The following is an 87,039-nucleotide window of genomic DNA, read 5'->3' as shown; positions in this document are numbered from 1 at the left end:
CCCCCCGCCTCCGCGATCTTGCACTTTCTGTCGCGACAAAACCCACCAAACATCGCTAACCAGCAACAGAAACGGCAAGATCGCGTGGGCGTGGGCGTGGGCGTGGGCGTGGGCGTGGTGTGGGCTTGTGCGGGCGGTGCACGACGAAGGGCCCGGCGTGAGCCGGGCCCTTCGTCGTGAGCTTCGTGGTGAAAGGCGGCCTCAGGCGGTCACCGCGTCCATCGCCTTCTTGATCGCCTTCGGCGCGGTGGGGGTACGCGGCGCGTCCGCCCGCAACGCGATCATCTTCTCGCCGATCTCCTGCAACTGCTTGCGGCCCAGCGCGTCGCGGACCTTGGGGAACCACTCCTGCTCTTCCTCCTCGACGTGGTGGGTGACGTTCTCGATCAGCACTGTCGTCTTGGCGGTGAACCGCTCGTCGTCGGCGTCCATGGCGGCCAGTTCGGCGCAGAGCACGTCGGCGACGTGGTGTTCCTCGTACGACTCGAGAATGTCGTCCTCCAGGTCGGGCAGCAGCCGACGGACCTCCGGATACATCACCTCGTTCTCCAGATAGGTGTGCACCGTCAGCGCCTCCAGGATCTGGTCCACCAGCTTCTGCCGCTGGCTCGCCGGCCCCTCCTCGGCGTCCTGGAAGGCCTTGAACAGGCGACGCATTTCCTTGTGGTCCTCTTTGAGCAGGACGATGGCATCGGTCGACACCGGTGTGACCTCCCTGAAAAGTCTCGGCTGGTGGGGTTCCGGTACCCCGACGCCGACTGCGGAAACAGATGAAACCGCCTCAGACCATCGCCAGGGTGCGCGGGATCTCGTCGAGCAGCTCCCGGGCCAGAAAGCCGATCCGGCCGTAGCGGGGAATCAGCCGCTGGCCGCTCACCGAGTGCGCGAACGAGCCCCAGCAGGCCGCCTGCGCAGGGTCGGCACCCCGGGACAGCAGCCCCGCCAGCAACCCGGCGAGCACGTCCCCGCTGCCGGAGGTGCCCAGCCCGGCGTCGCCGCTCTCCTCCCGCCAACCCCGACCGTCCGGGGCGGCCACGTGCCCGTACAGCGACACGACCGCCTCGTACCGGGCGGCCAGCTCGGCCGCCTCGGCGTCCAGGTCGTCGCCCGGGTCCCGCCCGAGCAGGTGCCCCGCCTCGGTGACGTTGGGGGTGAGCACCACCGGTCGACCGGAGCCGACCAGCAGGTCCGGTGCGTGGCTGAGCGCGCCGAGGGCGTACGCGTCGAGCACCAGCGACGTGTCCGGGCGGGCCGCCTCCAGGACCAGGCCCAGCAGGCGGTTGGTCTCTTCGATGGCCTTCAGACCCGGGCCGAGCGTCACCACATCGGCCTGCGCGACCAGGTCGCCGAGTTGTCCGTCCCGGTCGGCGGCCACCGCGCCGTCGGCGGTCTCCGGCAGCCCGACCACCAGCGCCTCAGGCACCTGGATGCTCAGCGCGGCGGCGCTGGACTCGGCGGCGGCCAGCTGGAGCACCCCGGCGCCGGCGCGCAACGCGGCCACCCCGGCGAGCAGCACCGCGCCCGGCGTGAAGCGGGAACCGCCGACCACCAGCACGGTGCCCCGGCTCTCCTTCCCACCGACCGGCACCGGCAGCGCCCAGTCCCGCAGCAACGCCGGGGTGATCACCTTCACCTCAGACCGGCTCGGCATGGATCTCGTCCTCCCTGGTGGGCTGGGCGCCCTGCTGACGCAGGTGCGCGACATCGTTGAAGGCGGTGAGCGCCAGGCGGTCGTCGCCGTCCGCCGACCACTCGGTGATCGAACAGTTGGCGATGACGTCCTGCCGCGTGAGCGCCATCAGTTCGTCCTCGGTCAACCCCTCCACCAGATAACGAAGCAGGAAGACCAGCGCGTCGTGGCCGAAGAGCAGCACCCGGCAACCCTCGTGATCACGGCGCAGGTCGCCCAGCAGCGTCCGCAGCCGCAACGCCACGTCGGTCCAGGACTCCCCACCCGGCGGCCGGTAGTAGAACTTGCCCAACCGCTCCCGACGCTCGGCCTCGTCCGGGTAGCGCCGGCGCACCCCGTGCCCGGTCAACCCGTCGAGGATGCCCAGCTCCCGGTCGCGCAGCCGCTCGTCGCGGTGGACGGGGATGTCGGTGTTGGCCAACGCCAGCCGGGAGGTCTGCACCGCACGCAGGTAGGGCGACACCACCGCCACGTCCGGGCGCTTCGCGTCCGGCAGCTCGGCCAGCCAACGGCCGGTCGCCCGAGCCTGGTCCTCGCCGGTCGCGGAGAGCGGCACGTCCGCGTCGCGGTGGGTGAGGTCGATCAGCTCCGCGCCCGACGCCTCGGCCTGCGTCGCCGCGACGTTCGCGGTGCTCTCGCCGTGCCGGACGATCCAGAGGGTTGCCAGTTCCGCCATGCGGCCCCCCTACCCGGGCGCCGCCGACGGTAACCGTGTCCGGCTCGCCGACCCTCAGTCGAGGACCGGTGGGGTAGGAGGGCCGGTGGGGCGGAGCCTCACGGCTGATATGCGATCTTCGGCACCCAGTTGGTCGTGTCGTAGGCGCTCGTGCCGTTCTGGTGTTGGTGGAAGCGCAGGGTGTCACCCGCGGCCACGCTCAGCTCGATCATCGGGAACGGGACCCGGTCCACCGGACCGACCTTCTGCCTACCGGTGGATGGCCAGACGTTCGTCCCGTTCCGGGTCAACCGGACCAGCACGCCGTCGGCCCCCGAGCCGTTGTCGGTGTAGAGGTCGCCCAGCGCCGAGGTGATCCGAACCCTGCCGGCACGCGGAGCGACCCAGGCCCGCACCGACTCACGGTTGCCGTCGGCGTGCTGCGAGACCGGCCCGATCTGTAGGTACGGCGCTGTGCCGTGCCACAGCTGTTGGGCGGCGTCCCACGTCATCGGGGTGCCGCCGGCACCCTCGTCGTACTCCTCGTACGACCACTGGGCCGCGCCCTGAACGCCGCCGAAGTCGCCGTTACCGGACCAGCTGACCCGGCTACCCCCGGTGTAGGTCAGGGTCGGGAGCCAGAGGGTGGTGTCATAGGCGGAGGTGACGTTCTGGTTGACGTGGAAGGCGATCCGGTCGCCGGCGGCCACCGTCATGTCCACGGGTTCGAAGGGCAGGGTGCTGGCTGGCTCGACCGCCGCGTAGCCGGTGGCCGGCCAGACGGGCAGCCCATTCTTGACGATCTTCACACGGACGCCGTCGGCGCCGGAGCCGCCGCCGGCACGAATGCCGTCGAGGTCGGCGCCGACGCGCACCGTGCCGGCTCGTGGCGCCGTCCAGACCCGCACCGAGTCGCGGTTGCCATCCGGATGCCAGCCGATGGAGTCCAGCAGTGAGAACGCCGAGGTGCCGTGCCAGCGCTGGTCGCTGTCCGACCACGTCATGTCGGTGTACGCGGTGCCGTCGTACTCCTGGTAGCGCACTCCGTTCTCACCCTGCTTCTTGCTGGCATCGGTGCTCAGGCTGACGGCGTTGCGGTCGAATCCGGCGGCGTTCAGGGTCACCTTCTGCCGGTACAACCAGCGCATGTGCTTCGGGAGGTCGACTCCGTCGTGCGGCCAGCGGAAGAAGTAGCCGTAGTAGACGTAGAACTGCTGGCCCACGACGCCATTGGTGGAACCGTCGACCCCGACGATGGTCTCGTAGGGCTGAAGGGTGGCCTTGCTGTTCGCGTTGCTGCTCAGGAGCCACGACGGGGTGTCGAAGTGTGCCGGGTCGTCGCCGAACGCGAGGAAGATGCCCTGGCCCTGGCCGCCGCTGCCACCGGTGAGCAGGTACTTGCCGAGGTAGGTGCTGTAGGCGGCGCCAGCGTGGGAGTCGTAGGAGTTCGTCGGGCTGGCAGCGACGACCTCGGTGGCCTGTCCGTGCATGCCGGGCTCGTTCCAGGCGCCTCCGTGGTATTTGGTCCACGGGCTGACCGTGCCGCGTTTGGCGGCGTCGATCACCTCGGCGACCGGGGCGCGGGCGACGACCGGCATGCCGAACTCGGTGAAGTACACGTGGAAGAAGCCGTCCTTGAGCACGAATGGCATTCCGCCGATGTTGTCGGTCGAACCGTCGGGTGCCTTTTTACGGGCGGCGAGTGTCTTGCCCAGCAGGGTGAAGTGCTCCCCGTTGTCGGTGGAGTACGCCAACCCGCCGGCCCACCACCCCGACGTCTGCGGGTCGGCGTTCTCGATGTGGCAGAACGCGAGTAGGTGACCCTCCTCGGTGCGGTACACGCTCGCGATCCACCACTGCCCGTCGAGGCCGTGCGGATTGCGGAACCGGTTGGCCGTCGTGTCGGCGTACACCCTTACCTGCGCGGGACGGGCGAGGTCGCCGCGGAACTTCTGCACCTGCCGGCCAAAATCCGAGGAGTGGTAGAAGTCGAACTGGCTGCCGTTGGGGACGACCGACAGGCTGGCATCCAGGGCGGTGCGCTCACCGATCCGGTCGAAGTCGGCGGGATTCATGACCAGTTCGGCCTGGTCGAGAGTGAACTTCGGCTCGTAGTCGTAACTGATCCGCGGATTCCACGAGAGCCCGTCGTGCAGCCCCGTCCCTGCCCGGTTCGCGTGGAACAGGAGCGTGTCGCCGGCGTTGACGGCGGTGGTGAAGACGTGTTGGGCCATGAAGGCGGGTCGCAGGTGCTGGAAGTCGGCCGACGGCCACACCTTGCTCGTCGTGCCGCCGCTACGCTTGCGGACGAAGGTCCGGACACCGTCGACGTTCGTGATGTCGGGGTCGATGTAGGTCTGGTGGTCCATGGTGCCGCGCACCGTGACCGCGCCACCCCGTGGCGCCGTCCAGGCGATGACCGCGTCATTGGTGTCCGGGTGAAGCCCGCTGCGGCTGATGACGCAGAACTCGCAGTTGCCCCGCCACCGGTCCCGCGTCGGCTCCCACACCATCGGTGTGTAGGCGACACCGTCCCACTGCAGGTAGGACCACTGGTTCGCGCCCTGCGTGTTGGAAAATCCCAGAGCGAACTGGTAGTCGTCCGGCACGACGGTCGGCGCGGCCTCGGCGGGTGTCGGGCGCAGCGCAGGTGTGCCGACGAGGTTCGCGGCGGCGAGCACCAGCGCCAGCGCCAAGACCCCGTGACGCAGTGGGTTCCGAAGCATGATCACGTGGTCTCCAGCGGCTCGTGGACAGTCCGGCACACGCTAGAGGATCACCCCGCTCCGCGGTGGCCCATGCCCGGAGCGAGGGGGCGCACGCGGCGACAGGGTGTCGCCGCGAACCCGCGGGCCGTCAAGTGCGGCACCGACACCCCACCTCGTCGTACGGTGTGTGGCGTGGCCACGGCGGCGGAGGAGATCCAGGTTGGCGAGCGGCTGGTCCGCGTCTCCAGCCCCGACAAGCCCTACTTCCCGGAGCGTGGGCTGACCAAGCTGGACGTGGTCCGCTACTTCCTGGCGGTGGGTGACGGCATCCTGCGCGCGCTGCGGGATCGGCCGACCATGCTCGAACGCTGGCCCCGTGGGGTCTTCGAGGGCGCGACGATCGCCACCCGGCAGACCAACCGGGGCGACGCGTTCTACCAGAAGCGGCTGCCGGCGGGCGCTCCCGAGTGGGTGCGGACCGCGCACATCACCTTCCCCAGTGGCCGTACCGCCGACGAGGTGGCGCCGAGCGAGCTGGCGGTGGTCATCTGGGCCGCCAACCTGGGCACCCTGCGGTTCCACCCGTGGCCGGTCACCGCCGCCGACGTGGAACGCCCCGACCAGCTGCGCATCGACCTGGACCCGATGCCCGGCGTCGGCTTCGAGCAGGTGGTACCGGTGGCGCACGAGGTGCGGGCGTTCCTCGCCGAGCTGGGCATGACCGGCTACCCGAAGACGACCGGCGGCCGGGGCCTGCACGTCTACCTGTCGATCGAGCCGCGGTGGAGCTTCGGTGACTGCCGTCGGGCGGTGCTCGCGTTGGGCCGGGAAATGCAGCGCCGGCTGCCGGACCTGGTCACCACGACCTGGTGGCGCGAGCAGCGGGACCGGCCGGTCTTCGTCGACTACAACCAGATGGCCCGGGACCACACGGTGACCTCGGCGTACTCGATCCGGCCCACGCCGGCCGCGCTGGTCTCCGCGCCGCTGGACTGGTCGGAGCTGGACCGGGTCCGCCCGGAGGACTTCGACGTGCTCAGCATGCCGGCCCGGTTCGCCGAGCGCGGCGACCCGCACGCCGGCCTGGACGGTGACCGGCACTCGCTGGAGCCGTTGCTGGAGTTGGCCGACCGCGACGGGCTGGAGGCCCCGCCGGAGCGGTGAGCCCAGCCGGTCACGCCCAGGGACTGCCGGCCCCGTCGAACTCCTCGAAGACCAGCCAGGTGCGGGTGGACAGCACCCCGGGAATGCTCTGCACCCGGCCCAGCACCACGTCGCGCAGCGCGGCGTTGTCCGGTGCGCGCACCAGCGCGAGCACGTCGTGGTCACCGCCGAGCAGTGCGGCGTGCTCGATGTAGCGCACCCGGGCCAGCTCGGCCGACACCTCCCGCCAGGTGTTCTGCTCGATGGTCAGGGCGATGTACGCCGACGTGCCCAACCCGGCCGCCTCGGGCGCCACCTGGGCCCGGAACCCGGTGATCACCCCGTCGCGCAGCAACCGCTCCACCCGCGCGTACGCGTTGGTGCGGGAGATGTGGATGCGTTCGGCGAGGGTGCGCACCGACGTTCTACCGTCGCGGACCAGCTCGTCGAGGATCCGCCGGTCGACCTCGTCCAACGCTCGGGCCGATCGTCCCGATCCCGCGCCCCCGCTCGCTTCGTCGGCGGTCTCCTGGCTCACTACTGGGCCCTCCGCATGCCAACCGTCCCGCCTTCTGTGTCGATCTTGAGTCAATCATCCACAAGCGGAAGCATAGGCTCACCACACGTCCCAGGAGGTTCCGCCGTGACGACCACTCCCCAGGCGGTCCGCAGGGCATCCCCGCGCGCCCGTCGAACGGTCACCCCGCCCGACCCGGCCCGCTCGTTGCTGCCGGACGCCGAGCCGGTCCGCCTGCTCGCCCAGGACGGCACGCCGCTGCCCGCCCGCGCCGACTACCCCGAACCAGCCGCCGAGGTGCTGCACGAGCTGTACCGCCGGATGGTGCTCGGCCGGCGCTTCGACACCCAGGCGACCGCCCTGACCAAGCAGGGCCGGCTCGCCGTCTACCCGTCCTCGCGAGGCCAGGAGGCGTGCCAGGTCGGCGCGGTCCTCGCGGTCCGCGACACCGACTGGGTCTTCCCCACGTACCGCGAGTCGATGGCGCTGGTTGCCCGGGGCATCGACCCGGTCGAGGTGCTCACCCTGCTGCGCGGCGACTGGCACTGCGGCTACGACCCGACCGAGGTACGCACCGCACCGCAGTGCACCCCGCTCGCCACCCAGTGCGTGCACGCCGCCGGGCTGGCCCACGGTGAGGCGTACCAGGGTCGCGACACCGTGGCGCTGGCCTTCATCGGCGACGGCGCCACCAGCGAGGGCGACTTCCACGAGGGGGTCAACTTCGCCGCCGTGTTCAAGGCGCCGGTGGTCTACTTCGTGCAGAACAACAAGTACGCGATCAGCGTGCCGCTGTCCCGGCAGACCGCCGCGCCGTCGCTGGCCTACAAGGGCGTCGGCTACGGCGTACCCAGCGAGCAGGTCGACGGCAACGACCCGGTAGCGGTGCTCGCCGTGCTCACCCGCGCGGTCGCCCACGCCCGGGCCGGCAAGGGACCGTTCCTGGTCGAGGCGCACACCTACCGGATGGAACCGCACACGAACGCCGACGACGCCAGCCGCTACCGCGACGGCGCCGAGGTCGACGCCTGGCGGGACCGGGACCCGATCGCCCGGCTGGAGACCTACCTGCGCGCCCGCGGCGTGCTCGACGACGCGGCGGTCGCCGAGATCGCCGAGCAGGCCGAGGCGTACGCGGCGGACCTGCGGACCCGGATGAACGCGCAGCCCGCTGTCGACCCGCTGAGCCTCTTCGACCACGTCTACGCCGAACCCACCCCGCAGCTGATCGAACAGCGTGAGCAGGTCCGCGCCGAACTGGCCGCCGCCCGCGCCGAGGAGGGTGACGCCTGATGGCCACCACCATGGCGAAGGCGCTCAACACCGCGCTCGCCGACGCGCTCGCCGCCGACGACCGGGTCGTCGTCTTCGGCGAGGACGTCGGCGCGCTCGGCGGCGTCTTCCGGATCACCGACGGCCTGCAGGCCCGCTTCGGCGACAAGCGCTGCTTCGACACCCCCCTCGCCGAGGCCGGTATCGTCGGCTTCGCCGTCGGCCTGGCCATGTCCGGCCTGCGCCCGGTGGTCGAGATGCAGTTCGACGCGTTCGCGTACCCGGCGTTCGAGCAGATCGCCTCGCACGTGGCGAAGCTGCGCAACCGCACCCGGGGCGCGCTGAGCGTGCCGATCGTCATCCGGGTGCCGTACGCGGGCGGGATCGGCGGGGTCGAGCACCACTGCGACTCGTCCGAGGCGTACTACGCGCACACCCCCGGGCTGAAGGTGGTCACCCCGGCCACCGTCGACGACGCGTACTCGCTGCTGCGCGAGGCGATCGACGACCCCGACCCGGTGGTCTTCATGGAGCCCAAGAAGCTCTACTTCGCCAGCGCCGACGCGTCGCTCCCGGCCCGCACCGAGCCGTTCGGCCGGGCCGTCGTGCGCCGCCCCGGTCGGGACGCCACGCTGGTGGCGTACGGGCCGGCGGTGCCGGTCGCGCTGGAGGCCGCCGAGGCCGCCCGCGAGGAGGGGTGGGACCTGGAGGTCGTCGACGTGCGCACGATCGTGCCGTTCGACGACGCCACCATCACCGCCTCGGTCCGGCGGACCGGCCGGTGCGTGGTGATCCAGGAGGCGCCCGGCTTCGCGGGCGTCGGCGCGGAGATCGCCGCCCGGGTGCAGGAGCGCTGCTTCCACGCGCTGCACGCCCCGGTGCTGCGGGTCGCCGGGCTGGACATCCCGTACCCGGCGCCGATGCTGGAGCACACCCACCTGCCCGGCGTGGACCGGGTGCTCGACGCGGTGGCCCGCCTGCAGTGGGACGACCAGCCGGACGCGCGTTGGGCGGCGGCATGACCACCGTCGAACGGACGCAGGTCTTCCTCCTGCCCGACCTGGGCGAAGGGCTGAGCGAGGCCGAGATCGTCGAGTGGCGGGTCGCCGTGGGAGACATCGTCACCGTCGACCAGAGCGTGGTCGAGGTGGAGACCGCCAAGGCCGTCGTCGACGTGCCCTGCCCGTACGCCGGCCGGGTGGTCACCCTGCACGGCGCGGCCGGTGAGGTACGCCCGGTCGGCCAGCCGCTGATCACCATCGCGCCGTTGGACGGGGGCGACGAGCCCGCCGGGCACGCCACCTACCGCGAGGAGGAGCGGGCCGGCTCCGGCAACGTGCTCATCGGGTACGGCACCGGCCACGGCACCACCACCCGCCGTCGGCGTCGGCCCCGCCTGACGGTCGCCCCCGAACCGGCCGACACCGCACCGACCGGCGCGGTTGCCGGTGGCCCGACCGGCGACCCGGCACCATCGCCCTCCGCTCTGGTCATCTCGCCGATCGTGCGGCGGCTGGCCCGCGAGCACGGCGTCGACCTCGGCACCGTGCGGGGCACCGGGCCCGGCGGGGTGATCCGCCGCGCCGACGTGGAGGCCGCGCTGGCCGCCCCCGCCGCCCGGCTCGCCGCCGTGCCCGACCCGCACGTCGCCCTCGCGCCGACCGGGGACGGCGACGTGATCGTCCCGCTCACCGGCGTGCGCAAGGTGATCGCCGACAAGCTCTCCCGCAGCCGGCGGGAGATCCCCGAGGTGACCATCTGGGTCGACGTGGACGCCGCCGGGCTGCTGGAGACTCGCGCGGCGATCAACGCGGCGACGCCCGACGCGCCGGTCAGCATCCTGGCCCTGCTGGCCCGGATCTGCCTCAGCGGGCTGCGCCGGTTCCCGCAGCTCAACGCCCGGGTCGACACCGAGGGGCAGCGGATCGTCCAGTCCGCCGGGGTGCACCTCGGCATCGCCGCGCAGACCGACCGGGGGCTGCTGGTGCCGGTGCTGCGCGACGCCCAGCGGCTCACCACCGCCGAACTGGCCGCCGAACTGGCGGCGACCACCGCCGCCGCGCGGGCCGGCAGCCTGCCCCCGGCCCGGCTGACCGGTGGCACCTTCACGCTGAACAACTACGGGGTGTTCGGCGTCGACGGCTCCACGCCGATCATCAACCACCCCGAGGCGGCCCTGCTCGGGGTCGGGCGGATCGTGGACAAGCCGTGGGTGGTCGACGGGCAGCTCGCCGTCCGCAAGGTGACCCAGCTCAGCCTCACCTTCGATCACCGGGTCTGCGACGGCGGGGTGGCCGGTGGCTTCCTGCGCCACGTCGCCGACTGTGTGGAGCGCCCGGCGCTGCTGATCGCCGCCGTCTGACGCGTACCCCCGGCCCCGGTGTCGCCCGTGCGGCGCCGGGGCCGGCGCACGCCCGGGGGTTTCCCGGCGGTGTCAGGGGGAAGTCGGCCCCGCCGGAGCGCACCGAACGCGTCGAAGGGAGCCGGCCTGTGGCCGTGGCGAACGAGCTGCTACTGAACTCGGTCCGGGTGCGGCGGCCCGCCGCCGCCGGTGCGCCGCTCTACTGCGACGCCCTGGAGTACGGGCTGACCGGCGACGGCTCCACCAACGACCAGCCGGCGCTGGCCGCCCTGGTGGACCGGCTCGGCGCCGGGTACGCCTCCGACGGGCGGGCCCGGGTGATCTACTGCCCGCCGGGCATCTACTCGATCCGCGACGCCGGCACGGTGTGGCGCAGCGGGGTGTCGCTGATCGGGGCTGGTCCGGCGGCGACCCGGTTCATGCTCAGCAACGAGGGCAACCGGGCCGACCCGACCCCGTTGGCCTTCTGGACCACGGTGCAGCACGGCGCCGACCGGGACCGGCACATCGCGGACTGCACCTTCGCCGACTTCCAGATCGACGGCTCCGGCGTCGCCATGGCCGAGTACAACTACCTGGCCAAGGGCCTCGGCCTGCAGTACGTGGTGCGCGGCGTCTTCCGCAACCTCTACATCCACCACACCGCGGCCAGCGGCCTGGGCTGCGACTTCCTCCAGGACTCCCTGATCGACGGGGTGGTGGTGGTCGGCTGCGGCCGACTCGACAACGGCGAGCAGATGGGCGGCGCCGGAATCGGGATCGGCATCGGCGGCTGGGGACCGGTGGAGCGGTTGACCATCGCCAACTGCACCGCCCTGGCCAACGGCACCAACGGCATCTTCCTGGAGCTGCAGAAGGACTACTGGACCCCACCGCGCGGCTACCGCATCATCGGCTGCCACAGTCAGGGCAACCGCTTCGGCATCTCCGACTGGGGCGCCGACGGCCTGATCGTCTCCGCCTGCACGATGACCGGAAACCTGGAGGCCGGCTTCGACGTGTCGTCGCAGGGCACCTCCACGGTGGCGGGGCGGGGCGGACTCGTCACCGACTGCGTCATCGACGGCAACCTGCGCGACGGGATCAGCATCGGCAACAGCCCCGGACCGTACCTCGTCCGGGGCAACCGGATCAGTGGCAACGGCCAGCACGGCTACCACTCCCGCGACCTCGGGCGCGGTTACCAGGGCCCGGTCCGGGACGTGGTGATCGAGAGCAACGAGTTCTGGGGCAACGGCCTCGACGCGATCCGGATCGACCACCAGATGACCGACGCGGTCCTGCTCAACAACCGGATCCGCAACAACGGACGGCAGTACGGCCGGGCCGCCGGCGGCGCGGGCGAGGCCGTCCGCTACAGCGAGCGGAGCCTGGTGGACCGCACCGCCGACTGGCCGCACGACGGGCACCGCGGCAAGATCCTGCGGGTCGGCCGGTCGGTGGCCACTGTCGCCGCCAACACCGGCGACGAACTCACCCTGGCCCCGGTCCGCCCGGACGCCTTCAGCGCGTGGAGCGGGGACGTGCCGCCGCCGGGCTGCGCGTACGAACTCGACCCCGCACCCGGGCAGCGGGCCGGCATCACCATCAACGCGCCGTTCGACTCGGCCACCATCCGCGGAAACCGGATCTGGGACAACCACGACAACCAGACCCAGACGCACGGGCTGTGGATCACCGATCGGGGCAGTTGCGTGGACTGCCGGGTCGAGGACAACGACCTCGCCGGCAACGCCGAGGAGGGGATGCGGCTGGACACCCCGCCGGTGGGTGGACGCTGGCGTGACAACCACGTCGACAGCGACTGGAGCTGACCGACGGGCGGCGGCGGCCGGAACGCTCCGACCGCCGCCGCTGTCACGCTGTGGAACTGGTCAGCCGGCCAGGCCGGCCACCGGGGTCGGGTCCAGCACGACCGTCGCCGAGCCGGACTGCGGGGGTACACCCGGGTCGGTCGGCGCGTCGGTGTACTCCGCGACGAACACCGCGGTCAGGTTGTCAGCGCCGCTGTGCCCACCGTCCAGGAAGGTGGGGATGGTCCCACTGCAACCCGTCGAGGTGGAGAGCGGGTGCCCGTGCTCGTCGTGCCCGAGCACGTAGGTGACCTTCACCCGGGAGCAGTCCACCGGCAGGTCGTCGGTGACCTTCACCTCGTAGGCGACCGTCTGCCCGAACTCGAACGGCTGACCGGCCACCGGGGCGACGAACTCGACGATCGGCGCGGTCGGCCCGACCACCAGGGGCAGGGTGGCCGAGGCGGAACGGCCGGTGCGGTCGGTCACCTTCAGCGTCGGCGTGTACGAGCCGTTCTCCGGGAACGTCCAGCTCGCGTTCGGCGCGGTGCTGTCCACCGAGCCGTCCGCGTTGAAGTCCCACGCGTAGCTCAGCTTGTCGCCGTCCGGGTCGGTCGTGCCGGCGCTGGAGAACGCGACGGTCAGCGGGGCCTGGCCCACGGTCGGCGTACCACTGATCTTCGGGATCGGGGTCCGGTTGCCCCGGACGAAGTCGATCCGGGACAGCTGCGCGTCCGGGTTCTCGGCGAAGTAGCCGTCGCCGTACTCGAGCACGTAGAGCGCGCCGTCCGGGCCGAACTCCATGTCCATCGGGTTGTCCACCACCAGCGACGGCACCACCGGGCGGATGTCGGTGACGTCGCCGTCGGAGTCGAGGCGGAACTCCTTGATGTAGTCGCGGGTCCACTCGTAGAACAGCGGAACCCCGTCGTAGTAGGCCGGCCAGCGGGTCCGTGAGGTGCTGGTCCCGTCGTAGTCGTACGCCGGGCCGCCCATCGGACCGATACCGCCGGTGCCCAGCTGCGGGAACTCAGCCGAGGCCGTGGACGGGTACCAGACCTGCGGCTGCTCGACCGGCGGCAGCTGCCGCTTGCCGGTGTTGTGCGGTGAGTCGTTGACCGGGCGCGCGCAGTTGAACTTCTTGCCGGACTGGCCGGTGGCGAAGTCGTAGTCGCGGTAGGCGATCGTCGGCGTCACGCAGTACGGCCAGCCGTAGTTCGCCGGCTTGTCGATCATCATCCACCGGCCGTGTCCGGCCGGCCCGCGCTCCGGGTTCGGGTTGGAGGCGTCGGGGGAGTAGTCGCCCAGGTACACGTTGTCGGTGCGCCTGTCGACGGCGAACCGGAACGCGTTGCGCAGCCCCATCGCGTAGATCTCCGGGCGGGTCTGCGCCGTGCCGGGCTTGAACAGGTTGCCGGCCGGGACCGTGTAACCACCACCGGCCTTCGGCTTGATGCGCAGCAACTTGCCGCGCAGGTCGTTGGTGTTGGCGGAGGTGCGCTGGGCGTCGTACGCCGGGTTACGGTCGGCCCGCTCGTCGATCGGGATGTAGCCGTCGGAGGCGAACGGGTTGGTGTCGTCGCCGGTCGACAGGTACAGGTTGCCCTTGCTGTCGAAGTCGATCTGACCACCGACGTGGCAGCAGATGCCCCGGTCGGTCGGCACCTCGATGATCTGCTGCTCGCTGGCGAGGTTCAGCCGCATCCCGTCCAGCTTGAACCGGGACAACCGCAGCGCGCCCTTGAACCGCTGCCAGTCCGCCGCGGTGCCGGTCTCCGGCGCGTCCCCCTCGTTGACGTCGGGGGTCGCCGGGTCGTCCACCGGGGTGTCCATCGGCGGCGAGTAGTAGAGGTACACCCACTTGTTCTGGGCGAAGTTCGGGTCGATGGCGACCCCCTGCAACCCCTCCTCGTCGTGCTCGTACACCGGGATGTCGGCGGCGAGGGTGTTCAGCCCGGTGCGCGGGTCGTGGATGCGGACCTCACCGGTGCGGGAGGTGTGCAGCACCCGCAGGTCGGGCAGCACGGCGAGGCTGATCGGCTCGCCCGGGAAGTCGTTGAGTGTCACTTTCTGGAAGCTGCTGTCCGGCGGCGCGGCCGGCGCGGCGGCCGCCGCCGACGGCGGCACGGCCAGGCCGGCCGTCACCAGCAGCAGGGCGGACGCGAGTGCGGTCCTGTTCATCAGGTGTGTCCCCCGAGGTGTTTTCAGTACCGGAGTGAGGCGAGGTAGTCGAAGCCGACGCGGGCGGTGTCCAGGGCGTCGGCGGGGGAGCGTGGCGCGGTGCCCGCGTCGTCACGCTCCACGATGTACTCCTCGATGCCGGCCTCCCGCTCGTGGGCGAAGATCCGGCCGAAGTCGATGACGCCGTCGCCGAGGTCGGCGAAGCCGGCCTCGACGTCGAGGTCCTTGACGTGCACCTGGCGGATCCGGCCGCGGTTGGCCCGGATCACGTCGACCGGGTCGTGGGCGCCCCGCCACGTCCAGTAGAGGTCGAGCTCGAAGTGGACGAGCCGGGGATCGGTCTGGGAGCTGAGGATGTCGAACCCGGTCGAGCCCCCGGTCAGCGGCACGAACTCGAGTTGGTGGTTGTGGTAGCCGAATTCGAGCCCGGCGCGCTCGGCGAGCCGTCCGGCCTTGTTCAGGTCCCGGGCCAGGGCCCGGTAGACGGCGGGGTCGCGGATCGGCTGACCGGCCGCGTCCCGACCGAAGTACGGGTGGACGATCTTCTTGCAGCCCACCACGTTGGCGTCGGCGAGGGCCTGCTCCCAGGTGGCGGCGTCGAACGGCTGTGGGATGCCGACGTGCCCGGAGGTGGAACGCAGCCCGGCGTCGTCGAGCGCCGCCCGGAACTGCGCCGCGGTGCGGCCGACGAAACCGGCGTGCTCCACCCGCCGGTAGCCGATCCGGCGCAGCGCGTCCAGGGTGCCGGGCAGGTCGATGGCGAGTTGGTCACGCAGGGTGTAGAGCTGAATGCTGATCCGGTCCACCGGCACCCGACGGCGGCCCTGGGCCTGCGCCCCGGATGCGCCGGGTGCGGCGGTGGCCGGGCCGGCGAGCAGACCGGCGGCGCCGACGGCAGCCGCGGAGACGGTCGCGGCACGCAGCACGCCACGGCGGCTGACCGGCTCGGATGCCGGTGTGTTGAGTTGTTGATCCATGGTGGTGGTCCCTTCCTGACGGCTGGTACGCCGTCGACGGAGGTCGACCTGACTGCCGTCTGCCGGGCGCGCCGAACCGGCCGCGGTGGGCTTCGGCGGGACGGTGAGGGACGGCTCGTGGGTGCGGCCCGGACCCATCGGGGGCGGATCGCGGCGACCCGGCACAGGTGGCGGCAAGTTGATCGACGAATGGGCAACCCTCTATCTGGATCGTGACCTTACCCTTGCCTTCGGACGAAGGCAAAGCTTTGTCGCGTTCGGCAGAAGCTTCGCTCCAATTGACAAAAGTCCGCCCCCGAGGTGCGCCACCGGCCGTGACCTCCTGCTCCCGCGCCCCGCACCCGCTGGCCGCGCCCGGTCTCGGCCGGCCGTGCCGCGAGCCCGCCCTCGGGACCGGCGCCCGCGGGCATCCGGACAGTCGACGTCGCGTCGCTCAAGCGGCGCGAAGCGCACGACACCAGTCGGTTGCGCCTCTGTTCCGGCCAACTGGAGCATTGTCGGAAAATGCGTCGATAAATGCGCGGCCAATTATTTCCGAATGCCGCTAATGGCTCACTCGGGCAAGCGAGAATGTGACGGAGGGAAGTCGAAACGGGGGGACTGAAACATGACGTCTAGGCGGCGATTGACGCTGTTGGCCGTAACCATCGCAGCCGCACCACTCGTCCTGGGTGCGTGCACCGCAGAGCGGGAGTCGGCGACCGGCTCGGCCAAGAAGCACGCCGCCCCACCGGAACTCGCCGTGACACCGGGGGACAAGGCCCGGGACGTCCCGGTCAGCGCCGAGGTGGGCACCGTGGTCAAGGGCGGGCGGGTCACCGCCGTACGCCTCACCGACGACAAGGGCAAGCAGGTCAACGCCGAGCCGCGCGAGGACGGCTCCGGCTGGGTGCCGAACGCTCCGCTGCAGCCGAAGCGGACCTACACCGCCGAGGTGACCGCGACCGGTGACTCCGGTGCCACCACCACGCGCAGCACCACCTTCACAACGATGGCCAAATCGACCAAACCGCAGATCACCAGCACACTCTATTTCAACGGTAATCGGACGTACGGCACCGCGATGCCGGTAACGGTGGCGTTCGACCCGGGAATTCCGAAAGAGGCCAGAGCGGATGTGCAGCGGCGGTTGTTCGTAAAGACCAATCCGCCGCAGCCGGGCACCTGGTCGTGGCTGGCCGACGGCACTCAGGTCTATTACCGGGCGCCCGATTTCTGGAAGCCGGGAACCACCATCAGCGTCCGGGCAGGTCTGGAGGGTCTGCCGATCGGCAAGGACAAGGTCGGTGACGCCGAGCGGACCGCGACCTCCAAGATCGGGCGACAGGTCTCGCTGGAGATCGACAATGCCACCAAGCAGATGACGGTGCTGCGCGACGGCAAGCAGATCCGCCGGATCCCGGTCAGCCTGGGCAAGCCGAGCACGCCGAGTTCCAGCGGCAAGATGGTGATCATGGAGAAGCACGAGCGGACCACCTTCGACACCCGGGGCGAGCCGAACGGTGGCTACGTGGTCGACGTCGACGACGCCCAGCGCTACACCTGGGGCGGCGAGTTCATCCACTCCGCCCCCTGGTCGGAGGGGGACCAGGGCAACACCAACGTGTCGCACGGTTGCGCGAACGTCTCCGCTGCGGCGGCCGACTGGCTGATGGGGGTCACGCAGGTCGGTGACCTGATCACCGTCAAGGGCACCGAGGTGGAGCTGCAGCCGGGCAACGGTTGGACCGCCTGGAACGTGAGCTGGGACGAGTTCGCCCGGGGCAGCGCCCTGCCGGTGCCGCCGGGCCTCAAGCCCGCGCCGGTCGCCCCGGCGCACCCGGGCGCGGTGGCCGGCGGATCGCCCGCACCGGCGCCCTCGGTCAGCGGTCGCTGAGTCACCGATCGGCAGCACAGGGCCGGCCCGCCACCATGGCGGGCCGGCCCTGTCGGCCATCACCCCAGGGGTACGCGGGCCACCGCGGACCCGGTCAGGCTGCCCAGCCAGAGCTGGTCGCCGTGCTGGCGTACTCCGGTGATCATCGAGTAGTGCCCGCTCGGGCCGTGCAGCGTCCGGCGGACCGCGCCCGCGCCGTCGACGAGCGCGACCAGCCCGTAGCGGCGGGGCTGCGGTTGCAGGGCGTCGGGCAGCAGAGCGGCGATCTGCCGTAGCCGCGGATGGGGCAGCAGCCGCTCGGCGATCGGCACCCGAGGGCTGGGCAGCGCGATCCAGTACGTCCCGTCACCCACCGAGGCGAGATTGTCCGGGTACGCGGGCAGGTCGGCGAGCACCCGCACGCCGCCGCTCAGCTCGACGCGCAGCAGCCGGTGGGTGCTGGTCTCCACGACCATCAGCGCCGACTCGTCCGGGGTCAGCGCGATCCCGTTGGGGAAGTACAGCCCGTCGGTCACCACCTCGGTGCGGCCGCTGCCCGGCTGGTGGGCCAGCACCCGACCGTTGGGGCGGTGCTCCAGCAGGTCCCGCTTCCAGTGCGAAACCGGAAACCGGTCGGAGCTGTCGGTGAAGTAGATGGTGCCGTCCCGGCCCACCGTCGCGTTGTTGGCCAGGTGCACCGGCGGTGCCGTTCCGGTGAGTTCGCGTACCGCGCCGTCCGGCGTGACCCGCAGCAACCCGCGGTACGCGTCACAGACCACCAGGGCCTCGCCGGACGGGTCCAGCTCGATGCCGAGCGGACGGCCACCGGTCTCGGCCAGCAGGTGGGGTCGGGTGCCGGCGCGCGCGTCGACCGGCCACCACCAGAGCCGACCGTCCTCGTCACCACTGATCACCCGCCCGCCGCCGTCGACCAGGACGTCCTCGGGGCCGACGGCCCCGGCGGGGAGGGGGAGCAACTCGGCCTGGTCGAGCCGCCGGTCGGTGGGGGCCCAGGCGCCGGCCAGCGCCGGAGGGCTGGTCGCCGGTTCGCGGACCGGGCGGATCAGCCGGGGCGGCCGGGGCCGGGGGATCAGCATCGACCTATTCTCCACCCGCGTGCCTGCCGACCCGCGAACTCCGCGTCCGGGCGGCGCGCCGCCCGAGCCCCTGACTCCACCCCGAGAGGGAGACGGTGCAGCTCGGGGTATGCCCCTGGGCGTACCCGGAATCACTGCGTGGAGGGACGAAAGTGTCGGTGATGGCGGCTAGATTTCACTGCATGGAAGAGCACAGCGACCGGTTCGACGTGCAGGTCAGCGTGGGTGACGAGCGGGTCCTCATGCGGGTGGCCGGCGAGATCGACATCGCCACGGTGGCCGCGTTCCGGTCCGCGCTGTGGTCCGCGCCGGCCCGCCCGGTGCTTCACGTCGAGTTGTCGCAGCTGCGGCTGCTCTCGGCGGCTGGCGTTCGCACGCTGCTTGCCGCGCATCTGCGCGTCCGGGCCCGCGGTGGCGAGCTGGTGCTGGTCGACCCGAGCCCGGTGGTGGCGCGGGTGCTGCGGGTCAGCGGGCTGCACCGCGTGATGACGATCCTGGAGCCGGCCACGGTGATCGAGGCCGCGCGCCGCCCGGTGGTCGCGACCACCGACCTGCAACTGGCCGCCTGACCCGCCCGACGAGGCCTGCTCCCACCCGCCGCGCCCGAGGTCGGCGCGGGGCCGCCGGCGGGTGGGCCGGCGACCCCGACAACGACTCAGCGCACGTCGAGCAGGTCGACGACGAAGATCAGCGTCTCACCCGGCTTGATCACGCCGGCCGCGCCGCGGTCGCCGTACCCCAGGTGCGGCGGGATGGTCAGCCGGCGGCGACCGCCGACCCGCATGCCGGCGACGCCCTGGTCCCAGCCGGCGATGACCTGACCGCCGCCGAGCGGGAAGTCGAACGCCTCGCCCCGGTTCCAGGACGAGTCGAACTCGCCGCCGGTGGAGTGCGACACGCCGACGTAGTGCACGCTGACCAGCTGGCCCGGCTCGGCCTGCGGGCCGTCGCCCACGGTGATGTCCTCGATCACGAGGTCGGCCGGCGGTGCACCCTCGATCGGACCAACCTCGGGCTTACCCGATCGGGCGCCTGCTGCCTGGTTCATGCGGGGATCTCCTGCCGTGTTGGGTGATGTGTCCGGTCACCGTCGATCCTGCCGGATCACCCCCCACCGATGTGCGGCGGACCCGCCACCTGCTCCGCAGCCCATCCGTCGATCGGGAGGCCGACGGTCCCGCTGGTGCTGGCTGACACGACGGAGCGGCGGGGGGCGCCCGGTTGGTATCGGTGACGCCCGCCGAGGGGTGTGCGTTGGTTCACCGGAGCCAGGGCATCCGCCGGACGATCGGCAGGGCCGCCCACACCCGGCCGAGGCCCACCGTGTCGCCGGCGTTGACCAGGGCCAGCACCGCCAGCACCGCGGCGTAGATCAGGTGGTCGTCCATGAAGGGGTTGTTCTCCGGAGGCAGCACGGCGGTCCACATCAGGACCAGCAGCAGCCCACCGGCCACGGCGGCGATCCGCATTCCGATGCCGAGCAGCAGGGCGACACCGATCCCGGCCAGGCCGATCATGAAGAGCCAGTCCGCCCAGGCGGCACCGGCGATCGAGGTGTAGACGTCCTTGAACGGCCCGGCCACGCCGAAGGTCAGGAAGCCCTTGGTGGGGCTGCCCCCGTTGATCCAGGCGTTCTTCTGCTCGGTGCCCATCCCGAAGCCGAACAGCTTGTCGACGAAGGCCCAGAGGAAGATCCAGCCGAGCGCCAGCCGGGTGCCGGCCAGGATGTACCGGACGGCCCGGTCGTGCACGGTGCCGACCTTCGCAGCGGTGTTCTTGGCGGTGACCCGCTCGATCGTCGCGGTCATGGTCTCCACGTCCCTTCTCAGCTTCGCACCGCGCTTCCCGGTGGCATCTCCAGTGGACGCCCACGGCGCTTTCGGCGACAGGGCCGACAGACCGCAACGGCCCGGGACGTTCGACCCCCTCCGGTCCGGTCCGGCGACCCTGACGACCGTCGACGCCCCGCCGTAGCGTCCGAGATGGACCAGGAGAGGGAGGTCGTGATGAGGACCTGGCAGGTGGGTGACGTGATGACCCGGGAGGTCGAGACGGTGGTTGCCGACACCCCGTACCGGGAGGTCGTCGACGTGCTGTTGCGCCGCGGGGTCAGCGCGGTGCCGGTGATCGACGATTTCCGTCGGGTGCTGGGGGTGGTGTCCGAGGCCGATCTGCTGCACCGGGTCGAACGCGCCGGTGAGCCGGCGCTGCGACGGGTCTTCGAGAGCCGCCGACGGCGCGGTGCCCGGGGCAAGAGCGCGGCAGTGCTGGCCGGTGACCTGATGACCGCGCCGGCGATCACCACGAATCCGCAGGCGGCGCTGTCCGCCGCCGCCCGGCTGATGGACCGCGAACAGGTCAAGCGGCTGCCCGTGCTGGACGACCTCGGTCGGTTGGTCGGCATCGTCAGCCGTGCCGATCTGCTGCGGGTGCACCTGCGGTCGGACGCCGAGATCCGCGAGGACGTGGTGCAGGAGGTGCTCCGCCGGGTGCTCGCCGTACGGGACGGACTGGTGACCGTGGAGGTCCGTCACGGTGACGTGACGCTGGCCGGTCGGCTGGACCGCCGCTCCGCCGTGGACCTCGCCGGTCGGCTCGCGGGGCAGGTCAGTGGCGTCGTGCGGGTGATCAACGCGATCGCCTACGACGCCGACGACACGGTTCTCGACCCCGGCCAGGTGATGCCGGTCGCCTGAGCGCGGGTCGCGCGCCCGACCCCGACCGCGCGCACCGACTCCCGCTGCCGGTCGCCGCCCGGGTCGAGCGGGCCGGCCCGGCGACCCGGACTTCGTCGGACCGCCCGATGCCGGGTCGGGCGGTCACCTAGGCTCGAAAGAGGGCCGGCCTAGTGACGGGCGGTGCGCGGTGGTCGATGCGGAGGGCGTCGGTGGCTGAGGCGACGGTCGCGGTTCCGCTGTGGGCCTGGGCGGCGGTCGGCGTGGTGATCGCGGTGATGCTCGCCGTGGATGTGCTCCTGCACCGGGACAACCACGTCATCGAGCTCCGCGAGGCGGTGCTGTGGAGCGCCGTCTGGATCGGCGCGGGTCTGCTGTTCGGGCTGGTCGTCTGGTGGGGCCTCGGCGGTGACCCGGCCATCGCGTACTTCTCCGGCTACCTGCTGGAGAAGGCGCTCTCGGTGGACAACGTGTTCGTCTTCGCGCTGCTCTTCGGCTACTTCCAGGTGCCGCCGGGCTACCAGCACAAGGTGCTGTTCTGGGGTGTCGTGGGCGCGCTCGTCTTCCGGCTGCTGTTCATCCTCGCCGGTGCCGAGCTGCTGGACCGGCTCACCTGGGCCGGGTTCGTGCTGGGCGGGTTCCTGGTCTGGACCGGCTGGCGGCTGGCCGTACGCGGAAAGCCGGACGTCGACCCGGAACGCAACGTCGTGGTCCGGCTGTTCCGCAGGTTGGTGCCCACCGACGCCCGCTACCACGGCGACCGGTTCACCGCCCGGGTGGCCGGCCGGCGGGTGGCGACGCTGCTGCTGGTGGCGCTCGTCTCCATCGAGGCCACCGACGTGGTCTTCGCCATCGACTCGGTGGCGGCGATCCTCGCCATCACCACGAACACCTTCCTGGTCTGGACGGCCACCGCGTTCGCCGTCCTGGGTCTGCGCAGCCTCTACTTCTGCCTCGCCGGCCTCCTGCGGCACTTCGGCTACCTGCGGTACGGGCTCACGCTGCTGCTGGCCTTCGCCGGGCTGAAGCTGATTCTCGCCGAGACGCCGGTGGGCAAGCTGCCGGTCTGGCTGACCCTCGCCGTGGTGGTGCTGACCCTGGCGGTCTCCATGGGCGCCAGCGTCCTGGCCGCCCGCCGCCGCGCCGACGGCTGACCCGCCGGCACCGATCCGGCCGGTCGGTGCGGCGGCGGGTCACTGAGGGGCGGGCTCGATGCGGGCGGTCACGTCGAGGTGCGCGGGCTGGCAGTGGGTCGTCGCCGCGAATCGGCGGACTGCCGCGTGCACGTGCTCGCGTACGCCGGCGGCCGGCGCGTCGGCGGTGAGGTCCACCCGGATCCACACGTCGGGGTGCGGTGCCGGGCCGGTGAGCACCACCCGGGCCCGGCGTACCCCGGGGTTGCCGCTTAGGTCGCGTACCAACGCGTCGGTGAGAACGTCGGCGGGCAGCCGGGTCCGGCCCGGCCGGCGTCCGGGATGGCTCAGCGTGCCGCGCAGCGTGCCGCCGGGGCCCCGCAGCTCCCGGGCCAGCAGGCGCTGCCCGGCCAGGGCGAACAGCGCCCCGACCACGGCCACCGCCAGGGTGCTCCACGGCGCGGCCGTCCGCCACCGGTCGACCAGATCGGCGCTGAGCAGCGCCGCCGCCGGGTCGACGCCGGGCAGGGTGCCGAGGCTGGCCGCCAGCGCCACGGCGCCGCCCGCCACCAGCAGCAGCGCCATGACGGTCCACAGCAGTCGGTGCGCGGCGTTGGTCACGCCGGCCGCCGTCGGGGCAGCAGCCGGACGTCGACCCGGGCGGGGCGGGGCGCGGTGAGCCGGTGCAACTCCTGGTGCACGGCGAACTCGATCTCCGCCCGGGCCGCCGGGTCGCCGCTCGCGCGGATCCGGGGGCGCCACTGGCCGTGGTGCCGTCGGAGCCGGGCGCGGGCGCGGCGGACGCCCGGCACCGCGGCGGCGGCGTCGGCGAGCCGGCGTTCCACACAGCGCCGGTGCAGGTACCAGCCGTCGTGCTCGTCGGCGCGCAGGCGGACCGGCGCCCAGCGGCGCAGCTGGGCGGCGAGCAGCGCCAGGCCCAGCAGGAGGCTTGCAGTGGCCACGGTGCGGACCGTGGGATCGCGCCACCGGGTGGCGCTCAGCGCGTCCCACCAGCCGGTGGTGTCCAGCGGTGCGCGGCGGTGCACTGTGAGGAGCACCGCCTGCACGGCCGTCACCGCGCCGCCGACGAGCAGCGCGGCGCCCAGCAGCACCGACGCGATCCGGTTGGCGGTGCGCATCTCAGCCGTCCTCGGGCGCGGCGGCGCCGGCTGCGGAGGAGTCGACGCCGGGGACGAGCAGGTCGTCCACGGTGACGGTCACCACCGCCACGGTGAGCCCGGTCTGGGCGGCTACCTGGTCGGCGACCACCGTTCGGACGGTTTCGGCGATCGTCGGCACGCTGTGCCCGTACCAGGTGATCAGGTGCAGGTCGAGTCCGACGGACCGGTCATCCAGGCGGACCGCCGCCGGGCGGACCACGGACACGCCCGGCACGAGGCTGGCCGCCTGCGCCGCGATCCGCGCGACATCGGCCGCGTCGCCCGGCAAACCGGTCGTCCCGGCGGCCATCCCGGTGCCGGGGTTCGGCCCGGTGGACGGACGGGTGGTCATGGGCGTCGCCGAGCGTCGCCGCGACGGTCACCGAGCCCGGTCACCGCGAGGTCGCCGTCGAGCACCCGGACGACCAGCCAGCCGAGCAGGCCGGCGAGCACGGCGAGGGCGGCCGCGCCGGCGCCGGCGAGCGCCCAGACCGCCACGGCGAGGAACCCGGCGAGGAAGCCGAACTGCTGTCGCGACATGCGCACCTCCGGGCCGGTCCGGTACCGGCGGTCGCTGGATACACCCGGCGGCCACCCCTGGAACATCGGCACTGCTGTGATCCCGGTCACATCAGAAGTCGGTGGCCCATGATCGACCACCTAGACTCGGCCCGGCTCGACCGACCGGCGGATGGATCAGGCAGATGACGAGCACCGGGAGCGACGACCGCGGCTGGCTGCGGGCGATGCCCGCCGAGGCGGGGCACGACGCCCTGCTCAGCCGTGCCGGCCACCTGGTCCTGCCGGCACGTCGGCTCAGTGATCTGGTCCAGGGCCGTCCGGCCGGTGTCACCGGCAGCCAGTGGACCTCGGCGAGCCGCGCCAGCTTCGACTTCGTGGTCTACGCCGCCGACACCGGCCGCCCAGTCGTCGCCGTGGAGATCGGCCCGGTGCCGAGCGCCGCCTCGGCGGAACAGCGCGTGCAGCGACTCACGGACGCGGTGAGCGCCGCCGCCGGCCTGCCCGTGCTGCGGATCGGTTCGCCGACGCTACGGGCCGCCGAACACGGCCGCCGCCTGGTCGAGTACGTGATCGACGCGCGCGCGTACGCCGCGGGCGCCGGGGCCACCGTCGCCGGCACCGAGCCCGCGCCGGTGGGCTTCCGGGACATCCTGGGCCGACTGCCCGACGGGCGTACCGGGTCGGTCAACGACCTCGGCGCGCTGACCCGCGCGGCGGCCGTCGAGGCGTACGTGGCTGGGCAGGTGACCGACCCGATCGTGCGAGGGCTGCACGTGCGCTGGCTGGACGGGCCGGCCCAGGGGTGGAGCTGGGTGCAGGTACGCCCCGACGCGTGCCTCGTCGAGATGGTCTCGGTGACCGAACACCGCTTCTCCTGCGGCATCGACGCGGCCCGGCTGGCCGAGGATCTCGCCGCCGTCGCCGTGGGGGAGCGACTGCGGGAGAACGCGGTGGCGAACCTGCTGCCGCGCGCCGAGTGGACCGCGCGGATCGCCGCGCTGAGCGAGCGCCGCCACGAACTGGTCGGCGGTTTCGCCTTCGACCATCTCTGCGCCGACTGACCGCACCCGTTTCACCTGCTCTTCCCCGCCGCGTACCGGCTCCGTGTCGGGTCGCGGCAATTTCCTGTGCGTCAGTTGAACCTTCCCGGCACCCGCCCCGTACTCCTGCGCGAATGAACAGGATCTCCCCATCCGCGTCGACCGGCGCGGGAGACGGTGCGGAAAGGGCATCGTCGGCCATCGACGCATTACCGGGTGGGTCACGGTGGGTCCCTGCCGCGGCCGTGCCCCCACACATCCGTCGGTCCGCCGAGGGCAGAAATCCACTACCGGATCGAGAAGGAGAGCAATTCGATGCGCAGGTCCACTCGGGCGCGCCGGCCTTCCGGCAACGCGCGGAGCAAGCGTCTGCTGGCAGTTGTCGGCACGCTCGCGGTCTTCGGCGGAGTTGTCGCCGTGACTCAGATTTCGTCGGCCCAGGACCGGCGGACAAATAAGCCACGTCCGGCCGCCGGGCAGTGTGTGGAGCCGAGCCCGGGCGCGACCGCGCCGACCGGCGCCGGTTCGACCAGCCGAACCTGGCAGAACGGTCGGTGGGTGCGTAATCACTGGGGTGACGGACAGCAGTCGGTCCCCGAGTGTGAGGACGGCAAGGACGGCACGGTGGGCACCGGCACCGCCGTCGCCTGTCCGGATGTGGCGGCCAAACTGCCGCAGGTGCCGAACCGGGCGCGGGCCGAGGTGGACCGCAACCTCGCCCAGCTGCAGACCCAGATCGCCGAGGCGGACCGCCGGCTGGCCGCCGAGGGCAACAAGGGTGAGGCGTTCATCCGCAACGCGATCCTCCAGCCGTTGGCCGGTAAGCGCCGCGCCGTGCTGGACCGGATCACGACCGCCATCGACCGGGTCGGACCCCGGCCGCAGGGCCTGGCCCAGCTCGCCGAGTGTCAGGTGCAGCCCACCGGCAACAACGGCGGTGGCAGCACCCCCACCACCACGCCCGGTGGCGGCAACAACGGCGGCGGCAACAACGGCGGCGGTAACAACGGTGGCGGCACCGAGCCCGGTGCCGGGCTCGGCGTGCTCGCCAACGACTGCGACGAGAGCCGGCTCCAGCCGCACGACGGTTTCCAGAACGGCAACCGCTGCGTGAGCACCGAGTTCGGTGAGGTCGGCGCGGCGGCCAACAACCCGTCGCTGCTGATCACCCAGTTCCCCGAGCAGGTTGGCCAGAACCAGCCCTTCACCCTGCGGGTCAGCACCCGCAACCTGGTGCGGGACCGCTTCCTGGCCGCCGGTCAGGGTGGCTACTACGTGGAGAGCTCGCTGCTCAACGACCAGGGCCTGGTCCGTGGGCACTTCCACACCGCCTGCCGGATGCTGGACAGCCTGACCGCGCCGCCGGAGCCGCAGGAGGTGCCCGCGTTCTTCGTCGCGACCGAGGACGGCCGCGGTGGTGCCCAGCCCGACGAGGTGACGATCCAGATTCCGGGCCTGCCGGAGTCGGGTACCGCCCAGTGCTCCGTCTGGGCCGGTGACGGCTCGCACCGCCTGCCGATGATGGAGCGGGCCAACCAGACCCCCGCCTTCGACTCGGTGCGCATCGACGTCAACTGAGGTAGCAACGATGGCCGGCCACCCCCGGGTGGCCGGCCATCGCGTCGCAACGGGCGACCCGGACACACGACGGGGCCCCGCCGTGCTGGCGGGGCCCCGTCGTCGCGTCGCGTCAGCGGTTCTTGTACGCCTCGACAACCTCCACCGGGATCCGGCCGCGCTCGGAAATCTTGTAGCCGTTCTTGACGGCCCATTCCCGGATGGCCCGGTTCTGCTCCCGATCCATTCCCGCGCCGGCGGGTCGGCCCGGCCGTCGGACTGAACGGGCGCTCTCCACCGGACCGCGCCCGATCCGCCGACCCGCATTGATGTACGGGTCGAGCGCCTTGCGCAGGACACCGGCATTCTCGTCGGAGACATCGATCGTGTAGGCCACGCCGTCGAGACTGAACTCCACCGTCCGGTCGGCCTTCCCACCGTCGAGGTCGTCGGTCAGGACCGTGATTACTTTTCTCGCCATTGCCGATTACTCCCTGTGTGCGGCGGGATGTGTCCAAAGTCTGACCTATCACCCCGGTAATCCGCAACAATATGCCTTCCATTCATTCGGCGCGTCGCGATTCCGTTACAGAGCAAAACCGTGAATCGGTCCGATGACCGGGCTTCATTCCCCGAGGACCCCGGCGTGACCGGCGACGGCGGCGGCCTCGGCCCGGTTGGACACTCGCAACTTTCGCAGCAACGCGGCGGTCATACGTTTCACCGTCCGTTCCGAGACGTGCAGTTCTTCGGCGATGTCGACGGTGCTGCGGCCGGCGGCGATCGCCCGCAGCAGCCGCCGTTCCTCACTGTCGAGGTCGACCGACGGGAAGCGCGTGGGCGGCAGCAGAGTGCGCAGCAGTTCGGCCGGCAGCACCGCCCAGCCGTCGAGGATGGCCAGCAGCGGGCGCAGCAGCTCCTCCGGTTCGCTGGTCTTGGGCAGGAAACCCTCGGCGCCGGCCCGCAGCGCCTCCACCGCCGACTCGGGAGCGGCGGAACCGGACATCGCCACCACCCGTACCCGAGGGGTGGTCCGCCGGATCGCCGCCACCGCACGGACGCCGCCGGGCGCGGGCATGTGCAGGTCGACGAGGGCCAGGTCGGGGCGGCAGCCGGCGACGAGAGCCGCCGCCGCGGCGGCGTCGCCGGTGGAGGCGACCACCTCGGCGCGGCCGTTGCTGGTGATCGGGAGCAGCAACTCCAGGCCGCGGACGAAAAGGGGGTGATCGTCCACGACAACGAGTCGCAAGGTGGAGCTTCCCGGCATGTCTGGGCCGTTCCCCAGCGGGTACCGATCATGCGGGTTCGCACCGAACGAGGGGAGTCGGGTGGATGCGCGTACGGCACGGTTTGCGGGACCTGCTGCGAGGGTTGCGCCCCATCGCGCCGACACCCGCCGAGCGGCGAGCGACGGAGGCTGATTCGGAGTTGCTGCTGCGGGTGTTGTGCCACGAGTTCCGGACGCCGGTGAGCACCCTGACCTCGTTGACCCGCGCTCTGGCCGACGAGCGTCGCGAGCTGACCGGTGCCGATCGGCGGGCGATCACCGAGCTGGCCCGCGACCAGGCCGCACACCTGCAGAGTCTGCTGCGCGACGCGACCGCCGGCACCGGCGCGCTGGCGCTGGCCGCGCGGCCGGAGCCGGTCGTCGCGCTGGCGGGCATCCTGCGGGAGGCCGCCGCGTTGGTGCCGGCCGGTCGGCGGCGGGCACGGGCCACCCGGCGGGCCGCCTCCTGCCCGGTGCCGGCCGGACGCACTCGACAGGTGCTGGTCAACCTGGTGCAGAACGCGTTGCGGCACGGGCCGCCCAACGGGCAGGTCGGGCTCTACGCCACGGTGCGCGGTCCCGGCGTGAGCATCCTGGTCACCGACGAGGGCAGGGTCGACGACGCGCTGCTGGTCGCGCTGCGGCGTCCGACGCCGGCCGTCGGGATGTCCGGTCTGGGCCTGTGGATCGCGCGGCAGCTCGTCGCGACCGACGGGGGAGCGCTGAGGGCGCACCGGCTGCGGCCCCGTGGAGTGGCGCTGGAGGTGTTGCTGCCGGTGGCCCGCCCGCTGGGATGACCCGGGCGGGCCACCGGTTGGCCCGCTCGGGTCAGCCCAGCGGGAACGGCCTCGCTACCTGTTTCCGGTACCGAGGAGGTCGGATGTTCAGTCACGTCAAGGATCTGCAGTTCGAGGCCAAGCCAGACGGCCCGGACGCGGCTTTCGCCCGTCGGCTGCAGGAGGTGCTGGGCGGCAAGTGGGGCGAGATGACAGTCGCCAACCAGTACCTCTTCCAGGGTTGGAACTGCCGGCTGCCCGGCAAGTACAAGGATCTGTTGCTCGATGTCGGCACCGAGGAGATGGGCCACGTCGAGATGATCGTCACGATGATCACCCGGCTCTTGGACAATGCGCCGCTGTCGCTGACCGAGGGGATCGCGGAGGACCCCGGTGGTGCGGCGACCTACGCCGGCGAGAATCCGGCGCACTTCATCCATGGCGGTGGTGGTGCCCTGCCCGCCGACTCCAACGGGGTGCCCTGGAGCGGCGCGTTCGTCACCGCCAGCGGCAACCTGTTGGCCGACTTCCAGCTCAACGTCACCGCCGAGGCGCAGGGTCGGCTCCAGGTCGCCCGGTTGTTCCACATGACCGACGACCCGGGTGTCAAGCAGATGCTGCGCTTCCTGCTGGCCCGCGACACGATGCACCAGAACATGTGGCTGGCGGCGATCGAGCAGCTCAAGGAGGACGGGCTGGAGGAGATGCCGGTGCCGGAGGCCTTCCCGGACTCGGGCGAGTTCACCGAGGAGTACGGCTACACCTATCTGGGTTTCTCCTCGGGGACCGACGCCGCCCAGGGGCGTTGGGCGTCCGGGCCCTCGCCCGACGGCAAGGGCGAGTTCCGGTACGACGACAACCCGCGGGCGAACGCGCCGGAGCCGGTGCTGCCGCCGGGTGACCCCCGCCTGTACGGCACCAATCCGGGGGTGGCCGGATCGGTGGTGAACACGGTGAAGAGCAAGCTCACCTGAGGTGTCCCGTCGGGTCGCCCACCGGTCCTGGGCGACCCGACGGAACCGCCCCGGGAAGTGGTCTGGGTCACAGATCGGAACAAGGGGAACGCTTTGTTACTTGAGTGAGACACGCTCAACTCAACGCGAGGTGTTCGATGGCAACTCTTCCGGTACTTCCCCTGACCGACGCCGTGCTGCTGCCCGGCATGGTCATCCCGGTGACCCTCGACCCCACCACCCAGGCCGCGATCGACGCGGCGCGGGCGACCGGCGACCGCAAGCTGCTGGCCGTGCCGCGCATCGACGGCGAATACGGGCCGGTCGGCGTGGTCGCCACCATCGAGAAGGTCGGCCGGCTGCCCGAGGGTGAGCCCGCCGCCGTCATCCGTGGCCTGTCCCGGGCCCGGATCGGGTCCGGCGTGCCCGGCCCCGGCGCCGCCCTCTGGGTCGAGGCGACCGAACTCGACGAACCCGCCTACGCCGGTCGGGCCCGTGAACTCGCCCGCGAGTACCGCGCCCTGGTGACCTCCGTGCTCCAGCAGCGGGGCGCCTGGCAGGTCATCGACGCGGTGGAGCGGATGACCGACCTCTCCGAGCTGGCCGACTCGGCCGGTTACGCGCCCTGGCTGACGCTGGAGCAGAAGACCGAGCTGCTCGCCGCGCCGGACGTCACCGCCCGGCTGGAGCTGCTGGTCGGCTGGGTGAAGGACTACCTGGCCGAGCAGGAGGTCACCGAGCAGATCAACAGTGACGTCCGCGAGGGGCTGGAGAAGTCCCAGCGCGAGTTCCTGCTGCGTCAGCAGCTCGCCGCGATCCGCAAGGAACTGGGCGAGGACGAGCCGGACGGCTCCGCCGACTACCGGTCCCGGGTCGAGTCCGCCGAGCTGCCGGAGAAGGTCCGCGAGGCGGCCATGCGCGAGGTCGGCAAGCTGGAGCGGGCCAGTGACGCCTCCCCGGAGGCGGGCTGGATCCGTACCTGGCTGGACACCGTGCTCGAGATGCCGTGGGGCACCCGTACCGAGGACAACACCGACCTGGCCGCGGCCCGGGCGGTGCTCGACGCCGACCACGCCGGTCTGTCCGACGTGAAGGACCGCATCCTGGAGTACCTGGCGGTGCGCAACCGGCGGGCCGAGCGCAACCTCGGCGTGGTCGGCGGTCGTGGCTCCGGCGCGGTACTCGCCCTCGCCGGCCCTCCCGGGGTCGGCAAGACCAGCCTCGGCGAGTCCGTGGCGCGGGCGCTCGGGCGCAACTTCGTCCGGGTCTCGCTCGGCGGCGTCCGCGACGAGGCGGAGATCCGCGGGCACCGGCGCACCTACGTGGGTGCGCTGCCCGGCCGGATCGTCCGCGCGCTGCGCGAGGCCGGCTCGATGAACCCGGTCGTGCTCCTCGACGAGGTGGACAAGCTGGCCGCCGGCTACGCCGGTGACCCCGCCGCCGCCCTGCTGGAGGTGCTCGACCCGGCCCAGAACCACACCTTCCGGGACCACTACCTGGAGGTCGATCTGGACCTGTCCGACGTGCTCTTCCTGGCAACCGCCAACGTGGTGGACGCCATCCCCGGCCCGCTGCTGGACCGGATGGAGCTGGTCATGCTGGACGGGTACACCGAGGACGAGAAGGTCTCCATCGCCCGCGACCACCTGCTGCCCCGGCAGCGGGAGCGGGCCGGGTTGACCGCCGAGGAGGTGACGGTCGCCGACGAGGCGCTCGCGCTGATCGCGGGGGAGTACACCCGCGAGGCCGGCGTGCGGCAGCTCGAACGGGCCCTGGCCAAGATCCTGCGCAAGGTGACGGTGACCCTGGCGACCGACCCCACGCCGGTACGCGTCGACACCGGCAACCTCACCGGCTACCTCGGACGACCGAAGTTCACCCCGGAGTCGGCCGAGCGCACCGCGGTGCCGGGCGTGGCCACCGGCCTGGCCGTCACGGGTGCCGGTGGTGACGTGCTCTTCATCGAGGCGACCAGCATGGAGGGCGAGCCGGGGCTGACCCTGACCGGCCAGCTCGGTGACGTGATGAAGGAGTCGGCGCACATCGCGCTCTCCTACCTGCGCTCCAACGGGCGGCGGCTCGGCATCGACCCGAACGCCCTCGCGGGACGCCGGATCCACGTCCACTTCCCGGCGGGCGCGGTGCCCAAGGACGGTCCGAGCGCCGGCATCACCATGGTCACGGCCCTGGCGTCGCTGGTCACCGGGCGCCCGGTCCGCCCCGAGTTCGGGATGACCGGTGAGGTGACGCTCTCCGGTCGGGTGCTGCCGATCGGTGGGGTGAAGCAGAAGCTGCTCGCCGCGCACCGGGCCGGTCTCACCGAAGTGATCATCCCGGCGCGCAACGAACCGGACCTGGACGACCTGCCGACCGAGGTGCGCGAGGCGCTGACCGTGCACACCCTGGCCGACGTGGCCGACGTGCTCGCCCTGGCGCTGCGCCCGGCCGACGTGAAGACGCTGGACGGTCCGGCGCTCTTCACGGTCTGACGTACCAAGCGACAGGCCCCCGCCGCTCACGAGACGGCGGGGGCCTGTCGCTGTGCCCGGGTCCCGGAGGACCGTACTGTCGTGCTTGAGACGTCAACTACCTCTCCGCCGTAGGGCGGTCCCCCGGAGGAAACCCCTGTGAACATGGTGCTGTGGATCGTTCAGATCCTGCTCGCTGCCATCTTTGGCGGCATCGGCGTGGTCAAGCTGACCCAACCCAAGGAGAAGCTGCACGAGACGATGGGCTGGACGAAGGCCGCCACGCCGATCCAGGTCAAGGCCATCGGCGCCCTGGAACTGCTGGCCGCCATCGGGCTGCTGCTGCCCGCCCTCACCGGCATCGCCACGGTGCTCACCCCGCTCGCCGCGCTCGGGCTGGTCATCATCATGATCGGCGGCATCGTGGTGCACCTGCACGGGGTGCGGACGGCCACCGTGCCGGAGCGGCGCACGGTGGAGATCCAGGGCATCGTGACGTGCGTGGTGCTGCTCGTCCTCGCCGCGCTTGTGGCCTGGGGCCGCTTCGGGCCGTACCCCCTCTGACCCGCAGCGCCGGCGACCGTCCCACCCGGACGGTCGCCGGCGGCGTTCTCCGCGCTCGTCGGAGCCCGCACCCGTGCCCCCTGCGGGCCGCTGATCGGCTATAGGGTCGGCCTCCGCACAGTGTTCATCACGGGGAGACGCATGGAAGCGAACGCCAACACGTCCGGTGCCCTGCCGCCGACGGTGCCGCACCGGCCGGAACCAGCGGGCCGAGGGCTGGGACGACGGGCCCTGTTCGCCGGCGGAGCCGGCGCTGCGGTCGTGGCGACGCTTGCCACACCGGCCAGAGCCGAGCCGACGACGGTACGGGAGGGCGCGCTCAGCCTGCGTGACCCCCGGGTCGGCTGCCTGCTCGACGGCAGTGACGAGGCGGCGAAGGTCGAGGTCGCGCTGAAGCTGCTGCCGCAGGAGGGTGGGGAGATCTTCCAGCCGGTGGGCCGACTCGGCCTCGGATCGGAGGTCACCTTCCCGACCAGCCTGACCTGGACCGGGGAGAACATCGGCGCGGCGATCATCCAGCCGGCCCCGGGTTACACCGGTCGCCTGGTCTCGTCGGGCATCTACAACCAGATCTCGAACGTGCACTTCTACGGCAAACGCACGTCGGGGGTGCTGCTGACCATCCGTGCCCCTCGGTCGACCTTCCACCACCTGCACTTCAGCAACTCGGGCAGCCACGCCATCGAGTTCGTCGGCACGGCCGAGGCCACCAGCGCCCACGCGAACAAGATCACCGACATCAACGTCGAGGACTGCGTCGGCATCGGCATCTTCGTGAACGCCTGGGCCTACGACAACGAGTTCCTCAATGTCTGGATCGGTGAGTGCGCGACCGGCCTACGACTGCACGACGGTGCCTGCTTCTTCGACAACCTGCACGTCTGGGGATGCGTCGGCAACGGCGTTGAACTGCGGAACAGCGGGCACCGGAACACGTTCCAGAACGTCTACCTCGAGTCGAACGGCACCGGCGGCACCGGGAACGGAGTCGACCTCTGGCAGGTTTGGGGCAACCAGTTCATCGGTGGCCGCCTGTGGCGTAACGCCTCGAACGGCATCGGTGTCTTCTCGTCCGGGCGTACCCGGATCATGGGTCTGGAGATCCACGAGAACGGTGAGAGCGGGATCCGTGGCGGCGACTCCGGCCTGTGCCAGGTGATCGGCAACCAGATCTACTCCGATTCGACGACCACCCGCCGGCAGGACCGGCCGATCGTCACCGTCGGCACGAGCGACAACTGGATCATCAGCAACAACGTGATGCGCGCCTTCGACCACGCGGCGGGCGGTGCCTCGCTGGTCGGCGGCAAGAACGTGGTCACCGGCAACATCGAGTAGAGCCGGCGGGGCGGCGCGGTCACCGCCCCACCGTTCGCACTCCCGTCGCGCGTCGCCGGCGACCGTCGTACCCCGGCGGTCGCCGACGACGCGCTCAGCGCTCGTCGCCGCCGCGGTCCCGGCGTACGGTGGCCTTGCGGCCCTTGATGGTGCTCTGCCGCAACCCGGAGATCACCTCGTCGGCCACCCCCTGCGGCACCTCCACCAGCGAGAACCGGTCGGCGATCTCGATCGAACCGATGTCGCGGCCACGGATGCCGGTCTCCCCGGTGATCGCGCCGACCAGGTCCTGCGGGCGCACCCCGGCCCGTCGGCCCAGACCGACGAAGACCTGGACGGTGTTGCCGCCGCCGGAGCGCGGCCGACCCCCGCCCCGCCGGTCGCCGCCCCGGCCGCCGGACTCCGGACGACCCTCGCGCGGGCCGCGCACCGGAACCTGCGGGATCTCCTCCTCGTCGTCGGAACCCGGCGACGTCACCTCGTGGGCCAGCTTCACCGCGGCGAGGGCGACCTCCATCAGGTCGAACTCGTCGGTCAGCGTCTCCACGATCACCCGGTACGGGTCGAGGTCGTCCTCCAGCAGGCTCTCGCGCAGGGCCGCCTGGGTCAGCTCCAACCGGCGGGTCCGCATGTCCGCCACGGTGGGGATCTTGTCGATGGTGATCCGCTGGCCGGTGACCCGCTCGATGGTCTTGAGCATCCGGTGCTCGCGCGGCTCGGCGAGGGTGATCGCCACGCCCTCGCGGCCGGCCCGACCCACCCGACCGATCCGGTGCACGTACGACTCGGGGGCCGACGGCACGTCGTAGTTGACGACGTGGGTCAGCTGCTCGACGTCCAGCCCCCGGGCCGCCACGTCGGTGGCCACCAGCAGGTCGGCGGTGCCCGCCCGCAGCCGGCCCATGACCCGGTCGCGCTGCTCCTGGCTCATGCCACCGTGCAGCGCCTCGGAGCGGTAACCCCGGCCGTTCATCGTCTCGGTCAGCCGGTCGACCTCTTCGCGGCTGCGGCAGAACACGATCGCCGCGGTCGGGGACTCCACGTCCAACACCCGGCCCAGCGCGGCCGGCTTGTGCGCCCGGGTCACGATGTACGCGCTCTGCCGCACCCGGGGCGCCTCACCGGCGACCGGCTGCTCCCGGCCGATCTCGATCCGGACCGGCTCGCGCAGGTGCTGGCGGGCCATCCCGTCGATGCGCGACGGCATGGTGGCCGAGAAGAGCACCGTCTGACGTTGCGCCGGGGCGTGCTCCAGGATCGCCTCGATGTCCTCGGCGAAACCCATGTCGAGCATCTCGTCGGCCTCGTCGAGCACCACCGTGGCCAACCCACCGAGGCGCAGGGTGCCCCGGGCGATGTGGTCGAGGGCCCGCCCGGGGGTGGCCACCACCACGTCGACGCCGCTGTCCAGTGCCCGCAGCTGCCGCCCGATCGGCTGCCCACCGTAGATCGGCAGCACCCGCGCGCCGAGGTCCTTGCCGTAGCGGTGGAACGCCTCGGAGACCTGCACCGCCAGCTCCCGGGTCGGCACCAGCACCAGCGCCACCGGGTCACCGCCCTGGCGGTGTGCCGCCATGAGGTTCAGCAGCGGCAGCGCGAACGCCGCCGTCTTGCCGGTGCCGGTGGCCGCCTGACCCAGCAGGTCCCGACCTTCCAACAGCGGTGGGATAGCCTCCCGTTGGATGGGGGTCGGCTCCTCGTAGCCGAGGGCGGCGAGCGCGCCCAGCAGTTCGGTGCGCAGCCCGAGCTCGGTGAAGGCGCTCACCTCGTCGGTGCCGTCGGGGGTGGCGTCAGTCGGTGCGTCGTGCTGTGCAGGTGCGGAACTCATGCGCCAAGCCTTTCATCACGCCGTCCGGGCCGTTGCGGCGACTGCCACAAGAACTGTCCTCGGGCCCGTGCTGTGCCCGTTCCCCGGTCCCGGCGGCGGCCTCGGTCAGCCGTCCGTGGTCAGGATGGCCAGCACCATCACCGCGGCGAGGGCCACGTCGAGCACCATGCAGAACTCGGTGTAGCCGCGCGGCACGACCCGGGCGCGGCGGTGGTGCGCCAGGTCCCAACCGGCGTGCGCCAACCAGCCGAACGCCACCAACCAGGCGGCGGTCCGCCCGCCGACCACGACCGCGGCCAGTGTCACAGCGACCCAGCCGGCCAGACCGGCGAGTTGGGTGGCGAGCACCCCCGGCCCGCCGAGCGTGCCACGGACCGCCCCGATCAGCAGGTAGCCGCCGGGCAGCACCAGCATCGTCCACGGGCTGAGCACGCTCGGGTCGACCCACATGTCAACTGTCATCAGCAGCGCCAACCCGGTCGGCCAGCGGTGGGCGAGCGCCACCACGGCCGGGTGCCGGCGGACCGGCGCCGACGTCTCGTGTCGGTGCCGGACCGCCACCAGCACCATCGCCGGGATCATCAGCAGGTGACCGCCGAGGACCATGGCGTCGGCACCGATCAGGCCCGCCCGGAACGGCACGAGCAGCAGCAGGAACGGGACGTACATCGCGGCTGCCATCTCGCCGACCGCCAGCCAGCGGTGCGCCCGGTAACGCATCACCACCGTCATCCCGACTGTCATGTTCGTGGCCATCACCAATGCGGCGACCTCCGGCCGGGCCAACGTGCCGCCGACGCCCAGAGCGGTGCCGGCCAGCTCCCACAACGGCGCGAGCAGCAGCATCCCGGCGACCATGGCCAGCGCCATCTCGCCCAGGTGCCACAGCAGTCGCCGCCGGCTGTGGGCCGCTGCCGCGCTGGTCGGCGTCGGGCCCGGGGGCGTCGGGTCGTCGGTGGGCAGCGGCGCTGGTGACGGTACGGCGGTGACGCTGTCCGCGTACATCCTGGTGTTTTCCATGCCTCGACCCTGCCGGTGTCACCGGGGTGGGCGGCAGACCCGTTCGTCACGGGAAAACCGTGCGGATTCCACGGTTCGACAGTGACGGTTCGCCGGGGTGGAGCAGGCGCGCGGCGGTCCTAGGATCGGTGCGTGTCGAGCGTGGCGGTAACTCCCCGGGCGGACCGCCGGCTGCGCCGCGCCCGGCAGGCGACGTTGGTGTCGTTGGCCACCGGCGTCTGGGCGAGCGTCCTGCTACCGGCGGTCGGCCTGACCCGCGAGCCCGACCCGGGCCGGGTGGCGTTCGGCGCGGCCGGCATTCTCGCCTTCGTTGTCGCCCAGACCGTCGTGCTGTACGCGGCGGTGACGCCGTGGCTCGACCGGCGCTGGCGGCGTCGGGCCGAGCTGAGCCTGGTCGGGGTGGCGGTACTGACCGTTCCGTTGGTGGGTCCGGTGGCGGCCGGCAGCTGGCCGACCTGGGCCTGGCTCGGTGCGGCGCTGATCGGCATGACGCCGCTGCTGGTGCGGTGGCGGGCCGCCCTGGCGGTGGCGGCCGGTGTGCTGGCGGTGACGGTCGCGGTGGCCTGGTGCACGGGTGGTTCCGTCCCGCGCCACCTCGGCGTGACCGGTGGGATCGGCGTGGCCGTCGCCGCCGTCAACGGGTTCCAGGTCTGGTTCTGGGACCTGCTCGTGGAGGCCCGGCAGGGCCAGGCCGCGCAGGCTCGGCTGGCCGCGGCCGAGGAGCGGTTGCGCTTCGCCCGCGACGTGCACGACGTGCTGGGGCACCGGCTCACGGTGATCGCGTTGAAGGCCGAACTCGCCGCCCGGCTCGCCCCGGTCGACCCGCAACGGGCCGGGCGGGAGGCCGCCGAGGTGCAACGGTTGGCCGCCTCCGCGCTGAGCGAGGTGCGCGAGACAGTGCACGGCTACCGGGCCGTCGACCTCGACGAGCAGCTCGCCGCGGTGGTGGGGGTGCTGCGCTCCTGCGGGGTGCGGTGCACGGTGGTGCCGCCACCGACGGACCTGCCGCAACCGGCCGCCGTCGAGTTGGCGGCGGTGCTGCGCGAGGCGAGCACCAACGTGCTGCGGCACAGTCGGGCCGACTGGTGCCGGATCCGCATCGACTGGGAGGATGACGTGGCCAGGATGACAGTGGCCAACGACGGTGCCGACGACAGCGGCCCGGACGCGCACAGCCACGGCCTGCGGGGGCTGGCCGACCGACTCGCCGCCGCCGGGGGAGAGTTGCGGGTACGCCGGGAGGATGCGATCTTCACCCTCGAAGCCACAGTGCCGGCGCGGTCGTGATCCGCGTCCTGCTCGCCGACGACGAGGAGCTGATCCGGGTCGCCGTCGCCGCGCTGCTCGACCTGGAACCGGACGTCGAGGTGGTGGCACACGCCGCCGACGGCCCGGCAGCCGTCAGCGCGGCGCTGGCGCACCGCCCGGACGTGGCGGTGGTGGACCTGGAGATGCCGGGCCTGGACGGCATCGCGGTGGCCGCCGAGCTGACCCGGGTCCGGCCTGACTGCGCGGTGGTCGTGCTGACCGGGCACGGCCGGCCCGGGCACCTGCGCCAGGCGTTGACCGCTGGCGCCCGAGGGTTCCTGCCCAAGGGCGCGCCGGGTGGGGCGCTCGCCGACGTGATCCGCCGAGTGCACGCCGGAGGTCGCTACGTCGACCCGTCGTTGGCCGCCGACGCGCTGACCCTGCCCCCGTGCCCGCTGACCCCACGGGAACTGGAGACCCTGCGGTTGGCCGAGGTCGGCGCCCCGGTCGCGGTGATCGCCCGCCGGGTGCACCTGTCCACCGGCACCGTGCGCAACCACCTCTCCGCCGCCGTGCAGAAGCTCGGCGCTGCCGACCGGGCCGAAGCGGTCCGCACCGCCCGGGACAACGGCTGGCTCTGAGTATCGGCCGGCTGTCAAGATGGGCAAATGCCCAGGAAAGTCGCAGCGGGTCCGGTCGACCCGGTGCGTTCCAGTGCCGTCGAGCTCTTCTTCGACCTCGTCTTCATCTTCACCCTCGGCCGGCTGTCGGCGACCCTGGTCGAGGAGCCCAGCCTGCTCGCCGACGCGCAGGCCGTGATCTTCCTGCTCGCCTTCTGGTGGATCTGGTACAACACCAACCTGGCCACCGACAGCCTCGACTGCGAACGACCCACGGTGCAGATTCTGATCATCTGCGTGATGCTCGGCAGTCTGCTGATGTCCATCAACGTTCCGGACGCCTTCGGCGACCAGGCCTTCGTCTTCGTCAGCGCGTACCTCGGGATCCACCTCGGCCGTACCCTGGTCATGGCCCTCTACCTGCGCGGCACCCCGGCCTGGCGTCGGCCGGTCCGGGGAATCGTCTGGTATCTGCTGTCCGGGACGGTCTGGTTCGCCGGAGCCGCGGCCGACGGCGACGACGCCCGGGTCGTGCTGTGGGCGTGCGCGCTGGCGATCGACTACTCGGGGCCGGTCCTGGGGTGGCCGGTTCCGGGGCTCGGCCGGGCGCGGGCCACCGAGTGGCACCTCTCGGGCGAACACCTCAACGAGCGGTACCGGCAGTTCATCATCCTGGCCCTCGGCGAGACGATCCTGGCCACCGGCAACTTCTACCGGCTGTCGACGCGGGACCTGGCGGACACCACCGCGTTCCTGCTCACCTTCTGGACGGTGGTCTTTCTCTGGTGGACCTACTTCTACCGCACCACGAGCAGCCTCGCCGTGAAGATCGACACCGCCGTCGACCCGTACCGGCTCAACCTGCGGGCGAGCTACACCCATCTGGTGATGGTGGCGGGCATCCTGCTCACCGGCATCGGCGGCGAGTTGATGCTCAAGGAGCCCGGCGGGCAGCGCTCGGCCGGCAACGTCGTGGCGATCCTGATCGGGCCACTGACCTTCCTCGTCGGGCGGATGATCTTCGAGATCTGGGTGTTCGGCCGCCTGACGAGGCACTGCCTCGCGGCCGTGGCGGCGTGCCTGATCCTGAGCCCCGTGGCGGCGCGACTCCCGCCGCTGGCGGTCGGCCTGCTGGGCGCGGCCACCATCACCGTCGTCGCCATCTTCGACCTGACCCACCGGGCCCGGATCGCGGGTGAGGTCAACCCGGTGCCGGACGGGGACCGTTCTCGTCGTCACGCGGTGTGACGCGGCGGCCCGCTGCCCATCCGGGGAGGGCGGCCTGGGCACTGCGGCTAGCGTGGGCGCGTGCGTACGGTGGAACTGCTCTGCTCACCCGGTCTGGAGGTCGCGGTCCGGGCGGTCTGGGGCCGGCTGGCGGCCGCCGGGCTGCCCAGCCTGGACCGCAACGTCCACCCCACCAACCGGCCGCACCTCACCCTCGCCGCCGTCGACGAGTTCCCGCCGGGGGTCGAGCACCGCTTGGCCGAGATGTTCGACGCCACGCTGCCGGTGCCGGTGACCCTCGACCGGGTGGTCGTTCTCGACGGCAGCGCCCCACTGGTCTGGCTGGTCCAACCCAACCCGGCGCTGACCGCGCTGCACGCCGCCGTCTGGGATGTTCTCGCCGAGGCTGAGGGGCAGCGTCCGTGGCACGCTCCCGGCGCGTGGGTGCCGCACCTGAGCCTGGCCCTGCGGTTCCGCAACGCGGACCTGCGGCTGGCCCGCGCCGTCGCCGGTGGACAGCGTCCGACGGGCGCCTTCGCCGCCGCCCGCAGCTACGACGGCACGGACCGGTCGGTGACAGCGCTGACCCGGCTCCGCTGACGCAAGCGCCGTACCGTCCGGGCGGGCCTCAGTTGCTGCCCCCACCGCCATCGCCGTCTCCGCTGAACTCGCCGCCACCGCTGCCGCCCGCACCGCCGGCGTAGCCGTGACGGCCGTCGTTGAAGGGCAGATCGCCACGAATGCCGGGTGGTTTGGGCCGCTTGCCCGGCCCTGCGAGGTGTTGCAGGCAGACCCGGTCGGAAACCGGGAAACACTCGCCACGGCCTCCGCAGTCCGCGAGGTAACGGTTGCCATTGTGGATGTGCAGTTCTTGGTCCACCCGGAACAACAGCGGAAGGCTGTCCGAGCCGCCCCCCTCGTCCCGGCGGCCGTGCTTGAGCGTGGAGAGCAGAAGGGAACGGCGACTGTCGTCGGTCGTGTCGTCGCTTGTCGCCGACCCTGGCCGGTGCTGCGGGGGGCGCCCGAACGCGGTGTCGCAGAACGTGGCGTAGTCCTGCGCATGCAGGGTCAGCTGCTGCCACAGATCGTCCACCACCACCGACGGCATCGACAGCTTCGCGCCCGGCTGGCGGGCGATGATCCGGAACCACTGCCGGGTCGCGGTTTCGACGAGAGCGATGTCTTCGTCGCTGAGCTGGGGATGCCGGTTTCGTAGATGCTGACGCCCGCTGGCGGGAAACCGCAGATCGGACACGGCGCGGAGTCGGCGAGGGTTGCGGTCGCTGCTGAACTTCGTCCAGATCATGCGGTTACTTCCATCCGCCCGGGGGTGCAGGCGCTAGGGCCCCGACTTGCCGAAGTGGCGCCGCGGCTCCTTCAGGGTAGGGGCAGTAGGCAAACCGACGCTGCTGTCGAAGGCCCCGCCCCGGTTGCCCAGCGGATTGAGGCCGCGCCGGTCAACGCAAGCGTCGACGCCGAGAAGGCGTCCCTATTGCGGATTGCCTGGACAAATACGACACGTTCACGTAATCCTCAACCGAAAGCACAGTATTGACTGTGATGGATTTTGTGGCCGTGATTGCCGGCTGGTTGACGGGTGGATTCACCCGCCATGACAGGCTCGTCATCAGTGACCGTGGATCTCCTGTCAGGCGTGGCCGGCGGACGGAAGCGTCGTTCGATGGTGGAGTCCGGCGGCGTCCATGATGGACGGCCAACGAGCCGGACGGCGTGGGCGGCAAACGGACTTAAGCCATCAAATGACCTGCCGCTTAGCGGAAAGTAATCATCCCTGGTCGCAGTGCTGATCAGCGAGCTTTCTGTGGCCGTGCCTTGACAGCCGATGGGCGGTGCTGCAACCTACAGCGGCATATCGATGAGTAACAGCACACGGGGGTGTGAAGCTGTGACCGTTGACCTGGCGGCATTGTGCCGTGCCGAGTCGTTATTGATTGTGTTGGGCGATCCGCTCCGGCGTGAATTCGGTCCGCCCGGATTGCCTCTTCCTATCTCCTGAAATTCTCGTCGACCGATGGGTCGATGCGCGCCGCCGTGCCCGTAGAGAGGTACGGCGATCACCCGTCCGACTGTGTGGGGCCTTCGCCGGTCTCGCGGTCCGTGCGTGCCTGTCTCTGCCGCTCCGCCCGTCCTCGATCCAGGGGTGACCAACCATGTCCTTCAGCACTCGGCATCTGCCCGACCCGCGCGGTCGGCTGACCGATCTGCGTGGTCGGCTCCTCCGGCACCGCTCGGTGTTCGGCTCCGGCACCACTCGATCCCTCCTGGCCGCGGCCCTCGCCGGTGTGCTGATGCTCAACCTGGGTGGCAGCGGGGTGACCGCGTTGCCGGCGGGCGGTAGCCGGGACCGTGACGGTGTCGCCTCCACCGGTCGGGGTGGCGGCGCGAAGCCAAGCCAGGCCTGGGGTTCGGCGGCGGGCAAGGCGCACGTGACGTCCGGACGACCCAACCGCGACCTTCCGAAGTCGCTGCGCGGGCAGTACCCGCCGCACAAACTCGCCGACAAGCCGGCCCCCGGGCGTAACAAGGCGTCGGTGGCCACCGCACCCGTCGACGACACCCGCGGCTTCGACAAGCGAACCAGCCGGGAACGACCGGCCGAGCGCGCTGTCGACCAACGCGTCTTCGACAACGCCGACGGCACCCAGACGACCGAGTTCTCCTCCGCCCCGATCAACTACCGCAAGCCCGACGGCAGCTGGGCGGCCATCGACCACACTCTGGTGCCCGCCGCCGACGGGTGGCAGACCACTGCCGACTCGGTCGGACTGCACCTCGCCGGGAACGGCGCGGCGAGTCAACTGGCCCGGCTGAGCTTCGACGGTGACACCGAGTTCGGCTTCGGCCTGGCCGAGGCGACCAACGCACCGGGACGGATGAACGGCACCGCCGTCACCTACCCCGGCGTACGCCCCGAGGTCGACCTGCGCCTGGAGCCGCGAGCCGGTGGCGTGAAGGAAACCCTGGTCCTGCACTCGGCCAAGGCGCCCACCTCGTACGTGTTCCCGCTGAACCTGCGCAACCTCACCGCGAAACTGGTCGACGGCCAGATCGTCCTGACCGACCGGGCCGGGCACCAGCGCGGGGTCATCCCGCCGGGTTACATGGTGGACGCCGGCTCGGGCACGGCTGGTCCCGCCACCTCGACCAAGGTCGCCTACGAGCTGATCACCACGGGTGGGCACACCGCGCTGAAGGTAACCCCCGACCGGGCCTGGCTGGCTGACCCCGCCCGGCGGTACCCGGTCGAGGTCGACCCGACTGTCGGCCCGCCGGTGGACGCGCTCAACTCCGACAGCAGCATGTCCGTGCACGGGGGTAGCTCCACCTCCGGCACCAACGAGTTGCTCGTCGGGCGCTTCCCCTCCACGGCGTGCCCCGGGGGCAACTGCGGCGGCGATTTCAACGCCGCGGCCTACCTCAAGTTCGGCAACCTCGTGAGCCGGCTGCAGAACCACACCATCCACGGCGCCGCGCTCTCCGCTGTCAACTTCGACGCGGCCTCCTGCAAGGCACGCGCGGTCACCGTCCACCCGGTCACCGGGTCGTGGTCGGCCGGCACCGGCTACTCGTACCCGGGTCCGTCGGTGGGTGGCGCGCTGGTCAGCCGCTCGTTCGCCCACGGGTACGTCGCTCTCGGCCAGTCCAGGTCCGCCTGTCCGGCGGCCGGGGAGATGTTCGACCTCGGCGCCGGTGGCCGTAACCTGGTGCAGCGGTGGGCCAACGGCCAGCAGGCCAACAACGGTCTCTCGCTGCGGGCGTCCACCACCGACACGTCGGCGTGGAAGAAGTTCGCCGGCACCGGCACTGCCAACCCGCCGGCGCTCTACGTCACGCACAGCCCGTACAACGCCGGGTACGCGATCCCGAAGCCCACCCCGGAGCCGCCCGTCCTGCGAAACCAGGACGGCAAGGTGAAGGTGACAGTCACCAACCTCGGCGCCGAGGCGTGGACGCCGGCCAACTACTACCTCGCCTACCGGGTCTACAACGCGCAGACCGGCGCCGCGGTGACTCAGCAGCGGGCCGCCAACCTGCCCACCACCCTGGCTCGTGGCGCGAAGGTCACCCTCGACGCGACAGTCAAGCGGTTGGAGCCCGGCTCCTACTTCCTCGACTTCACCATGGTGCGTACCGGCGGAGCGGTCTTCACCGACCACCAGGTGCCACCCGGTCGGATCGTGCTCCAGGTGTTCGACGTGCCGCCGGTGGTGCAGGAGCTGTACCCGGAGAACGGCTACCAGGCGCCCACGCTCACCCCGTTGCTCTGGGCCCGGGCCGTGGACACCGACGCCGCACCCGGCGCCACCCTGTCGTTCAAGTTCGAGATCTGCGACCGCACCGACGCCGGCGCGGCCACCAACTGCACCAACTCCGGCTACCAGGCGAGGCAGTCCTGGGTGGTGCCTGCCGGCCGGATGGTCTGGGGCAAGAGCTACCTGTGGCGGTCGTACGTCAAGGACAGCGCCAGCGAGGTCACCTCCCCGTACTCGACGATGTTCAGCTCGGTGCCGCAACCGGACCTGCTGTCCCGGATCGCCACCTCACCCAACGCCGAGCAGGGTCGCGAGTTCGACGCGCAGACCGGAAACTTCGCCACCTCGGCGGTGGACGCCACCGTGGTGACGGTCGGGCCGGAGCTGAACCTGGTCCGCACCTACAACAGCCTCGACCCCCGCACGACAGGTGTCTTCGGCGCAGGGTGGTCCAGCCGGTACGACATGACGCTGGTCCCCGACAACGACGGCACCGGCAACGTGGTGGTCCGCTACCCGGACGGCCAGGAGGTGCGGTTCGGCAAGAACCCCGACGGCACGTACGCCCCGCCGCCGGGCCGGGTCGCGAAGCTCACTGTGGACAGCAGCAACTGGAAGCTGGTCGATCGCTCCGGCAGCATCTACCAGTTCTCCCTGCTCAACAAGCTCCAGAAGATCACCGACGTCTCCGGACGTTCGGTGAATCTGATCCCCGACCCGATGACCGGCAAGCTCGCCAAGGCGCAGGTCGCCAACAGCCAGAGCAACACCGCCGGCCGGTCGCTGCGCTTCACCTGGAACGGCAACCGCATCGCCACGGTCAGCACCGACGCGGTCAACGGCGCGGCGCTGACCTGGAACTACACCTACACGGGTGACCTGCTGACCAAGGTCTGCGGCCCGGAATCCGCCTGCACCAACTACACCTACGCGGCCGGGTCGCACTACCGCACCGCCGTTCTCGACGCCAAACCCGACTCGTACTACCACCTCGGTGAGGCCGAGGGCACCGGCGCGGCCAGCGACGTGGCGATCAACCTGGGCAAGGACGCCGGCACGTACCGCAACAACGTCACGCTGGGCCAGCCCGGCGTGCTGGAGGGCACCACCGGCACCGCCGCCGGCTTCAACGGCACCTCCGCATACCTGGAGCTGCCCAAGGGCCTGATCAAGAAGAGCCGCGACGTCTCCGTCGAGCTGTGGTTCAAGATCGGCCTGACCCAGACCGGCGGGCCGCTCATCGGCTACCAGGACAAGGCCGTCGGTACCGCCGCCACCAGCGGCGTCCCGCTGCTCTACACCGGCAGCGACGGTCTCCTGCGCGGCCAGTTCGCCAACGGCACGATCGCGCCGTTCACCTCGACCAAGGTCGTCAACGACAACCAGTGGCACCACGTGGTGCTCTCCGCGATGGCCAACACCCAGACCATGTACCTCGACGGGGTCAAGGTTCCCACCCCGGCCGCGCAGACCGGGCAGCCGATCGAGCACTCGCTGTTGACCTTCAACCAGGTCGGCCTCGCCTCGGCGACGACGCCCGGTTCGTGGCCCGGCTGGGGCGGCACCGCCCAGCGTTACTTCGCCGGCACCATCGACGAGGTCGCCGTCTACTCCCACCCGATCGGGCCGGACACCGCCAAGGCGCACTTCCAGTACGCCAAGCCGGCCGCCCAGCAGCTGACCCGGGTCACCCTGCCCAGTGGCCGGGTCGCCACCGAGGTCGAGTACGACACGGCCACCGACCGGGTCAAGGAGTACACCGACGACAACGGCGGTACCTGGAAGGTGGGCCAGCCCACTGTCTACGGCGGCGACACCGACCTGCGGCGCAGCGTCCAGGTCCTCGATCCGGCCAACCGCCCCTACCTGTACGAGTACGACGCGCTCGCCGGTCGTCTGCTGCGCTCCGGCACCCCGCTGGGACTGGAGACGCGGGAGGAGGACCGGCCCGGGCAGACCAGCCCGACGCCGAGCCCGCCGCCCACCGAGGTCTGCACCCAGCCCGACCCGAACGACCCCGCCTTCTGCACGGTGATCCCCGGTGACGCCGGTGGGCCGATCTTCGTGCGGCACCCGTTGGACGGCATGGCCATCCGCTCGTTCTCCTACAACGAGGACGGCCAGCAGAGCATGGTCACCAACGAGAACGGCGACACGGTCGAGATGACCTACGACAGCAGGGGCCGTCTCGCCACCCGCAAGAGCTGCCGTACGCCCACGCAGTGCTTCACGAACTACTACACCTACTCGACCACCATCACCGACCAGTTCGACCCTCGGATCGACCTGGTGGTGGCTCAGCGCGACGGCCGCTCCACGGGGCCGACCGACAACAACTTCCTGACCTCCTTCACGTACCACCCCAGCGGACAGCTGCTCACCCAGACCAACCCGGACGGCAGCCTGGTCACCCACGCCTACACCAGCGGCGGCGAGGTCGGCGTCAACGGCATCATCCCGCCCGGGATGCTGGCCAGGAGCATCACCAACGCCCAGACCAAGCCCACCGCCTACGCGTACTACGCCAACGGTGACCTGCACAAGGTGACCGAGCCCTCCGGGCTGGTGACCGAGTACACCTACGACGCGCTCGGCCGACGGATCACCGAGAAGGTCATCTCCGACACCTATCCCGCGGGCGTCACCACCACCTTCACCTACGACGGACACTCACGGGTCGCCACCGTCACCGGGCCGGTCACCACCGACACGGTCACCGGCAAACAGCACCAGAGCCGAACCGTCAACGAGTACGACGCCGACGGCAACCCCACCAAGGTCACCGTCTCCGACCTGCTCGGAGGTGACCCCGAGCGGGTCACCAGCACCGAGTACGACGACGAGGGCCGGCCGGTCCGGGTCGTCGACCCGGAGGGCAACGAGACCAGCTTCGGCTACGACCGGTTCGGCAACAAGACGACAATGACCGACGCCAACGGCAACCGCTACGACTGGGCGTACACCGCCCAGAACAAGGTGGCCGAGGTCCGGCTGCGGGACTGGCGCAGCGACCCGGCCGGTACCCCCGGCACCGGCACCGGCGACTACCTCGTCCTGCACTCCTACTCGTACGACTTCGCCGGGCGGTTGGCCAGCGACACCGACGCCATGGGCCGGCGACTGGAGTACAAGTACTACCGCGACGACCTGCTGGAGAAGATCACTCTCAAGGACTTCCGTAACCCGGACGGCTCCAAGCGGGACTACGTCGTGGAGGAGAACACCTACGACGGGGCCGGCAACGTCACCCGCAAGGTCGGCGCCAACGGCACCCAGATCACCGACCACACGCCGGACAGGGCCGGCAAGGTGGCGAAGACCGTCCAGGACCCCAGCGGGCTGCGCCGCACCGAATCCTTCACCTACGACTTCAACGGCAACGTCAAGCAGGTCGTCCGCACCGGTAACCCGTCGAACCTGAGCTGGTTGGTGCCGGCCACCTCCGAGGTCGTCGACTACACCTACGACGACTCCGGCAACGTGCTCACCGAGAAGGTCACCGCCGGCAGCGAGACCCGGGTGACCAGCTACACGTACGACAAGCGTGGTCTGCGCATTTCGGTGACCGACCCGCGCGGCAACGTCTCCGGCGCCGACAAGGCGAAGTTCACCAGCACCTTCCGCTACGACGAACTCGGCCGCCCGATCGGGCAGAGCGGCCCGACCGTCCTGGCCGAGAGCGACGGGAACCCGGCCGTCCCCACCAGCCCGACCAGCTCGGTCGGCTACAACACCTTCGGCGAGCAGGTCGCGGTCAAGGACCCGCTGGGACGGGTCTCCACCTCCGAGTACGACAAGCTCGGCCGGGTGGTGCGCAGCCTCGCCCCGACCTACCAGGCTCCCGGGGTCTCCCAGACGGTCACCCCGGAACACAAGCGCCGCTACGACGCCGTGGGCAACGTGCTGGAGGAGACCGACCCGGCGGGCACCACCAGCTACACCTACGACCAGCTCAACCGGCTGACCGTCCGGGACGAGCCGGCGAAGACCAACGACGACCGGGCGCTCACCCGTTACACCTACACCCGCACCGGTGAGGTCCTCTCGGTCACCGGCCCGACCGGCGCGCGGGTCGAGTCGACCTACGACGACCTCGACCGGCAGGTCACCCAGACCGTCGTGGAGCGGCGGCCGACCACCCGCAACCTGGTCAGCAAGCTCGCCTACGACGACGCGGGCAACCTGACCTCGTCGTCGTCCCCGACCGGGGCGACCACTGTCAACACCTTCAACGCAGCCGGTGAGATCACCCGCAGCACCGCCCCGACCGGCGAGGCCACGATCTTCGGGTACGACTTCGCCGGCCGCCAGGTCCGCGTCTCCGACGGCCTCGGTCGCACCACCCGGACCGGGTACGACCAGTTCGGCAACCAAACCAGCACCATGAACCTCAAGGCCGACGGCACGGTCCTGCGCACCCAGAGCTACGGCTACGACGAGGCCGGAAACATGACCTCGTCGAAGGACCCCTACAACACCGTCACCACCTACGAGTACGACGCGGCGGACCAGCTCGTCAAGCAGGTCGAGCCGACCGACGCGGACCCGATCACCACCACCTTCGGGTACGACGCCGCCGGCAACCGGACCCGCTACACCGACGGCCGCAACAACTCCACCATCTACACCTACAACACGTTGGGCCTGCCGGAGTCGGCGATCGAGCCGTCCACGGCGAGTCACCCGAACGCCGCGGACCGGACCTGGACCGTCGCGTACGACGCCGACGGCAACGCCGTGCGGCTCAGCGCCCCGGGTGGGGTGAGCCGCACGCGGACCTACGACGCGTCCGGTCGACTGACAGTGGAGACCGGTTCCGGGGGTGACACCCCGACCGCGACCCGGACCCTGGACTATGACCAGGGCGGCCGGTTGACCAGCGTCAACGCCCCCGGTGGCAGCAACACGTACGACTGGAACGACAGGGGTGGGCTGCTGTCCACCGCCGGCACGTCCGGCACGGCGAGCTTCGACTACAACGACGACGGCCAGCTGACCATCCGCACCGATCTGACCGGCACCGCCACCTTCGGCTACCTCAAGGGTCGCCTCGACACCCTCACCGACGGGATCACCGGCCAGCAGCAGAAGCTGGACTACGACGCCGCCGGTGACGTCAAGACCGTCGACTACGGCGCCGGCCGCGTCCGCACCTTCGGGTACGACGACTACGGCCGGATCGAAAGCGACGTGCTGCGCAACGGGGGTGGTCAGACGGTCGCCTCGGTCACCTACGGCTTCGACCTGAACGGCCACCTCACCAGCAAGAACACCACCGGCACCGCCGGCGCCGGCAACAACACCTACGACTACGACAAGGCCGGCCGGCTGATCTCCTGGACCAGTCCGGCCGGGACCGTCACGTACGCCTGGGACGCCAGCGGCAACCGGATTCGGGCCGGGTCCAAGACCGCCACCTTCGACGAACGCAACCGGCTGCTCTCCGACGGCGACTACACCTACGCGTACACCCCGCGGGGCACCCTGCGGACCCGGACCAGTTCGGGTCTGGCCGAGCAGTACTCGTTCGACGCCTTCGACCGCCTCACCGCGGCGCAGGGCCAGACCTACAGCTACGACGGGCTGGACCGGCTGACGTCCCGTACCGGCAACTCCTTCATCTACGCCGGCCTGGGCGACGAGGTGGTTCACGACGGCGTCGAGTACTACGGTCGCGGGCCGAACGACGAGCTGCTCGCCACCGCCCAGGGCGCCGACAAGCGCCTGTCGCTGACCGACGCCCACGGTGACGTGGTGGCGGCGATCAACCCGGCCGACACCCAACTGTCAACGCTGAACGACTCCACCGCGTACGACCCGTTCGGCAAGAAGGTGACCAGTGTCGGCAGCACCGGCCGGTTGGGCTTCCAGGGGGACTGGACCGACCCCGACACCGGGCAGGTCGACATGGGCGCCCGCTGGTACCAGCCCGGCACCGGAACGTTCACCTCGCGGGACAGCGTCAACTACACCACCGGCGACTCGATCCTGGCCAACCGCTACACCTACGGGGCTGGCGCCCCGCTGGACTTCGACGACCCGGACGGGCACTGGCCGCGCTGGGTGAAGCGTGCCGCGAGCGCGGTAGCGAACGTCACCTCCAATGTGGTCAAGACGGCGTACAACGTCGGCGCCTCCATCTACAACGGCGCCAGGAGCCTCGTCTCTTACACCGTCAACCTGGCCGTGTCCGGCCTCAAGGCAGTCGGCCGGGTCATCTCCAGCACCGCGAAGTGGCTCGGCGAAAAGACGATGAACGCCGTCCGCTACGTCGGCAAGCAGATCCAGTCTGGAGCCAAGCAGCTCGCCCGCGCTGCCGACTGGGCAAAACAGCAGAAGCAACTCGTTGCGCAACGCATCTACCAAGCCAAGGTCGCGGTGACAGCCGCCGCGAAGTCGGCCATCAAGAACGCGGTCAAGTTCACCAAGTTGCCGGTGATCCAGGCCCTGACAAAGCCCATCATCGCGCTCGGCAAGGTGGTGTCCACCGGTTTCAAGGTGGCGGCGAGCGTCGTCGCGGTCACCACAATGGCCATCAAGGACCCGCAAAAATACAGCCAGAACCTCTGGCTGGAAGCCGCACAGAGGTTGACGCCGCTCGTCGAGGGCGCCGAGAAGATCTGGGACAAGGCGACCCAGTTCGTCGACGAGCACGCCGCCGAGATCGCCGGCTTCGCCGTCGGTGCCGTCGTCGGTCTGGGCTGCGGCGCGGCGATCGGCTGGACCGGTGTCGGGGCGGTGGCCTGCGGGGCACTCGCCGGGGCGGTCGGCTCGGCGGTCACCGGCTACATGGACGGTAAGCGCGGGTCAGATCTTGCCGGCGCCACCGCCATGGGCGGTCTCACCGGCGCTCTCGGTGGTGCGCTCGGCTCCATCGGTGGCCAGGCGCTGGGCGCGGGTATCCGTGGGCTGAGCGGTGGGCTCCGGTCGGCCGGCAGCAAGGCGCTCAACGCGGGCGTGGGCGAGGCCCGCAGCATTGGTCGAGGTCTGCTCGGTAAGTGCGCCAGCAACAGCTTCACCGGCGAAACCCGGGTGCTGATGGCGGACGGCAGTTCCAAGCGGATCGATCAGGTGCAGATCGGCGACAAGGTTCTCGCTACCGATCCGACGACCGGCCGCGCTGAGGAACACGCCGTTACCGCACTTATCGTCGGATCGGGCAGCAAGGATCTCGTTGAGATCACCGTCGACACTGACGGTGGGCTTGGTGACCGCGAGGAGAAACTGACCTCCACGGGCGGGCACCCATTCTGGATCGCCGATCAGAACCGTTGGGTCGAGGCGACGGATCTGGCGAGCGGTTACATCTTCGAGACTGCTGATCACCGGCCAGCGTCTGTCGTTACCACTCGGAAGTGGACCGAGTATCACCAGGTCTACAACCTCACCGTGGATGTCCTCCACACCTACCATGTGCTAGCTGGCAGTACCCCAGTCCTCGTTCACAACGCCGGCTCCACCTGTGCGGTACATGGGGGGCCGACAGGGATACCGAATCGAGATCTCCGCGAGCCGCAGCAGTGCGGTTGTTCGGGGAGTCGGGGACCTGTCGGAGATCTTGGGCCCGGGCTTGACGAGGGTGCTCCGGAGGTGGCTAATAGGCGTATCACGTTCGCCGATGAGTTGCGCACGCAGCAGTCGAACCAGACGTCGGTTGCCCGTGGTGTGAAGGGAGTGGTGGACGCGGTCAAGATAGCGGGGACAGATCCGATAGGTGCTGGCCTGATCATTGTTGTTGGTATTTGGGCAAGGATTAAAAGCAGCTTTTAGTGGGCGAGGCGGTCATGGGCGAGACGGTTTTGTTGGTGCTGACGGTGGCGCTTGTGGCTGGTCTGACTGCTGGCGGATTGCTGTGGCGCGCGCGTAGGCGTAAGGCTCGGCTAGCGATCGAACCGGAAGCACGGCAACGTGAGGCACGCAGAGCTATCGAGGAAATGGCAAGAAAGCGTCGCGGGAAGAAGGGGACAATTCGCGGTGAGGGCGGAGGCGGGGATAATCGGACTGCTCAGGACGCTGGGTATGGAACGGATTTCTCGGGAGGGGTTTAACCCGCCCGCGAATTGGTTCCTATTGGGCAATGCGGGGGCCTCATTCGCTTGCTTCGTCGGTGCTCGAGGTGACTGAACCTGCTGTGATGTCTCGTTGGCTTCTCCCGCAATTTGAGAACTGCGGGACGGTGTTCTTTGCCCAACATCAACACAACCGGGTGGGCGGAGGGATCCTTCGGCGAAGTTGATGCGGATGCTGGGACTGTTCGGATAATTGTGAATTAAGAACGGGGTTTACATTGAGAAGAGCCGAGCGACGAACGCTGCGGGCCATGATGGCTATGCTGCTTATTCTCCTATCGACTGGAACGGTTCTGGTTAGGCCGGATCTGCCGGCACAAGCCGACGCTGCGGGCAGGGGCGGTGACTTCGTACCGATCGACAGCGTGCCCCTTCTGGACACCCGGGACGGCACCGGCGGCACGACTGGTGTTCGGGGCGCCAAGTCGGTCACCACGTTCAACGCCGTCGGTATCGCCGGTATCCCGACCACTGGGGTCGGCGCGTTGATGGTCGACGTGACGGCGATCTACCCGACCGCCAACACGTTCCTGACCATCTACCCGGACCTGACGGAACCGAAGGCGTCGGCCATGAACGCCTCGATCGGCGAGGTCATGACCAACTCGGCGGTGGTCAAGCCCGGTACGAACGGCAAGCTCGCGGTGCGCAACGCGGGCGGCAACGTCCACATCAGAGTGGATGTGGTGGGTTACTTCACGACCGCCACCGGCGGCAGCGGCTCCGGCTTCGTGCCGGTGGACCACACCCGGGTGGTGGACACCCGAACCGGGCAGGGGATCACCGCCGGCACGATGCCCACCCGTGGGACGCGTACCGCCAACATCTACGGCGGTGGGCTGGTGCCCAGTTCCGCTACGGCGGTCATGCTGGACGTCGTGGTGATCGGTGCGACCGGCAACGGCTGGATGACCGTCGGGTCGAGCACGGCCGCGGAGACCGGCATCGACTACGCCAAGGGCGCCACCTCGATGGGGATGGTCGTCAAACTGAACCCCGGTGCCGGCTCCGTGACGCTGGAGAACCGCGGTTCGGCCGTGCATGTTGCCATCACCGTCCAGGGCTACTGGACCGGCAGCCCCACCACCGGCGCCGGCCTGCGCACGGTTCCGGCGGTCACCCTGTACGACAGCCGTTTCCCCAGCGGCGCCCAGCCGGTGCCCGCCAACGGCACCGTCGATGTCGCGGTCGCCGGCACCAACGGCCTGCCGACCCGTGGCATCGCCGCCGCCGTCCTCAATGTCCATGCGGTCGCCCCGACTGTCGACGGGTTCTTCACCGTCACGCCGCTGGGCAGCACCGCGAACACCGTCTCGACGACGAATTTCCCCGCCGCGCACGTCGCCCGGTCCAGCATCGTGGTGACCAAACTGGGCACCGAGGGGAAGGTACGGATCAAGAACGCCAGCAGTGGGACCGTGCACATCGTGGTCGACCTGCAGGGCTGGTTCGCCGACCCGCTTCCGTTCCTGCCCACCGAGTCCTTCTCCCGCTCGACGGCCTTGCAGGGGCAGCCGAGCGACGGCAGCGCGCTCGGGGTCATCGTGTACGCGCACACCGACAACACCGGTCAGGTGCGGGTCGTGCACCAGCAGAACCCGGACGACTTCACGAGCGTGCAGCACATCCCCCAGTTCGGTGCGGAGGCGTTCACCGGGCAGCCCGCGTTGAACGTGCAGAGTGGCAACAAGCAGGTGCAGATCAGCGCCCTGCACACCACCGGCACCGTGTGGACCGGTGCCCAGACGGCGGCGAACGCGGCGACCTGGGCGACGACCGGGAACCTCGGCGGCACCATGGTCGGCCGGCCCGCCACTGTCACCCTCGCCGACGGCACCAGCGTGATCTTCGCGGTGGACGTCGACGGTCGCCTGTGGCACTACCGCCAGAGCGGGACGGGTGCGTCGTGGAAGAGCCTCGGCGACGTCGACCTCACCGGCGGCGTGACGGTGGTGAATGTCGACACCGGTGTCCGGCTGGTCTCCACCACCATGACCGGCACCATCAAGACCGCTGTCTACTCCACCGACGGCACCCTCAGCGCTTGGGTGGACCTGGGCGGGAACGTGACCGGGGTGCCGGCCGCCTTCCTCAACCAGGGCTACCGCACCGGCGTGGTGGCCCGTGCGGCCGACGGTTCGCTGATCACGAAGAAGCAGGAACTGGGCGGCGCCTGGCCGAGCACCTGGCAGACGGTGGGCACGTTCACCGCGGCCGGGTCCCCGGCCGCGATCCTCGACCCGGCCTTGGGCCGGATCGCTGTTGTCGCCCGCGGGCCCGACAACGAGATGTACCGGGTGTACGAGACCGAGCAGGGCTCCGGCACCTGGGGTGAGTGGCTGCGCCTGTACGAGAACCCGAGCGACCCGACCGCCGCCACCGCCGCCACCGATCCCAGCATCGCGCCGATCCAGAACTCCGGCGGAACCGGATTCGTGGTGGTGTACCGCAACCGGAACAACACCACCATCGCGCTGGACCGGCGGTTCGCCGCCCCCGGTGGGATGACGTCAGCGAAGGTGAGCCCGTCGCAGGTCAGCTTCGGCGCGCACCTCATCCCGACGCCGAAGGACTGATCCTCGGCACCACCAGGACCGGGGGCCTCCGTCAACCTGACGGCGGCCCCCGGGTCGCTGGTCACCGGTGCGTCGGCTGCCTTTCTAGACTGAGGCGATGAGCGTTGGCACCGACGGCCGGGGGATGGCCGAACTGGCCGCCCTGCTGGCCGACGGCACCCGCGCCGGGATGTGCCTGGCACTGCTCGACGGGCGGGCGTGGACCGCCGGTGAGCTGGCCCGGCGCGCCGGCGTCGCCCCGTCGACGGCCAGCGACCACCTCACCCGACTGGTCCGCGGTGGGCTGCTCGTCGAGGAACGACAGGGTCGGCACCGCTACCTGCGACTGGCCGGGCCGGCGGTGGCCCAGCTGATCGAGGACCTGGCCGGCCACGCCCCGGCCACCCCCACACCGACCGGGTCGCTGCGCGCGGCGACCGCCAGCGCCTCCCTGGCGTACGCCCGGACCTGTTACGACCACCTCGCCGGGCGGCTGGGCGTGTTGATGTACGACGCGCTGCTCAGCGCGGGCCGGCTCGACCGGTCCAGCGGGCTGGCGCTGACGCCCGACGGCTGGGCCTGGGTGAGCGGGTTGGGCGTACCCGTGGACGTGCTGCGCGCCGCCCGCCGCCCGGTGGTCCGCGACTGCCTGGACTGGACCGAACGCCGCCCGCACCTGGCCGGCGCGCTCGGCGCGGCGCTCTGCCGCCGCTTCACCGACCTGGGTTGGATCAGCCGGGGCGCAGGCCGCGCCGTCCGCCTCACGCCCACCGGCCGCCCTGGCCTGGCCGCGGCTCTGGCGGTCCCCGACCACACCCTCGACCCGCCGGTAGCCCCGCCGCCCAGGAGCGGCCGCGCCTGACGATTGTGCGCGCCTGACGGGGGCGGGATCGTTCGGTGCGGGGCGAAAGGTTCGCGCCCTACGGTCGGGCGGTGACTGACACCTGGCCCGTCATCGCGCCCGCCCCGGGGACCCCGGCGTGTGGGCCACCCTCGTTCGCACCGGAGCGCGGCTGGTGGGTGACCCGGCACGCCGACGTGCGGGCCGCGCTCACCGACCCGGCGTTGCGGGTGCCGCCCGTCGACACCGGTCCGTTCGGCACCCTCGCCTGGCTGCGCGCCACGGTCAGCCGGTTCAGTGCGCCGCGACAGCACGCCGACCGTCGGGCGGTCGCGGTGGCGGCGTTGGCCCCGATGGACCCGGACGAGCTGCGACACGACGCGGCCCGGCTGACCGTCGCCGTTCTCGACCGGGCCGGCGACCGGGTCGACGTGATCCGGGAACTGGCCCGGCCGGTGCCGCTGCGGGCGTTGGCCGCTCGGCTCGGTTTCGCGGATCCGGCAGCCGCCGGGACGGCGGTCGCGGTCGTCGCGGCCGCGTACCACCCGGGGGTGGACCCGGCGTCGACCGCGCGGGCCGACCGGGCGGTGGCGGCGCTGCTGGCGCTCGCGCCAGCGGGACCCCCGGTGGTACGGGCGAATCTGATCGGCCTGCTGGTCCAGGCGTGCGACGCGACCGCCGGCCTGATCGGCGGCGCCGCCCATCACCTGTTGCCCCCGGCCGCCCCGGAAACGCCGGCCACAGCACTGACCGCCGACCTGCTGGCCGAGGTGCTGCGCCTCGACCCGCCGGTGCGCGCCACCCGACGGGTCACCGTCGACGCGGTACGGCTGGGCGGGCAGGATCTGCCGGCGGGCAGTCCGGTGCTGCTGCGTTTCGACGCGGCCAACCGCGACCCGCGGGCGTTCACCGACCCCGCGAGGTTCCAGCCTGGTCGGCCTGGTGCCGGACTGTTGACGTTCGGGACGGGGGAGCGGGGTTGCCCCGGCGACCGGCACGCCCTGGCGCTGGCCAGCGGGGTGCTCGACGTGCTGCGGGAACGCTGCCGGCGTAGTCCGACCCCGGTGCGTCACGAGCCGCACCCGACAGTGCGGGTGCCGACAGATCTGGAGGTGAGCGTCCGATGATCGACAGTCGTGCCGCGTTCCACGCCCTGCACCGCGCCGGCCGCCCACTGCTGCTGCCCAACGCGTGGGACCACGCCTCGGCGGCGGCGCTCGCCGCGCGAGGCCACCCGGCCATCGGCACCACCAGCCTCGGGGTCGCCGCGACCACCGGCCGTCCCGACGGCGCGGCGGCCACCGCGGGAGAGACCCTCGCCCTGGCCCGCCGCCTGGCCGGGTTGCCGGTGCTGCTCAGCGTGGACGTGGAGGGCGGGTTCAGTGACGACCCGACGGAGGTCGCCGCGTACGTGGCGGACCTGGCCGGGCTCGGCGTGGTCGGGATCAACCTGGAGGACGGCCGCCCGGACGGCACGCTTGCCGACCCCGAGTGCGTCGCCGACAAAATCGCGGCGGTGAAGGCGGCGGTGCCGGACCTGTTCGTCAACGCCCGCACCGACACGTGGTGGCTTGCGGTGGCCGACCCGCTGCCGCAGGCCCTCGCCCGAGCCCGCGCCTACCGGGCGGCCGGCGCGGACGGGATCTTCGTGCCGGGCACCGTCGACGACGCGACGCTGCGGGTCCTCACCGAGCGGGTCGACGCTCCCGTGAACGCGCTGTACCAGCCCGGCGGCCCAGGGCTGACCGAGCTGGGCAGGGCCGGGGTGGCCCGGGTCAGCACCGGCTCGCTGCTGTTCCGGGCAGCACTGGGCGCCGCGCTCGACGCCGCCGACGCCGTCCGCCTCGGCAGGCCCACCACCTCGTCGGGCCTGCCGTCGTACGCCGAGGTGCAAGCCCTGGTGCCGCCCGCCGCCGACTGACGGCGCCCGCCGCCGACTGACGGCGCCCGCCGCCGACTGACGGCGGCGGCCGGCGACTGACGGCGGCGGCCGGCGACTGACGGCGGCGGCCGGCGTCTGGCGGTGGCGGCCGGTGGCCGGTGGCAAGCGACGGCGGACGGCGGCGTCTAACGGCCCGCCGGTGTCCGCCGGCTGCGCCGGCCCGCGCGGGCAGTGGCCCGATCAACCGGCGCCGGTGGGGTGAGGCTGCGTTCCGGCGCCTTTGGAGCTGAATCGTTGACGACATCACAGGCCGGCTGCCGACCCAACCACCCTCTGCCCGCCCCTGCCCCGCGCCCCCGACCCTGCGTCCCCGCCCTGCGTCCCTGCCCTGCCCGCCGCCCACCCTGTTGATCAAGAGGTTTGCGTCACCGGAACGGCTTCGGATGACGCAAACCTCTTGATCACGTCACGGTGGCGGTCGGTGGGCGGGTGTGGGGGAGTGGGGCATGCCGGGGGCGAAGGGGGCGGTTGGGGGTCGGGGCGGTCGTGATTCGTTGGCGACATCAGCTCCAAAGGGGTCATCAGCATGGGTTGCCCCCGGCGAGGGCGGGTGGGTGGTGTGTGGTCCGTTCGGGGGCGAATAGGAGGAATGTTCGGTCGGTTCCGGTGCTGATGATTACGGTGTGTTTCAGGGCGAACCACCCAGTGCCGTGACCGGAGAAAGGGACCCCGTCATGCGAGTGCCCAGCCGTAGTCCGGGACAGCAGCCCGGTTCGCCTCCGTCGCCCACCGCCCCGGCCCGCCGTCGACCCTCCGGCGCGGCCCCCCGCCGCCTTCCCGCCGCCGCGCCCGACCTGGCCGCTTACCGGGCCGCCGTCGCCGAGCTGCTGGTCGAGGTCGGCGCCCTGGCGGACGCGGCGAGCACCCGGGCCCGGCAGGTGCTCATCGACGAGCGGCTGCGGGAGCCGGCGCTCGCCGCGGTCCTCGACGGCACCCCGCAGGGGCTGATCGGCGCGCGCGAGACCCTGCTGCTGGAGATGGCCCGCTATCAGCCGAACGACCGCACCTCGGCCGGTGACCTCAGCGCCCTGGTCCGGATCTACCTGCTCTCCCGCATCGACGTGCTGTGGTGGCAGGACGCGCCGACCTTCGTCACCGACGACCAGGTCAACGGCAGCGCCGAACTGGTCGACCTGGAGTGGCTGCGCCGCCGTGACCTGCTGCGCTTCCGCTACCAGGAACAGCCCGCCACGATGCTGGGACGGGCCGCGCGCGGGCTGCGGCGCCGACTGCTACCCGACGCCACCCCGCACACCGCGGGGCTGCTGTTCCGCCGCGCCCGCCGCGAGGTGGTGGCGCTGCTCAACGACATCGCACGGGAGTTCGCCGCCGTCGCGCCGCCGGCCACCCCGCCGCTCTGGGTGACCAGCCTGGTCCGCAGCGCCGAGCACCAGTACCGGTTGCGCCGCCTGGGCTACGCGGCGATGTTGCCCAGCGGGCACTGCCTCGGCTACTCGGTCGACGTCGAGCTTGCCTGGTTCGAGCGTTTCGGCGCGCGGGACGCCCTGGCGCAGCTGCTGCTGAGCCGACAGGAGGCCGGTGAGCTGAACGTGATCGACGAGGGGCAGGCCTGGCACCTGTGTCTCGCGCCCACCGCCCGGCGTCGGCTACGCCGGGCGTACGAGGCCGAGATGGGGGTCTGAGCCGGTGTGCGGCATCGCGTTGAGCATCGGCCCCGAGGCCGACCCGGCGACCTTCCGGCGGATGCTCGCCGCCCTGGCCCCACGCGGTGAGGTCACCGAAACCCGGTCGGAGAACGGGCTGCTCGCCGGCACCCGTCGACTGCGGGTCGTCGACCGGGACCGGGCGGTGCAACCGTGGACCTCGACCGACGAACGATGGCTGCTCTGCTTCAACGGCGAGATCTTCAACTACCGGGAGTTGCGGGCGCAGCTGACCCGCCTGGGACAGGCCTTCCGCACCGAGAGCGACACCGAGGTGCTGCTCGCCGCGTTCCAGCAGTGGGGCGAGGCCGCGGTGACCCGGCTGCGCGGCGAGTACGCCTTCGCGGTCGTCGAACGGGCCACCGGTCGGGCGTACCTGGCCCGCGACCCGCTCGGCGTCAAGCCGCTGTACTGGTCCCGTCGGCCCGGCTGCCTGCACATCGCCTCCGAGGTCAAGGCGCTCGTCGGGCACGGCGCCCCGATCGCCGAGGTGCCGCCCGGGCACCACGGCTGGGCCGAGGCGGACGGGCACGTGCGCCTGAGCCCGTACGTCGACCTGCTCACCATCGGCGACGGCCTGCCGATCATCGACGACCCGGACGAGGCCGCGCTGCTGGTCCGCGCTGCGCTGAGCGACGCCATCCGGATGCGGGTGGAGACCGACCTGACCGTCGGGGTGGTGCTCTCCGGTGGCCTGGACAGCTCGTTGACCCTGCGGCAGGTGCGGGACATCCACCCGGACTGTGTCGCGGTGACCGTCGGCGTGGCGGACAGCCCCGACGTGGCGTACGCCCGGCGGCTCGCCGCCGACCTCGACGTGCCGCACGTGGTGGTCGAGCTGCGCCCGCGCGACATCCGGCTCGCCGACGTCCGCGAGGCCATCCGGATCTCCGAACTGACCGAGTACGGCGACATCATCAACGCGGTCGTCTCGGTGCCGATCTTCCGGCGGCTGCGCGACCTGGGCATCAAGGTGGTGTTGACCGGTGACGGCTCCGACGAGCTGTTCGGCGGGTACCCGATGTACCACCAGGTCGCCCCGGCGGCGGCCCGCAGGCTGTTCCTGCACCGCATCCGCAACCTGTGCCGCACCGAGTTGCAGCGGGTCGACCGGGCCGCCATGGGACACGGCGTGGAGGCACGGGTGCCGTTCCTCGACCTCAGCGTGGTGGAGCTGGCGATGCGGTTGCCGGTGGATCTGAAGCTGCGCCACGGGCAGGAGAAGTGGATAGTCCGGCGGGCGTTCGGCGACGTGCTGCCCGACTACATCCTCCGCCGTCCGAAGAACCCGATGTCGTACTCGTCCGGGTTGCACGAGCGGGTCCGGCTGTACAAGCCGCTCTTCGCCCGGCTGCACCGCTCGTTCGGCTACGACCTGCAGGAGCCGGTCCGGCGGGACTTCGACACCGTGCTGAGCCGCTGCGGCAACGACCTGGACCGGGCCATCGCCGACGGTCTCAGCCGACCCGACTACACGGTCCTGGAGCACGCCCGCGACCTGGTCGGCGCGGCCAAGTGGAACGCCGCGCCGATGGTCCGCCGGCTGGTCGGCCCGCGCCCGGCCCGCCCCTGACGGTCGCCCCGCACGCCACGCTTGACTCTGACACGGTGTCAGGGACGAGTGTGAGGGGGCCATGTTCACCATCGGAGACTTCGCCAGATTCGGCCGGGTGTCGGTGCGGATGCTGCGCCACTACGACAGCATCGGCCTGTTGCGCCCGGCCAGCGTCGACCCGCACAGCGGTTACCGCTTCTACCGGGCCGACCAGCTGCGTCGGCTCAACCGGGTGATCGCCCTCAAGGAGCTGGGCCTCACCCTGGAACAGGTGCGCGCGATCGTCGACGACGCCGTCGACGTGGCCGAGCTGCGGGGCATGCTGCGGCTGCGCCGGAGCCAGCTGGCGGAGCAGTTGGCCGCCGACACGGCCCGGTTGGCGGCCGTGGAGGCGAGGCTCCGAATGATCGAGTCGGAGGGTCGGATGACCACCCAGGACGTCGTACTCAAGGAGATCGCACCGGTCCGCGTCGCGGAGCTGACCGCCGTCGCGGCCAGTTACCAGGGCGAGGACATCGGACCGGTGATCCAACCGCTCTACCCCGAGCTGTTCCGGCGGTTGTCGGCGGCCGGCGTCAACCCGAGCGGGCCCGCCGTCGCCTGGTACGAGCCCGCCGATGCGGGCGGCGACGCCGTCGTCGTGCACGCCGGGGTGCTCGTCGACGCCGAGCCGGCCGCGGCTCCCGACGTCACGGTGCGCGACCTGCCGGCGCTGCACAGCGCGGCGACCATCATCCACCACGGTGCGATGGCCGACGTCGAGCCGAGCATGCAGGCGCTCGCCCGGTGGATCGAGGAGAACGGCTACCGCACCGACGGTTTCGCCCGGGAGGTCTACCTGGACTACTGCGCGGACACCCCGGAGAAGGGCGTCACCGAGCTTCAGCTCGCCGTGTACCGCGACTGAGCCGGCCGCCGCGCACCGGATCGCCCCGCCGACCGGGCGCTCAGCTCACCAGCAGCAGCGCGCCGACCGCGCCGAGCGTGCCGGTGACCGCGAGCAGCGTGCTGGTCAGCACGAACCGGGTCACCGGCACCGTGACCCGGGCCGCCCGGCACCGCTCGAACCACAGCAGGGTCGCCAGCGACGCCCAGGGTGCGGCCAGCGGGCCGACGTTGGTGCCGATCAGCAGGGCCAGCAGCCGGGTCGCGTCGCCGCCCGGCAGCACCGACTCGCCGGCCAGGTAGGCCGGCAGGTTGTTCAGCGCGTTGGCGAGCAGCGCTCCGGTGCCGCCGGCGCGCAGCGCGCCGAGCGCATCACCGTCGGCCCCGAGCAGGGTGCCCACCAGGTCGTCCAGCCCGTGCCGGCCGAGGGTCTGCACCACCAGGAACAGGCCGGTGACGAAGAGCAGGAGGCGCACCGGCACCAGCCCCGGGCGCAGCGTGGCGGGGGAGCGGATGACGAACCCGACCAGCACCAGCGCCAGCGCGACGGTGGAGGCGAGACCGATCTCCACGCCGGCGAGGATCCCGCCGATGAAGAGCAGACAACCGGCGAGGGCGGTGCGGTGCAGCACCGGGTCCGCCGGCACGTGCGCGGCCGGCGGGACGAAGCGCCCCCCGGTCGGTTGGTCCCGCCGCCACCAGGTGAACCAGAGCAGCGCCATCGTGACCGCCACCGCCACCAGCTGAGGCAGCGCCATGCGGGTCGCGTACGTCAGGGGCGCCAGCCCGACCCGGTCGGCGGCCAGCAGGTTGGTCAGGTTGGACACCGGCAACAGCAGACTGGCGGTGTTCGCCAGCCAGACCGTGGTGACCGCGAGCGGGCCGGCGGGCACGCGCAGGGTGCGCGCCAGCGCGAGCAGGACCGGGGTGAGCAGCACGGCGGTGGTGTCGAGGTTGAGCACGAGGGTGGTCAGTGTCGCCAGGCCGCCGCAGAGCAGGAACAGCGCCGCCCACCTCCCCCGGGAGGCGATGGCCAGTCGGCTGGCCAGCACGTTGAACACACCGGCTACGGCGGTCAGCTCGGCGAGCACGATGACGGTGCCGAGGAAGAGCAGCAGCGGCAGGATCCGGTGCAGCGTGGCGGTGGTCTCCGCGCGGGGCAGCAGCCCGCTCAGCGCGCAGGTCGCGCCGACCACGGCGAGGACGACCGCCACCAGGTCCAGCGGGTGGGGTCGCCAGCGGGTGGTCGGCTCGGGTGTGGCGGGCGGTGCGACGGCGGCAAGCTTCACGTCTGACCACGTTGACACGGTGGCGGGTCTGCCGCCCGCGCTGGAACTGTCAGGGTGACCAGGCCCACCAGCGCGTGACCGGCGACCGGAGCAGCGCGGTCGACCAGTCGCGGCGCTGCGGCGCGGGGAACCCGACAGACCGGCCCGGGATGGGAGACAACCGACGATCGGCCCCGCCGCGTCCGATAGGTAGCGTGACCGGCGAATTCCGCCCGAACAGGGCCGGGCCCGGCCCCCGGAGATCGGGGGCCGGGCCCGGCTGCGGGCTCGGTGCCTACCAGCCCAGGTAGCTGGGCTGGGTCTGCACGTTGAGCTCCTGGTAGCGGGTCAGCTTGGCCGTCCAGGTGCGCCAGTCGTTCAGCTCCAGGACGTCCAGGCCCTTCACCATGTCGTTGGAGTAGATGTGGCCGTTGTAGTAGTACGCGGACCAGGTGCCACCGCCGACAGGCCGGTCTGCCGAGAGCGGGCCGCGCTCCCAGAAGGCGATCTCCTTCGGGTTGGCCGAGTCGGTGAAGTCCCAGACCGAGATGCCGCCCTGGTACCACGCCTGGACCATGATGTCCTTACCGAGCACCGGGATCAGCGAGCCGTTGTGCGCCACGCAGTTCTCGGTGTCGGCGTTCGCCCGGGGGATCTTGTAGTAGCTGCGGAAGGTCATCTTCCGGGCGTTGCCGCGGCCGCTGATGTCGTAGATGGCGTCCGCGCCCCGGTTCGGGCCGACAGCCTCGTTGCAGGTCGCCGCGCCGCCGCCACCCAGCTCGTCGGTGAAGATCACCTTGGTGCCGGCGTTGTTGAAGGTGGCCGAGTGCCAGAACGCGAAGTTGACCTCGTCCCGCACCCGGTTGATGACCCGGGGCGCTTCCCGGTTCTTGATGTCGAGCAGGATGCCGTCACCCATGCACGCGCCGGCGGCCAGGTCCTTGGCCGGGTAGACGGTGATGTCGTGGCAGCCGGTGGTCGCCGAGCCGGTCTCACTGCCCGGGAAACCGCCGTCCGGGAAGAGGTTCGGGGCCGCGATCACCGCGGCGTCCGTCGGCTTCTTCAGCGGCACCTTGATGATGGAGATGGAGTCGTGCGGGGGCTGGCAGTCCGGGAACTCGGCCCGCGGGCTGTACGACGAGACGTACAGGTAGACCGTCTTGTTGTTCTTGCCCGGCACCAGGGTGTGGGTGTGTGAGCCGCAGGCCGTCTCGACGGACTTGATGTAGCGCGGGTTGGCCTTGTCCTTGATGTCGAAGACCTTGATGCCCTCCCACGAGCCCTTCACGTCCGCCCCCTGCGCGGTGCTGTTGCAGGAGTCGTCGCTGCGGGACGAGTCGGTGGAGAGGAAGAGCAGGTCACCGTGGACGGAGATGTCGTTCTGCGACCCCGGGCAGAGCACCCGGGCCTTGACCGTCGGGGCGCTGGGCCGCGAGATGTCGTAGATGACGAAGCCGTTGTAGTTGCCGGCGAACGCGTACTTGCCCTGGAAGGCGATGTCGCTGTTGGTCGCGTCCAGTGGGGCGACCTTGGGCACGTTGGCGATCTGGCGCAGGTTGGGGCTGCTCACGATCTCGTCGACGCCGGGGATCGTGTTGGTGAGCGCGGGGGCTGGGGCCGCCTGCGGCACCGTCTGGGCGTTGCTCGCCGGGGCGACGAGAGCGCTGGCGACGAGGAGGCCGGTCGTGGCGAGCGCCACGATGCGCAGTTGTCGTAACCGTGGCTTGTGGAGTCTGATCATCGGCGGGGCCCTTCGCAAGGGGGAGACGATGGCTGACACGTTACCGCTCGACGAAGAACGTCGATGTGAGCTGGATCACATGAAAGTGGGTTCTTCAATGGATAGCATCGCGGTGACCTCGACTGCAGGGAGTGGCCCATGACCAACCGGCGCGCACGCACCCTGGCGATCGTCACACTCGCTGTCGCGTTGCCGCTGGTGGCGTTCATGATGATCCGCCTCGACGGCGACACCGGCACGCGGGCCGCGCAGCCGGTCTCCGCGCCCGCCCCCGCAACCGCGTCGCCGACGGTCAGCCCGGTCCCCACCGACCTGACCGTCATCGCGCCCGGCCGCCCGGGCGAGACGGCGGCCACCCGGCCGGCGCACGAGGTCCGCGACGTCGGCCCCGCCCCGCACAACTCGCTGGACGTCTGGTTCGTCCGGATGATGATCCCGCACCACGCGCAGGCCCTGGCGATGGCGGAGCTCGCCCCCGACCGGGCCGCCGACCCCGACGTGCGGGCCATCGCCGAGCGCATCCGGGCCAGCCAGGGCCCGGAGATGGGCATGATGCGCGGCTGGTTGCAGACCCGCGGCCTCCCCGCGGAGGTCCAGGGGCACGACCACGGCACCATGCGCGGCATGCAGTCACCCGAGGCGATGGCGCAGCTCGCCGCGACCCGTGGCCCGGACTTCGACGAGCTCTTCGTCCAGATGATGACCGAGCACCACCAGGGCGCCATCGAGATGGCCACCAACCTGCTCACCGTCGGCTCCGACCTGACGCTCAACGAGTTCGCCAACGCCGTCGCCACCGAGCAGACCGTCGAGATCGACCGCATGCGCGAGATCCTCGGCTCCTGAGCCGGGGCGCGAGGGGCCCGGGCGCGCGGGGGGCGAGGGCCGCCCGTCCCGGCACGTACGCTGGGTGACCGTGAGACGCACAGTGCTCGGCCGCCCGCTGCGCGGCGTCGCCTTCGACGTGGCCGTCGCCGCCCTGGTGGTGCTCGTCTCGCTGGCCGCGGCGGTGAACCAGCCGGGAGGTTGGGCGGCCACGGCGGTCGGCGTGGGCATGGCGGTGGCGCTGCTGTTCCGCCGCACCCACCCGGGCGTGGTGACGGTGGCCGTCGCGGCGCTCGCCCTCATCCAGGTGGTCGCCCGGTGGGGTCCGCTCATCTACGACGTGGCCGTCCTGATCGCGCTCTACAGCGTGGTGAAGTACGGGCGGCGGCTACGCGACGGCGTGCTGGCCGGCGCGGTCGCGGCCGTCGGGGTGCTGCTGGCCGCCGCACAGACCCCCAACGTCATCCAGTGGTGGGTGACCGCGCTGTGGTACGCGCTGGTCACCGGCGCGGTGTGGTTGGTAGCGCTGAACGTGCGGACCCGCCGGCTCTACGTGCTCAGCCTGGAGGAGCGGGCCGCGACCCTGGAACGCGAACGGGAGGCCGAGTCCCGGGCGGCGGTCGCCGAGGAGCGCACCCGGATCGCCCGTGAGCTGCACGACGTGGTCGCACACAGCATGGCCGTGATGATCGTCCAGGCGGACGGCGCCCGGTTCATGCTCGACAGCGACCCCGCCCAGGCGCGTACCGCGGTGAAGGTGGTGGCGGACACCGGCCGGCAGGCCCTCGAGGAGATGCGCCGGCTCGTCGGGGTCCTGCGCGACGCCGGCCCGACCGGCGGGGAGGCCGACGCGGCCGGGCTGGCGGTGGCGGCCGACCCGGAGCACCGGCGTCTCGCCCTGGCGGAGCTGCCCGACCTGCTGGCCCGGTTCGTCGACGCCGGCCTGCACGTCCGCAGCACCGCCACCGGTACGCCACCGACCCTGCCGCCGGGCCTGGAGCTGACCGTCTACCGGGTGGTGCAGGAGGCGCTGACCAACGCGCTCAAGCACGCCGGGGTCGGCGCCGGCGTCGAGGTCGTCCTGTCGTACACCGTCGAAGCCGTCGTGGTCCGGGTGGTCGACGACGGTCGCGGCCGTCCGCTGGTCAGCCCGGCGCCGCCCGGCGGTCACGGCCTGCTCGGCATGCGGGAGCGGGTGACGGTGTACGACGGCAGCCTCACCGCCGGCCCCCGACCGACCGGGGGCTGGCAGGTCGAGGTTCGGCTGCCGCTACCGTCGGAGCCGGCAACGGAGGTGATCGCGGCATGACGGTCCGGGTAGTGATCGTGGACGACCAGGCGCTGGTCCGCGCCGGGTTCCGGATGGTGCTGGACTCCCAGCCCGACCTTGAGGTCGTCGGGGAGGCGATCGACGGCGCGGACGCCCTGCGGGTGCTCGCCCGCACCGAGGCCGACGTCGTCGTGATGGACATCCGGATGCCCACCATGGACGGGGTGGAGGCGACCCGGCGACTCTGCGCCGAGCGGCCCGCGGACGGGCCCCGGGTGCTGGTGCTGACCACCTTCGACACCGAGGCGGACGCGTTCGCCGCCCTACAGGCCGGGGCGAGTGGATTCCTGCTCAAGAACGTTCCGCCGGAGGAGCTGCTGGCGGCCATCCGGGTGGTGGCCCAGGGCGACTCGGTGGTGGCTCCGTCTATCACCCGGCGTCTGCTGGACCGGTTCGCCGGGCAGCTCGGCGCCGCCCCGAGCGGCGACCCTCGGCTCGCCCAGCTCACCGAACGCGAACGGGAGGTGCTGCTGCTGGTCGCCCAGGGGCTGTCCAACGCGGAGATCGCCGCCCGGGTGCACGTCGCCGAGGCGACGGTGAAGACCCACGTCGGGCGGATCCTGGCCAAGCTCCAGCTGCGCGACCGGGTCCAGGCGGTGGTCCTGGCGTACGAGAGTGGGCTGGTCACGCCCGGCGGATGACACCGCGTACGACCTGGGTCGTAGCGGACGGCGGGCGCACCGCGACCCCTGGCGCAGGCAGGTCGAGCGCGCAGGTGGAGATCGATCCAGCGGTGCCGGCCATAGCGTCGGAGGGGTCCGATCCGCCACCCGCACCGGGAGCCCCGCATGATCCGCCTGACCCTGCGCTCGTTGCGTGCCGAGGCGCTGCGCATGCTGCTCTCGGCGCTCGCCGTCGTGCTCGGCGTCGCGTTCGTCGCCGGCACGATGATCTTCGTCGACGGGATGCGGACCGGCGCGTACGAGCGGGCCGGCACCTTCGACCGCCACACCGACCTGGGTGTCTACTCGACCGGCCGGAAGGTGTTGCCCCCGACCCTGGTCGATCGGGTGCGGGCGGTCGACGGGGTGGCCGCCGCAGCCGGTGAGCTGACCAACACCGCCGGGATCGTCGGCGCCGACGGTCGGCCGGTGCTCGGCTTCACCATGCTCGTCGCCGTCCCCACCGAGGACGCGCTGCGCTCGTACGACGTGGTGGCCGGCCGGTTGCCCGACCGGGCCGGTGAGGTGGTGCTCGACGCGCCCACGGCGACCGAGCAGGGCTTCGGGCTCGGCGCGACGGTCCGGATCGGTGCCACCGGCGGGGCGGCCCGCCCGTACACGCTGGTCGGCACCGTCGACGTGGCCGGCACCTCCCGCGACGTCGGCGGTCCGTTCGTCGGCCTGGTCGGGCCGGACGCGCTGGCCCTCACCGGCGAGCGGGGCTACGGCCGCGTCATGGTGGCGGCCCGCCCGGGCGTCGACGTCGCGGCGCTGACCGAGCGGGTACGCGCCGTGGTCGGCGCCGAAGCCACTGTGAAGAGTCGCCAGCAGATTCTCGACGAGGCGGTGCAGGAGGCGGTCCGTAACGTGGACCAGTTCCGCATGCTGCTGTTGATCTTCGTGGGGGTCGCGATCGTGGTGGCCGGCTTCGTGATCGCCAACACCTTCGCGATCGTGCTGGCACAGCGCACCCGGCGCACCGCGCTGCTGCGCCTGATCGGCGCCACCCGGGGGCAGGTCTTCCGGTCCACAGTGCTGGAGTCGGCAGTGCTGGGGTTGGTCGCCTCCGCGCTCGGAGTGCTGATCGGGGTGGCCCTCGCCGGTGCGATGCGGCTCCTGCTGTCCCGACTGGACGTACCGGTCACCGGCGGCCTGACCGTGACCGGTTCGACGGTGCTGACCGGCCTGCTGCTGGGCACCGGCCTCACCGTGTGCGCCGCCCTGCTCCCGGCCTGGCGGGGAACGCGGATCGCCCCGGTGGCCGCGCTCACCGACGCCGCGGTGCAGCCCAGCCGGGGTGCCGGTCGGCTCCGGCTGACCGCCGGCGCGGTGGTGCTCGCCGCCGGGGTCGCCGCGCTGGCCGGTGCCGCCAGCGCCGGGCAGCTGCTGCTGGTGGCGGCCGGCGGGGTGCTCAGCTTCTTCGGGATCGTGCTGTTCGGGCCGGTGCTCGTCCCGGCGCTGGCCCGGGTGTTCGGCTGGCCGGTACGACGGGTGCTCGGCACCGCCGGTGAGCTGGCGGTCGCCAACACGGTGCGCAATCCACGGCGGGTCGCCGCGACAGCCACGGCACTGGTGATCGGGATCGGACTGGTCTCGGCGTTCATGGTGGGCGCGCGCAGCACCAAGGACGGCATCGAACGCAGCGTCGACGCTCAGATCGGCACCGACTTCGTGGTCAGCGGAATCGGACAGGACCTGCCGGCCACGCTCGTCGGTGAGCTCATCGCCCGCCCCGAGTTGGGGGTCGTGCACGAGCAGCGCAGCGTCGTCGTCGACGACGTCGAGATCCGCGCGGCCCACCCGGCGCTGGTCTCTCGGACGCTGAGCGGAGTGCTGGCGGGCGACGCCGACCGTGTCGGTCCGGGGCAGGTGCTGGTGCACAGCGAGTTGGCGCGCTCCCGTGGTTGGCAGGTCGGTTCGCCGGTGACCGTCGCGGGCCGGTCGTTGCGGGTGGCCGCCGTGGTCACCGACGACACCCCCGGCGGTGCGGTGCCGGCGGGTCACGTCATCGACCTGTCCGACCAGGACTTCGCCGCGCTCTTCCCCGCCCAGCGGGGCTACCTGGCCGAGATCGACCCCGCCGCCGGGGTGAGCGCCGATCGGGCTCGTGCGGCGATCACGGCCGTGCTCGGCCGGTACCCGACGGTGAACCTGATGGACCAGGGCGCGTACAAGAAGATGCTCACCGGCACTGTGGACATGCTGCTCGCCTTCGTCACGGCGCTGCTCGGCCTGGCCGTGGTGATCGCCCTGGTCGGCGTCGCGAACACGCTGAGCCTGTCGGTGCTCGAACGGACCAGGGAGAACGCCGTGCTGCGGGCCGTCGGGCTCAGCCGAGGGCGGATGCGGGCCGTGCTCGCCGTCGAGGCGGTGCTGATGGCGGTGGTCGGCGCGGTGCTCGGCGTCGGGCTCGGCACCGGAGTCAGCGCGTCCACGATGGCCCTGCTGGACCGCCTCGGCGGCGACTTCCACGTGGTGCTGCCGTTCGGTCAGCTCGGGCTGATCCTCGGCGTCGCGGTGCTGGCCGCCCTGCTCGCCTCGGTGCTGCCGGCCCGCCGGGCGCTGTCCCGCCCGGTCGTCGAGGCGCTCGCCGACCAGTGACCGGCCGGGTTGTCGGCAGTGGCACCGGACGGACATCGCCGGCCGGCCCCGCCCTCTTCCCCGGCGGCGGGACCGGCCAGCGGTGCCGGGTCTACAGGCGCTCGACCATCGGGCCGACGCACCGGTTGCGGGTGTCGAAGACGTAGCGGGCGTGCGTGACCACGAGGTCGTAGTCGAAGATGTCATGGTCGGTGACCACCACCACCGCGTCGGCGGCGCTCACCTCCCGCTCGGTGAGCCCGACCATGGTGACCCCGGCGGGGAGCTGGTGCGCCTCCGCGTACGGCTCGACGGCGTGCACCTCGGCGCCGAGGGCCTGCAACCGTCGCGCCACATCGACGGCGGGGGAGTCCCGCATGTCGCCGGTGTTCTTCTTGTAGGCCAGACCGAGCAGCAGCAGCCGGGCGCCTCTGGCGGCCCGACCGTCCCGGTTCAGCCCCGCCATGATCCGCTGCGCGACGTGTTCGGGCATCTCGTGGTTGACGTCGTTGGCCAGCTCGATGAACCGGAACTGCCGCCCGAGGCGGCGCTTGACCTGCCAGGACAGGTAGCACGGGTCGATCGGCAGGCAGTGCCCGCCGACGCCGGGGCCGGGCCGGAACGGCAGGAAACCGAACGGCTTGGTCGAGGCCGCGTCGATCGCCTCCCAGACGTCGATGTCGAGGTGGTGCGAGAGCATGGTCAGCTCGTTGATCAGCGCGATGTTGACCTGGCGGAAGGTGTTCTCGATCAGCTTGGTCAGCTCGGCGACGCGGGTGGAGTCCACCGGCACGGTGCGTTCCACGAGGCGCCGGTAGAACTCGTCCACCCGGGCCAGCGACGCCCGGTCCACACCGGAGACCACCTTCGGGGTGTTCTCCAGGCGCCAGGTCGGATTGCCCGGGTCGATCCGCTCCGGGCTGTAGCCCAGGTGGAAGTCGCCGGGGCTGGTCAGCCCGCTGGCCGACTCCAGCAGCGGGCGCAGCAGCTCCTCGGTGGTGCCGGGGTACGTGGTCGATTCCAGGATCACCGTGCAGCCCGGGCGTACGTACGGGCCGATGCCGATGCCGGCCTGCTCGACGAAGCTCAGGTCGGGGGTGCCGTCGCGCAGCGGGGTCGGCACCGTGATGACGCAGATGTCGAACCCGTCGGCGTCGGTGTACTCGGTGCTGGGGTGGTAGCGACCGCTGCCCAACGCCCGGCCCAGCCGGTCGGCCGGGATGTCCTCGACGAACGACTCGCCGGAGGCGAGGCGCTTGACCCGGTCGGCGTCGACGTCCAGCCCGACCACGTCGAGCCCCGCCTCGACGGCCCGCATGGCCAGTGGCAGTCCCACATACCCCTGACCGATGACGACCAGCTTTTCAGCGCTCACCCAGGCTCCCGCAGCAGATGGTGTAAATGGCCTGCTGAGAGCCTAGAGGCGTCTTCGGTGACGTAAGTCCGTTTTGGGGATATGGGTGCCGGTGGGACTGTGGGGACGTCGACGGCGCGTGGCTCAGCCGCCGGCCGGCACCTCCGGATCGGCCGGCGCGCTCGTGGTCGTGGGCGGCGTGGTCGGCGGCGTCGGATCGGTCGGTGGCAGGCTGGTCGGTGGTGCGCTGGTCGGCGGTGCGCTGGTGACGACCGCTGTCGGCGTCGGCGAAGTGGCGGTCTGGCTCGGCTCCAGGCTCGGCGTGGCCGAGACCGAAGCCGACGGCGGGTTGTTGGGTGCCCGCGTGCGGTCGGGCCGGCCTGGGTCGACGCTGGTGATCTGTTCGTTGGCCGCGGGCAGGTCCACGGGACCGCTCGGCGCCACCGACGGCGCGGTGGTCGGCAGATGGACCGCCGGATCCTCGCCCGCGTGGCGCTGCGCGGCCAGTGCCGCGCCGAGCCCGACCAGCGCGACGAGCATGGCCGCGGCCGCACCGACCAGCGGGCCCCGCCGCCGCGCCGCCCGTGACCCGTTCGCCACCGCCGCGCCCACCGGCACGTCGGTGCGGGTGCCCGGCCCGGCGTTGCGCAGCGCGACAGGGGTGGCCATCTCCGTCGGTGGCTCGCCGTCGGTGACCGCCGTCCGAGCGGCCTCGGCCATCGCCGCGCCGCTGGTGAACCGCTCCAGCGGATCCTTGGCCAGGGCCCGCGACACCAGGGCGCGGACCGCCTCCGGGATGTCGTGCGGCAGCTCCGGCGGCTCGTCGTCCAGGTGTCGGACGGCGACCTGCAGGGGGTTGTCGCCGGTGAACGGCGGACTGCCGGTGAGGCAGCAGTAGGTGACCGCGCCCAGGGCGTAGATGTCGGTGGCGCCGCTGACCGGCCGACCGGCCGCCTGCTCGGGAGCCATGTAGAGGGCGGTGCCCGGCACCGCGTTGGTGCTGGTGATGCTGGTGATGTCGGTGGAGCGGGCCACGCCGAAGTCGACCAGGACGACGGTGCCGTCCTCCTGCACCAGCAGGTTGCTGGGCTTGACGTCGCGGTGCACGATGCCGCCGCGATGGGCCGCGTTGAGCGCTGCCGCCGCCTGGGCCACGATCGACATCGTCTCGGCCACGTCGAGTCGCCCGGCCGCCTCGATCCGCTTGGACAGGGGCTCACCGGCGACGAACTCCATGACGAGGTAGTCCGCCCGGCCGCCGTCGGGCAGGTCGTCCGCGCCGCAGTCGAAGACCTGCACGATGCCGGGGTGCCGCAGCGCCGCCATGATCCGGGCCTCGGCGCGGAACCGGGCGATGAAGTCCGGGTCGGAGACCAGCGCGGGGAGCAGAACCTTGACCGCGACCTGTCGGCCGAGGATCAGGTCGGAGGCACGCCAAACGTCGCCCATGCCGCCCGTGGCGACACGTTCGTCCAAGCGGTAGCGACCGCTGAGCACGACCTCCGATGACAACACCGCCTTACCGTACCTAGCGCGGCTCGGGCCGGCGCGCCGTGGCAGGGCCGCCGTGCGGCTGGTTCAGGTTGGCTGATTCGCTGTGACCTGTGTGGACGCTCACCCTTGGTGACGCAGCGGATATGCGGTGTCACGAAAAGCGACAAATTCCGTCGTTCAAGCCCTCAACGGTGGCAAGAAACCGCCTCCGAGCGCGGTTCGTGTTCCCTGCTCACCGGCCGTTACCGCGACGCGCCGCCCGGCAGGGCTGAGAATTGTCACTCTTCCGTGACACGACGCCGACTTGTCGCGTCGTGAGCCCCCTCCTAGCGTTAGCCCCGGCTCGGGCCCTCCCGGCTACCTCGGCGGGCAGCGCGCCGATCGACCCCCCTGGCGTCGGCCCCAAACACGCCGCCCCGACAATCGTGGTCGCGGGCACAACGAGAGCGGCGGAGGGCGGTGCGGGCGTGGTGCTGAACGGGCGGACGACTCGTACCCCGTGCCGTGCCCCGGTGCCGTTGGTCGGGCGGGGCCGCCCCGGGCGATACGTGGGCCGCGGATGACCGACGATCTGTCGGAGGTGGTGAGCGCCGCGCAGGCCGGAGACGAAGAGGCGTTCCGCTTCCTCTACCGCAGCCTCCAGCCCGGGCTGCTGCGGTACCTGACCGCCATCGTCGGGGCCGACGCCGAGGACGTCGCCTCCGAGACGTGGCTGCAGGTCTCCCGTGACCTGCCCGGCTTCACCGGGGGTGAGTTCCGGGCCTGGACGGTCACCATCGCCCGTAACCGCGCCATGGATCATCTCCGCCGGATGCGCCGCCGCCCCTCGCTCCCGGTCCCGGTGCAGGCGCTCGTCGATCTGGCCAGCGACGCGGACACCGCCGAGCGAGCCAGCGAGACGATCGGTACCGAGACCGCGCTCGCGCTGATCGCCACCCTGCCGCCCCGGGAGGCCGAAGCGGTCCTGTTGCGGGCCGTGATCGGCCTGGACGCGGGATCCGCCGGCCGGGTGCTGGGCCGCCGCGCCGGTGCCGTACGCACCGCCGCTCACCGGGGTCTACGACGGCTGGCGGTGCTGTTGGAGCGGCAGAGCCCGACCGGGTCGCCGGTCGCGAGCGAGGGGACGCCGCCGCGTGCGGGCAGCGGCCCCGCCCGGCGGGCACCGCAGGCCGAACCGGCGGACGGCTGACGTGAGGGGACTCCCGATGAACCCGTTCCGGCGGGCCGACCACGCCGACGCCGAGCGGCTGCTCGACGCGGCCCGCGCCCGGCTGGACACCGCGCCGGCCCAGCGTCACGCCGCCACGCCCGCGGACGCGACCGCGCCGGAGGCGTACGCCACCGGCCCGAACGTGCCCCCGGCCGAGCCGGTGGCCGCGTTGCTCGCCGCTGCTGCCGGGCCGGTCCGTGCGGGCGAGCTGGCCGGGGAGGAGGCCGCGCTGGCCGCGTTCCGGGCCGCCCGGGCCAACCCGGCCTCAGTCGCGCCGCAGCCGACCCGTCGTCGTCGGATCCGGACCGGCGTGGTGGCCTGGATCGGCGCGGTGGCCGCCACCGCCACCGCGGGGGCCGCCTTCGCCGCGGTCACCCGGGACCGGGCACCGGACCCCGTCGCGCCGGCCCCGTCGGGCTCGTCACCGTCGCCGCAGCCGGGCACGTCCCGGTCGGACGAGTCCGGTCGGTCGGTGGCCCCGGGTGTCCCGTCGCCGGGCACGTCGTCGTCCGTCACCGCCACGCCATCGGCCAGTCCCGCCCTCACCAACCAGTTGCCCGGACTGTGCCGTGCGTGGCGGGCCAAGAAGCCCGACCAGCGGGAGAGGGCACTGCGCTCGCCGGCCTTCCACCCGTTGGTGACCGCCGCGGGCGGCCCCGCCGACGTCGAGGCGTACTGCCAGCGCCTGGTGCCGGAGACGAAGCCGTCCGAGTCGGCGAAGGCCACCCCGTCCGAGTCGGCGAAGAGCAAGCCGTCCCCGGCGGCGAAAGCCCCACCGTCACCACCGCGGCCAGGCCACCCCACCGACGGCTGAACGGTAGGCGGCCGAGACGGTTTGGTTCCGCCCTGCGCCGGAAATTCGTCTGTTAGACAGAGATTGGCGGCACGCACGCCCACCGACGGTGTCGGTGGGTGGGTTTACGGTGGCGCGAAGTGCCGAAACCGGCACACGGAGAGGGGGTCCGACCCGTGGTGACGTCACCCGACCTGGACCGCAGCATCATCCTGCGCGATTCCGCAGCCGCGGTCCGACACCTCGTCCGGATCTGTTTCAAGACCGGGCCGCCCACCCACACCGGCGTCGAACTGGAATGGACCGTGCACGACGCCGCCGATCCCGCCCGCCCCGTCGACGCGACGCGGCTGCGGACGGCGTTGGGGCGGCACACCCCCACCACGCTGGATGCCGGCAGCCCGGCCGAGCCGCTGCGAAACGGCGGCACCGTCACCCTGGAGCCGGGTGGCCAGTTGGAGATCTCCACCCCGCCCCGCCCCTCGGTCGCCGCGCTGATCAGCGCCACCGAGGCCGATATCGCCCAGGTCACCGACCTGCTGGCCGCCGCCGGGCTGATCCTGGGCCGCAGCGGCATCGATCCCCACCGACGGCCCCGCCCGGTGGTGGAAACCCCCCGCTACCGCGCGATGCGCGACACCTTCGACCGTCGTGGCCCGGCCGGCCGCACGATGATGTACAGCACCGCCGGCCTGCAGGTCTGCCTCGACGCCGGTGAGGCGGACCAGGTCGGTGACCGCTGGGCAGCGGCCCACGCGGTCGGGCCGCCACTGCTCGCGGCGTTCGCCTCCGCCGCCCGACACGCCGGGCGTCGCACCGGTTGGGCCTCCGCCCGGATGGCCGCCTGGCTGGCCATCGACCCGGCCCGGACCCGCCCGGTCTGGTCACCCGCCGGCGCCGCTGACGATCCGATCGACGCCTGGGTCAGCTATGTGCTCGCCGCACCGCTGCTGTGCCTGCGTCGGCGTGACGCCGACTGGGCCGCGCCGCCCGGCGTGACGTTCGCCGACTGGCTCGACGGCGCGTTGCCGCAGTCGCCCACCACCGATGACCTCGACTACCACGTCAGCACGCTCTTCCCGCCGGTGCGGCCGCGCGGCTACCTGGAGTTGCGCTACCTGGACGCCCAGCCCGACCGGGACTGGCGGCTGCCGTTGGCGGTGCTGACCGCCCTGTTCGACGACCCGGGCACCGTGCGCGAGGCGTCCGCGATCGCCATGCCGGTGGCGCACCGCTGGTCGGCGGCCGCCCGGCACGGTCTGGCCGACCCGGCGCTGGCCGCCGTCGCGGCGGCCCTGCTCGACCTGGCCCTGACCGCCCTACCCCGACTGGAGCTGCCGGCCAGCACCCACGACGAGATCCAACAAGGGGTACGCCGACGGCTGGCTGCCGCAGAGAGGAGAGACCAGTGAGCGCGAGGAGTGAGCCGGGGTTGCGAGCCTCGCAGTCGCGAACGGAGGGCGGCTCGGTGAGCGCGAGGAGTGAGCCGGGGTTGCGAGCCTCGCAGTCGCGAACGGAGGGCGGTGTTCACGGGGAGCGGTTGCGCGACCGCATCGCGGCGGAGTTGGCGCGGGCGCGTGCCCGTACCACCTTGTTGACCGAGGTGGTCGACGAGCGCGACCTGATGCACCAGCACTCACCGCTGATGTCACCGCTGGTCTGGGACCTGGCCCACGTGGGCAACCAGGAGGAGCTCTGGTTGGTCCGGGACGTCGGGGGCCGGGAGCCGGTCCGGTGTGACATCGACGAGTTGTACGACGCGTTCAAGCAGCCACGTCGGGACCGCCCCGCGTTGCCCCTGTTGCCGCCCGCGGAGGCGCGCGCCTATCTGGCCACCGTTCGGGACAAGGTGCACGACCTGCTCGACGCGGTGGCCTTCACCGAGCGGCCGCTGGTCGCCGACGGGTTCGCGTTCGGCATGATCGTGCAGCACGAGCAGCAGCACGACGAGACCATGCTCGCCACCCACCAGCTGCGTTCGGGGCCGGCGGTGCTGCACGCTCCGCCGCCGCCGGAGCCGTCGGCGCGGGTCGGCGGGGAGGTGCTGGTGCCGGCGGGTGAGTTCATCATGGGCACCGACACTGATCCGTGGGCGTTGGACAACGAGCGCCCGGCGCACCGGGTGGACCTCCCGGCGTACGCCATCGACGCCGCGCCGGTGACCAACGGCCAGTACGCGGCCTTCATCGCCGACGGCGGCTACACCGAGCGGCGTTGGTGGAGCCCGGCGGGTTGGGAGCATCGGGTTCGCGAGCAGCTCAGCGCGCCGATGCACTGGCGCCGCGACGGCGACGACTGGTCGTACCGGCGCTTCGGTCGGTGGGATCGGGTTCGCGCCGATGAGCCGGTGGTGCATGTGTGCTGGTACGAGGCGCAGGCGTACGCGGCGTGGGCCGGCAAGCGGTTGCCGACCGAGGCGGAGTGGGAGAAGGCCGCCCGGTGGGATCCGGCGACCGGGCGGTCCCGTCGTTACCCCTGGGGGGACGACGACCCGACCCAGGTGCACGCCAACCTCGACCAGCGTCATCTGTGGCCGGCGCCGGTGGGCGCGTACCCGGCGGGTGCGTCGCCGTTGGGTGTGCACCAACTCATCGGCGATGTGTGGGAGTGGACCTCGACGGCGTTCGACGGGCACCCGGGGTTCGCCGCGTTTCCGTACCGCGAGTACTCGGAGGTTTTCTTCGGCGACGACTACCGGGTGTTGCGCGGTGGCTCGTTCGGCACCGACCGCTCTGCCTGTCGGGGCACCTTCCGCAACTGGGACTATCCGATCCGCCGGCAGATCTTCAGCGGTTTCCGCTGCGCCCGGGACGTGCGACCGGACGAGTCGTACCGGTGAGTGGCCGCACGACCGGTGGCCCGGCGGCGGGCCGTGGGCGCTGATGTGCCGCCACCTGGCCTACCTGGGGCCGCCGGTGACCCTCGCCGAACTGTTGTTCGAGCCGCCGTACTCGTTGGTGCGGCAGTCCTGGGCGCCGCGCGACATGCGCGGTGGCGGCACGATCAATGCCGACGGGTTCGGTGTCGGCTGGTATCCGGGTGAGGGTGAGCCGGTGCGGTACCGGCGGGCGCAGCCGATCTGGAGCGACCCGACCATCGCGCAGTTGGCCGCGGTGACGCGCAGCGGCGCGGTGCTGGCGGCGGTGCGCTCGGCCACGGTGGGGATGGCGGTGCTCGACGGCGCGGCGGCGCCGTTCGCCGAGGGGCGCTGGCTGTTCAGCCACAACGGTGTGGTCCGCGGCTGGCCGGACAGCGTGGTGCCGCTCGCCACCGGTCTGCCGGTGCGTGACCTGCTCACCCTGGACGCGGCCACCGACTCGGCGCTGCTCTGGGCGTTGGTGCGGCATCGGTTGCGCGCCGGCGTCGACCCGGTCGAGGCGGTCGGGCGGACGGTGACCGACGTCGCCGCCGCCGCTGCCGGGTCGCGGCTCAACCTGCTGCTCACCGACGGGCACCGGGTGGTGGCCAGCGTGGCGGGGCACGCGTTGTCGGTCCGCGAGTCGCCGGGTTCGGTGCTGCTCGCCTCCGAGCCGCATGACGACGATCCCGGGTGGCGGCCGGTGCCGGAGGGGCACCTCGTCGTCGCCACCGCGGGCGAGGTGCGGGTACGTCCACTGCCGGCTGCGGTGCGCCGCGCCGGGCACACACGCAACGGTTGATCGAGCAGAGGAGCGAACCGATGACAGCCGAACCCCTGGAGATCTACCTGGAAGAGGGTGACCTGGAGCGGGGCCTGCGTGACGACGTTCGGGCCGGGCTGAGCGCCGGGAGGAAGTGGCTGCCGCCGAAGTGGTTCTACGACGCGCGGGGGAGCGAGCTGTTCGAGGAGATCACCCGACTTCCGGAGTACTACCCGACCCGGGCCGAGCGGGCGGTGCTGGCCGCGCACGCTGCCGACATCGCGGCGCTGACCGGGGCGAAGACGCTCATCGAGTTGGGTTCCGGTTCGTCGGAGAAGACCCGGCTGCTGTTGGACGCGTTCACCCGCCAGGGTGGGCTGGGCACGTTCGTTCCGCTGGACGTGTCGGTCAGTGCCCTGCGCGGGTCCACCGCCGAGATCGCCGCCGACTATCCCCGCCTGCGGGTCCGGGGCATCGTCGGGGACTTCACCCGGCAACTGGACCGGCTGCCCACCGGCGGTCGACGGTTGGTGGTGTTCCTCGGCGGCACCATCGGCAACCTGTTGCCCGCCGAGCGGGCCGAGTTCCTCACGGCGATGCGCGCGGCGCTGGAGGTCGGCGACTGGCTGTTGCTCGGTACGGACCTGGTGAAGGACCCGTCGGTGATCGTGCCGGCGTACGACGACGCCGCCGGGGTCACCGCCGAGTTCAACCGCAACGTGCTGCACGTGATCAACCGCGAGTTGGGCGCCGACTTCGACCCGGGCGCGTTCGAGCACGTCGCGGTCTGGGATTCCGACAATGAGTGGATCGAGATGCGGTTGCGGGCGACCCGGCCGATGAGCGTGCGGGTGCTGGGGCTGACCGTCGACTTCGCGGCGGGGGAGGAGCTGCGGACCGAGGTCTCGGCGAAGTTCCGCCGGGAGGGGATCGCTGCGGAGTTGGCCACCGCCGGCTTCGCCACGGCGGAGTTCTGGACCGACCCGGACGCGCTCTTCGGCGTCACGCTGGCGCGGGCGCGGTGAGCCTGTTCACCCGACCCGGTCGGGCCGGAGGGTGATCCGCTAGGCTGACCACGCGAAGGGGAGTAGCCCCCAATGTCGTGGTCGACATACTGGTGCGTTCCGCATCCGGCCACGCGGCCCCGGTTCTCCCGGGGCGGGCGAGACCTTCGACTCAGGCTGTTGCAGCCGGGTCGAGGGCGCCCCTGTACCTCCTCCCGGCGTGAACGGGAAGGACGTCATGGAGGGATTCTTCGCCGCGCTGGTCGTCAGCTTCGGCGTCATCTTCGTCGCCGAGCTGGGGGACAAGTCCCAGCTGATGGCGCTGACCTTCGCCACGCGGTTCAAACCGATCCCGGTGCTGATCGGCATCACGGTGGCGACAGCTGTGGTGCACCTGGCGTCGGTCGCCATCGGCGCGGGTCTCGGGGCGGTGCTGCCCACCGAGTGGATCTCCCTGGTGGCCGGCGTGGCGTTCCTCGGGTTCGGTGCGTGGACGCTACGCGGGGACAAGCTCACCGAGGAGGAGAAGCGCAAGGCCGAGAAGACCAACAAGACCGCGCTGGTGGCGGTGTCGGTGGCGTTCTTCCTCGCCGAGCTGGGCGACAAGACGATGCTGGCCACGATCACGCTCGCCACCAAGTACGGCTGGTTCGGTGTCTGGCTCGGCTCGACGATCGGCATGGTGGCCGCGGACGCGCTGGCCATCCTGGTCGGCCGGATGCTCGGTCGGCGGCTGCCGGAGAAGACCATCAAGTACGGCGCCGCGATCCTCTTCGCCATCTCCGGTCTCTGGCTGATCCTGGAGGCGGTGAACGAGCTGACCTGAGCGCCGACTAGCTGCCCCGTGGGCGGGTAACGGCCCGGGGTGGACCCGGCCGAGTTGTTGCGCCAGGGCGACCAGGTGCTGGTTGCGGTGGTGGAGGTGGCCGGCGCGCTGGTGATCTTCGTTGGCGCGGTGTGGGCGGCGGTGCGGTTCGTGGTCGAGGGGCTGCGACACCGCACCGCCGCCCGCTTCACGCCGATCCGACTCTCGCTGGGTCGGTTTCTGACCCTCGGCCTGGAGTTCCAGCTGGCGGCCGACGTGCTGCGCACGGCGGTGTCCCCGTCGTTCGCGCAGATCGGCCAACTGGCCGCGATCGCGACGATCCGAACGGCGTTGAACTACTTCCTGGGCCGGGAGATCCGCCAGGAGCAGCGTCAGGTGGCTGAGGGCGAGCAGCGGCGGTGACGGGCGTCCTGGTCACAGCGGTCACCGCGCTGGCGCTGGTCGCTGGCGTGGTCACCGCGCTCAGCGCCCGCGCGCTGCGCAGCGGCGTGCGCGTCCTGCTGGACCTGCTCACCGCGGCCGGCCTGCTGCGGCTCGCCGGTGATCCGGGTTGGAACGGGCTGGCCGGCGCGGTGGCGATCATCGCCCTGCGTCAGCTGCTCGGGGCGGCGCTGAGCAGGCCAGCACCGTGGTCCGGCCGACAATCCCCGGCCCGCTGCGCCGACGACGATCACCACCTACCGTTGGCGTCGACAGGTGAAATCGGTAAATCGGGAGGATGACCAGATGGGTCGGCACGACGAACCGAACGAGTACGGCTTCGCCGGCGGTGCCACCGCTCCGGAGCCGCAGCCCGGCGGGAAGCCCGACGAGCAGGACCGCGCCGAGGCGGTGGCGGTGCCGGGCGACGACCTCACCGGGCCGACCGCCGAAGCGTTGGCCGAGGAGACCGAGGACCTGCCCCCCGCCGACCGTCGCCACTGAGCGCCGGCCCCGGGCCGCCGGCGCGGCGACGAGCCCATGCTCGTCAGGCCGCGCCGTGCGCACCCCGGGGCGGGCGGTTCAGTGGGCGTCGGGGTGCTGGTAGACGTCGGGTACGCCATCCCCGTCGGCGTCCATCCGCTCGCGTTGCGCCACCCTCCGGTACGTCGCGTTGCGGCGGCTGAGCACCGTGGCGGCCAGCCCGGCGGAGATCACCGAGCCGAGCAGTACGGCGACCTTGACCCGGTCGTCGGCGGTGCTGCCCGCCCCGAAGGCCAGGTCGCCGATGAGCAGCGAGACGGTGAACCCGACGCCGGCCAGCAGGGCGATCCCGAGCAGGTCGGTCCAGGTGATGTCCTCGTCGAGTTCGGCGCGGGTGAACCGGGCCAGCAGGTACGTCGACCCGAAGATGCCGATGCTCTTGCCGAACACCAGCCCGGCGACGATGGCGATCACGATCGGGTCGCGCAACAGGGCACCCAGGTCGGTGCCGCGCACTGTGACACCGGCGGCGAACAGGGCGAAGATCGGCACCGCGAGGCCGGCCGACACCGGCCGCCAGCGATGCTCCAGGCGCGCGGCGAGGCCACCCTGGTCCGCTCCCGCGTCGGCGGTGGCCGGCTGGCCGCCGCCGCGCGGTCGACGGGCGAGCACCGGGACGGTGAAGCCGAGCAGGACGCCGGCCACCGTGGCGTGCACGCCCGAGGCGTGCATCAGGGTCCAGGCGGCGACCGCGAGGGGGATCAGTGCCCACCACCAGGTACGCCCCCGCTGCACCAGCACCGCGAAGAGCGCGATCGGCGCCAACGCGGCGAGCAGCGCGAGAGGTTGGAAGTCGGCGGTGTAGAAGATCGCGATGATGGTGATCGCGAACAGGTCGTCGACCACCGCGAGGGTGAGCAGGAATGCGCGCAGGCCCTGCGGCAGATGTGAGCTGACCACGGCGAGCACGGCGAGCGCGAAAGCGATGTCGGTGGCGGTCGGAATGGCCCATCCGCGCAGGCCGTCGCCGCCCGCGCTCAGCACCACCGCCACGTAGATCAGCGCCGGCAGCAGCATTCCGCCGAGTGCGGCCGCCACCGGCAGCGCGGCCCGGCGCGGGTCGCGCAGTTCCCCGGCGACGAACTCCCGTTTGAGTTCCAGGCCCACCACGAAGAAGAAGATGGCCAGCAGGCCGTCCGCCGCCCAGGTGGCCACGTCCAGGTCGAGGTGCCAGGGGGCGCCCGGCCAGGGCACGGCATGGCTGAGCCGGGTGTACGAGTCGGACCACGGGGAGTTGGCCCAGATCAGCGCGAGCACGGCGCCGGCCAGCAGCAGCGCGCCACCGACGGTTTCGGTGCGGAGCACGTCGGCCAGATGCCGGGCCTCCGGCCAGGACGACCGGGAGAACAGCCGGGTCTTCGGCGGGCGCGGCCCCGATGGCGGGGTGTGGGAGGTCATCTGTGGGCTCACCTAGGGGAGTCGGGACGGCAAAAATCCACTCGCCGACCAGGCTTCCCGGCACACCGTTGTCAACCCTATCCGGCGCCTCGGGCGGGGCGACGGCCGGGCCGATCGGCTGCCGTCCGATCGGCCGGCGACTTTTTCCCGGTTGTCGCCGCTGCCGAATGGGTGTTTGTCGGGTTGGTCAAGCGGGCGCGCATCACGTCACCGGAAAATGCATAACTCCGGACATAAGCCGTATGAGCCGCTTTAATGGTTTCACGAGTTTAGAGACGACCTTGGGGGTTTTCGTGAAGTTCTTTGGCGTAACCGGACCGACACGGAGGCGCTCCTGATGGACCTGCTCCGCCAATTGCGCCACGTGCGTCGGCACTGGTGGGTCGCACTGGTCACGGTCATGGTGGCCCTCGGCGTCTCGGCGTTCGTGACCGTACGGGCCCAACCCCGGTACGTCGCCTCGGTGACCTTCTTCGTCACCACCCCCAACTCGGGCGTCACCGACGCCTACCAGGGCGGGCTCTTCCTGCAACAGCGCGTCAAGTCGTACGCCGACCTGCTCAGCAGCGACCGGCTGGCGCAGAGCGTGGTGGCCGAAACTCCGGTCGGCCTCACCGCCGACGAGGTGCAGCGCCGGGTGAGCACCTCCACCGAGACCGGCACCGTCCTGCTGCGGGCATCGGTCACCGACACCGACCAGACCCGCGCGTTGCGGGTGACGGAGAGCCTCGCCAGCAAGTTCGTCGAACTCGTCCAGAAGGTCGAGACGACGCCGGAGGGCAAGGCACCCATCAAGATCGAGGTGGTGAGTGGCCCGCGGGTCAGCGCCAACCCCGTCTCGCCGCAACCGGTGCGCAACCTCACCCTCGGTGGTCTGATCGGCCTGATCCTCGGCATCGGCCTGGCGATCCTGCGCGGCGTCGCCGACGTCCGACTGCGCGACGCCGCCGGACTGCAACGCGCCACCGGCAGCCCGCTGCTCGGTGAGATCCCGTTCGAGGCCAACGCCCGCAGCGCCCCGCTCATCGTGGGCGACGCCGCGACCTCGGCGCGGGCCGAGGCGGTCCGCAAGCTGCGCACCAACCTGCGTTTCGTGGACGTCCACGAGCCGGCCCGGGTCATCGCGGTGACCAGCGCCCTGCAGGGCGAGGGCAAGACCACGCTCTCCTGCAACCTGGCCATCGCGCTGGCCGAGGCGGGCTGGCGGGTGCTGCTGGTCGACGCGGATCTGCGCCGACCGAAGGTCGACGACTACCTGGGCCTCGACGCCGGCGTCGGCCTCACCGACGTGCTGGTGGGCGACGTGAAGGTGGGCGACGTCGTGCAGCGCTGGGGAGACAAGTCGCTGTTGGTGCTGCCCAGCGGGTCCGCCCCGCCGAATCCGAGCGAGCTGCTCGGCTCGAAGGCCATGTCGGACCTGCTGCTGGCGCTGCGCGAGTCGGCGGACATCGTGATCATCGACACCGCGCCGCTGCTCGCCGTGACCGACGGCGTGGTGGTGGCCGTGCAGGCCGATGGCGCGCTGTTGGTGACCCAGCAGGGCCGTACCTCACGCACCCAGGTCGCCGCGGCGGCCCGGTCACTGCACTCGGTTTCGGTCCGGCTGCTCGGCTGTGTGCTGAACATGGCCAAGGTGGCCAAGGCTGAGGCTTACCAGTACGAGGCCTACCGGGTGGTCGCCTCGGCGACCGGAGCCTCGGTGCCGGCCGACCGGGCCGCGTCCGGCCGGCACAGCGAGACCATCACCGGGGTCAACGGCGTCGCCGACCACACCCAGGAACTCACCCGGCTGCCCCGATGAGCGCGGCGAGGGGTCGCAGCGACCGTTCGATCTCCTCGGCGCAGAGTCGGAAGTCGGCGGCGGTGCCGCCGATCGGGTCCCGAAGGTCGTCCGCGTCCGGGGCGGCCGGTTGCAGCCGGCCCCGGGCCTGGGCGGCGGCGGCGATCGCCGCCCGCAGCGGGTCGTCGGCCGACCCGGCGGGCGGCTCGGCCGCGGCGGCCAGCCGTCCGAACTGGCGCAGCGTGAACGTCCGGTGCAGCGCTCCCGGCGCCAACGCGGTGCAGACCGAGCGTTGGCGCCGGGTCGCGGTCAGCACGAGCGTCGCGTCGACCAGGTACTCGGGGCGCAGCACCCGGGTCCGGAACGCCGCCGGGTCCGCGCCGCTCTCGGTCGCGACCTCCATGGCGTACGGGTGCATGGCCAACCCGTCGATCGCGTCGGTGCCGGCGCTGGCCACCTCGACGGGTCGGTCGGTCAGCAGCCGACGGGCCAGGTACTCGGCCATTGGCGACCGGCACAGGTTGGCGTGGCAGACGAACAACACGCGATCAGGCATCGGTGCCCCTCTCATCGGTGCGGACGCGGGCGCGCACACCGCGAGGGCGGTGCGTCGACGCCGGTGGCCGCGCAAGGAGGGGTTGTCGGCATCGTACGCGGGCCGCACGCCCACCGGCTGTGCTGCCGCGCCGGCCGACGTCGATCCGCCGCGGACGGGGGTGAACCGGTGAAGATCGGCATCCTGTCGTACCACTTTCCGCCCGAGCCGGCGTTCATCCCTGGGAGCCTCGCCGAGGAGTTGGCCGCGCGGGGGCACGAGGTACGGGTCCTGACCGGCTTTCCGGACTACCCCGGCGGGCACGTCTATCCGGGCTGGCGGCAGCGGTGGTACCACGAGACGCACAGCCAACGGCTCAGTGTCCGACGGGTGCCCCGCTACCCCGGGGGCGCCGCGTCGGTCGGGGGCCGGATGGCCAGCTACCTCTCCTTCGCCGGCAGCGCGGGCCTGGTCGCCCGCCGGTTCCTCGGCGATATCGACGCGCTCTACGTCTTCCAGCTGCCGGCGACGACGTTCGCCGCCGCCGGGGTGCTCCGGTTGCTGGGCCGGGTGCCGGCGGTGCTGCACGTGCAGGACGTTTGGGCTCGCGACGGCGTCGACGAGCGGGGCGAGGGGCGCTGGGCGGCGCGGCTGGGCGCCACGATGACCCGGGTCTACCGGACCGCGGCGCGCATCGCGGTCGCCGCGCCGTCGATGCGGGACCTGGTGGTCGCCGCCGGCGCCGACCCGGACCGGGTCCGGATGGTGCTGAACTGGACCGACGAGCGGATCTTCCATCCGGCGACGCCCGGCGCGGCGGCCCGCCAACTGGTCCGCCGCGACGGTCGGTGCGTGGTGATGCACGCCGGGACCATCGGGGCGCGGCAGGGGTTGGAAACCGCGGTCCGGGCGGCCGCGGCGCTGGACCGGACGATGGATCTGGTCCTGGTCGGTTCGGGTGCGCAGGAGCGGCGGGTGCGGGGGCTCGCCGCCGAGCTGGGCGCGGAGAACGTGCGCTTCCTGGAGCGGCGCTCGCCGGTCGACATGCCCGAGCTGTACGCCGCCGCCGACTACCAACTGGTCATGTTGCGTGACCTTCCGGAGCTGCGCGGCACCGTGCCCGGCAAGCTCCAGGCCGCGCTCTCCTGTGCCGCGCCGGTGATCGCGTCGGCCGGCGGGGACACCGCCGAGCTGGTCGAGCGGGCGCGGGCCGGGTTGTCCTGCCCGCCGGAGGACTGGGCGGCGCTGGCCGACCGGTTCTGGTTGGCCGCCACCATTCCGCCGCCGACCCGTACCGAGATGGGTCGTCGAGGGCGGGCCGCGTACCTGCGGGAGATGGCGCTGCCCGCCGGCGTGGACCAGATCGAACGGCTGTTGCACGAGGCGGCCGGCCGGGTCGCGCCCAGCCAGCCGGTAAGTACGAAGAAGACTCATTAAAAGGGCAACAACCGTGATAAGGGTACGAAATTCCCTAAGGCGTGCTAAGAACGTCAGGGAATCGACCTTCTGTCCGGTTCCGTGAACAGGAGTGTGGTGTGACGGTGAGCGATCGACCGACCCGGCGACGGAGCCGGTCCCGGCGTCGTCGGCGTGCCCGACTGCGCCGGGCCCTTCTCGGCGTCCTGGTAGTCGGCTCGCTGCTGCTGGCGACCGGCGGATGGATCGGCTTCCGCGGTTGGCAGGCGCGCGCCCACCTGCTCAACGCCGCCGGACTGGCCCGGGAGTTGAGCGCCCAGGTGGTCGGTGGGGACAGTGCCCGGGCGCTGCGGACCCTTGCCGCGCTCCAGGAGCAGGCCGGTGCGGCCCGCGCCGCGACCACCGACCCGAGCTGGCAACTCGGCCGCCGTACGCCGATCGCCGGCGACGACCTCGACGCCGTCCGCCGGATCGCCATCGCCATCGACGACCTGGCCCGGCAGGCGTTCCCGACCCTGCTCCGCACGGACCTGACCAGCCTGGTGCCGACCAGCGGCCGGCTGGACCTGGCCCGGCTCACCACCGTCTCCGGCGAGCTGACCCGGGTGAACGAGTCGGTGCAGCGCACCCGCCGGGATCTGGCCGCGGTGCCCGCCGACCGGCTGGTCAGCCAGATTCGGCAGGCGCTGACCGACCTGCGTGACGAGATCGGCCGGCTGGCCAGCCTCACCACGGCCGCCGACCAGGGAGCCCGTCTGTTGCCGCCGCTGCTCGGCGCGAACGGCCCTCGTCGCTACCTGCTCGTCTCG

Annotated in this window: 70 protein-coding genes (1 of these 70 running past the window's edge); 45 read left to right on the top strand and 25 right to left on the bottom strand. The window is 71.7% G+C overall.

What is annotated here, in order from left to right:
* Positions 1-201 precede the first annotated feature (201 nt).
* The 4 genes from KBX26_RS17500 to KBX26_RS17485 form a co-directional block, all read right to left on the bottom strand.
* On the bottom strand, positions 202-702 hold the full coding sequence (locus KBX26_RS17500; protein WP_030337907.1) for a hemerythrin domain-containing protein: 501 nt from the start codon (positions 700-702) through the stop codon (positions 202-204).
* A 79-nt stretch (positions 703-781) separates the two neighbouring features.
* The gene (locus KBX26_RS17495; protein WP_030337906.1) at positions 782-1,651 is read right to left on the bottom strand and encodes an NAD(P)H-hydrate dehydratase; all 870 of its coding nucleotides are present in this window, start codon (positions 1,649-1,651) and stop codon (positions 782-784) included.
* Entirely contained in the window at positions 1,635-2,366 is a 732-nt protein-coding gene (locus KBX26_RS17490; protein ID WP_210865890.1) for a histidine phosphatase family protein, read from the bottom strand. The genes KBX26_RS17495 and KBX26_RS17490 overlap by 17 nt, the downstream gene beginning before the upstream one ends.
* A 98-nt stretch (positions 2,367-2,464) precedes the next feature.
* Positions 2,465-5,077: a hypothetical protein gene (locus KBX26_RS17485; protein WP_210865889.1), complete on the bottom strand. Its 2,613-nt coding sequence runs from the start codon at positions 5,075-5,077 to the stop codon at positions 2,465-2,467.
* 168 nt (positions 5,078-5,245) lie between these two features.
* Here KBX26_RS17485 and KBX26_RS17480 point away from each other — a divergent pair, with 168 nt between their 5' ends.
* On the top strand, positions 5,246-6,217 hold the full coding sequence (locus KBX26_RS17480) for a DNA polymerase domain-containing protein (protein ID WP_030337903.1): 972 nt from the start codon (positions 5,246-5,248) through the stop codon (positions 6,215-6,217).
* 10 nt (positions 6,218-6,227) lie between these two features.
* On the opposite strand, the gene KBX26_RS17475 is transcribed toward KBX26_RS17480, so the two are convergent.
* Complete coding sequence (locus KBX26_RS17475; protein ID WP_030337902.1) at positions 6,228-6,734, bottom strand: Lrp/AsnC family transcriptional regulator; 507 nt, start codon at positions 6,732-6,734, stop codon at positions 6,228-6,230.
* Positions 6,735-6,839: 105 nt separating this feature from the next.
* Between KBX26_RS17475 and pdhA the strand changes: the two genes are divergently transcribed.
* The 4 genes from pdhA (at position 6,840) to KBX26_RS17455 (ending at position 12,161) form a co-directional block, all read left to right on the top strand.
* Positions 6,840-8,006, top strand: a complete 1,167-nt coding sequence (gene pdhA, locus KBX26_RS17470) for a pyruvate dehydrogenase (acetyl-transferring) E1 component subunit alpha (RefSeq protein ID WP_374224306.1) — start codon at positions 6,840-6,842, stop codon at positions 8,004-8,006.
* Positions 8,003-9,007: an alpha-ketoacid dehydrogenase subunit beta gene (locus KBX26_RS17465; RefSeq protein WP_210865900.1), complete on the top strand. Its 1,005-nt coding sequence runs from the start codon at positions 8,003-8,005 to the stop codon at positions 9,005-9,007. Before pdhA ends, KBX26_RS17465 begins: the two co-directional genes overlap by 4 nt.
* Positions 9,004-10,347: a dihydrolipoamide acetyltransferase family protein gene (locus tag KBX26_RS17460; RefSeq protein ID WP_374224304.1), complete on the top strand. Its 1,344-nt coding sequence runs from the start codon at positions 9,004-9,006 to the stop codon at positions 10,345-10,347. The genes KBX26_RS17465 and KBX26_RS17460 overlap by 4 nt, the downstream gene beginning before the upstream one ends.
* Positions 10,348-10,481: 134 nt before the next feature.
* A complete protein-coding gene (locus KBX26_RS17455; protein ID WP_210865899.1) occupies positions 10,482-12,161 on the top strand; it encodes a right-handed parallel beta-helix repeat-containing protein in 1,680 nt (559 codons plus the stop codon).
* Positions 12,162-12,221: 60 nt separating this feature from the next.
* Here the strand turns inward: KBX26_RS17455 and KBX26_RS17450 are convergent, their stop codons facing one another.
* Together KBX26_RS17450 and KBX26_RS17445 are read right to left on the bottom strand one after the other, a co-directional pair.
* Positions 12,222-14,321, bottom strand: coding sequence for a PQQ-dependent sugar dehydrogenase (locus KBX26_RS17450; RefSeq protein WP_030337897.1), 2,100 nt, complete (start codon positions 14,319-14,321; stop codon positions 12,222-12,224).
* A gap of 23 nt (positions 14,322-14,344) precedes the next feature.
* Complete coding sequence (locus tag KBX26_RS17445) at positions 14,345-15,298, bottom strand: sugar phosphate isomerase/epimerase (RefSeq protein WP_030337896.1); 954 nt, start codon at positions 15,296-15,298, stop codon at positions 14,345-14,347.
* Positions 15,299-15,905: 607 nt separating this feature from the next.
* Between KBX26_RS17445 and KBX26_RS17440 the strand changes: the two genes are divergently transcribed.
* Entirely contained in the window at positions 15,906-17,174 is a 1,269-nt protein-coding gene (locus tag KBX26_RS17440) for an Ig-like domain-containing protein (protein ID WP_030337895.1), read from the top strand.
* Positions 17,175-17,233: 59 nt separating this feature from the next.
* On the opposite strand, the gene KBX26_RS17435 is transcribed toward KBX26_RS17440, so the two are convergent.
* On the bottom strand, positions 17,234-18,250 hold the full coding sequence (locus KBX26_RS17435; protein WP_030337894.1) for an SMP-30/gluconolactonase/LRE family protein: 1,017 nt from the start codon (positions 18,248-18,250) through the stop codon (positions 17,234-17,236).
* Positions 18,251-18,432: 182 nt separating this feature from the next.
* On the opposite strand from KBX26_RS17435, the gene KBX26_RS17430 reads away from it, so the two are divergent.
* A complete protein-coding gene (locus KBX26_RS17430; protein ID WP_051708890.1) occupies positions 18,433-18,819 on the top strand; it encodes an STAS domain-containing protein in 387 nt (128 codons plus the stop codon).
* 86 nt (positions 18,820-18,905) lie between these two features.
* Here the strand turns inward: KBX26_RS17430 and KBX26_RS17425 are convergent, their stop codons facing one another.
* On the bottom strand, positions 18,906-19,298 hold the full coding sequence (locus KBX26_RS17425) for an FKBP-type peptidyl-prolyl cis-trans isomerase (protein ID WP_030337892.1): 393 nt from the start codon (positions 19,296-19,298) through the stop codon (positions 18,906-18,908).
* 211 nt (positions 19,299-19,509) lie between these two features.
* Complete coding sequence (locus tag KBX26_RS17420; protein WP_210865888.1) at positions 19,510-20,067, bottom strand: DoxX family membrane protein; 558 nt, start codon at positions 20,065-20,067, stop codon at positions 19,510-19,512.
* 189 nt (positions 20,068-20,256) lie between these two features.
* Between KBX26_RS17420 and KBX26_RS17415 the strand changes: the two genes are divergently transcribed.
* Positions 20,257-20,946 (top strand): CBS domain-containing protein, encoded by a 690-nt coding sequence (locus KBX26_RS17415; protein WP_030337890.1) that lies wholly within the window; start codon positions 20,257-20,259, stop codon positions 20,944-20,946.
* A gap of 176 nt (positions 20,947-21,122) precedes the next feature.
* Positions 21,123-22,079, top strand: coding sequence for a TerC family protein (locus tag KBX26_RS17410; RefSeq protein WP_210865887.1), 957 nt, complete (start codon positions 21,123-21,125; stop codon positions 22,077-22,079).
* 39 nt (positions 22,080-22,118) lie between these two features.
* On the opposite strand, the gene KBX26_RS17405 is transcribed toward KBX26_RS17410, so the two are convergent.
* Genes KBX26_RS17405 through KBX26_RS17390 form a run of 4 tightly spaced genes read right to left on the bottom strand, consistent with a single transcriptional unit; the run spans position 22,119 to position 23,758 of the window.
* Complete coding sequence (locus KBX26_RS17405; protein ID WP_210865886.1) at positions 22,119-22,679, bottom strand: hypothetical protein; 561 nt, start codon at positions 22,677-22,679, stop codon at positions 22,119-22,121.
* Positions 22,676-23,197, bottom strand: a complete 522-nt coding sequence (locus KBX26_RS17400) for a DUF6286 domain-containing protein (RefSeq protein ID WP_030337887.1) — start codon at positions 23,195-23,197, stop codon at positions 22,676-22,678. Before KBX26_RS17400 ends, KBX26_RS17405 begins: the two co-directional genes overlap by 4 nt.
* A gap of 1 nt (position 23,198) precedes the next feature.
* Positions 23,199-23,570 (bottom strand): Asp23/Gls24 family envelope stress response protein, encoded by a 372-nt coding sequence (locus KBX26_RS17395; RefSeq protein ID WP_210865885.1) that lies wholly within the window; start codon positions 23,568-23,570, stop codon positions 23,199-23,201.
* Positions 23,567-23,758, bottom strand: a complete 192-nt coding sequence (locus tag KBX26_RS17390; protein WP_156058020.1) for a hypothetical protein — start codon at positions 23,756-23,758, stop codon at positions 23,567-23,569. Before KBX26_RS17390 ends, KBX26_RS17395 begins: the two co-directional genes overlap by 4 nt.
* Positions 23,759-23,922: 164 nt before the next feature.
* On the opposite strand from KBX26_RS17390, the gene KBX26_RS17385 reads away from it, so the two are divergent.
* Together KBX26_RS17385 and KBX26_RS17380 are read left to right on the top strand one after the other, a co-directional pair.
* Positions 23,923-24,801, top strand: a complete 879-nt coding sequence (locus KBX26_RS17385) for a DUF2726 domain-containing protein (RefSeq protein WP_210865884.1) — start codon at positions 23,923-23,925, stop codon at positions 24,799-24,801.
* A 294-nt stretch (positions 24,802-25,095) separates the two neighbouring features.
* Positions 25,096-26,358 (top strand): hypothetical protein, encoded by a 1,263-nt coding sequence (locus KBX26_RS17380; RefSeq protein WP_210865883.1) that lies wholly within the window; start codon positions 25,096-25,098, stop codon positions 26,356-26,358.
* 112 nt (positions 26,359-26,470) lie between these two features.
* Here KBX26_RS17380 and KBX26_RS17375 read toward each other — a convergent pair whose 3' ends face one another.
* Together KBX26_RS17375 and KBX26_RS17370 are read right to left on the bottom strand one after the other, a co-directional pair.
* A complete protein-coding gene (locus KBX26_RS17375; RefSeq protein ID WP_030337882.1) occupies positions 26,471-26,818 on the bottom strand; it encodes an Lsr2 family protein in 348 nt (115 codons plus the stop codon).
* A gap of 144 nt (positions 26,819-26,962) precedes the next feature.
* A complete protein-coding gene (locus KBX26_RS17370; RefSeq protein WP_307857837.1) occupies positions 26,963-27,571 on the bottom strand; it encodes a response regulator transcription factor in 609 nt (202 codons plus the stop codon).
* A gap of 98 nt (positions 27,572-27,669) precedes the next feature.
* Between KBX26_RS17370 and KBX26_RS17365 the strand changes: the two genes are divergently transcribed.
* The 5 genes from KBX26_RS17365 to KBX26_RS17345 all read left to right on the top strand — a co-directional run bounded on the left by KBX26_RS17365 (position 27,670) and on the right by KBX26_RS17345 (position 33,703).
* A complete protein-coding gene (locus KBX26_RS17365) occupies positions 27,670-28,401 on the top strand; it encodes a sensor histidine kinase KdpD (protein ID WP_210865881.1) in 732 nt (243 codons plus the stop codon).
* Positions 28,402-28,484: 83 nt separating this feature from the next.
* A complete protein-coding gene (locus KBX26_RS17360) occupies positions 28,485-29,354 on the top strand; it encodes a manganese catalase family protein (RefSeq protein WP_030337879.1) in 870 nt (289 codons plus the stop codon).
* Between the two features lie 137 nt (positions 29,355-29,491).
* Positions 29,492-31,822, top strand: coding sequence for an endopeptidase La (gene lon, locus KBX26_RS17355; protein WP_210865880.1), 2,331 nt, complete (start codon positions 29,492-29,494; stop codon positions 31,820-31,822).
* Between the two features lie 144 nt (positions 31,823-31,966).
* Positions 31,967-32,365: a DoxX family protein gene (locus tag KBX26_RS17350; RefSeq protein ID WP_247680760.1), complete on the top strand. Its 399-nt coding sequence runs from the start codon at positions 31,967-31,969 to the stop codon at positions 32,363-32,365.
* Between the two features lie 141 nt (positions 32,366-32,506).
* Positions 32,507-33,703 carry a right-handed parallel beta-helix repeat-containing protein gene (locus KBX26_RS17345; RefSeq protein ID WP_210865878.1) on the top strand — a complete coding sequence of 399 codons (1,197 nt, stop codon included), beginning with the start codon at positions 32,507-32,509 and terminating at the stop codon, positions 33,701-33,703.
* A gap of 94 nt (positions 33,704-33,797) precedes the next feature.
* Here KBX26_RS17345 and KBX26_RS17340 read toward each other — a convergent pair whose 3' ends face one another.
* Together KBX26_RS17340 and KBX26_RS17335 are read right to left on the bottom strand one after the other, a co-directional pair.
* Positions 33,798-35,531, bottom strand: a complete 1,734-nt coding sequence (locus tag KBX26_RS17340) for a DEAD/DEAH box helicase (RefSeq protein ID WP_030337875.1) — start codon at positions 35,529-35,531, stop codon at positions 33,798-33,800.
* Between the two features lie 105 nt (positions 35,532-35,636).
* The gene (locus KBX26_RS17335) at positions 35,637-36,551 is read right to left on the bottom strand and encodes a hypothetical protein (RefSeq protein WP_210865877.1); all 915 of its coding nucleotides are present in this window, start codon (positions 36,549-36,551) and stop codon (positions 35,637-35,639) included.
* A gap of 132 nt (positions 36,552-36,683) precedes the next feature.
* Between KBX26_RS17335 and KBX26_RS17330 the strand changes: the two genes are divergently transcribed.
* From KBX26_RS17330 to KBX26_RS17315, 4 genes are read left to right on the top strand one after another with little or no spacing between them, the layout of a single operon-like run.
* Positions 36,684-37,838 carry a sensor histidine kinase gene (locus KBX26_RS17330; protein ID WP_210865876.1) on the top strand — a complete coding sequence of 385 codons (1,155 nt, stop codon included), beginning with the start codon at positions 36,684-36,686 and terminating at the stop codon, positions 37,836-37,838.
* The gene (locus tag KBX26_RS17325; protein ID WP_030337872.1) at positions 37,835-38,440 is read left to right on the top strand and encodes a DNA-binding response regulator; all 606 of its coding nucleotides are present in this window, start codon (positions 37,835-37,837) and stop codon (positions 38,438-38,440) included. Before KBX26_RS17330 ends, KBX26_RS17325 begins: the two co-directional genes overlap by 4 nt.
* A 27-nt stretch (positions 38,441-38,467) precedes the next feature.
* Entirely contained in the window at positions 38,468-39,667 is a 1,200-nt protein-coding gene (locus KBX26_RS17320; protein WP_081884184.1) for a low temperature requirement protein A, read from the top strand.
* A gap of 60 nt (positions 39,668-39,727) precedes the next feature.
* On the top strand, positions 39,728-40,246 hold the full coding sequence (locus KBX26_RS17315) for a 2'-5' RNA ligase family protein (protein WP_030337870.1): 519 nt from the start codon (positions 39,728-39,730) through the stop codon (positions 40,244-40,246).
* A 28-nt stretch (positions 40,247-40,274) separates the two neighbouring features.
* On the opposite strand, the gene KBX26_RS17310 is transcribed toward KBX26_RS17315, so the two are convergent.
* Positions 40,275-40,952 (bottom strand): hypothetical protein, encoded by a 678-nt coding sequence (locus tag KBX26_RS17310; RefSeq protein ID WP_051708886.1) that lies wholly within the window; start codon positions 40,950-40,952, stop codon positions 40,275-40,277.
* A gap of 865 nt (positions 40,953-41,817) precedes the next feature.
* On the opposite strand from KBX26_RS17310, the gene KBX26_RS17305 reads away from it, so the two are divergent.
* The 8 genes from KBX26_RS17305 to KBX26_RS17270 all read left to right on the top strand — a co-directional run bounded on the left by KBX26_RS17305 (position 41,818) and on the right by KBX26_RS17270 (position 61,453).
* A complete protein-coding gene (locus KBX26_RS17305; RefSeq protein WP_210865875.1) occupies positions 41,818-51,690 on the top strand; it encodes a polymorphic toxin-type HINT domain-containing protein in 9,873 nt (3,290 codons plus the stop codon).
* Positions 51,691-52,354: 664 nt separating this feature from the next.
* Entirely contained in the window at positions 52,355-54,565 is a 2,211-nt protein-coding gene (locus tag KBX26_RS17300) for a hypothetical protein (RefSeq protein ID WP_210865874.1), read from the top strand.
* 97 nt (positions 54,566-54,662) lie between these two features.
* Positions 54,663-55,406, top strand: coding sequence for a helix-turn-helix transcriptional regulator (locus KBX26_RS17295; protein WP_030337865.1), 744 nt, complete (start codon positions 54,663-54,665; stop codon positions 55,404-55,406).
* A 71-nt stretch (positions 55,407-55,477) separates the two neighbouring features.
* Positions 55,478-56,512, top strand: a complete 1,035-nt coding sequence (locus KBX26_RS17290; RefSeq protein WP_307857836.1) for a cytochrome P450 — start codon at positions 55,478-55,480, stop codon at positions 56,510-56,512.
* Positions 56,509-57,306: an isocitrate lyase/phosphoenolpyruvate mutase family protein gene (locus tag KBX26_RS17285; protein ID WP_210865872.1), complete on the top strand. Its 798-nt coding sequence runs from the start codon at positions 56,509-56,511 to the stop codon at positions 57,304-57,306. Before KBX26_RS17290 ends, KBX26_RS17285 begins: the two co-directional genes overlap by 4 nt.
* Positions 57,307-58,001: 695 nt before the next feature.
* Complete coding sequence (locus tag KBX26_RS17280) at positions 58,002-58,970, top strand: DUF5715 family protein (RefSeq protein ID WP_210865871.1); 969 nt, start codon at positions 58,002-58,004, stop codon at positions 58,968-58,970.
* Between the two features lie 4 nt (positions 58,971-58,974).
* Positions 58,975-60,564, top strand: a complete 1,590-nt coding sequence (locus KBX26_RS17275; RefSeq protein ID WP_030338063.1) for an asparagine synthetase B — start codon at positions 58,975-58,977, stop codon at positions 60,562-60,564.
* A gap of 61 nt (positions 60,565-60,625) precedes the next feature.
* Positions 60,626-61,453: a MerR family transcriptional regulator gene (locus KBX26_RS17270; protein WP_210865870.1), complete on the top strand. Its 828-nt coding sequence runs from the start codon at positions 60,626-60,628 to the stop codon at positions 61,451-61,453.
* A 40-nt stretch (positions 61,454-61,493) separates the two neighbouring features.
* Here KBX26_RS17270 and KBX26_RS17265 read toward each other — a convergent pair whose 3' ends face one another.
* Both KBX26_RS17265 and KBX26_RS17260 read right to left on the bottom strand, forming a co-directional pair.
* The gene (locus KBX26_RS17265) at positions 61,494-62,720 is read right to left on the bottom strand and encodes an SLC13 family permease (protein WP_210865869.1); all 1,227 of its coding nucleotides are present in this window, start codon (positions 62,718-62,720) and stop codon (positions 61,494-61,496) included.
* A 274-nt stretch (positions 62,721-62,994) separates the two neighbouring features.
* Positions 62,995-64,440: an LVIVD repeat-containing protein gene (locus KBX26_RS17260; RefSeq protein ID WP_030338057.1), complete on the bottom strand. Its 1,446-nt coding sequence runs from the start codon at positions 64,438-64,440 to the stop codon at positions 62,995-62,997.
* 138 nt (positions 64,441-64,578) lie between these two features.
* Here KBX26_RS17260 and KBX26_RS17255 point away from each other — a divergent pair, with 138 nt between their 5' ends.
* The 4 genes from KBX26_RS17255 (at position 64,579) to KBX26_RS17240 (ending at position 69,858) form a co-directional block, all read left to right on the top strand.
* On the top strand, positions 64,579-65,286 hold the full coding sequence (locus tag KBX26_RS17255; RefSeq protein ID WP_030338056.1) for a DUF305 domain-containing protein: 708 nt from the start codon (positions 64,579-64,581) through the stop codon (positions 65,284-65,286).
* Positions 65,287-65,350: 64 nt separating this feature from the next.
* A complete protein-coding gene (locus KBX26_RS17250; protein WP_210865868.1) occupies positions 65,351-66,574 on the top strand; it encodes a sensor histidine kinase in 1,224 nt (407 codons plus the stop codon).
* Entirely contained in the window at positions 66,571-67,236 is a 666-nt protein-coding gene (locus KBX26_RS17245) for a response regulator transcription factor (protein ID WP_210859290.1), read from the top strand. The genes KBX26_RS17250 and KBX26_RS17245 overlap by 4 nt, the downstream gene beginning before the upstream one ends.
* A 147-nt stretch (positions 67,237-67,383) precedes the next feature.
* On the top strand, positions 67,384-69,858 hold the full coding sequence (locus KBX26_RS17240; RefSeq protein ID WP_210865867.1) for an ABC transporter permease: 2,475 nt from the start codon (positions 67,384-67,386) through the stop codon (positions 69,856-69,858).
* A 91-nt stretch (positions 69,859-69,949) separates the two neighbouring features.
* Here KBX26_RS17240 and KBX26_RS17235 read toward each other — a convergent pair whose 3' ends face one another.
* Both KBX26_RS17235 and KBX26_RS17230 read right to left on the bottom strand, forming a co-directional pair.
* Complete coding sequence (locus KBX26_RS17235) at positions 69,950-71,212, bottom strand: nucleotide sugar dehydrogenase (RefSeq protein ID WP_210865866.1); 1,263 nt, start codon at positions 71,210-71,212, stop codon at positions 69,950-69,952.
* A 123-nt stretch (positions 71,213-71,335) separates the two neighbouring features.
* Positions 71,336-72,706 (bottom strand): serine/threonine-protein kinase, encoded by a 1,371-nt coding sequence (locus KBX26_RS17230; protein WP_210865865.1) that lies wholly within the window; start codon positions 72,704-72,706, stop codon positions 71,336-71,338.
* Positions 72,707-73,244: 538 nt separating this feature from the next.
* On the opposite strand from KBX26_RS17230, the gene KBX26_RS17225 reads away from it, so the two are divergent.
* The 10 genes from KBX26_RS17225 (at position 73,245) to KBX26_RS17180 (ending at position 81,062) form a co-directional block, all read left to right on the top strand.
* On the top strand, positions 73,245-73,874 hold the full coding sequence (locus KBX26_RS17225) for an RNA polymerase sigma factor (protein WP_210865864.1): 630 nt from the start codon (positions 73,245-73,247) through the stop codon (positions 73,872-73,874).
* A gap of 16 nt (positions 73,875-73,890) precedes the next feature.
* Positions 73,891-74,709, top strand: coding sequence for a hypothetical protein (locus KBX26_RS17220; protein ID WP_210865863.1), 819 nt, complete (start codon positions 73,891-73,893; stop codon positions 74,707-74,709).
* A 155-nt stretch (positions 74,710-74,864) separates the two neighbouring features.
* Positions 74,865-76,100, top strand: a complete 1,236-nt coding sequence (gene egtA, locus KBX26_RS17215; protein WP_210865862.1) for an ergothioneine biosynthesis glutamate--cysteine ligase EgtA — start codon at positions 74,865-74,867, stop codon at positions 76,098-76,100.
* An 80-nt stretch (positions 76,101-76,180) separates the two neighbouring features.
* Positions 76,181-77,527: an ergothioneine biosynthesis protein EgtB gene (gene egtB, locus KBX26_RS17210; RefSeq protein ID WP_210865898.1), complete on the top strand. Its 1,347-nt coding sequence runs from the start codon at positions 76,181-76,183 to the stop codon at positions 77,525-77,527.
* Between the two features lie 43 nt (positions 77,528-77,570).
* A complete protein-coding gene (egtC, locus tag KBX26_RS17205) occupies positions 77,571-78,347 on the top strand; it encodes an ergothioneine biosynthesis protein EgtC (RefSeq protein ID WP_210865861.1) in 777 nt (258 codons plus the stop codon).
* A 20-nt stretch (positions 78,348-78,367) separates the two neighbouring features.
* Positions 78,368-79,333, top strand: a complete 966-nt coding sequence (egtD, locus tag KBX26_RS17200; protein ID WP_210865860.1) for an L-histidine N(alpha)-methyltransferase — start codon at positions 78,368-78,370, stop codon at positions 79,331-79,333.
* A gap of 217 nt (positions 79,334-79,550) precedes the next feature.
* The gene (locus tag KBX26_RS17195; protein WP_030338044.1) at positions 79,551-80,138 is read left to right on the top strand and encodes a TMEM165/GDT1 family protein; all 588 of its coding nucleotides are present in this window, start codon (positions 79,551-79,553) and stop codon (positions 80,136-80,138) included.
* A 39-nt stretch (positions 80,139-80,177) separates the two neighbouring features.
* Positions 80,178-80,540: a DUF1622 domain-containing protein gene (locus KBX26_RS17190; RefSeq protein WP_051708909.1), complete on the top strand. Its 363-nt coding sequence runs from the start codon at positions 80,178-80,180 to the stop codon at positions 80,538-80,540.
* Positions 80,537-80,860 (top strand): hypothetical protein, encoded by a 324-nt coding sequence (locus tag KBX26_RS17185; RefSeq protein ID WP_156058029.1) that lies wholly within the window; start codon positions 80,537-80,539, stop codon positions 80,858-80,860. Before KBX26_RS17190 ends, KBX26_RS17185 begins: the two co-directional genes overlap by 4 nt.
* Before the next feature lie 4 nt (positions 80,861-80,864).
* Complete coding sequence (locus KBX26_RS17180; RefSeq protein ID WP_030338041.1) at positions 80,865-81,062, top strand: hypothetical protein; 198 nt, start codon at positions 80,865-80,867, stop codon at positions 81,060-81,062.
* A 78-nt stretch (positions 81,063-81,140) separates the two neighbouring features.
* Here the strand turns inward: KBX26_RS17180 and nhaA are convergent, their stop codons facing one another.
* Positions 81,141-82,499, bottom strand: a complete 1,359-nt coding sequence (gene nhaA, locus KBX26_RS17175) for a Na+/H+ antiporter NhaA (protein WP_030338040.1) — start codon at positions 82,497-82,499, stop codon at positions 81,141-81,143.
* A gap of 337 nt (positions 82,500-82,836) precedes the next feature.
* On the opposite strand from nhaA, the gene KBX26_RS17170 reads away from it, so the two are divergent.
* On the top strand, positions 82,837-84,300 hold the full coding sequence (locus KBX26_RS17170) for a polysaccharide biosynthesis tyrosine autokinase (RefSeq protein WP_030338039.1): 1,464 nt from the start codon (positions 82,837-82,839) through the stop codon (positions 84,298-84,300).
* On the opposite strand, the gene KBX26_RS17165 is transcribed toward KBX26_RS17170, so the two are convergent.
* On the bottom strand, positions 84,281-84,835 hold the full coding sequence (locus KBX26_RS17165) for a protein-tyrosine-phosphatase (RefSeq protein WP_030338038.1): 555 nt from the start codon (positions 84,833-84,835) through the stop codon (positions 84,281-84,283). The two genes, KBX26_RS17170 and KBX26_RS17165, sit on opposite strands and share 20 nt — an antisense overlap.
* A 168-nt stretch (positions 84,836-85,003) precedes the next feature.
* On the opposite strand from KBX26_RS17165, the gene KBX26_RS17160 reads away from it, so the two are divergent.
* Positions 85,004-86,251: a glycosyltransferase family 4 protein gene (locus tag KBX26_RS17160; RefSeq protein WP_051708908.1), complete on the top strand. Its 1,248-nt coding sequence runs from the start codon at positions 85,004-85,006 to the stop codon at positions 86,249-86,251.
* 104 nt (positions 86,252-86,355) lie between these two features.
* Positions 86,356-87,039, top strand: the beginning of a protein-coding gene (locus KBX26_RS17155) for a DUF4012 domain-containing protein (protein WP_307857834.1). Its footprint extends 1,095 nt past the window's final position; the window shows 684 of its 1,779 coding nt (coding positions 1-684); the start codon lies at positions 86,356-86,358; its stop codon lies off the right edge, out of view.

Source organism: Micromonospora sp. C97 (assembly GCF_018070385.1).
Taxonomy (GTDB): Bacteria; Actinomycetota; Actinomycetes; order Mycobacteriales; family Micromonosporaceae; genus Micromonospora; species Micromonospora parva.
This window is presented reverse-complemented; position numbering and strand designations above follow the sequence as displayed.

Coding starts and splice junctions, on each gene's coding strand:
- KBX26_RS17495 (WP_030337906.1), bottom strand. CDS start 1,651: ATGCCGAGCCGGTCTGAGGTGAAGGTGATCACCCCGGCGTTGCTGCGG.
- KBX26_RS17490 (WP_210865890.1), bottom strand. CDS start 2,366: ATGGCGGAACTGGCAACCCTCTGGATCGTCCGGCACGGCGAGAGCACC.
- KBX26_RS17460 (WP_374224304.1), top strand. CDS start 9,004: ATGACCACCGTCGAACGGACGCAGGTCTTCCTCCTGCCCGACCTGGGC.
- KBX26_RS17450 (WP_030337897.1), bottom strand. CDS start 14,321: ATGAACAGGACCGCACTCGCGTCCGCCCTGCTGCTGGTGACGGCCGGC.
- KBX26_RS17445 (WP_030337896.1), bottom strand. CDS start 15,298: ATGGATCAACAACTCAACACACCGGCATCCGAGCCGGTCAGCCGCCGT.
- KBX26_RS17440 (WP_030337895.1), top strand. CDS start 15,906: ATGACGTCTAGGCGGCGATTGACGCTGTTGGCCGTAACCATCGCAGCC.
- KBX26_RS17435 (WP_030337894.1), bottom strand. CDS start 18,250: ATGCTGATCCCCCGGCCCCGGCCGCCCCGGCTGATCCGCCCGGTCCGC.
- KBX26_RS17430 (WP_051708890.1), top strand. CDS start 18,433: ATGGAAGAGCACAGCGACCGGTTCGACGTGCAGGTCAGCGTGGGTGAC.
- KBX26_RS17425 (WP_030337892.1), bottom strand. CDS start 19,298: ATGAACCAGGCAGCAGGCGCCCGATCGGGTAAGCCCGAGGTTGGTCCG.
- KBX26_RS17415 (WP_030337890.1), top strand. CDS start 20,257: ATGAGGACCTGGCAGGTGGGTGACGTGATGACCCGGGAGGTCGAGACG.
- KBX26_RS17410 (WP_210865887.1), top strand. CDS start 21,123: ATGCGGAGGGCGTCGGTGGCTGAGGCGACGGTCGCGGTTCCGCTGTGG.
- KBX26_RS17400 (WP_030337887.1), bottom strand. CDS start 23,197: ATGCGCACCGCCAACCGGATCGCGTCGGTGCTGCTGGGCGCCGCGCTG.
- KBX26_RS17395 (WP_210865885.1), bottom strand. CDS start 23,570: ATGACCACCCGTCCGTCCACCGGGCCGAACCCCGGCACCGGGATGGCC.
- KBX26_RS17390 (WP_156058020.1), bottom strand. CDS start 23,758: ATGTCGCGACAGCAGTTCGGCTTCCTCGCCGGGTTCCTCGCCGTGGCG.
- KBX26_RS17385 (WP_210865884.1), top strand. CDS start 23,923: ATGACGAGCACCGGGAGCGACGACCGCGGCTGGCTGCGGGCGATGCCC.
- KBX26_RS17380 (WP_210865883.1), top strand. CDS start 25,096: ATGCGCAGGTCCACTCGGGCGCGCCGGCCTTCCGGCAACGCGCGGAGC.
- KBX26_RS17375 (WP_030337882.1), bottom strand. CDS start 26,818: ATGGCGAGAAAAGTAATCACGGTCCTGACCGACGACCTCGACGGTGGG.
- KBX26_RS17365 (WP_210865881.1), top strand. CDS start 27,670: ATGCGCGTACGGCACGGTTTGCGGGACCTGCTGCGAGGGTTGCGCCCC.
- KBX26_RS17360 (WP_030337879.1), top strand. CDS start 28,485: ATGTTCAGTCACGTCAAGGATCTGCAGTTCGAGGCCAAGCCAGACGGC.
- lon (WP_210865880.1), top strand. CDS start 29,492: ATGGCAACTCTTCCGGTACTTCCCCTGACCGACGCCGTGCTGCTGCCC.
- KBX26_RS17350 (WP_247680760.1), top strand. CDS start 31,967: ATGGTGCTGTGGATCGTTCAGATCCTGCTCGCTGCCATCTTTGGCGGC.
- KBX26_RS17345 (WP_210865878.1), top strand. CDS start 32,507: ATGGAAGCGAACGCCAACACGTCCGGTGCCCTGCCGCCGACGGTGCCG.
- KBX26_RS17340 (WP_030337875.1), bottom strand. CDS start 35,531: ATGAGTTCCGCACCTGCACAGCACGACGCACCGACTGACGCCACCCCC.
- KBX26_RS17335 (WP_210865877.1), bottom strand. CDS start 36,551: ATGGAAAACACCAGGATGTACGCGGACAGCGTCACCGCCGTACCGTCA.
- KBX26_RS17320 (WP_081884184.1), top strand. CDS start 38,468: ATGCCCAGGAAAGTCGCAGCGGGTCCGGTCGACCCGGTGCGTTCCAGT.
- KBX26_RS17310 (WP_051708886.1), bottom strand. CDS start 40,952: ATGATCTGGACGAAGTTCAGCAGCGACCGCAACCCTCGCCGACTCCGC.
- KBX26_RS17305 (WP_210865875.1), top strand. CDS start 41,818: ATGTCCTTCAGCACTCGGCATCTGCCCGACCCGCGCGGTCGGCTGACC.
- KBX26_RS17295 (WP_030337865.1), top strand. CDS start 54,663: ATGAGCGTTGGCACCGACGGCCGGGGGATGGCCGAACTGGCCGCCCTG.
- KBX26_RS17285 (WP_210865872.1), top strand. CDS start 56,509: ATGATCGACAGTCGTGCCGCGTTCCACGCCCTGCACCGCGCCGGCCGC.
- KBX26_RS17280 (WP_210865871.1), top strand. CDS start 58,002: ATGCGAGTGCCCAGCCGTAGTCCGGGACAGCAGCCCGGTTCGCCTCCG.
- KBX26_RS17270 (WP_210865870.1), top strand. CDS start 60,626: ATGTTCACCATCGGAGACTTCGCCAGATTCGGCCGGGTGTCGGTGCGG.
- KBX26_RS17260 (WP_030338057.1), bottom strand. CDS start 64,440: ATGATCAGACTCCACAAGCCACGGTTACGACAACTGCGCATCGTGGCG.
- KBX26_RS17255 (WP_030338056.1), top strand. CDS start 64,579: ATGACCAACCGGCGCGCACGCACCCTGGCGATCGTCACACTCGCTGTC.
- KBX26_RS17245 (WP_210859290.1), top strand. CDS start 66,571: ATGACGGTCCGGGTAGTGATCGTGGACGACCAGGCGCTGGTCCGCGCC.
- KBX26_RS17240 (WP_210865867.1), top strand. CDS start 67,384: ATGATCCGCCTGACCCTGCGCTCGTTGCGTGCCGAGGCGCTGCGCATG.
- KBX26_RS17225 (WP_210865864.1), top strand. CDS start 73,245: ATGACCGACGATCTGTCGGAGGTGGTGAGCGCCGCGCAGGCCGGAGAC.
- KBX26_RS17220 (WP_210865863.1), top strand. CDS start 73,891: ATGAACCCGTTCCGGCGGGCCGACCACGCCGACGCCGAGCGGCTGCTC.
- egtC (WP_210865861.1), top strand. CDS start 77,571: ATGTGCCGCCACCTGGCCTACCTGGGGCCGCCGGTGACCCTCGCCGAA.
- egtD (WP_210865860.1), top strand. CDS start 78,368: ATGACAGCCGAACCCCTGGAGATCTACCTGGAAGAGGGTGACCTGGAG.
- KBX26_RS17195 (WP_030338044.1), top strand. CDS start 79,551: ATGGAGGGATTCTTCGCCGCGCTGGTCGTCAGCTTCGGCGTCATCTTC.
- KBX26_RS17180 (WP_030338041.1), top strand. CDS start 80,865: ATGGGTCGGCACGACGAACCGAACGAGTACGGCTTCGCCGGCGGTGCC.
- nhaA (WP_030338040.1), bottom strand. CDS start 82,499: ATGACCTCCCACACCCCGCCATCGGGGCCGCGCCCGCCGAAGACCCGG.
- KBX26_RS17170 (WP_030338039.1), top strand. CDS start 82,837: ATGGACCTGCTCCGCCAATTGCGCCACGTGCGTCGGCACTGGTGGGTC.
- KBX26_RS17165 (WP_030338038.1), bottom strand. CDS start 84,835: ATGCCTGATCGCGTGTTGTTCGTCTGCCACGCCAACCTGTGCCGGTCG.